Below are 113,045 nucleotides of genomic sequence, written 5' to 3'. Positions count from 1 at the left end.
GCTTCCGTCGGCTGGAGGCGATCATGCTGGTGCTGGTGGCGACCATCGGCGTGTGTTTCTTCGTCGAACTGGTGCTGATCAAACCGTACTGGCCAGACGTGTTCGCCGGGTTCAAACCGTCGCTCTCGGCGATCAGCGATGCCGCGCCGTTGTACCTGGCAATCGGCATCCTCGGCGCCACGGTAATGCCGCATAACCTCTACCTGCACACTTCGATCGTACAGACGCGGATGATCGGCAAGGATCTGGCCAGCAAGCAGGACGCGGTGAACCTGGCGCGCATCGACACCATCGGTTCGCTGGCCCTGGCGCTGCTGGTCAACGCGGCGATTCTGATTCTGGCGGCGGCTGCGTTTCACCAGTCCGGGCATACCGACGTGGTCGATATTCAGGACGCCTACCACCTGCTCGACCCGCTGGTCGGCGGCGCGCTGGCCAGTGTGCTGTTCGGCGTGGCGTTGCTGGCCTCGGGGCAGAGTTCGACGTTCACCGGGACCATCGCCGGGCAGGTGATCATGGAGGGGTATCTGAACCTGCGGATTCCCTGCTGGCAGCGGCGTTTGATCACCCGTGGGCTGGCGCTGATCCCGGCGTTCATCGGCGTATGGCTGATGGGCGATAACGCGGTGGGCAAGTTGCTGGTGTTGAGTCAGGTGGTGTTGAGTCTGCAACTGCCATTTGCGCTGTACCCGCTGATCCGCATGACCAGCGACAAGCAATTGATGGGGCCGTTTGTGAACCGGCTGCCGACCCGGGTGCTGGCGTGGGGCTTGTTTGCGGTGATCAGCGGGGCGAACGCGTGGTTGATTCTGCAGATGGTGGTGTGACTTTCAAAGCACCCTGTGGCGAGGGGATTTATCCCCGATCCAGTGCGAAGCGCTGGTAAAGATGTGTGTCGAGGCGAAAAATTCTGGGGCTGCTGCGCATCCCATCCGGGATAAATCCCCTCACCACAAAAGCGGTGAAACCAGGCAGCGAGCGGATGTCGTGGATCCGTCCGCCGCCTGTATTGCTCCTTTGGGTTAACCGCGTTCCAGCGCCAGCGCCACACCCTGACCGCCGCCGATGCACAGGGTTGCCAGGCCTTTCTTCGCATCACGCTTGATCATTTCGTGCAGCAGCGTCACCAGCACGCGGCAGCCCGACGCACCGATCGGGTGACCGAGGGCGATGGCGCCGCCGTTGACGTTGACCTTGTCCAGATCCCATTGCAGATCCTTGGCCACTGCCAGCGATTGCGCGGCGAAAGCTTCGTTGGCTTCGATCAGGTCAAGTTGGCCGATGTTCCAGCCAGCCTTGTCCAGGCAGCGGCGAGTGGCCGAGACCGGGCCGATGCCCATGATCGCCGGGTCAACACCGGCGTTGGCGTACGCGGCGATTTTTGCCAGCACGGGCAGGCCCAGGGCCTTGGCTTTCTCCGCGCTCATCAGGATGACTGCGGCGGCGCCGTCGTTCAGCGACGAAGCATTACCGGCGGTGACGCTGCCGTCCTTCTTGAACGCCGGACGCAGTTTCGCCAGCGATTCGGCGGTGGTATCGCCGCGCGGTTGCTCATCAACCTTGAACGCGACCGGGTCACCTTTGCGCTGCGGGATCAGGATCGGGGTGATCTCATCGACAAAGCGTCCGGCTTCAATGGCCGCAGCGGCTTTGCGCTGCGAGGCGGCGGCGAAGGCGTCCTGCTGCTCGCGGCTGATCTCATATTTATCGACCAGATTCTCGGCAGTGATGCCCATGTGGTAATCGTTGAACGCATCCCACAGGCCATCGCTGATCATGGTGTCGACGATTTGCGCGTGACCCATGCGCAGACCGGTGCGTGCGCCCGGCATCACGTAGTTGGACAGGCTCATGTTCTCCTGACCGCCGGCGATGATCACCTCGGCATCGCCGCAACGGATCGCCTGCGCGCCCAGGTGCAGGGCTTTCAGGCCCGAGCCGCAGACCTTGTTCAGGGTCATGGCCGGCACGGCATGTGGCAGGCCGGCCTTGATCGCCGCCTGACGCGCCGGGTTCTGTCCGGCGCCGGCCGTCAGCACCTGGCCCATGATCACTTCATCGACCTGCGCACCGTCCAGACCGGTCTGTTCCAGCAACTGGCGGATCACCGCAGCGCCCAGATCCACCGCGGACACGCTGGCCAGCGAACCCTGGAAACTGCCGATCGCGGTGCGGGTGGCGGCAACAATTACGACGTCTTGCATTTTCGAATTCCTCACTGGGCAGCGAACTGCATTTCCGGTACGTGATCCGGGACGATCAGTTTACCAGCGGTTTTGGCGACGATTTCCTCGACGCTGACGCCAGGTGCGCGTTCCTTGAGGACAAAAGCGCCATTTTCGATTTCCAGGTAGGCGAGGTCGGTCAGCACGCGCTTGATGCACCCGGCGCCGGTCAGCGGCAGGCTGCACTTGGCCAACAGTTTGGACTCACCGTCCTTGGAGGCGTGGGTCATGATCACGATGATATTGTCGGCACCGGCCACCAGATCCATCGCGCCGCCCATGCCCTTGACCAGTTTGCCGGGAATCATCCACGAGGCGATGTTGCCTTCGACGTCCACTTCGAACGCGCCGAGTACGGTCAGGTCGACATGCCCGCCGCGGATCATCGCGAAGGATTCGGCGGAGTTGAAGATCGACGCGCCGATGCGCGCGGTGACGGTCTGTTTGCCGGCGTTGATCATGTCGGCATCGATGGTGTCTTCAGTCGGAAACGGGCCCATGCCGAGCAGGCCGTTTTCCGATTGCAGCATGACTTCCATGCCTTCGGGAATGTAGTTGGCGACCAGGGTCGGAATGCCGATGCCGAGGTTCACGTAGTAGCCGTCCTGCATTTCGCGAGCGACGCGCTGAGCCATTTGTTCGCGGGTAAGTGCCATGTTTTTATTCTCCGTCAGCCTGAATTATTTGCGGATGGTGCGCTGTTCGATGCGCTTTTCGAACGTGCCGCAAATGACCCGGTCGACGTAGATGCCGGGGGTGTGGATCTGCGACGGATCCAGCTCGCCGGGCTCGACGATTTCTTCGACTTCGACCACGGTGATCTTGCCGGCGGTGGCCGCCAGCGGGTTGAAGTTCTGCGCGGTGTGACGGTAGACGACGTTGCCGAAATGGTCGGCTTTCCAGCCTTTGACGATGGCGAAGTCGCCGGTGATGGACTCTTCCATCAGGTACTTGCGCCCTTTGAATTCGCGCACTTCCTTGCCTTCGGCGACCGGGGTGCCGACGCCGGTGGCGGTGAAGAAGGCCGGGATGCCGGCGCCGCCTGCGCGCATTTTTTCGGCGAGGGTGCCTTGCGGGGTCAGGATGACTTCGATGTCGCCCTTGAGCAGTTGCTCTTCGAACAGTTTGTTTTCGCCGACGTAGGAGGCAATCACCTTGCTGATCTGGCGGTCGGTCAGCAGGACACCGAGGCCGAAACCGTCGACGCCGCAGTTGTTGGAAACCACGGTGAGGTCGCGGGTGCCCTTGCGCTTGATCTCGGCGATCAGGTTTTCCGGGATGCCACACAGGCCGAAGCCGCCGGCGATCACGGTCATGCCGTCTTCAAGACCCGCCAGAGCTTCCTCGTAGGAACTCACGCGCTTGTCGAAACCTGCCATATGCACCTCTTTTATTGTTTGTCGGGCGGCTGGCTAGCCGAATGACTGGAGTGTCTCGCTGAAGGATATATTTGTTAAGTTGATTTTTAAGGTTGATTGATAGATAAAACTCAATAGTTGTGATTGTTACCCTGTAGGAGCTGCCGCAGGCTGCGATCTTTTGATGTTGTTTTTAAAGATCAAGATCAAGATCAAAAGATCGCAGCCTTCGGCAGCTCCTACAGTGGGTACGACGTTGAAACAGTAAGGTATCCAGTATGACCATCAAACAGATCCGCGCCTTCCTCGCCGTGGCCCAGAGCCTGAGCTTCGCCGTGGCCTGCGAGCGCCTGCACCTGTCGCAATCGGCGCTGAGCCTGACCATCAAGGCGCTGGAAGAGGGCCTGGGCGGGCGGCTGTTCAGCCGCAACACGCGCAATGTGGCGCTCACCGCCGAGGGCGAATCGCTGCTGCCACTGGCTCGGCGCCTGATCGCCGACTGGGACAACGCCGAAGACGAAATGCGTCAGCGCTTCAGCCTGCAACGCGGGCGGGTGACGCTGGCGGCCATGCCGTCGTTTGCCGGCAACCTGCTGCCGCCGATCCTCAAGACCTTTCGCGCGCGTTATCCGAACGTCAACGTGACGGTCAACGACGTGATCAACGAGCAAGTGCTGGAAATGGTTCGCGACCGCCAAGTGGAACTGGGTGTGGCGTTCGAACCGATGCAGAACACCTCACTGACGTTCACCCCGCTGTACATCGATCGCTTCGTCGCGGTGGTGCCGCAGGATTCCACGTTGGCCGGGCGCACGCAGATCGACTGGCAGACCTTGCTGCAGGAACCGTTCATCACCCTGCAACGGCCGTCGACGGTGCGGGTGATGCTCGAAGAACACTTGCAGGCCCGGGGCATGAAACTGCCGGTGGAATTCGAAAGTCATCAACTGGCAACCGTTGGGCGCATGGTCGCCAGCGGGCTCGGGGTCAGCGCGGTGCCGGCGTTGTGTGCCGAGCAGATGCAGGAGCTGGGCGCGCATTGCCTGACCTTGAATGATTCGGTGGAGCGGGCGATTGGCGTGCTGACCGAGCCGGGTAATGAGCTGTCGGCGGCGGCGCAGGCATTGTTCGACATCCTCAAGGCCGAACATTGAACTTGAAACCCCACCCCCATTGTAGGAGCTGCCGCAGGCTGCGATCTTCTGATCTTGCTTCTAAAAAAGTCAAAAGATCGCAGCCTGCGGCAGCTCCTACAGGGAGAGTGCGGGCTCAGGTGGTCAGACGTTGCACCAGCAACGGCAGCAGTTGTTCACATGACGCCTCGATCTTCAGATTCAGCAGATCATCGGCGCGGGTCTTGCCCAGATTGATCGCCAGCAACGGCTTGCCCCGATCGGCAATCACCCGGCACAGACGAAACGCCGAATACGCCATCAGCGACGAGCCCACCACCAGCAATCCCCCGGCATTTTCTGCCGCCGCCATGGCCCGCGCTGCTGTCGGCTGGGCCACGTTTTCACCGAAGAACACCACGTCCGGCTTCATCCGTTTACCATCGCAATACGGACATTGCGGAGTCTGAAAGCGCGCTTCGAAGGCCGGATCGAGCAGGGTATCACCGTCCGGCGCCTGCACCGCATCGACCCCGGCCAGATACGGATTCTGCTCGACCATCCGCTGCTGAATGTCGTCACGCGCACAGCGCTGGCCGCAATCCAGGCACAGCACCCGGTGCAGGCTGCCGTGCAATTCGATCACGTCCCGGCTGCCGGCCTGATCGTGCAGGGTGTCGACGTTCTGCGTGATCAAGGCGTTGATCAGTCCCCGGCGCTGCAACTCGGCCAGCGCCTGATGCGCCGCATTCGGCCGCGCCTGGCGCACCCGTGGCCAGCCGAGCATGGCCCGTGCCCAGTAACGGCGACGGGATTCCGGGGCGGCGAGAAATTCCTGATACATCATTGGCTGCCGGCCCCGCCGTACGCCCTCGCTGTCGCGGTAATCCGGGATGCCCGACGGCGTACTGATGCCCGCGCCGGTCAGCACCAGGAAATCGCCATCGGCCATGGCCTGGTGCAAAGTATCGAGGTGTTCGCGGGTCGGGTTGTCGAGCATGCTCAGCACTCCGGGGAGGACGATGCCCGCAGGTTAGCATTAACCGTGTGGCGAGGGAGCTTGCTCCCGCTGGACTGCGCAGCAGGCCTGATTTTTGCGGCGCCGGGCAATCCGACGGGAGCATGCTCCCTTGCCACTGGTGATAGCGGTGATCTATTTGCGCGCCTCCAGAATCAGATTGAACGGCGTCTGCGTCGCCCGGCGAAAATGCTTGAACCCGGCCTCGGTAAACACCTTGCGCAAGCGCACTTCACCGGCCTGCGCACCCAGCCCCAGGCCAACTTCCTGGGACAGCGAATTCGGCGTGCAGATAAAGGTCGAGGCCGCGTAGAACAAACGTCCGACCGGGTTGATGTTGTCGTCCAGCGCGTCGTTGGCAAATGGCTCGACCAGCAGCACCGTGCCGTCGTCCTTCAATGATTTGAACGCGTGCCGTGCGGCGCCGACCGGGTCGCCCATGTCGTGCAGGCAGTCGAAGTAGCAGATCAGGTCATAGTCGTCACCGGGGTAGCTTTTGGCGTTGTTCTGGAAGAATTCCGCCCGGCTGCTGACGCCGCCTTCTTCGGCGCGCTGGGTGGCGACGGTGATCGACGGCGCGTGATAATCGAAACCGACGAAGCGCGATTTGGGAAACGCCTGGGCCATGATCACCGTCGAGGCGCCGTGGCCGCAGCCGATGTCGGCGACTTTGGCGCCTTTTTCGAGTTTGGCGACCACGCCGTCCAGCGCCGGCAGCCATTCAGCGATCAAGTGACCTTTGTAGCCTGGGCGAAAGAAACGCTCGGTACCGCTGAACATGCACGGATGGTGATCACCCCAGGGCAGGGCGCCGTTGCCGCGCATGGCCTTGACCAGTTTGTCCTTGTCGTGGAAAAACGAGGCCACCACACCGAGTCCGCCGGCGACATACACCGGTGAGTCTTCCACGGCCAGTGCCAGTGCCTGCTCTTCCGGCAGGCGGAACAGGCCATCCTGATGCTCCATATAGCCGGATGCGACGTGGGCGCTGAGCCATTCGCGCACCAGACGCGGGTTGCAGGTGGTTTTTTCGGCGAGGGCTAGCGGGGTGATCGGCTGACTGTCGGCCATCGCCCGGTAAAGCCCGAGTTCTTCGCCAACGATGACGTTCGCCAGCATCGCGGCGCCGCCCATGTCGTTGACCAGTTTGCCCATGAATGCGTTGAGTCGTGTTTCGTCCATCGTGAGTGCTCCCGATACAGGATCACCGTCCGGTGGCAAAAGGTTGTCGAGGCTTGGGCCGCAGGGCGGTGGTCACAAAAGTGGGCAGGGCACAGCTGACGTCGTCCTGCATTCCCCCTCGACCGGGTAATGAATCAGTCTAGTCGGGCTGGGGCAAGATGCAGCGTTTGTGCTGCATGCAAATTCCAGTGTGGGGATCAGCGCAGTGGCAATTTCAGCTCCGCACACAGGCCTCCGCCCTCGCGGTTGCTCAGGGTCAGCGAGCCACCGAGGGCCATGGCCAGTTGCTGGGCGATCGCCAGGCCCAGGCCGGTGCCGCCGGTGCTGCGGTTGCGCGAGTTTTCCACCCGGTAGAACGGCTGTATGACCTGCTGCAATTCCGCCTCGGCAATGCCTGGCCCGCGATCGAGGATTTTGATGCAAAGACCGTCATCGGTGTCGACCTGCAACTGCGCGGCACCGGCGAATTTCAGCGCGTTGTCGGTCAGGTTGACCAGCACCCGGCGCAGGGCCTGGGGGCGGGTATCGATCACCGCGGCGCTCTTGCCGCTCAGCTGCACGTCCTTGCCCATGTCCTGGTAGTCGAACACCAGGCTGTCGAGGAAAGAATCGACGTCGGTGCGCCGGCTTTCCTCGGTCGAGCCGTGAATGCTGCGGGCATACGCCACGCCCTCGCGCACCAGATGCTCCATCTCGCCGAGGTCGTTGCACAGTTTGTCCTTCTCGACCGAATCGTCCATGAACTCTGCGCGCAGCTTCATGCGGGTGATCGGGGTTTGCAGGTCATGGGAAATCGCCGCCAGCAGTTGCATGCGCTCCTTCAGGTAGGCCGCGATGCGCGCCTGCATCGCGTTGAAGGCCCGTGCGGCGTAGGCCACTTCGGTCGGGCCTTGCTCGTCGAGCATTACCGGGTGCGCGTTGGGGTCGAGGGTTTCCACGGCGTTGGCGAGCCGGGCGAGTGGGCGGATCGCGATGCGCACCGCCAGCCAGGTGCAGGCGATCAGCAGCGTCAGTTGCCCGAGCAATACCCCCGGCAGCCACGGCGACAGGGGGGGCATGGCCGGACGCACATCGATGGTCACCGGGCTGCCGTCGCTGAGGCGCAAATGCCCCTGAAAATGTTTTTTCTCCTCGTGGAACCGGGTGAAGTTCAGCGGGTAGGCGTCACCGATCGCGGTGCTGATCGAAGTTACGGCCACTGGCACCTCGCCCGCATCCAGCGGTGCGCCGGGTTCACCGTCGCTCAGCAGATAATTGTAATTGGCCCGAGCCAGCCGGGTGAGCCAGGCGGGACGTTCCTCTGCGGGCAAGCGGTCAAGGATCGCAATCGACGTCGAGACGTCGTTTTGCAGGTTGTTGAGCATGGTGCTTCTGGCGCTTTGGTAGCGCTCGTAGTACTGCGCGCCAAACGACAGGGCCTGGGCCAGGATCAGCCCGACCAGAAAGATCAGCGACAACCGCGAAGCCAGGGTGCGCGGCCAATGCAGCTTGAGACTCATGCCGAGGCCCCGAGGATTTCCACCGGCAGCGAAAACACATAACCCTCGCTGCGCACGGTCTTGATGTAGGCCGGCTCACGTGCATCATCGAGCAGGCGCTGGCGCAAACGGCTGACCAGCAGATCAATCGAACGGTCGAACAGATCGGCCTCGCGGCCCTGCGTCAGGTTGAGCAATTGATCACGGCTGAGCACCCGCTGCGGATGATCGAGAAACACCCGCAGCAAACGGTATTCGGCACCACTGAGGGCCACCAGCGTGCCGTCCTTGTCCAGCAGATGCCGGGCCGAGGTGTCCAGTTGCCAACGGCCGAAGGCCAGCAGCCGGCCGCTTTCGGTGACCACCAGATTCGGCGGCAGCATCCGCGTGCGCCGCAGCACCGCGTTGATCCGCGCCAGCAACTCACGGGCGGCGAACGGCTTGGTCAGGTAATCGTCGGCGCCCATTTCCAGGCCGATGATGCGGTCGGTTTCATCGTTGCGCGCCGTGAGCATCAGCACCGGCGTGGCCTTGTGTTTGCCCACGCGCAATTCGCGGCACAACTGCAGGCCATCATCGCCGGGCATCATGATGTCGAGCACGATCAGATCGACGGTGTTGGCTTCGAGAAAGCTGCGCATCTGCCGGCCATCGGCGACCACTGTGGTGCGCAGGCCGTTCTTCTTCAGGTAATTGCCGACCAGCTCGCGGATCTCGCGGTCGTCGTCGACGATCAGAATGTGATCGACATGTTCCATCGGTGCAGAACCTCTATCAAAGGGCAATGCGATGCAGTCTATCGAGCCTGCGCCGGCTTGCCTGCCCGGGTTTGTATTGCAGTGTATCTGGCGCCGTGACGGATACATACACACGCAAAAGCGCGATTTTTTCAGGGTTTTGTATCGCTGTGTATCTCCGGGCGGCAGGGATACACAGCGATTGATTGCGGCCGTTTCCTGACACAGACGCGATACCTCACGCGCTTCAAATAGGCTCCATCGAGGCCTGCACAGCTTGCCTCGGCTCAACCCCTACAAGCCTTGAGGAAACTACCATGACGCACAAAACCTTTGTCGCCGCCTGCCTGTTCGCCGCCCTGAACATCTGCACCCTGTCGGCCCGGGCCGAAGCCGATGGCAGCCCGCACACCTACACCTATGGCACGCACCTGGACATCCAGAAAGTGCTGTCGATGACCGAGGACAACTCGGTGACCTGCGGCATTATCGATGCGCGCATGACGTACCTGGATTCGGCCGGAAAAACCCAGGTGCTGGATTACCGCAAATTCGCCGATGGCTGCAACAACGAGAATTGAGTGATCCTTTTTTCGGAGTGAAGCTTATGTACTTGATCGCATTTGTCGGCGGTCTGCTGACCGTCCTCAGCCCGTGCATCCTGCCGGTGGTGCCGTTCCTGTTTGCCGGTACCCAGCGCCAACGCTCGTCGATCCTGCTGATCCTGGTTGGCATGGCGCTGACTTTTGCGCTGGTTTCCAGCCTGGCGGTGGTCAGCAGCGAATGGGTGATTCAGGCCAGTAATACCGGGCGCCACGTCGCGTTGGGGGTGATGGCGTTGTTCGGCCTGTCGCTGATCTCGGCGCGGGTCGGCGACTGGCTGGCGCGACCGTTTGTATGGCTCGGCAATCGTCTCGACCCAGACACGCGCAAAAAGTCCGGGCCGCTCAGCTCGATCATGCTCGGCGTGGCTACAGGTTTGTTGTGGGCGCCGTGTGCGGGTCCGATCCTCGGGGTGATCCTTACCGGCGCCATGCTGCAAGGTGCCAGCGCGCAGACCAGCCTGCTGTTGCTGGCTTATGGCGCCGGCAGTGCATTGTCGCTGGGGACGTTGATTTTTGCCGGACGCGGACTGGTCAATCGGCTGAAGCCGTCGATTCCATTCACCGGTTGGCTGCGCCGTGGCGCCGGAGTAGCGGTGCTCGGTGCAGCGGCGCTGATTGCGACCGGCACCGACAAAACCCTGTTGGCCGGCACCTCGTCCGAAGGCCTTGCTGGCGTCGAGACCAGCGTGCTGCAGAACGTACCGAAGGTGCTCGATTACCTGGTCAGCAAAGTCCGCGCGGATTCGCCGATTGATACAGGCCAGGGCCGCATGCCGTCACTGTCCGGAGCGGTGCAGTGGCTCAATTCTCCCGCGTTGAGCGCTGAGGATCTGCGCGGCAAAGTGGTGCTGGTGGATTTCTGGACTTACGACTGCATCAACTGCCAGCACACCCTGCCGTACGTCAAAGAGTGGGAGAAAAAATACGCCAAAGACGGTTTGCTGGTGATCGGCGTGCACACCCCGGAATATGGCTACGAACGGATCATCGAAAACGTCAGGGAGCAGGTGCAGAAGCTCGGCATCACTTACCCGGTGGCGATCGACAACAACTATGCGATCTGGCGCAATTTCGACAATCAGTACTGGCCGGCGCATTACCTGATCGATGCCAAAGGGCAGGTGCGCTACAGCCATTTCGGCGAGGGCGGCTACCAGACGCAGGAGCAGATGATCCGCCAGTTGCTGGAGGAGGCCAAGGCACCGGCCGCGTAAGTGTCAAAACTCGTCAATGGCTCACAGGTCGCGAATCAGGAGCCATTGTTGGTTAGATCCGATTGCCCCGTGCCATGGCGATCCCGAGAGTGTTTCGAGGCCTTTACAAAAAACCGCCACTCATCGGCCCGGCCGCTGTTTTTACGGCTCTTCGGACGATTGGCAGGGACGCCATCGACCCTCGGCGCGATAGTGCAGAAGCAGGGCCACTGCCGACCCTGTCGCTGATAAAAAGAATGCGAGGTTGCCATGCCGAAATTCGTGATTGAACGCGAGATTCCAGGGGCCGGAAAGCTGTCGGAGCAAGAACTCAAAACCGTGTCGCAAACCTCCTGCCAAGTGTTGCGTGAACTCGGACCGCAGGTGCAGTGGCTGCAGAGTTACGTCACGGCCGACAAAATCTATTGCGTCTACATCGCCCCTGACGAAGAACAGGTGCGCGAGCACGCCAGGCTGGGCGGATTCCCGGCCAACAGCGTGGCGCGGGTGATGACGGTCATCGACCCGACCACGGCTGAATGAAGTCCTTCAACCTGCTGCGGAGCGCGATTGATGAGTACTCCCATTGATCTGACGGGTCTGAAAGAGCGCCAGAAAGTCGCCTGGGCCAGCGGCGATTACGCGGTGATCGGTACCACCTTGCAGATCGTCGGCGAAAACCTCGCCGAGGCCTGCGACCTGCACTGCGATGAAGAGGTACTGGATGTCGCCGCCGGCAATGGCAACGCCACTCTGGCGGCAGCGCGACGTGGTTGTCAGGTGACCTCGACCGACTATGTGGCGGCGCTGCTGGAGCGGGGACAGGATCGGGCACGGGCCGAGCATCTGGATGTGATTTTTCAGGTCGCCGATGCCGAAGCGTTGCCATTTCCCGACGAGAGTTATGACGCGGTGCTGTCGACCTTCGGCGTGATGTTTGCCCCGGATCAGGCGACTGCGGCGGCGGAACTGGCGCGGGTCTGCCGAAGGGGCGGGCGCATCGGTCTGGCGAACTGGACGCCGGAAGGTTTCGTCGGCCAGATGTTCAAGGTTCTCGGTCGCCACGTCCCACCCCCCGCCGTGGCCCAGCCGCCGTCCAATTGGGGCACGGAAGCGTGGTTGCACAGCCATTTCGATGAGCGCGAATTTCTGCTGCAGGTGACCCGCCGCACGTTCAAATTCCGCTATCGCTCGCCGGCGCATTTCATCGACATTTTTCGCCACTGGTACGGGCCGGTGCACAAGGCCTTTGCGGCATTGCCACCGGAAGGCGGGCAGGCGCTGGAGAGTGATCTGGCGGATCTGCTGACCCGCTCGAACCGGGTGGGAGAGAAGTCGCTGGTGGTGCCGAGCGAGTATCTGGAGGTGGTCATCACCAAGCGCTGAAAGATCAATTAAAACCCCTGTAGGAGCTGCCGCAGGCTGCGATCTTTTGATTTTGGTTTAACAACAAGATCGCAGCCTGCGGCAGCTCCTACAGGGTATAGGGTGGATTTACTTCAGAGGCGGCCGCTCAAACCACTCCAGCGCCGTGCGCCAGATGCAGATCCCCAGGAAGTACGCCGACGCCAGCAGCCACAAACCCATCACCAGCGGATTGATCACCGGGTGATTGAGCACCAGCGACAGGCTGCACAGCAGCCAGATTGCCGTCACCGCGATGTTGATCGGCATGAACCGGCGTACGCGGAACGGGTGCAGGAATTTCATGCGGGTCACGGTCAGCAGCGCCAGACCGATGACGGTCAGAAAGGTGATCCACGGCCCCGGATTGATGATGTACAGGCACAGGGCAACCACGTTCCACGCGGCGGGGAAGCCGACGAAATAGTTGTCCTTGCTCTTCATGTTGACGTTGCAGAAGCAGAACAGCGATGACACCAGAATCAGCGACACGCTCAGCAGCAAGGTGTAGTCGGGCAGGGGAATGTAGCGATAGATGAACAGGGCCGGAATGAACACGTAGGTCAGGTAATCGATCACCAGATCGAGGATCGAGCCGTCGAAACTTGGCAGTACCGACTGCACATTGACCTTTCGCGCGAGCGCTCCGTCGAGACCGTCAACGATCAATGCCACGCCCAGCCACATCAGGCAATGGGTCGGCTGGTTCTCCAGCAGGGCGAGGGTCGCCAGAAAGGCGGTGACCACGCCGGTCGCGGTGAAACCATGGGCGCCCCATGCTTTGAGCCTGGCGATGTGTACGGTCGATATCACAGGGGCGTTCTCCAGATATATGAAGCATGCCGGGTATCACCCTCGGGTAAAGGGCGCCGGCAAACCGGGTCGGGGTTGCAGCTATCGACCGGTTTGGCCGGGATAAGGTTCACCACCTTTGAATCTTAGCTGCCCGCACAAAAAATACCTCGGCGAAATCTGCCAGCGTCAGCCAAACGGTGCTGGCGCGCCGGCGCCGGCGGTCTATTGTTGCCTGACGCATTTATTGCCAACGCCTGAGGACGAGATCATGAACACCAGTGATTTGCTTGAACAACTGCTACGGGGCCAAGCCTCGGCGGGACAACAAAGTGGCGCCTCGGCCGGCGGTGGGCTGGGCGGATTGGGCGGCTTGCTCGGCGGTTTGTTGGGTGGCGGTGCAGGCCCCGGCGGTAGTGCGGCGCAGTCCGGAGGGCTGGGCGGTTTGGGCGGTTTGCTCGGTGGCCTGCTCGGCGGCGGTAGCGGTGGTGGCCTGGGCGGCGCACTTGGCGGAGCACTCGGTGGCGGTACGCAAAACCGTTCCGGCGGCACCAATTATGCGGCGCTGGCCTCGCTGGGGATGATGGCGTTCCAGGCGTATCAGGCCTGGCAACGCAGTCAGGCCTCGGCGGCGCCACAACAGATCCCGCAAACGGCGAATCTGCTGGCCGGGCCCGAAGTCGAGGAACACAGTCATGCCGTACTGCGGGCGCTGATCGCGGCGGCCAAGGCTGACGGTGAGATCGATGCCCGGGAACAACAGATAATCAAGGGTGAAATCAGCAAGCACACCGACGATCCGCAATTGCAGCAGTGGTTTGAAAGCGAAGTCGCCAAACCGCTGGACGCCAACGAAGTCGCCACGGCTGCCAACGACGACCCGGCCATGGCCGCCGAAATGTACCTGGTCAGCGTGATCCTGGTTGACGACCAACAGAACGCCGAACGCAACTACCTGGATGAACTGGCTGCCGCGCTGCAGATCGACCCGCAGTTGCAGGTGCATCTGGAGCAGCAGGCCAAGAGTACGGCTTAACACAAAGTCAAAAGATCGCAGCCTGCGGCAGCTCCTACATTGGAATTCGTTTCTCTGTAGGAGCTGCCGCAGGCTGCGATCTTTTGATCTTCAGAGCCACACAGCATCCTACAACGGGTAATCACCCAAGCGCTGCACAAGACCTGCCCGCAATGGATTCATGACAATGTAGCGGGCAGCGGCTTTAAGATCTTCATCGCGACGCAAGGCGCGGTCGTAATAGCCGCGTTGCCACAGGCCTCCCTGGCTGCCAGACATCAGATTTACCGACCGACAACTACGCGATTTGACGCGGCACATCAGCTGCGCCAAGGAGCCTCGTTTCAGGTCTACCAACCAATGCAGGTGATCCGGCATGACCACCCAAGCCGAAGACGCGACCAATCCTGCGTCATCTGTCGCGCGCATCTGTTCAACCAACAGTCGTCCGATTCTCCAGTCGGTAAAAACCGGCCGACGCTCCTTAACCACCGCCGTCAGCAAATAAACCCGCCCAACCTCCGAATAGCGTCCCTTGCGTAAACCGCAGGCTTTTGCAGCTTCAGGCATTCCATTGCCCCCCGTAACCATCGTCCTTGAACACTAGCGCTCCCAACACAATCCGCTCGGCCAAGCCATTACACGATGTAAATGTAGGAGCTGCCGAAGGCTGCGATCTTTTGATTTTTGAAGATCAAAAGATCGCAGCCTTCGGCAGCTCCTACAGTGACCAAATGACCAAATGACCAAATGACCAAATGACCAAATGACCAAATGACCAAATGACCAAGTGATCAATCAAGTGATCAAGTGGGCAAGTGATCAAGTGAAAGAGAATTGGCACTGATCAGGCCGTCCGTCAGGGCGATTTTGATGTCGATTGAATTTTTCTCCATAGCGGTTGCTCTGCTGATGTAGAGGCGTGAAACAACGCCCTGACCGGCCAACCGAGCGAGAACACTGACATGACTGCCCTGACCCCTCTGCATGCGCCGAGCGCGCAGCAACAGCCCATCACTGCCGGCGGCGATCTGCGGCGTATTTATGAGGCACTGCTGCTCGAGGATGCGCCTGAAAATCTCGCCCAGGATTTTCTCGCCGAGCAGTTGCAGCGCGCCGCGCTGCTATCCGAGGAGCTGCCGCAGGATCCGTCTGCCTGGCAGGACTGGGTCGCCCGACATTGCACCGACGTTGCCCGGCAATACGCCGACTACCTGCAACAGCGCAAGGCTGGCGGGCCGCGCCAGTTCTTCAGCAACAAAGCCCATGCGCTGTATTTTTTGCAGGCCGTGGCACCGACCAAACTGGTCGATGGCGCGTGGTTGTACGGTTTGTTGCCGCAGTGGCGCGACCCGCGTTTCGACGGGTTGTTGTGTACCTATCTGGAAGAACTCGGCGACGGCAATCCGGCGCAAAACCATGTGGTGATCTACCGCAAACTGCTTGCTGAGCACGGTTTGCAGGACGCCAGCGCGATGGCCGATGAACGCTACCTGCAAGGCGCGCTGCAACTGGCACTCGGCGCCTGTGGCGAAAGCTTGCTGCCGGAGGTGATCGGCTACAACCTTGGCTACGAACAACTGCCGCTGCACTTGCTGATCAGTGCCTATGAACTCAGTGAGCTGGGCATCGATCCGTACTACTTCACCCTGCATGTGACCATCGATAACGCCAGCACCGGCCATGCGCAAAAAGCCGTGCAGTCGGTGCTCGACCTGCTGCCGCTGGAAGCCGATCGTGACGAATTTCTGCGCCGGGTGTCGCTGGGTTATCGACTCAACGACCTGGGGCAGGGCAGCCGCGCGATCATCGAGGGTTTCGATCTGGAGCACGAAGTGCTGGCGATGCTTGAGCGCAAACGCCCGTTCGGTCAGCACATGCATTCCGACTACTGCCGCTTCGAAGGCAAAACCGTCAATCAGTGGCTGGCCAGCCCCGAGCAACTGCCCGGTTTCCTCCAGGCAATGCAGGACAAGGGCTGGATCAAACGCAACGAAGACCCACAGGCCAGCCGTTTCTGGCAGTTGATCGACGGCGACGGTGCGGCGATGTTCGGCGTGTTCAGTCCGTATGAAAAGCAGCTGCTGCACGACTGGATTGCTGGCGACTGGACGCCGTCGGAGAAAAATCCGGCGCCAAGACGCAGCCGTCAGGTCGCCACCCCGGAAGCCGCCGTGCCCGAACACGACCCCGATGTGCAGCGCCTTATGTCTGCGCTGCAAGGTCAGGACGGACATGCGCAAATGGCCACGCTGATCCCTTGGTTGTCACCGGCCCGGCATGCCCACCCGGCGGGGTTGCTGGCGACACGTCGCTTCATCGAACTCAAATCCAGTCTGCGCTAAGGAAATCCCATGAATCAGGAAGAACAACTGTCCGCCAACGACCTCACGCTGCTGCAACTCGGCCGGCGCTTGCAGGCCGACGGTTACCGTTTCATCACGCCGACGCCCTTGACCCATCAGCGGGTCAACCAGCGTGACGAAGGGCAGGTCGCCGATACCCTGCGCGACGTCTTCGGCTGGTCGCGCCCGTTCGAACCGGGGCTGTTGTCCGCTGACGAACAGCGGCAATTGCAGGAGGCTCAAGTGATAGATGTTTACGACGGCCGCTTGAAAAGCCGGGTGCGCTGGTCGAGCCTGGATGACTTGTTGTTCGTGCATTCAGGCTTTCCCACCGATGCCGCCGACTCGGTGTTTTTCGGCCCGGACACTTACCGTTTCGCGCAGCTGATTCACGCGCATCTGCAACAGAGCTTCGCGCCGATTCAGCGTGCGGTGGACATCGGCTGCGGCGCTGGCGTCGGCGCAATCCTGATTGCCCGCGCACGCCGGGAAGCCGAGGTGCTGGCGGTGGACATCAATCCCGCCGCGCTGCGCCTGACCGCGATCAATGCGGCATTGGCCGAAGTCGCCAATGTCGAGGTGCAGACCAGTGATGTACTGCAGGGCACCGAAGGCAACTTCGACCTGATTGTCGCCAACCCGCCGTACATGGCCGATCCAGCCGGTCGCGCCTATCGGCATGGCGGTGGCTCGCTCGGCGCCGGATTGTCGCTGCGCATCGTCGAGCAGGCGCTCAATCGGCTGGCTCCCGGTGGCTCGTTGCTGCTGTACACCGGCGTGGCCATGGTCGATGGCCGCGATCCGTTTTTCGACACCGTGGTGCCACGCCTGGATTCGACGCGATTCGGCTGGACCTATCGCGAACTCGATCCCGACGTGTTCGGTGAAGAATTGTTGAACCCCGGTTACCAGCGCGTGGACCGGATCGCCGTGGTCGCGCTGACCGTGACCCGCATTGGCTGACACAAGGCAGGTGCGCCATGAACAGGAACCTCGACGACTACAACCGCATGCGCGATTTCTCGGCGACCTCGGAGCCCGCCGCCGTCAAGCGCCGTGGCCGCAGCAAGGCCACTGAACATGCGCTGCAGTTTTGCATCCAGAAGCACGACGCTTCGCACCTGCATTATGACTTTCGCCTCGAACTCGAGGGGGCGCTGAAGAGCTGGGCGGTGCCCAAGGGGCCGTCCCTCGACCCCAAGGTCAAGCGTCTGGCGGTGCACGTCGAAGACCATCCGCTGGATTACGCGACGTTCGAGGGCAGCATTCCAGAAGGGCATTACGGCGCGGGCGATGTGATCGTCTGGGACCGTGGCGTGTGGATCCCGCTGGAGGATCCGGCCAAGGCTTACACCAAGGGCAAGCTCAAGTTCGAACTGCAGGGAGAGAAGCTGTCGGGGATCTGGAATCTGGTGCGCACGCACATGCCGGGCAAGAAGGAAAACTGGTTTCTGATCAAACATCAGGACAGCGCTGCGCGGCCGCAAGACGATTACGATGTGCTCAGTGCGGAGCCGGACAGCGTGCTCAGCGAACGCACCCTGATCAGTAAACCCAAGCTCGCCGCCGAGCAAGCCAAGCCGGTGAAAAAGGCCCCGGCCAAACCGCGCAAAGCGGCGTCCGGGACGCTCACTGGGGCGCGCAAGGCCAAACTGCCGGCGCAACTCAAGCCGGAACTGGCGACCCTGGTCGACAGCGCACCCGAAGGACAGTGGAGTTACGAGATCAAGTTCGACGGTTACCGGATCATGGCGCGAATCGATCACGATCAGGTGCAACTGTTCACCCGCAATGGCCACGACTGGACGCATAAACTGCCGCAACAGGCGCAAGCACTGGCCGAGTTGGGGCTGGAATCGGCATGGCTGGACGGCGAAGTGGTGGTCACCAACGAACACGGTGTGCCGGACTTTCAGGCGCTGCAAAACGCCTTCGAAGCCGGGCGCAGCGCCAGCATCATGTACTACCTGTTCGACATGCCCTATCTCAACGGCGTCGACCTGCGCGAGGTGCCGGTCGAGGAGCGCCGCGCCGCGCTGTCCACGGTGCTCGGTGGGCATGAGCAGCCGTTGCTGCGCTTCTCCGAAGCTTTCGACGAAACTGCGGACGCACTGCTCAACAGCGCCTGTCAGATGCAGATGGAAGGGCTGATCGGCAAACGTCTCGGCTCGCCGTATGTGTCGCGGCGCAGCAGCGACTGGATCAAGCTCAAGTGCAAGCATCGTCAGGAGTTCGTGGTCGTCGGCTATACCGATCCGAAAGGCGCACGCAGTGCCTTCGGTGCTTTGCTGCTGGGCCTGCATGATCGCGACAGCGGCGAGTTGCGCTATGCCGGCAAGGTCGGCACCGGGTTCAACGAGACCACGTTGAAAAGCATCCTCGCCCAGCTAAAGCCGTTGCAGGTGAAAAAGGCTGCCGTGGTCAACCCGCCAAGCGGCTTCGACGCCAAAGGCGTGCACTGGCTCAAACCCAGTCTGTTGGCGGAAGTGGCGTTCGCCGAAATGACCAAGGACGGCTCGGTACGCCACGCTGTGTTCCATGGTCTGCGCAATGACAAGCCGGCCAAGTCGATTACCGAGGAGCGCGCGAAACCTGTGAAGACTTCAGCGAAAGCCACCCCGTCGAAAAAAGCTGCTCCTTCGAAGAAAACTGCCGCGTCGAAGAAAGCCGAAGCGGCGCCATCACAGCTTGGCCTGGCCAGCGGCAAAGTGCGCATAACCCACCCGGATCGGGTGATCGATGCGGTCAGCGGCACCACCAAGATGCAATTGGCCGAGTATTACGCCAGCGTCGCCGAGTGGATTCTGCCGCAGCTCAAGGATCGTCCGGTCGCACTGGTGCGGGCGCCGGATGGCATTGCCGGCGAGCTGTTCTTTCAGAAAAACGCCGAGCACCTGGCGATTCCCGGCATTACCACACTGGACAAGGAGGTCACCGGGCAGCCGGTGATGTTGATCAACAATGCCGAAGCCTTGATCGGTGCGGTGCAGATGAGCACGGTTGAATTGCACACCTGGAACGCCACCACCGTCGATCTGGACAAGCCTGATCGCTTCGTCCTCGATCTCGACCCTGACCCTGCGCTGCCGTGGAAAAGCATGGTCGAAGCCACGGCGCTGACCCTGACCGTACTGGACGAACTGGGGCTCAAGGCGTTTCTCAAGACCAGCGGCGGCAAGGGCATTCACCTGGTGGTGCCGTTGACCCGCAAACATGGCTGGGATGAGGTCAAGGACTTCAGCCACGCGATCGTCAGCCATATGGCCAAGCTGTTGCCAGAACGGTTTTCTGCGGTGTCCGGGCCGAAAAATCGTGTCGGGCGGATCTTCATCGATTACCTGCGCAACGGTCTGGGCGCCACCACCATTTGTGCCTACGCCGCGCGTACCCGAGAGGGACTGCCGGTGTCGGTACCGCTGTTTCGCGAAGAGGTGGCCGAGATCAAGGGCGGCAATCAGTGGAACATCAGCAATGTCCATGAGCGTCTGAACGAGGTCGGTGACGAGCCGTGGGCCGACCTGAAGAAAACCCGCCAAAGCATCACCGCAGAGATGCGCAAGCGGGTCGGGATGAAACGCTGATCAAGTGTCGCGCAGCAAGTCGTGGGCGTTGAGCAGTTCGAAGGCGATTTCGGGGTGGTTGTTCAGGCCCCGGCGAATGGCGGCCGGGATTGATTTGCGGGTTTTGCGGCACAGTCCAGGCAGTGCCTCGATCTGAATCTCGATGCCGAGCATGCTGCGCACCTCATGAAACCCCGGAGCGACTTCCACGCGCAGGCCCAACTGCTCGTGCATGCGCTGCTGCAGATGCCGCAAGTCCGCCAGGTCTTTGAGTTGTTCCAGGCGTGCCAGGAGGATTTTTTCCTGTTCGCGGGTCAGGCGCAGGATGCGCAGATCCGTGCCGGGCGTTTCCAGCAACGCGTCGCGCCCGCAATCGCAGGCGCCGGGCGGGCAGGGTGAGCGCAAGGGAGCAGGCGGCGCAAGAGTCGTCATGGCCTCCATCATAGAGGCCGTCGGACAGTTTTGCCTATGCGCCTTCAGCTGCCGTCCATCGGCCGCTGCGTCCCTGGCAACTACTGATTCAGGCCTTCGTAATGCACCAGAATCGCGTTGGCGAGATCTTCATCGTTGGCATTGAGGCCGGGGTTGTCTTGCCGGACCTGTTGCAGTACCGACTCAAGATAAACCCCACGGATGGCCCCGCCACTGGCGACGAAAGCTGACAGGTCATCGCGCGCCGGGATCACCATTTTGTGATCCTTGAAAGTCGAGTACAGCGACGCGGAAACGCCCGCCGAGGTGGCGACATCGCCGGCGTCGACACGGGCCAGAGCCGAGCCGACAGGGAGGCACAGCAGGAGAGAAGAAAGGAGCACTAACTTGCGCATGACGATGTTCCTCCACAAGCGTGAAGCAAAAAGGAAGGCCTACATAATCTCAGAGGTGCGACCTTTGCCGGAGTTCCGTTCGAACACGCCGATACTTGCTGAAACGCTGTGAAGCGGCACATCTGCACAAATAAGCTTAACTGAAATCCTGAAAGGCGCATTCCGGCGCGCCTCAGGGGAGGAATCCACCGTGTCGATCAAATTGCGTTTGCTGCTGCTGATTGCAACCAGCCTGCTGACGGCGCTGATCGTGAGTCTGGTCAGCTATGTCGGTAATACACGGATGTCCGCTGCGGTGAGCGACGACGCGGTGAGCATGACCGCGCTGCGAAATCACATGGAAGCGGACATGATGCACGATGCGCTGCGGGCCGACGTGTACTCGGCGATGCTGGTCGGCCTGGGCAAAAGCACCGGCACGGCCGCTGAAGTGCGGGACTCGATCAACGAACACGCGACGCATTTTCGCCAAGTGCTGGATGAAAACCTCAAATTGCCGGTCAACCCCACGATCAGGGCCGCGCTGGAGCACATAAAACCCAACCTGGACACCTACATCGAGGCGGCCGAGCGCATAGTCGGCCTGGCACTGGACAACCCGGACAGCGCGCAACGGGAGCTGGGCACGTTCAACAGCGCCTTCAGTCAGCTTGAAGAGCAGATGGCGGCCCTCAGCGAACTGATCGAAAGCAACACCCGTGAGACCAGCCAGGCCACCGAAAGCGCCATTCACAACGCTAACATCGCGCTCGGTGTGGTGCTGTTCGCCAGTCTGTTGCTGTTGTTGGCGCAAGGGCGCTGGGTGACCCGCAGCGTCATGGGGCCGCTGAAGTCCGCCAACCAGATCGCTCAGAGCATCGCCCACGGCAACCTCAGCGAGCCGATCAGCGAGCCGACCGGCAAGGACGAGGCCAGCACGCTGATCCGCAGTCTGGCGACCATGCAGCGCGACCTGCGCAACATGATCGACGTCGTGCGGCGCAATGCCCATGGGGTCAGCGGCATGAGCGAGCAGTTGAGCCACGGTTGCCATCAGGTTGCCGACAGCAGTCAGCAGCAAAGTGCCGCCGCCGGCACCATGGCCGCCGCCGCGAGCCAGATGACCGCCAGTATCGAGGAAATCACTCGTCATGCCGAACGCGCGCTGGGCATGGCCAATCAGGCCGAGTCGCTGGCCAAGAGCGGCGGGCAGGTGATCCATCAGGTGGTCAGCGACATGGACGACATCGCCCGCTCGGCACAACAGTCGGCGCAGGTCATCCGTACGCTGGATCAGGAATCCGAAGGCATCTTCAACATCATTCAGGTGATCAAGAGCATCGCCGATCAGACCAACCTGCTGGCGCTCAACGCGGCCATCGAAGCGGCGCGGGCCGGCGAGCAGGGCCGGGGTTTTGCCGTGGTTGCCGATGAAGTGCGCAGCCTGGCGGCACGCACCAGCGCCTCAACCCAGGAAATCGCCGCGATGGTCGCACGCATCCAGCACAGTACCCGCGAAGCGGTCAGCAGCATGGAGGCCGGCGTGGCCCAGGTCGACAAGGGCATGGCGGTCACGGCTGAAGTCGAGCGGGCGATTCGCGAAATCCTTGACGCCACCCTCAGCACCACGCAACTGGTCAATGACATCACCCGCACCATCGGCGAGCAGAGTCATGCCAGCAACGAAATCGCCCATCAGGTCGAAATGATCGCCGGAATGTCCGAGGGCAACAGCAAAGTGATCGGGCAGACGGCCAATACTACCGATGAGCTGTCGAGTCTGGCGGGGGCGTTGGCGTTGTCGGTGGATCGGTTTCGGTTGTGATATTTAAACGTAGTGGAAAAATGCGATTCGGTCTACCCGTCTATCACACTTCGACTTCAAGGAATCTGGATTGTTGTTTGTATGTATAACCTGAATTTGTGATTTTTATAAAAGTGGTTTTTGATGTTCAATTCAGGTTTGAAGAAGGGAGATTTTTTTATGTTGCATACATAGGCTTTTTTTGGTTTGTAATTGCTTAAGAACTCCTCTCCGTGCGCTGCTTTCAGAAGTTCTATGGTGGACTCCAGTTGCTGAATGGAGCGTTTCTGCCATCCGCCCCTTCCCCAATCCTTCAATTCGACCAAATAAAGTTGCTGATTAGTTATGAGCATACAATCACAGCGTTTTTGATTTTCGGCCTCATCGTCCTTCACTACGCATTTGTCAATTGCGGTGAAAGTGATATCTCTGCCGTTGGGGTTCTCAACCGTAGCAAGCCAGCGCTCTTTATCAAATAGGTCGATATAGGCGGCTTTCGAGTCCTGATTGTCGCAAAGGCCGAACTGAATATGTCGGAAAGGGCCAGTTTGGCATTGATTGTCTAAAAAGTTCACGCCTCCAGTTCCTCCTCGATATCCAAGAGACGATCAAAGATGTCACTACTTTCACGAAGCGACGCGTTGAGATAGTTGCTATCAGAAGGGATCCCTTCAACCATTGGCAGCCTTGCAATGCTCCCTGTCTTCTCGTCAGCTTGGTAGATCGCCAGTTCATCAGCGTCCAGCAGGCTTTTCAAGGGTATTACCTTGGCGAGCTCAGGCATAAGATCGACATCACGTTTTTTCTTCAGAATATTGTCGTGGAGCTGTTTACCTTGCACTGCAATCGTCAAGTAATTCACCACGTAGGGACTGTGAGTTGTCATTACTAAGTGGTTGTCAGCGCCTTGATTGTTAATCTCAAGAAGGCTTTGCAAAATGCGCCATTGTGAGTTGGGGTAGAGATTTTGCTCGGGCTCCTCGACAATGTTAATAAAAGCCGTCTTGTTAAATTGTTTGGAGATAGTTGTTATAACTGCTCGCTGCTGTTCAATAGTCAGAGACTCGTCAAGAAGCTTGGAAGCTTCTTTTCGGAAGCGCTCCAGCTCTTTGGAACTCATCGTATCCTGCCGAAGCCCTATGGGCTTAAACACCTGTTTGGCCAGATACTGACTCACCAAGTAAAGAGGGACGGCAGATTGGAAGCCGCTGGAAGCGTCCGCCAATTCCAGCCTGTAGGTGGCCTCTCTTATGCTGAGAGTGTTTTTGAGTACATCATATTCGAGATTAGCGTTGTTGATAGGAAGAGCAAGAGAGCCCGCTATGTTTTCCTTTGCGTAGTTAAACTCCGTCAGGAATTCTGTGAGCGATGGAGAGTTGAGTCTTAGTATCTCTGGATTTCTGAGGTAGGAGATGAAATTTCGTTCGGCGGGCACATACATGATCTGAGGCAGGTGATATTCCCTCGCCTCGGACTTGGTGATGTGCATTCGTCCATGAGCGTACTTGATCGTGAAGGCATCACCTTCATAATCGATTTCCGTTTGGTTTTTCTGATCGGAAGAAATATAGTTTTCGAGCCGGTGGTAAGGCAGAAATGTATTGGTGAGGCGATCCTTTTCCTCGAACCAGCTCTTGTCGTAATCCCTACGCTCCAAGGCTTTTTCGATCCATGAAAAGGTCGAGTAAAGCTTGGCTAATGTGCTTTTTCCGGAGCCTTGATTACCCACGAATACAGTCACGCGCTTGAACTCTATCCACCCATCGTTCGTCACTCCATTCTGGATAGGGCCAAAGTGCTTGACGCGTAGGCGAGGCATTGATCACTCCAAAAAAATTGAGTTCATACGGTAATGCTGTGAAGCATATCAGGGAGCGAGGGCAAGAGGAGGCGCAAATGAAACCGGATGTGGAGAATCGAAGTCTGAGTTTACGGTTAGTGAATAGCTCTGCCTTCTTCTCAAAGCAGAGCGTTCATATCAATCAGAATTTGAATGCCTGTCGCCCCACCAACAACCACTTGCCATGCTGCTTCTGCCAGATCTGGAGGTTCTCGATCTCCGTAGGCACCACCTCTGTGCCTTTCAGTGCCTGCGCCGAAAAGTGATGGCGCACCAGTGCCGTGTCGCCGGAAAGGGTGATGGTCTGGTTCTGCATTTCGAGTGTCTTGAATGCACTTTTGCCGGTTTCGATATCGGCGATGAACGATTTCTTGTCCTGGATCTTGCCGCTTGAATGGCCGTAGGTCAGGTTGTCGGCCGTCAGGGCGTTCAATTCAGGGATATCTTTGTGCAGCATCGCCTGGGTCAGATGATCGACTGCCTTGGCTACATCATTTTCTGCCGGAGCAGGGGCTGCCATGGCGTAACCGTTGAATGCGCAGAGAAATCCGATCAGTAGTCGGGTCTTGGTCATGGGACTGTTTCCTTGTTGTTATGAGTTTGACTGATCACAGTAATTATCTTTGTCAGTCATCGTACAACGTAGCAGGTTTTCGATTGACCTAACAACGGTCGCAGGCAGTCAGCCGCTGATAGCGCGGTCATGGAAAAGTTTGCAGGCATCAGGCACAGCCGCATGCAGGTCATGTTCAGCCGAGGCCGGCCGATAATGTCCACGGCGGAAAAAGACTCTCAAGTCGGGAACAGACGCGCGAGTTTGCCCTGACGTGATATTCTTCGCGCCAACTTGGTTTGACCTTATTCGGTTTGCCTGCCTTTGGGGCGGGCTGACGGAATCCCTGTCGCTCAAGTAGCTGAAGCTAATAATGATAAGAAGTCAGTTCAGAAGGGACATTAACTGAGGTCGATGCGGTACGTCGGCCTTGTGTGCCCACCCGTCAAAATTGAAGTGTGCCGGAATCTGCGACGCGAGCCTGAGCGTCATCAAAGCGGATCGCATACAGATAACAGCGGCGGGCGGAAGGCGTTTTATCATAGGTGCAACGGATGTTTAAGAAAGTGAACACAGCCTTGCTCGGGCTGGCTTTGGCGATGGGGATGTCGTCCGCCAATGCTGCAGAAGCAAAGAAAGTCGACGTTCTGCTGATCGGCGGCGGCATCATGAGCACCACCCTGGGTGTGTGGATCAATGAGCTGGAGCCAAGCTGGTCGATGGAAATGGTCGAGCGCCTTGATGGCGTCGCCCTGGAAAGCTCCAACGGCTGGAACAACGCCGGTACCGGTCACTCGGCCCTGGCTGAGCTGAACTACACCCCGGAAGACGACAAAGGTAACGTGACGATCCCGAAAGCTGTCGAGATCAACGAAGCGTTCCAGGTGTCCCGTCAGTTCTGGGCCTGGCAGGTTCAGCAAGGCGTTCTGAAGAACCCTCGCTCGTTCATCAACACCACTCCGCACATGAGCTTCGTGTGGGGCGATGACAACATCAAGTTCCTGAAAAAGCGCTACGAAGCCCTGCAAGCGAGCCCGCTGTTCGCCGGCATGCAGTACTCCGAAGACCCGGCTGTGATCAAGAAGTGGGTCCCGCTGATGATGGAAGGGCGTGACCCGAACCAGAAAATCGCGGCCACCTGGAGCCCGCTGGGTACCGACATGAACTTCGGCGAAATCACCCGCCAGTTCGCCGGTTACCTGCAGACCAAGCCTAACTTCGACCTGAAGCTGTCGAGTGAAGTCGAAGACATCACCAAGAACGCTGACGGCACCTGGCGCGTCAGCTACAAAAACCTGAAAGACGGCACCAAGACCGAAACCGACGCCAAGTTCGTGTTCATCGGCGCCGGTGGCGGCGCTCTGCACCTGCTGCAGAAGTCGGGCATTCCTGAAGCCAAGGAGTACGCTGGCTTCCCGGTCGGCGGTTCGTTCCTGGTGACCGATAACCCGGCCATCGCCGAGCAGCATCTGGCCAAGGCCTACGGTAAAGCTTCGGTTGGCGCACCGCCGATGTCGGTTCCGCACCTGGACACCCGTGTTCTGGACGGCAAGCGCGTCATCCTGTTTGGCCCATTCGCGACCTTCAGCACCAAGTTTCTCAAAGAAGGCTCGTACCTGGACCTGCTGACCAGCACCACCACCCACAACATCTGGCCGATGACCAAGGTCGGCATCAAGGAATACCCGCTGGTCGAGTACCTGGCCGGTCAACTGATGCTGTCGGATGAAGACCGTCTGAACGCGCTGAAGGAATACTTCCCGAACGCCAAAGCCGAAGACTGGCGCCTGTGGCAAGCCGGCCAGCGCGTGCAAATCATCAAGCGTGATGAAGCCGCTGGCGGCGTGCTGAAACTGGGCACCGAAATCGTTGCCGCGCAAGACGGCTCCATCGCCGGCCTGCTGGGCGCATCGCCAGGCGCGTCGACCGCTGCACCGATCATGCTGAGCGTGCTGCAGAAAGTCTTCAAAGACAAAGTTGCCACCCCTGAGTGGCAAGCCAAGTTGCACCAGATCGTGCCAAGCTACGGCACCCAGCTGAACAACGATCCGGCCAAAGTGGCACAAGAGTGGGCGTACACCGCCAAGATCCTCGAACTGCCAACCCCTCCGGTGATTGGTCAGACTGCTGCTCCGGCCGCACCTGCAGCTGAAAAAGCTGAAGCGCCGAAGGAAAATGCTGCACGTGACATGGCTCTGTAACTAGACACCATTCGCACAAAAGCCCACTGAACCGGTTACGGTCAGTGGGCTTTTTTGTGCCAAAAACCCGCTGTAGGAGCTGCCGCAGGCTGCGATCTTTTGATCTTGCTTTGAACAGATCAAGATCAAAAGATCGCAGCCTGCGGCAGCTCCTACACTTGTTTTGCGTTTGCCAGATAGGCGCCGAGACGACGGCCCATTTCTTCGCCGAGGGCCTGCAACCCGCTCAACGGCCGCACCATCACTTCGAACTCGACAATCTTCCCGCTCTCATCAAAGCGAATCATGTCGATCCCCTTCAGCTCTTTCGCCCCGACCCTGGCGCTGAACTCCAGCACCACATTCAAGCCATCGGCGGTTGCCAGTTCACGGTGGTATTTGAAGTTTTCGAACACGTTGAACACGGTGTTGAGGATCATCGTCACCACTGGCACGCCGGGGTAAGGCGAGTGGGCCATGGGCGAGCGGAACACGGCATTGGCATCGAGCAGTTCGGGCAAGGCCTTGAGGTTGCCGGAGCGGATCATCTCGTGCCAGCGCCTCAGGGATTCGGCAGCGTTGGGGTGCAGGTTCAGTTCGGACATTGACCACTCCTGAAATTGTTGTTGTTCTTCGCGCGACGGCAATCACTCTAGTTCAAAGCGGCGGATCACGAACCGTTGTGTGCCGATCTGAATATCAGACCATGGGCGGAGCGGATCAGATTGGCATCTGATCCGTATTTTTCTGTTGGATCTGCCTCTGTAACCGGTTCAGTCAGGCGCTCAGAATAGCCCGGCAGTTCGGTCACCCGCGGCAGCCCTTCATCCCGAAGCGCCCGGTGCACCGCAAGCTCAGTATTGAGGAGAGCAGCATGAACAAGATGGCGATTTTCCTGGGTGGATTTCTGACACTGACCATTCTGATCGGAATGCTTGCGACGATTTCTCCGGTCTGAGGTGACCTGCTGCAATAGGCGTCCACAGGTGTGCAGCGCGAATCGTGGTTAAATTCTGCGCCTCACATCTGTAAATGGACTTCATCCCATGGACGAACGACGTATTCGCGCGCTCGCAATCTGTGTTTTTCAATATAACGGCAAAATTCTGGTTAACGAATTTCGTGACCCGGTCACCCAGCAAATCTGTTTTCGACCTGTCGGCGGTGGTATCGAATTCGGCGAGACCAGTGCCGAGGCTATCGTGCGTGAAGTACAGGAGGAGCTGGGTCTGTCCATGACCGACTTACGACTGCTCGGCACACTTGAAAGTCTGTTCGTCTACAACGGCAGACCGGGGCATGAGATTGTCCAAGTCTACGATGCGACGTTTGCCGATCCTGGCGCGTATGAACTTGCGCAAATCCATGGCCATGAAAGCGACGGGGCTGCCTTCACCATCCGCTGGCATGACAGCTCAAGTTTCAGCGAGCACGCGCCATTGGTTCCAAATGGACTGCATGAGCTGCTGAAGAGCGCCGGATTGCTCGTGTGAGATCCGGCGAAGGTCTCGATTTCATACTGTTGCCAGTTACAAACAGTGCGGCCGCCCAAGTGATTGATGGTGTCTGTACTGGCCCCTTCGCGAGCAGGCTCGCTCCCACATTTTGTCCGGTTTACGCTGAATCAATGTGGGAGCGAGCCTGCTCGCGAAGGGGCCAGCCGCATCAACCCCCAAAATCAAGGCGCCCCGAACAGCATTGTCCAGTACACGCCTTCATCACTGCGCGCCTCACTGGCAAACCCGGCACCGACCTGGGTGAACATCGGGTTCATCAGGTTGGCGCAATGGCCGGGGCTGGCCAGCCATCCGGCCATTGCCTTGCCCGGTGAACTCTGGCCGGCGGCGATATTTTCGCCGATCTGCCGACCTCGATAACCCGCCGCCCGGGCGCGATCCGCCGGCATGTCGCCGTCCGGGTCGCGGTGGGCGAAATAGTTGCCGTAGGCCATGGCTTTGCTGTGGCCTTGTGCGGCGGCTCCCAGCGCCGGGTTCCAGCTCAGGGGGCGGGCGGCGGCAAAGCGTTGGCGCCCGCACATCCGCGGGCGTGACCGGGCGGCGTTGACCTCGGCGAGCAGGGCCTTGCCGACGCTGCGGTTGTCGCCGACACGACTGTCGAGCACCGGTTGCGCCAGCACCACTTGCCATTCACCACGGGAGCGGCTGACGCCGATGTCGGCGTACTGGGCGTCAAGCAGGGCGGTGCAGTGGCTGTCTTGCAGCTGTTCGAAGGCTTCTTCGGCATCCCCGGCACCGACGATGCGGATACTGCGCACCGCCACCGCCGAATAACCCGAAGACTTCAACGTCTCGCGCAAGCCACCACCGTAGCCATAGCCGATCGGCAACGCCAGATTCGATTTCAGTGACAGTGGCGCCAGGCGCTGGGCAGGGCGCCGGTAGCAACCTTGCGGGTGCGCGCGGTAGTCGTTGATCGCGGCCACCAGTTGCCGCTCTTCGCTGGCGTGGGTGGTCTCGGTGAGCAGTGGGGCAAGGATCAGCAGGCACAGCGAAACGAAGCGTGATGAGCGAACGACATGGCGCATGGGACGGCAGACTCAGGGAAAAAGACAGTGCAGAAGTGGGCAACCGCGGAATGCGGCGCCACTAGGACTGGGCTTTTTGCACTTGGTTCATGCTGGCCACCTGGCTTTTTGGTGGGACGAAGAAGGGCAGATCCACTCTGGTTTTGTATTGTAAGGACTGGCCTCATCGCGAGCAGGCTCACTCCTACAGTGTCCGTGGCGTACACAAGACCTGTGAGCGCACCCGAAACCTGTAGGAGCGAGCCTGCTCGCGAAGGGGCCAGTTCAGCCGACGCAATAATCGCCTATCAGCGATCAAGCACTTCCTGCATCCACTGCAAGTACTGCGCTCGCTCGGAAATCGAATTGTGCGCCGAGTCCGGCACTATCCTGAGCGTCGCGACGCCTTTAGGGAAACTCTGCAGCAACCGCTGCGTACTGTCCCGTGGAATCACCTCGTCATCGCTGGCCGCCAACAGCAACGTCGGCACGTGAATGTGCGCGGCATAGCGGCCCGACTCGAAGCGATCCTTCAGCAGCCACTTCACTGGCATCCACGGATATTGTCGGACGGCGATTTCTTCGAGGCTGTTGTACGGCGTCACCAGAATCAATCCTGTCGCCGGGCGCTGACTCGCCAGCCGCGCCGCCACCCCGGAACCGAGGCTGCGGCCGATCACGGCAACCTGTGGATGGCTGGCGTACACCTGATCGAACAGCGCCAACGCATCTTCGGCAATGGCGTCTTCCGATGGCGAGCCGCCGCTGCCGCCGAAACCCCGGTAGTTCAGCAAAAACACCGCGTAGTCGGGAAAGGCTGCACTGAACGACGGCAGATTGCGCGACACATCTTCGGCATTGCCGCCAAAGTAGATCAGCGCTTTCGGCCCGGCGTGCGTGCGCGTGGTTACCCAGACATCGGCATCCGGCATCGCCAGTTTCAGCCGCGAATCTTCCGTAGTCACGGCGTTGTCAGGCTGGGGGAAATAGATCAGCGAACGCTGAAAAATGAACAGCGCCCCGCACAGCAGCAGGTAGAGGGCGATGAGCAAGGCGACGAGTGACATCAGTTTTCTGGACATTCGACTAACTTTAACGGGGCGCGGGTGTTCGCAGTCGCAGTGTAGTCCAGCGAATCCGGCCGGCCGCCGTCGCACACAAGGTGCAACAGATTCACGCAGCAGGGGAACCAGCATGAGCCACACTGAGGGTTGCTCCCGTCGCCGATTGCTCACGCTGGCTGCCGGGGTTTCGGCGGTCCTGAGCTTTGACCGGGCGTTGGCCACTGCCATCACGCCGACTGCCACTTCGCCGAGCCAGGCAGGAGACCAGACCATGCAGACCCGCGCCATCCCTTCCAGCTCCGAGCCGCTGCCGATGGTGGGCCTGGGCACCTATCGCGGTTTCGACGTTGCGCCCGATCAAACCGCGTATAAACAACTGCCAGCGGTGCTCGACGAGCTATTCAGGAAGGGCGGCACGCTGATCGACAGCTCGCCGATGTATGGCCGCGCCGAGCAAACCACTGGCGAGTTGCTGGCGATCCACGAACCGCGCTCACCTGCGTTTCTGGCGACCAAGGTCTGGACGCGAGGGCGCGAGGAGGGTATCGCGCAGATGGAGCAATCCTTCCGTCTGCTGCGCACCGAACGCATCGACCTGATGCAGATCCATAACCTGCTGGACTGGCAAACCCATCTGCCGACCCTGCGCGAATGGAAAGAACAGGGACGCATCCGCTACATCGGCATCACCCATTACACGCCTTCGGCCTATGAAGAAGTCGAAGCAGTGCTCAAGGCCGAACAACTGGATTTTTTGCAAATCAACTACGCCCTCGATGACCGTGGCGTGGAGAAACGCATTCTGCCGTTGTGCCGCGAACGCGGGGTGGCGGTGATCTGCAATCGGCCGTTCGGTGGCGGCGACTTGCTCGCCCGACTCAAGGGCAAGCCGTTGCCGGCCTGGGTCTCGGACGTGCAGGTCAACAGCTGGCCGCGACTGGCGCTGAAGTTCCTGCTGTCGCACCCGGCGGTGACCTGCGTGATTCCCGGCACCGGCAATCCGCGCTACATGGCCGACAACGCGGGCGCCGGGTTCGGGCCGATGCTCACCGATGCGCAGCGGCATCAGTTGATTGCGCTGTTGGGGTAGGCGGTCAGCCGCGATAACGCAACGCTTCCACCAACAGCGCAAATGCCGGCGCCGCTTGCCGCCGGCTCGGGTAATACAGGTGATAACCGGCAAACGTCGGGCACCAGTCTGCCAGCACTTGCACCAGACGCCCGTCGGCCAGATGCGGCGCGACGATATTTTCCGGAATGTAGCTGAGGCCGAAACCATCCAGTGCGGCGTCGAGCAGCGGGTAGACGCCATTTAGAGTGACTTGCCCGGACACCCGCACCTTGAGACTTTCGTCACCCTTCTCGAACTCCCAGGTGTAGAGCCCGCCGTTGGTGGGCAAGCGCAGGTTGTTGCAGGCGTGGTCAGTCAAATCTCTTGGCGTTTCCGGGCGTGTGCGGTTGGCGAAGTAGGCCGGGGAGCCGACCACCGCCATGCGCATGTCCGGGCCGATGCGGGTGGCGATCATGCCTTGGGCTACGTCTTCGCCCAGCCGAATGCCGGCGTCGAAGCCTTGTCCGGCGATGTCGACGAAACCGTAATCGCAGATCACCTCGACAGCGATGTCCGGATACTGGGGCAGGAATTCCTTGAGCACCGGACGTAGCAGCCAGTCCAGCGAATGATCGGTGGCGCTGATGCGGATCCTGCCGGCCGGGGTTTCGCGCAGGTTGCTCAGCGCGGCCAGTTCCACTTCGATCTCTTCGAAGCGCGGGCCGATGGTCTGCAGCAAATGTTCGCCGGCTTCGGTGGGCGAAACGCTGCGCGTGGTGCGGGTCAGCAGGCGCAGGCCCAGACGCGCTTCAAGGGCGCGAATGGTATGGCTGAGCGCCGATTGCGAGACGCCGAGTCTGGCCGCGGCTTTGGTGAAGCTGCGTTCGCGGGCCACGGCGAGGAAGGCGAGCAGGTCACTGGCGTTTTCTCGAAGCATTGATGAGTGTCCTGCATAAGTTTGTTCGAATTTTAGTCGATTATCTGAAGAGTACGGCTCGCTAAAGTGACGCAAGTTCCCTGTAGGAGCGGCCGCAGGCTGCGATCTTCTGATCTTGATCCTAAAAAACAACATCAAAAGATCGCAGCCTGCGGCAGCTCCTACAGGGGAGGTCTCTTTCAGATTTGGAGTTTTGTGATGAACTCAGTTATTGCTACTGCGCATGTTCCCCGTGTGATCGTTACCCCCAACGGTTCACAACCCTCAGCCAAAGGTCCGGCAGACTGGTTCACCGGCACCGTGCGGGTCGATGCGCCGTTCAAGAGCAGCGATGCCGCGCGTGTCAGCGGCGCAACGGTGACCTTCGAGCCCGGCGCACGTACGGCGTGGCACAGCCATCCGTTGGGTCAGACGCTGATCGTCACCGCCGGTTCAGGTTTTGTGCAGGAGTGGGGGCAACCGGTTCGGCAGATCCGCCCCGGCGATACCGTATGGATCGCACCGCAGGTGAAGCACTGGCATGGCGCCGCGCCGACCACGGCGATGACGCACATTGCGATTGCCGAGGTGCTGGAGGGTGAAGTGGTGGAGTGGATGGAGCAGGTGAGTGCGGCGCAATACCCGCAATGATCTGTGTAGGAGCTGCCGCGGGCTGCGATCTTCCAGGATCAAAAGATCGCAGCCTGCGGCAGCTCCTACAAGGGGGAGTGGTGGACGAGTCAGGTCATCTCTGGCAAGGAAGAGAGAATCTTGTCCAGCGTGATCGGATACTCGCGCACTCGCGCCCCGGTGGCGTTGTAGATCGCATTCGCCACCGCCGCACTCACGCCGCAAATCCCCAGTTCACCCACACCCTTGGCTTTCATCGGCGATGAGACCGGATCGGTTTCGTCGAGGAAAATCACCTCCTGATGCGGGATGTCGGCATGCACCGGTACCTCGTATCCGGCCAGATCGTGATTGACGAAAAAGCCCAGCCGTTTGTCCACCGCCAGCTCTTCCATCAACGCCGCACCGACGCCCATGGTCATTGCGCCGATCACCTGGCTGCGCGCGGCTTTCGGGTTGAGAATCCGTCCCGCTGCGCAGACTGCGAGCATGCGCCGCACGCGGACTTCGCCGGTCGCCGCGTCCACCGCGACTTCAACGAAATGCGCGCCGAAGGTCGACTGTTGATACTGCTTGGCGAGGTCGCCGAATTCGATGCTGTCCTCGGCCTCGACCACGCCATCTTTTGCCGCATCACGCAGCGGCAGGGTCTTGCCGCCAGCGCGCACCTGACGGTCAGCAAACTCGACGTTACCACCGCTCAAGCCCAGTTTGCCGGCCACGGCTTCACGCAGTTTCATGCACGCGGCATACACCCCGGCAGTCGAGCAATTGCCGCCGAACTGGCCCCCGGAGCCGGACGACACCGGGAAGGTCGAATCGCCCAGATGCACCGTCACATCCGCCAGGTCCACACCCATCATCTCGGCCGCGGTCTGGGCGATGATGGTGTAGCTGCCGGTGCCGATATCGGTCATGTCGGTTTCCACCGTGACCTTGCCGTCGCGCTCCAGTCGCACCCGGGCACCGGACTTCATCAGCAGGTTATTGCGAAACGCGGCGGCGACGCCCATGCCGATCAGCCAGCGCCCTTCGCGCCGACTGCCGGGTGTGGCATTGCGCTGGTTCCAGCCGAATTTCTCGGCGCCGGTCTGCAGGCATTCGATCAGGCGTCGCTGGGAGAACGGGCGCTCGGTTTTCACCGGATCGACCTGCGTGTCATTGAGGATGCGGAACTGCACCGGATCGAGCTTGAGCTGCTCGGCCATTTCGTCCATGGCGATTTCCAGCGCCATCAGCCCCGGCGCTTCACCCGGCGCGCGCATGGAATTGCCCTCGGGCAGATCCAGTGGTGCTCGGCGCATGGTCACCCGGCGATGTTCCCCGGCGTAGAGCAACTGACTCGGTTGCGCGGCGACTTCGACCTTGCCGTCCTTGAGGTTGCCCGACCAGCCTTCGTGAGCGATGGCGCTGAGCTTGCCGTCCGCCGTGGCGCCCAGGCGAATGCGCTGGATCGTGGCCGGGCGGTGGGTGGTGTTGTTGGCCATTTGCGGACGGGCGAGGGCAACCTTCACCGGGCGATTGGCCAGGCGTGCACCAAGGGCGGCGAGGATCGCGTCGGCGCGGATAAACAGTTTGCCGCCGAAGCCGCCGCCAATATAGGGCGAGATCAAGCGTACGTTTTCCTTGGGCAGGCCAAGGGTGGTGGCGACGTCGCCGACACTCCAGGCGATCATCTGGTTGGAGGTCCACAAGGTCAGATGGTCACCTTTCCACGCGGCCAGTGTCGCGTGCGGCTCCATCATTGCGTGGGACTGATCGGGAGTGGTGTAGGTCTGGTCGAACTGCACCGGCGCGGCGGCGAAGGCCTGGTCAAAATCGCCGTGGGTGACGTCGGGCAACTCGTCGTCTTCGACGCCCTGGTCGCGCACGTTGGCCAGCTCGAACTCGCCTTTGGCGGCGACGTAATCAACCTTGACCAGTTGTGCAGCGGCGCGGGCCTGTTCGAAGGTCTCGGCGACGACCAGCGCCACGGCCTGGTGATAGTGCTGCACCTCGGGCCCGGCCAGCAGCGGCGCCGCGTTGTATTGGCCTTTGCCAAGCTTGCCGGCATTGGCGGCGGTAACGATCGCGAGCACGCCGGGCGCGGCTTCGGCGGCGTCGAGATCGATGTGGCTGATGCGGCCCTTGGCGATGGCCGAGCCGACCATGAAACCGTAAGCCTGATTCGCCACGGCCTGATGCTGCTCGTAAGCGTAGGGCGCCTGGCCGCTGGTTTTCAGCGGGCCTTCGATGCGGTCGGTGGGCTTGCCGACGACTCTCAGTTGGTCGATCGGGTTGGTGGTGGCGGGCGTGTCGAACTTCATGCTTCATCCCTCGCTTGCGCCAACACCGAGCCGAGCGTGCGCTCGACCAGCGTCAGTTTGAATTGGTTGTCGTGGGTTGGCGTGGCACCGTCGAGCAGGCGCTCGCTGACGGCTTTTGCACCTTTGGGCAGCAGCGCGTCGGCGTCATCGACCCGCCACGGTTTCGGCGCGATGCCACCCACCGCCACACGGCCGCTGCCGTCCTTGTGCAGGATCAGACCGACCGACACCAGCGCAAAGGCATACGACGAGCGATCGCGCACCTTGTGATAAATGTGTGTGCCGCCGACCGGGGCCGGCAGGGTTACCGAAGTGATGAACTCGCCGGGCGTGAGGCTGGTTTCGATGTTCGGCGTATTGCCCGGCAGTTGATGGAAATCGGCGATGGCGATGCTGCGGGTGCTGCCGTCGGGCTTCACCGTTTCAATCTGCGCATCGAGGGCACGCATCGCAATCGCCATGTCGCTGGGGTGGGTGGCGATGCAGGCGTCGCTGACACCGATCAGCCCCAATTGCCGACTGACCCCGCCAATCGCCGCGCAGCCACTGCCGGGTTGGCGTTTGTTGCAGGCCTGATTGACGTCATAAAAGTATGGGCAACGGGTGCGTTGCAGCAGGTTGCCGGCGGTGCTCGCCATGTTGCGCAACTGGCCCGAGGCCCCGGCGAGCAAGGCTCGGGAGAGCAATGCGTAATCCTTGCGCACGCGGCTGTCGGCGGCCAGGTCGGTGTTGCGCACCAGTGCGCCGATGCGCAATCCGCCTTCAGGCGTGGCGTCGATCTGATCGAGGCCCAAGTGGTTGACGTCGATCAGGTGCAGCGGGGTTTCGATGTCGAGCTTCATCAGGTCCAGCAGGTTGGTGCCACCGGCGATGAACTTCGCACCTTCGACCTGCGCGGCTTGTGCGGCGGCCGCGGCGGGGGAGTCGGCGCGGCTGTAATTGAACGCTCTCATGCCGGCACCTCCGCGACTTCAGTGATGGCTTCGATGATGTTCGAGTAGGCGCCGCAGCGGCAGATGTTGCCGCTCATGCGTTCCTGGAATTCGCTGGCGATCAGTTGCGGTGCCTCGGTCAGGCTGGGGCTGACGTGGCTGGGAATGCCCTCGCGGATTTCCTTGAGCACCGCCACCGCCGAACAGATCTGCCCCGGCGTGCAATAGCCGCACTGGTAGCCATCGTGCTTGATGAACGCGGCCTGCATCGGGTGCAAATTGTCGGGCATGCCGAGGCCTTCGATGGTGGTGATTTCGCTGCCTTCGTGCATCACGGCGAGGGTCAGGCAGGCATTGATTCGGCGGCCGTCGGCGATCACCGTGCAGGCGCCGCACTGGCCGTGGTCGCAGCCTTTCTTGCTGCCGGTCAGGTGCAGGTGTTCGCGCAGGGCGTCGAGCAGGGTCGTGCGGTTGTCGACCTCAAGGGTTTGGGGTTTACCGTTGACGTTGATCGTCAGTTTGGCCATGGCGGGTTGCTCCAGACTGGCCGCGTAGGCCTTGAGGCTGATGAAAGGGGGCATTGCAAACGCGGTGGCGGTCACCGCGCCGAGGATCAGGAATCTTCGTCGGGAAATCGTCATGCTTCGATTCCTCTCTGGCTTAATCAGGACGGCAGGGATTGAAGGGCCCATAGGGGCGCGCCGGCATGCTTGCCGGTCTCGTTCTTGGAATGACCTGTGCGGAGGGGAAAAGGTTTTTGCGGATTTGCGCTATAGAGTTATGCGCAGGATTCATTAATCTGTCAGTTACCCCCTGTAGGCCTTCGCCTGCTCGCGATTGCGGTGGATCAGCTCCACAGAAGTGCCTGAGACAACGCCATCGCGAGCAGGCTCGCTCCTACAGGGGAACGCGTGTCCCTGTTGGAGCGGGCTTGCTCGCGAAGAGGCCCTCCCAAACGACATCAGTGCCCGCCAACCACCATATGCGTGAACGGCGCCACATACGCCTGCAATGTCACCAGCCCGCCCACCAGGATGGCCAGCACGATCGAGTGGAAGAACACGTAGCGCAGAATCTCGCCCTCATGCCCATACCAGCGGGTCGCGGTGGAGGCGACCACGATCGATTGCGCATCGACCATCTTGCCCATCACCCCGCCGGAACTGTTGGCCGCGGCCATCAGCACCGGGCTGATGCCCAGCTGTTCCGAGGTCACCCGTTGCAGTCCGCCGAACAGCACGTTCGAGGCCGTATCCGAACCGGTCAACGCGACGCCGAGCCAGCCGAGCAGGGTGCCGAACATCGGGTAAAACACCCCGGTCGCGGCGAACGCCAGGCCCATGGTGGCGTCCAGTCCGGAGTAACGCGTGAGAAACCCCAGCGCCAGCATCGCCGCAATGGTGATCAGCGAAAAGCGCACCACCCACAACGTGCGCAGGTATTGCTTGATCAGTTGCGGGATCGAATAGCCCATCAGCAAACCGCCGACAATCGCCGCCAGCAGGATGCCGCTGCCGGTGGCGGTGAGCCAGGTGAACTTGTAGACCGCTTCTTCAGCTTTGGGCGCCGCGACCACTGGCGGGACTTTTTCGATTTGCAGGTGCAGATTGGTGAAGGTGACGGCCGGAGCGAAAATCGGGTTGGCCTCGCGCAGCGGTTTGCCCTGCGGATCGAGCTTGGCCGATTGCGTGACCGGATCAATCGCCGGACGGGTGTCGAACATATTTTTAAAACCCTGAGTGCCCCAGGCAAACACGAACACGGTGAGGATGATCCACGGCATCCATGCGCGCATCACCGCCGGGCGTGCCTGATCGCTGAACGCTGCGCTGGCGGTGACTTTCTCTTCGTCGACTTTAGAGTTGTCGACCCGCCCGGACAGCGCTGCCGAGGTGTGAACGGTCGCCGGTTTCCAGACTTTCAGGAACAACGTCAGACAGGCCATGGAAATCAGTGCGGCGATCACGTCCACCAGCATCGGGCCGTGGTAGTTCGACACGAGGAATTGCGGCACCGCGAAGCTGACCCCGGCCACCAGGATCGCCGGCCAGATCTCCAGCATCTTGCGCCACCCGGCAAACGCCCAGATCAACCAGAACGGCACCAGCACCGAGAAAAACGGCAGCTGCCGACCGACCATCATCGACAGCTCCATCTCATCCAGCCCGGTGACCTTGGCCAGGGTGATGATTGGAGTACCGAGGGCGCCGAACGCCACCGGTGCGGTGTTGGCAATCAGCGCCAGCCCCGAGGCGGCCAGCGGCGAAAAACCGAGGCCGATCAGAATCGCCCCGGTCACCGCCACCGGCGTACCGAACCCGGCCGCGCCTTCGAAAAACGCGCCGAAACAAAACGCGATCAGCAGCAACTGCAAACGCCGGTCATCGGTGATCCGCGCGAGGGAATCCTGCAGCACTTTGAACGAGCCGTTCTCGGTGGTCAGACGGTGCAGAAAGATGATGTTGAGCACGATCCAGCCGATCGGCAGCAAGCCATTGGCCGCACCGAACAGCGCCGCTGAACCGGCCATGCTCGCCGGCATGCCGAAGGCGAAGATCGAGATGAGCAGGGCCGAAGCCAACGCCAACAGTGCGGCCAGATGCGCCTTGACGTGAAAGAACGCCAGCGCCGCGAGCATCACCACCACCGGCACCGCGGCCATGAGCGTGGAGATCAGCGGGTTGCCGAACGGGTCGTAGATTTGTTGCCAGACCATGATCCACCTCTGCTTGTTGTTATCGAGGCGCAGATCCATTGCGTGGGAGTTGGTAAGCAGCAGTATAGGTGGCATTTCGCCGCTGCCCGGATGCAGGCGGCGGGCCGATCAACGGTCGTGCCCGGTCAGTGAATCAAAGTCCTTTTGTCCGGTCGTATCAGCGGCTGCGCGCACGGCGTCCTGAAGGCGCGGGCAGCGCAGCCGTTCCGTCGTCAAGACCTTGGTTTTAGGGAAGTGTTGAATGAAGCGCGCTACAACGATGCTGCTGACCGTGACCGCCGCCGTATTGCTGGCTGGCTGTGTGGCGGACTTTGATGATGACCACCGCCACGGGCGGCATTACGACCGCGATCACGGGCGTTATTACGACCACGACCGGCGCTGGGATGACCGTGATGACGGGCGCCGCGACGGACGCCGTTACTACCGTGATCGTGATGATGACTGATTGAATACCAAGAGGGCGTTCCCGCAACGGGAACGCCCTCGGCGATTAAAAATGAGCGCTCGCCCGGACGCTGGAGTGCGCAGGCGCGGTGGCCTCGAGATCCAGCAAATGGGTGGCGAGTATGTCGCTCAGAAAGCGGAACTGATCGTTGATGCCGACTACTTCATTGCTGAAGTGATTGCTCGCGGCGGGCATCAGCACATCGTCGAAATCTTCGTTGAACAGCAGCGCTTGCGTCTTGCGCGAGACAACCTGCTGCTCGTAGTAGTTGCTGCCGAACACCGGGAAGCTCACGGAGAGGGTGATGGTGCGAATCATGATGGGTACTCCTCGTTGCGTCTCGGATGGGTGAATCGTGCCTTCGCCGGGCGGCGGGCGGAAGGCAATCGTGGCGATGGTGAATATCGACGGCGTTGATGGTCGGTTTTTTTCAGCGGGACTGATGGCCTCATCGCGAGCAGGCTCGCTCCCACATGGGAACGCATTTCAAAGTGGGAGCGAGCCTGCTCGCGATGGGGCCCGCCTGGCCACAACCGACAAATGGGCCAATAGCCGCACCTATACTCAAATCTGTTTTCCTCCATTCAAGGACTCCACCACCGTGAACCTGCGTGCGCTGGGCGTCGCTGCGCTGTGTCTGCTGGCTGGCTGCGCCACCTCGGCCCGGGCACCGGTGGCGCCGCGAGCGGTGGTGGTGTCGCCGGCGACCTGGCAGCTGATCGATCGCGACATCGTCAGCGCCTCGCAGCAATCCACCGAGCAAGTAAAAGTATTTGCCCGTGGCTCGATGGAACATTGGCGCACTCGCGTCTATCAGCAAACTGAAGAAAATTTCATTCCGTGGTTCAGCAGCTACTGGACCCAGGAATGGCTGTCGATGAAGGTCAGTTGGTACACCATCAGTGCCGGCGGCGAACAGGACGCTTCGGCCAAGCGACTGGCGAGCTATCTGCTTGAGCAGTATCAGGAAAGAGTGCTGGCACCGGTGGCGGTGGAGATTGATCCGGACGCGATCCTCGGTCAGGCCACGGCGTTCTACGCGCAACTGATGGCCCAGCAGATGCCGCTCATCGCCCAACGCTATGGCGTGCCGGTGGCCCAGCTCAACGGGCGTCTGCAGAAAGTCCCGGCGATTGCCCTCGGGCCGCCGCCGGCGCGGGATGCCTCGTTGTACAACGTCATCAGCACCGAGCCGCTGAACACATTGCCGGCCTACGCTGCGTTGATCGACAAGATTCACACCGACGGTGGGGCCAAAGGCATCGGCTCGACCGACGCCGGCATGGCGCCCGTGGCCAAACGCGCGAGCCAACGATTAGAGGCGGAAATGGCCCCGCGCGGTGCCGCCAGTGCAGTGGCCGCTGCGGCAGGCAAATTGGCCGGGGCGATGATTTCCGTGGGGGTGATGGGCATCCGCGCCATTATCCAGGCCAACGACCGGCCCGACAGCGAAGCGCTGATTCGCAGCAGCCTGGGCAGCACGTTCGACAAGGCCTGGGCGAAATTGCTGCAGAACCCGATCACCGGGGTCATGGCCGGCACGCTGCATATCGCCGGGCAGGTCGAGGGCAGCCTTGGCGGGGGCGAGCAACCGTCGGTCGGGCAGGGCGTGAATCGTGTCGAATGGCAGCCGCCGCAATCGACTACCCGGCAGATCGAACCCAACGTGCAAGGAGAATGATCATGGCTTACATCGATATTTTTGTAGCACCCGTGCCGAGTGCCAATCGCGAACAGTACAAAAAACACTGTGAGATCGCCGCGAAACTGTTCAAGGAATACGGAGCGAAGGAGGTGGTTCAGTGCTGGGGCGATGACGTGCCGGACGGCAAAGTCACGTCATTCCCGATGGCGGTAAAACTCAAGGACGACGAGACGGTGTCGTCCGGCTGGCTGATCTGGCCCGACAAGGCCACCCGCGATGCCGGCATGGCAAAGATGATGGAAGACCCGCGCATGCAACCGGACGTCAACCCGATGGGGTTTGATGGGCAGCGCATGATCTTTGGGGGCTTCAAGAACCTTCTTGAAGCCTGAAGACCAACGCAAATCCATTGTGGGAGCCAGCCTGCTGGCGATTGGGCCATTACAGCCAACATCTTTGCAGGCTGACCCACCGCCATCGCGAGCAGGCTCACTCCTACAGGAAATTGTGATCACTCTGGAGAGGGGGTAATCCGGCAGCCTTTGCGGTTACGAATCTGCTCGTCCGTCGGCCGTTCGCGGACGAATTCGAAACGCGGTTCACCTTCGCTGTAATGCACCAGCCAGCCCCATTCCAGCTCGGTTTCATCCTGCCCGGGGTTGGGTGGCCGGGCCCACCACGGTTCTTTGCTGAGGATCTCGCGCATGGCGACCTCCGGTTCGATGGCAATCCTTGAACTATAGCCGGGTGTCGCCAGTCGTCAGAGAAGGCTGTGTAGAATCGGCCGATCGACGAGTGAAGGAGCAGGGCCATGACCGATGATGCGCGCAGGGATGAACCGTTCAAGCGACTGTTTTTCGCCCTCGACTGCCCACCGGCGCAGCGCAAGACCATTGCTCAGTGGCGTGGCGACCTGGGGCTGCGCACCGGCAAAGCGGTGCCGGCGGATAACTTTCACCTGACGCTGCTGTTCCTCGGTGCCGTACCGCTGGCGCAGATCAATGAAGTCTGCGAAGCCGCCGGCAAGGTACGCACGCCGGGTGAGCCATTGAAGATTGCGCTGGACCGTCTGCAGGTCTGGCATCGGGCGGGGATTCTGTCTCTGGCACCGGAGCAGGCGCCGCCGGCGTTGTTGCGCCTGGTGTATGCGCTGGAGCAGGCGATGCTGCCGTTCGGCTTCGAAGAATCACCACGCGAGTTTCGCCCGCACCTGACCCTGGCCCGTGACTTTCGAACAGAGGCGCCGGAGGCCACTACGCCGCCGGAGTTTTTCCTGCGCGCCGAGCGTTTTGCCTTGTTCGAATCGCACAAGGGTCGCTATCGAATCCTGCAGGATTGGCCACTGAATTGAGCGCAGAAAAAAGGCGCCCGAGGGCGCCTGAAATTCACCTGAGCCGAGGGAGCCAGGTGAGGCCGTTCATTGCAGGGTGCAGCGGTGGTAAGGCGCTGCGTGAACGGAAAATCGAAAGTCAGACACAGACCCTGTGGGAGCGAGCCTGCTCGCGAAGGCGTCGGCACATTCAGCATTTTGGTTAACTGAACCACCGCTTTCGCGAGCAGGCTCGCTCCCACATTTTTTGATTTGCAGTGAATTATTTACCGAGTTTCACCCGGGTCCAGCCGCGGGTCATGATCCGCTGTGTGGCTATCGGCTGATCCGGCACCGCATACAACGTCGCCATCACCGCCTGCGACGGGTACGAACCCGGGTCGTTGCGAATCGCTTCGTCCACCAGTGGCGTCGCCGCCGAGTTGGCGTTGCTGTAGCCGCTGCTGTTGGTGATCTCGGCGATGATGTCCGGGCGCATCAGGAAGTTCATGAACAGGTAGGCGTTATCGACGTTCGCTGCATCGCGCGGGATGGCGACCATGTCGTAGAAGCTGCCGGCGCCTTCCTTCGGAATGCTGTAATCGATCTGCACTTTGTTGCCGGCCTCCACGGCGCGGGCCTTGGCCTGCAGGACGTCACCGGAATAACCGACCGCTACGCAGATATTGCCGTTGGCCAGGTCCGAGATGTACTTCGAAGAATGGAAGTACGCCACGTACGGGCGGATCTTCATGAACAGCGCTTCGGCTTCGAGGATGTGCGCCTTGTCCTTGTCGTTCACCGGGTAGCCCAGATAGTGCAGGGCAGCCGGGATCATTTCGGTCGGCGAGTCGAGGAAGCTGATGCCGCAGGCTTTCAGCTTCTCGGCGTTTTCCGGCTTGAACAGCAAGTCCCAGGAGTTGGTCGGGGCGTTGGCGCCGAGCACTTCCTTGACCTTGTCCGGGTTGTAGCCGATGCCGATCGAACCCCACATGTACGGGAATGCGTGAGCGTTGTCCGGATCGCTGGCGGAGGCGTTTTTCAGCAGCACCGGGTTGAGATTTTTCCAGTTCGACAGTTTCGATTTGTCCAGCGGCTGATAGACCCCGGCCTTGATCTGCTTGGCCAGGAAACTGTTGGACGGCACGACGATGTCGTAACCGGATTTGCCCGCCAGCAAACGCGCCTCGAGGGTCTCGTTGCTGTCGAACACGTCGTAGGTCACCTGGATGCCGGTCTCGTCTTCGAACTTCTTGACGGTATCCGGCGCGATGTAATCGGACCAGTTGTAAACACGCAGCACCTTGTCGTTGGCCTGGACGCCCGTGGCGATTGCGCCCATTAAGGACAGTGTCAGCAGAGTCCTGCCAAACATTTTCATCGGTGAAACTCCATTCTTTTTATTCAAAAACACACATCTGAAACTTGATCGACAAGCGCCTTTCTGTAGGAGCTGTCGAGTGAAACGAGGCTGCGATCTTTTGATCCTCAAGAGCAAAGTCAAAAGATCGCAGCGTGCCGCAGCTCCTACAGGTCAAGCAGCGGTGGCGGCGCGTTGCGGCTGCTGCCACGCCTCATTCGCTGTCTGATCCATCGCTTCCTGAATCGCCTTCTTGCGGTTGGCTTCTGCCTTGCGGCCGAAGTACCAGACCAGGAAGGTCACCAGCGACACCGCCAGCAGAATCAGGCTGGCCACGGCGTTGATCTCGGGCTTCACGCCCAGACGCACCGCCGAGAACACTTCCATCGGCAGCGTGGTCGAACCCGGGCCGGAGACGAAGCTCGCCAGCACCAGATCGTCCAGCGACAGGGCGAACGACATCATTCCGCCCGCTGCCAGCGACGGCGCGATCATTGGAATGGTGATCAGGAAAAACACCTTGAACGGCTTGGCCCCAAGATCCATCGCGGCTTCTTCGATCGACAGATCCAGTTCACGCAGGCGGGCGGAGACTACCACCGCCACATAGGCTGCACAAAACGTGGTGTGGGCGATCCAGATCGTGACGATGCCACGCTCCTGTGGCCAGCCGATCAACTGCGCCATCGCCACGAACAGCAGCAACAGCGACAGGCCGGTGATCACTTCAGGCATCACCAACGGCGCGGTCACCAGGCCGCCAAACAGCGTACGCCCCTTGAAGCGTGTCACCCGCGTCAGGACGAAGGCGGCGAGGGTGCCCAGTGCGACGGCGGCAATCGCGGTGTAGCAGGCGATTTCCAGCGAGCGCACCACCGAGCCCATCAGTTGCGTGTTGTCGAGCAGGCCGACGTACCACTTCACCGACCAGCCGCCCCACACCGTTACCAGTTTCGAGGCGTTGAACGAGTAAATCACCAGAATCAGCATCGGCAGATAAATGAACATCAGGCCGAAGATCAACATGAACTTGGAAAAACCGAAGCGTTTCATCCCCGTGCCTCCATCTCTTTGGCCTGACTGCGGTTGAACAGCAGAATCGGCACAATCAGGATCAACAGCATCACCACTGCCAGCGCGGATGCCACCGGCCAGTCGCGGTTATTGAAGAACTCTTGCCACAGCACGCGACCGATCATCAGCGTCTCCGGGCCACCCAGCAGTTCCGGAATCACGAACTCGCCGACCACCGGAATGAACACCAGCATGCAGCCGGCAATGATCCCGTTCTTGGCCAGCGGCACGGTGATTTTCCAGAAGTTGTTGAAGTTGCTCGAGCCCAGGTCCGACGCGGCTTCCAGCAGGCTGCCATCGTGCTTCACCAGGTTGGCGTAGAGCGGCAGCACCATGAATGGCAGGTAGGCGTAGACCACGCCGATATACACCGCGGAGTTGGTGTTGAGGATCTCGATCGGGTGATCGGTGAGCCCGGTCCACATCAGAAACGCATTGAGCAGACCGTTGTTGCTGAGGATGCCCATCCACGCGTAAACGCGGATCAGGATCGCGGTCCAGGTCGGCATCATGATCAACAGCAGCAGGACGTTTTGCGCTTCCTTGCTCGCCTTGGTGATCGCATAGGCCATCGGGAAACCGATCACCAGGCACATCAGCGTGCTCAGCGCCGCGACCTTCAGCGAACCGAGGTAGGCCGACAGGTAAAGCTCGTCTTCGCCGAGCAGGGTGTAGTTGCCGATGTTCAGCATCAGCTGGAATTTCTGTTCGGCGTAGGTGTAGATCTCCGAGTACGGCGGGATCGACAGTGCAGCTTCCGAGAAGCTGATCTTCATCACCAGGAAGAACGGCAGCATGAAGAACAGGAACAGCCAGATAAACGGGATGCCGATGACGAACTTTCGCCCGCTGGGCACCAGGCGCAGGAATTGCTGATTGAAGGTTCTCATGAGCGCAGTACCACGCCGCTGTCGTCTTCCCACCACACGTAGACCTTGTCGTCCCAGGTCGGACGCGCGCCGCGGCGTTCGGCGTTGGCCATGAACGACTGGACGATCTTGCCGCCCGGCAGTTCGACGTAGAACACCGAGTGGCCGCCGAGGTAGGCGATGTCATGCACTTTGCCTTCGGACCAGTTGTAGCGGGTCTCTGGCTTGAGCGTGCTGACGAGCATTTTTTCCGGGCGGATCGCGTAGGTGATCGACTTGTCCTGCACTGAAGTGCTGACGCCGTGGCCGACGTAGATCTTCTGCTGCAGGTCCGGGCTGTGGATGATCGCGTGACCTTCAAGGTCTTCCACCACGGTGCCGTCGAAGGCGTTCACGTTGCCGATGAATTCGCAGACCATGCGGCTGACCGGCGCTTCATAGATGTCGACAGGGCTGCCGATCTGGGCGATCCAGCCGAGGTGCATGATCGCGATGCGCTCAGCCATGGTCATGGCTTCTTCCTGATCGTGAGTCACCATCACGCAGGTCACGCCAACGCGTTCGATGATCTCGACCAGTTCCAGTTGCATCTGCGAACGCAGCTTTTTATCCAGCGCGCCCATCGGCTCGTCGAGCAGCAACAGCTTTGGACGTTTCGCCAGGGAGCGGGCGAGAGCGACGCGCTGACGCTGACCGCCGGACAACTGATGGGGTTTGCGTCTGGCGTATTGGGTCATGTGCACCAGGCGCAGCATCTCTTCGACGCGGGCGTCGATTTCGCTGGCCGGCAAACGGTCCTGCTTGAGGCCGAAGGCGATGTTCTGCGCCACGGTCATGTGCGGGAACAGCGCGTAGGACTGGAACATCATGTTGATCGGCCGCTCGTACGGCGGCATGTCGGTGATGTCCACGCCGTCGAGCAGAATCCGCCCTTCAGTCGGCCGCTCGAAACCGGCGAGCATGCGCAGCAGGGTCGATTTGCCCGAACCGGAGCCGCCGAGCAGGGCAAAGATTTCGCCCTGATGGATCTCCAGGGACACATCGTCCACTGCCGTGGTTTCGTCGAACTTCTTGGTGACACGATCGACTTTCACCAGAACCTTTTTCGGTTGCTGGTGACCTTCAAGTGCCTTCCGGTAAGTGCTGGAGGCGTTTGCCATGTGAAACTCCCAACAGGTTTCGTTCGCTCGGCCAACGTGGCCGGGCTTAAGTGGATTGCAAGCCAGGGAAAACTGTCCTCGCCACACATGGCCCCTGTAGGAGCTGCCGAAGGCTGCGATCTTTTGATCTTGATTCTGAAAAACAAAATCAAAAGATCGCAGCCTTCGGCAGCTCCTACAGGGATCGCATTTGCTGCGGGTTACCCTGACCTGGTCGGCGCCGCCGTCCTGGCTGCCTGGGTCGTACTTGTTGTTATTACGGTTTGTTGTTTTCACGGATGACGGATGCGCGCACGCGCCGCCGCCGACCCCGTGGGGGCAGTAAACAGTTTTGAAATCCTGGGTTGAATCAGCGCTGGTTGCGTCGCGCCGCACGTTGCCGGCAGGCCTCGCCGAACGCCTGGAAAATCTTCAGGTAGTTCGGGTTGTCCAGCACCTGCCATTCCGGATGCCATTGCACGCCGAGGGCGAAGGTCGGGCTGTGCTCAACCGAGATCGCCTCGATCAGGCCGTCCGGCGCCACCGCTTCGGCACGCAGGCCGGGCGCGAGGCGGTCGATGCCCTGGCTGTGAATCGAGTTGACCTGGAACTCGCCCGGCAACGCCAGCGCTTCGAACACGCCACCCGCCAGCACGCTCACGGCATGTGCCGGTGCGTACTGCACGGCCACGTCCGGGCTATCGGCTTCACGGTGATCGAGCATGCCCGGCAGCTCGTGCACCTTCTGGTGCAGGCTGCCGCCGAACGCCACGTTCATTTCCTGAAAGCCACGGCAAATGCCGAGTACCGGAACGCCCGCCGCGATGGCTGCACGTAATAAAGGAAGGGTGGTGGCGTCCCGCGCCGGATCGTGATCCGTACCGGGTTCGCTGTCCGGGCCTTGATAGTGGAAGGGTTCCACGTTCGAGGGCGAGCCGGTCAGCAACAGACCATCGAGTTGACCGAGCAGGTCTTCGATTTCAGTCAGTTTGCCAAGGGAAGGAATGACCACTGGAAGACCCTGAGCGCCAACGCTGACAGCACGTACGTACTTGTCGCCGCTGATGTGATAGGGGTGCAGGCCAATCTGTTTGACGCACGCAGTAACGCCGATCAATGGCTTGAATGCCATTTTTATTCACCTCGAAGTTTGACACTTGAACGAGCTTTTCCGGAGCTTAGCCTCGTTGATTTTAATTAACAACTGCCATGTAAAAAATTCTAAACGCCGCTCATGCAATCTTCATGATTTCAGGCCTTATGGCGCCTGCATTGGCACTCGAGTGTTAAAAAAAGCCCGAAAAATAAACGCTGAGCGGCCAGCTGTTCGCTATTGACTTCACTTTGCCTTTCGGATTGACTGGCTCGGCGAAACAGCGGTGAACATAATAATTAACAGCTAAATAGGTGCATCATGTCGGTCCCTCTGCGTGCCGTTCAACTCAACGAAGCAAACGCATTCCTTAAGAAACATCCTGAGGTTTTGTACGTCGACCTTCTGATTGCGGATATGAACGGTGTGGTGCGCGGCAAGCGCATCGAGCGCACCAGTCTTCACAAGGTTTACGAGAAAGGCATCAACCTGCCGGCCTCGCTCTTCGCTCTCGACATCAATGGCTCCACGGTGGAAAGCACCGGCCTGGGTCTGGACATCGGCGACGCCGACCGCATCTGCTACCCGATTCCGGGCACCCTGAGCATCGAGCCGTGGCAGAAGCGCCCAACCGCACAACTGCTGATGACCATGCACGAGATCGAAGGCGAGCCGTTCTTCGCCGACCCGCGTGAAGTGCTGGCCAACGTGGTGCGCAAGTTCGACGAACTGGGCCTGACCATCTGCGCCGCGTTCGAACTGGAGTTCTACCTGATCGACCAGGACAACGTGAACGGCCGTCCGCAGTCGCCACGTTCGCCAGTCTCCGGCAAGCGCCCGGTGTCGACTCAGGTGTACCTGATCGACGATCTCGATGAATACGTCGACTGCCTGCAAGACATCCTTGAAGGCGCGAAAGAGCAGGGCATCCCGGCTGACGCGATCGTCAAGGAAAGCGCCCCGGCGCAGTTCGAAGTCAACCTGCATCACGTCTCCGACCCGATCAAGGCCTGCGACTACGCGGTGCTGCTCAAGCGTCTGGTGAAGAACATCGCCTATGACCACGAGATGGACACCACCTTCATGGCCAAGCCGTATCCGGGCCAGGCGGGCAACGGCCTGCACGTACACATTTCGATCCTGGACAAAGAAGGCAACAACATCTTCGCCAGCGAGGATCCCGAGCAGAACGCCGCGCTGCGACATGCGATCGGCGGTGTGCTGGAGACCCTGCCTGCGCAAATGGCTTTCCTTTGCCCGAACGTCAACTCGTACCGTCGTTTCGGCGCGCAGTTCTACGTGCCGAATTCGCCGAGCTGGGGCATCGACAACCGCACCGTGGCGGTACGTGTGCCGACCGGTTCGGCCGACGCCGTGCGCATCGAGCACCGCGTGGCGGGCGCCGACGCCAACCCGTACCTGCTGATGGCTTCGGTGCTGGCCGGTATTCACCACGGTCTGACCAACCAGATCGAGCCAGGCTCGCCGGTTGAAGGCAACAGCTACGAGCAGAACGAACAGAGCCTGCCGAACAACCTGCGCGACGCGTTGCGCGAGCTGGACGACAGCGAAGTCATGGCCAAGTACATCGACCCGATGTACATCGACGTATTCGTCGCGTGCAAGGAAAGCGAGCTGGCCGAGTTCGAGAACTCGATCTCCGATCTTGAGTACAACTGGTATCTGCATACGGTGTAACGACCATCCGCCGTAATGGCTGGTGACTGTCTCACCACCATTCCCTGCAGGAGCTGCCGAAGGTTGCGATCTTTTTGATCTTGATCCTGGAAAAACAAGATCAAAAGATCGCAGCCTGCGGCAGCTCCTACAGGGGATCGTATTACCAGATCGCCCCCCCCAATCCCCTTGTCGAGCCACAACAATGACCACCACCCGCAACGACTGGGAACAACGCTTCCAGTCCCTGAGCATCGAATCCCGCGCGTTCATCAACGGTGAATACCGTCCGGCGATCAGCGGCGCTACCTTCGAATGCCTGAGCCCCGTCGACGGCCGTTTCCTCGCCTCCGTGGCCAGCACCGATGAAGCCGACGCCAACCTCGCCGTCGAAGTCGCCCGTCAGTCGTTCAACTCCGGCGTGTGGGCGCGCAAGGCCCCGGCCGAGCGCAAACGCATCCTGATCCGCTTCGCCGATCTGATCCTGCAACACCAGGAAGAACTGGCGCTGCTGGAAACCCTCGACATGGGTAAACCGATCAGCGACTCGATGAGCATCGACATCCCGGCGACCGCCAACGCGATCCGCTGGAGCGCCGAAGCGATCGACAAGATCTACGACGAAGTCGCCCCCACCCCGCACGACCAACTCGGCCTGGTGACCCGCGAGCCATCCGGCGTAGTCGCCGCGATCGTGCCGTGGAACTTCCCGCTGATCATGGCCAGTTGGAAGTTCGCCCCTGCGCTGGCGGCGGGTAACTCGTTCATTCTCAAACCATCGGAAAAGTCGCCGCTGACCGCTATCCGCATCGCCCAGCTCGCGCTGGACGCGGGTATTCCGAAAGGCGTGTTCAACGTGTTGCCGGGCTTCGGCCACACCGTCGGCAAGGCGCTGGCGCTGCACATGGACGTCGACGTGCTGGCCTTCACTGGTTCCACGGCGATTGCCAAACAGCTGATGATTTATGCCGGGCAAAGCAACATGAAACGCGTCTGGCTCGAAGCCGGTGGCAAGAGCCCGAACGTGGTGTTTGTCGACGCCCCGGACTTGCGCGCGGCAGCCCAGGCTGCGGCCGGCGCCATCGCCTTCAACCAGGGCGAAGTCTGCACCGCCGGTTCGCGTTTGCTGGTTGAGCGTTCGATCCGCGAGCAATTCATTCCGCTGCTGGTAGAAGCGCTGCAAGCGTGGAAACCGGGACATGCCCTCGATCCTGCGACCACCGTCGGCGCGGTGGTGGATCAGCGTCAACTGGACAACGTGCTGCGCTATATCAGCCTCGGCCGTGAGCAGGGTGCCGAGCTGATTGCCGGCGGCCAGCGCACCCTCGAAGAAACCGGTGGCTTGTATGTGCAACCGGCGATCTTCGATGGCGTGACCAATGCGATGACTATCGCCCGCGAAGAAATCTTCGGCCCGGTGCTGTCGCTGATCACCTTCGACACCGTTGAAGAGGCGCTGCAGATCGCCAATGACAGCATCTTCGGCCTCGCTGCCGGCGTCTGGACCAGCAACCTGAGCAAAGCGCACACCTTCGCCCGTGGCCTGCGTGCCGGCAGCGTGTGGGTCAACCAGTACGACGGCGGCGACATGACTGCACCGTTCGGTGGCTTCAAACAGTCGGGCAACGGTCGCGACAAATCGCTGCACGCGTTCGACAAGTACACCGAGCTGAAAGCGACCTGGATCAAGCTCTGATTTTCTACAGCGGTGGTCGCCTTTGATGGGCGACCCTCGGAGAACAATAAAATGAAACAACAACACGTCAACAGCTACTACGCCGCCACGCGCAACGAAGTCATCGACTTCCCGACCCTTGAAGAGTCGGTCGAGTGTGATGTCTGCATCATTGGCGCCGGCTACACCGGCCTGTCCTCGGCACTGTTCCTCACCGAAGCCGGTTATAAAGTCACGGTGCTGGAAGCGGCGAAAGTCGGCTATGGCGCCAGCGGTCGCAATGGCGGGCAACTGGTCAATTCCTACAGTCGCGACGTCGATGTGATCGAAGAGCGCTACGGCGACAAGACCGCGCAAATCCTCGGCAGCATGATCTTCGAGGGCGCCGACATCATCCGTTCGCGCATCAAGGAATACGACATCAAATGCGACTACCGCCCGGGCGGCATTTTCGCAGCGATGAACAAGAAACAGCTCAACGGTCTGGCCGAGCAGAAGCGCAGTTGGGAGCGTTACGGCAACAAGAACCTGAAGATGCTCGACGCCGCTGACATTCGTCGCGAAATCGGCTCCGACGCCTACGTTGGCGGCCTGCTGGACCTGCAGGGCGGCCACGTTCACCCGCTGAACCTGGCCCTCGGTGAAGCCGCGGCCATCGTGCGTCTGGGCGGCAAGATCTACGAGCAGTCGGCTGCCGTGGAAATCAAATACGGCGAGCCTAACGTGGTGCGCACCGCCACAGGCCAGGTGCGCGCCAAGTACCTGCTGATCGCCGGCAACGCCTACCTGCCGCAAGGTCTGGACAACCGTGTGACCGCGAAAAGCATGCCGTGCGGCTCGCAGATCGTCGTCACCGAACCGCTGACCGAGAAGCAGGCACGCAGCCTGATCACCAACAACTATTGCGTCGAAGACTGCAACTACCTGCTGGATTACTACCGTCTGACCGCCGACAACCGCCTGCTGTACGGCGGCGGCGTGGTCTACGGCGCGCGGGAACCGGACGACATCGAACAACTGATCCGGCCGAAGATCCTCAAGACCTTCCCGCAGCTCAAGGACGTGAAAATCGACTACCGCTGGACCGGCAACTTCCTGCTGACCATGTCACGCATGCCGCAGTTCGGTCGCATCGAGAAAAACGCCTACTACATGCAGGGCTACAGCGGTCACGGCGTCACCTGCTCGCACCTGGCCGGCAAACTGATCTCGGAAATGATCCGCGGCGACGCCGAACGCTTCGACGCCTTCGCCTCGCTGCCTCACATGCCAATGATCGGCGGCCGCACCTTCTCCGCCCCATTGACCGCCCTCGGCGCCGTCTACTACTCGCTGCGCGATCGCTTCGGCATCTAGGTTACCTCCCCGGCGGCGGCCCCCAGGACCCCGCCGGTTTTTTACCTGAAACACCAAAGCTCAAAATGTGGGAGCTGGCCTGCCAGCGATGAGGCACCCTCAATCCCACAGAAACACCAACGTGCCCACTGTAGGAGTGAGCCTGCTCGCAATGGCGCCAGTACAGGCATCATCACTCCCACAGAAACACCGCGAACCCTGCGGGAGTCTGGCTTGCCAGCGATGACGGCCTGACAAACTTCACAAAGCCAACTGACACAAAAGAGCTCCAACTGTAGGAGCGAGCCTGCTCGCGAAGAGGCCATATCAACCAACCTCCATGTCGACTGACACACCGCTTTCGCGAGCAGGCTCGCTCCTACAGTGACTGTATTACCAAGGCAACAAGGACTTTTGCTCCACCGTCCATCGAACCTGCTGAGCAACACCTGCAAACGTGATTTAATAGCCGCCTTTCACGGTTCCGGGACACGGGAGCAACGTGATCCGCGCCCTCGGCGCGTCACCCGCCACCCACCCCCATCGCCCTTAAGTCGTTCTCACATAAGGCTGTCATGGATACGGGTTCTCGACTCAAACTAGTACGCGAAAGCTACAAACTCTCCCAGCGCGAGCTGGCCCGGCGTAGCGGCGTGACCAATGCCACCATCTCCCTGATCGAACAGAATCGTGTCAGTCCTTCCGTCAGCTCGCTGAAAAAGCTGCTCGAAGGCATCCCGATGTCCCTGGCCGACTTCTTCACCTTCGACCAGCCCCCGCGCGAACACCAATACGTCTTCCGCGCCAACGAACAACCCGACCTCGGCCGCCACGGCCTGCGTCTGCTGCTGATCGGCGCTTCAGTGCCAAGCCGCCAGATGCGCCTGCTGCGCGAACAATACGCACCGGGTGCCAGTTCCGGGGAAGAGCCGATTGTGCATGCGGAAGGCGAGGAGTGTGGGTTGGTAACCCGTGGCACGGTGGAGTTGACCGTGGATGGCCAGGTGAGCGTGTTGAATGCGGGGGATGGGTATTATTTTCCGACGACACTGCCGCATAAGTTCCGGAATATTGGGGCGGATGAGGCTGAGATTATCAGTGCGAATACGCCGGCTAACTTCTGATCGTTGTTTAGATAAGGCGTACGTTGTAAATAAATCCGACATCTTTTATTGGGTGTCGGTTTTTTTTCGTGGATGAAAAGTTTGTAGGGGGCAGGGTTTTTATTTGTAGGAAGGTTCTGAGTTGGTGCGTGATGATACGAGGCTAAGAATGTTATGGCTCTTCTGGCATGTTTACATTGCGTGGTAAATGATCGGACGTCATTCTTGATTGTCTGTAGAGCTTGATTGTTGGTGTTATAGCTATGTGAGGGGGGCGGGTTGTGCAATTAAAAGATTTTCAGCGTTTTTTTCGTGTTTATTGTCTAATTCTTGCTTCTTCGTTTTTCTGGAGTGTAATGGTCGTAAACTGTATTGGTCAGTTTATAGAGCTTGAGGAGGACTTGGGCTGGGTAGTGATTTTGGTTGTTTTTGTTCTATTTGCTTTGTATGGTTTTGCTTTTTCTGTTCCATCGCCTCGCAATATGCTCGATGGGAGAAAGATCGAAAAAAAGCACTATAATTTACGATGGGTGTTAATCGAAATGAGTTTTATGTCTATGATATTGGCCATTTATTTTGTTCCTTTTGTGATGGGGTTCGATTTTTTCAATGGTGTTTCGTACTGGGTGATAGTGTTTTTTCTGTTCGTATTGTTTTTTGGAGTGTTTTGCTATTTAAGCTTTTTTCAGCGTTCGTTTCGCTCTCGCTGTTAGTGGGCCGGTTGTGTGATTACTTTTCAAGGCTTGATTCTTTAATTGAGTTTAGCGTGAAGCTGTCAGTTAAAGCTTCGAATGCTAAGGTTGGTATTCCCATTTGCTTGTGGGCCCGTTCGTAGTTTATAGGGTCTCTATTGAAAAATTGCACCGAATCTGGCTTTCGGACGAGATGTATCATGCCTCGAATAGACAGATAGAGATCTACGGTGTAATAGGTAAAATCACCGTTGCTGATGCCGAAAACTTTCTGATAACCCATCCTGATGGGGCCCACAACACTTGGTTTGTCAGAGCCGTTGTAAATGTTTCCCACACCCTCGTAAATGTTGTTGACGCCGTGCCCGATTAAGGCAATGCCCGTAACGCCAGCCTTGCCTCGGGTGGCACCAATCGCTAAGGCGCCAGCCTGAAGTTGCATGCTTCCCGCAGCGATGCTCAGCCCATTCTGAAAATAAAACATGGACTTGGCAGAAAGCTCTGAATACTCGTCCCTGAGTTCCTGCAATCCTTGCTTGGCACTAATGACACCTTCATCAACCGCTCGAATAATCTCATTCGCATAAGACGACACTATTTCGCCAAATTTGAGCTGGCTAAAACTGTCGTACAACTGCGTGGCGCCGATCTGGCAGCCGAACGCGACCAGCTCCGACGCGGCGCGGGTAACGTCGTTGATGTCACACGAATCCTCATTCATCGTCATTTCCCCACGTGCTGTAGCCGAACGTGCCCGCCTGAATGTGCGTCCAACTGATTTCGCGATAAGTGAACGACACCAGTTCCTGTGGTTGTGCGTCATTGAGGTGAATGGCATGGGGAACTTGAAGATTGATGTGGGCGACTTTGGCGCCGGTTATGTGGATTTTGAAATATTTGTCTTGGGTGCCGGCGAGCGAGGTTCGGTAGAAAAATATTGTGCATTCCAGCACTTCGCGCTCGTGAAGAGCGGCGGACAGAAGCGGGGAGGATTTGTCGATATTCTTGGTAATCATGATTGGCAGGTGTTGGCCTCGGTCGGCGCCAACGCCACCGTTATTGCCGGCGGTCATGTTGTGTGAGTAGGCCAGCACCATGATTTCATCCAGGTGGCCCAACTGGCATTTGTTGCCGATTGAACTAGTGTCGGAACATCCGTCGGAGATCAGTCCTTGTCGGTTTCCGGTGATAGTCATGTAACTGTGATTGGCCATGGATGTTCTGCTTTATTAGGAAATTAGTCTTGTCTGCAGAGTAACTGTCAACTCAAGCCAAGGCCGAGAGGCAGAGTTTCGTTGTTTTTGAAACTCAGACGCGTCTTACAGGGGCGTTAGAAGTCAAGAAGTGAATGTTCTGAAGTGCTGCAAGGTTATGGCCGGTTTTGGAGCCGAGCGGGAGCAAGCTCCCTCGCCACATGATGTGTTTTCCTACGAAGTTTTCAGATATCGAAATTGCGCGAGTCTTTCAGGGAATAACCATTCGTCTGGCGCACCGCACGTTCGCCACACCCCTTCTTCCAATGCTGTAACTCACCCAGCAAAGGAAGAGCCACCATGCTGAACCATAAAATCGCGGTGTTAACCCTCGCGGCGTTGCTGTCCGGCAGTTCGCTGTATGCGATCGCGGCCGGCGAAACGCCGACCCCAACGGCGAACGACGGCAACAGCCAGACTCGCGACCCGGCGTCCCCTGCCACCAATGCCGATCCGGACGCCAATTCGCTGCCTAAAGGTGGTGATGGTGGCAAGACCGACAATGGGCCGGTGCCTTCTGCTTCCAAGCCCAGCCCTGCAGGTCAACCGTCCGGTAGCAGCAGTGGGGGTAACGGCGGTGGTTAACGGATGTCGCGCACTAAAAAGCCCGGTCTTTTGAGCCGGGCTTTTCTTTGCCTGTCGCAAACACCGATCTCAAACGCTTACTTTGCCTTCCAATGCCCACCACCATTCTCACAATCAATTCGCGCCTGGGCCAAATGCTCTACGTCGTAGTAATACGTGGTCACTTGGGCGTTGTCAGGGATGTTCAGCGCCTTGGCATTTTTGTCTTTGCTGGTGGAGTGCGGGTTGGCCAGGGATTCCTGGGTGATCGTGGCGATACACGTGGCCTGATAGTGGTCGGCGCAGTGTTCGACCTTGGTTTTAGTGCTGCTGAGCATGTCTTTGCTTTCATTGCTGCACGACCAGTCGATGGAGCTGACGGGCATGCCTTCGTATTCGTAGCAGCTGTGGGTTTCCACCGCTGGCACCGAAGCGCTGGAGGATTGGGTCTGGACGTCGCAGCCCTCGGCCATGACGCAGGTGGGGATGACGCTGAAGGTAGCGATCAGGAGCAACAGTCGGATGTTCATCGCGGAACTCTCCCATGGCCCCATGTTTGATCGTGAGCGGGGCGTTTATTGTTTGGAGATTGGCTAGTCTCGGAAGGTTCCATCAACCATTCCGGTGAGAGTACGCGAAGGTGCTCCTGTTCAACTCACTCGGTGTCGTACATTAACTCTAATCTTTCGATCCACTCATCAGTTGCGCGAAACCTCGAATAATAAGATTGCTTTTCAATGTCGCTCAATTGAGTGAAAAAACTGAAAAAATAATTGTTGTCGTAATATTCTTGAGCACCTTGCATGCTGCCTCCCCACCAAGAAGGCTCGTAGCCTTCAAAAGCAAACCATGGTGGAGGAACCGCAAATTTTTTGCGGTTAAGCATCGTTAGAAAGTCAAGGCTGTTAGTTATCAAGCGAATCGTGACAGAGTTGAATTCTCTAGTAGATGCGAAGAATATCAGTCGGTCTCCACTCAATGCGCGGTCGTATTCAAATACCGGAAGATCATTGAAGGTTCTTTCAGTGTTTTTTCTGAAGTGAGATTCGACGAGTGATTCAAATTCAACCAAATCATTAGGTTCGATTAGGAACTGCGAAAAAAATGCGCAGATATCAGCGCTTTCCAATGAAGTAGTGGGAGGCTGAACGGGTAAGTTGGTCTGAGCTAAAGGCCGAGAAAACAAGCTTTTAAGCTCTTGTTTGCTGTACCCGGCTATTTGCTCTTGCCTAGGTTCTGGTTTTATCAGCGAAATTAGTTTTTCGATAAGGCTCATTCTGTTCTCGCTCCTGCGTATATTCAGTTAGCCAAGGAGCACCAAGTACTACGAGGAGGTTGGATCAGTAACTCGAGCAGCAGGTTTTCCTGACACGGTGAACATCCTTGTAAATACGCTGTTTTGGAAATGTTACACAAAAGAGGGTGGGTTGAACCATTTCAGTTGTCCGTCTACATCTCATCGCCAGAGGTTTCCCCCATCGGCACCACGACGTAGACTGCGAAACAAGTTGTCAAGCCTCACCCACGGACGGAACCGCGCATGATCGAAATCGGCAGCCGCAACAACGCCCCCACGCCACAGCACCCTACTCAAGACATCTACATTTTCTGCTTTGACCTGTCCCGACCGGGGACGCCATTCTGCTTCGAGCAATCGATTGGCGGTGGGCATGCAAATCAGGGCGGGGCTCGGTGGTTGGCGCTAGATGAGCTGGATGGCTGGCCTGGCGAGTGGCGTGAACATCTGAAGAAAGCCGATTGTGCGTGGGTCGCGCAATTGATCGATGCGTATCCGGGGACGGATCAGACGTCATTGGTGTCCATGCTTCTTGAGCAACATTCCCAGCCAGTGGGGCGCTTGAAAGCGATCGGCAACTGGCTCAAACGCAACATCCACGTTGGCGGCCGTTACGGCATCTAACCCGAGGGAATCCCCATGACCCAGACACTCGAACGCGCTATCGCCCTCGCTGCCACCGCGCACGCCGGGCAGGTCGACAAGGGCGGTGCGCCGTACATTCTGCATCCCCTGAAAGTCATGTTGCGCATGAGCACCCTGGAGGAACGCATCGTCGCCGTGCTGCACGATGTGGTCGAGGATTGCGGTATCAGCCTCGATGATTTGCGCAAGGAAGGCTTCAGCGAAGAGGTGCTGACGGCGATTGCATCGGTGACCAAAGTGCCCGGTGAGTCCTACGAGGATTTCGTCGAGCGCGCGGCGCAGAACCCGATTGGCCGGGTGGTGAAACTGGCGGATCTGGAAGAGAACAGCGACCTGTCGCGGATTGCCTCGCCGAGTTGGGAGGATCTGGAACGGGTCGAGAAATATCGCCGGGCGATCGGACGGTTGCGCTCATAAATCACCACGTTCCCCTGTAGGAGCTGCCGCAGGCTGCGATCTTTTGATCTTGATCCTAAAAAACAAAATCAAAAGATCGCAGCCTGCGGCAGCTCCTACAGGGGAGTGGAATGCCTCAGGGAAATAGCCAGGAAGGCGAATATGAAATCGATTCTGTGTTTGTTGATCGCGGCCTCTGTTGGCGCTGCGTTGCAGGTCAGCGGTGTTCCTCATGGCCTGTTGCTGGGGGCGATCCTTGTCACCGCGCTGGTCACCACGCGCAGCGGTTTTGCCCCGGCAACCCCTTATGGCCTGGGCTATATCCAGGTCACGCTGGGCATCGCCACCGGGCTGATGTTCGAAGCGTGGGACAGTGCGACGGCTTCGGCGATGTTGCCAAGCCTCGGCGTCCTGCTGATATGCCTGATCGTACAGATCGCCCTCGCCGGATGGTGGCTGACCCGCGGCGCTGGCTGGAATCGCACCGATGCGCTGTTGGCGGTGTACCCCGGTGCATTGGCGGCGGTGTTCGATTTGCTGGAGTCGGAAAAGGCCTCGAGCAAGGTCATCATCGTGCACCTGATGCGCTTGCTGTTGATCACGCTGCTGGTGAGCTTTTTGATTCCCGGGCAGGCCTCGGTGGCAGTGGTTGAAAACGCTCCGTTGAGTACGGGCATGGCGTTGACCGTGCTGGCGCTGATCGGCTTGAGCATCGTCATCGGGCGACTGCTGTTGGTGATCGGCGTGCCGGCGCCGTTCATGTTGACGGCGATTCTGCTGACGGCGGTGTTTGTGAAATCGGGATGGCTGCACGGCTTCCACATGCCGGACTGGAGCCTGAACCTGGCGGCGCTGATTCTGGGCGTGCGGATCGGCTCGCGCTTTCAGGGACTCGGCCTCGCGGAGCTGGGGCGGCATGGCCGCACGGCGTTGGTATCGGTTGGCTTGATGATCGTGGTGGCGGCGGCATTTGCCGAAGTGGCGGCGCGCTGGCTGAACAGTGATCCGTTGTCGCTGTGGCTCGCGTACATGCCGGGCGCGATCGAGACGATCGCGATTGTCGCCTTCGCCGGTGGCCTGAACGTGGTGTTCATCCTCACTCACCATCTGGCGCGGATGGTGCTGCTGCATTTTGCGCCAGCGTTGTTGGTGCAGGTGCGGCGGGCGCGGGAACAAAGCTGATTACGCCTTGATGCGGGGCCGGTGCGCCTCCAGCACATGCATCATCAACGTGCCGTACAGCGTCACCAGAATAAACAGCCCCATGCGTACCGCAAACGCGCTGTACACGTCCTTGCCCGCCGCGCTGTCCTGCACCGATTGACCGAGCAGGATGATCATGGTGATGAATGTGTTGATCCAGAACCCGGGGCTGAATGGCGTCGGGCTCAGGCGAAAGAGTTTGCGTGCCAGCCACAGGCCGAACAGCAGCGTCCACAGAAAGAACATCCACAGGTGCACGAACAGGCTCAAGCCGCACCACAGCAGCACCGCCAACACGCCGGCCAGGAGCGTCGAGCCGAGCAGTTCGCGGCCGGCGTGGTGGGTCTGGGTGGTGGAGGTTTGCTGGCCGAGGCTGACGGCTTTGAGGATGATCGGCAGGTAGCTCGCCGGGTCGCTCAGGGCCAGCAAAAAGGTCGGTAGCACGATCAGCGTGGCGCGCAGGGCCACGCGGGGTACGTCTTCGGCTGGCATGGCGGGTGGTTTCGGCGCGGCGGGGCTGTCGGGGCGTTCCGGAAACAGTGCATGGCTGAGCCCGACCACCGCAACCGCCAGCAACAGGCCTTTGACCAGCGCACCAATCACCGCCATCGCCAGATCGAACTCGGCAAAACCAGCGGCGGAGATCATGGTCATGCCGATCACCAGAAACATCATGATCAGTGGGTTGCCGCCGCGCAGGCCGAAGCGGAACACCAGAAACAGACCGAGGCCGATCAGCAACACGCCGCTTAGCGGGTAGTAACGCAGTAACGGCACCAGCAGCAGGCCGATGCTGGTGGTGAGCGCGGCCACCAGCGCGAGTGCCAACGCGCCTTTCAGCGGTAAGGGGCGTGGCAGGCTGGCCAGCAGCAAAACCGCCAGCACTGGCGAGATGAACGGCAGCGGCAACGCGAAACCATAACTGGCAGCGGTGCACAGCGCCGTGCCGAACGCCAGACGCAAGGCCCGTTGCGCCGGCACGCTGCGCTCAGTAGGCATACGACAGCCAACTCATCAGACCGACAAACAACCGCCCCAATGGGTTGAGCAGATTGCCCTCGGTGGGGAAGGCCATGACTTCCGCCTGGCCGCCAGCGCGGATCGCGCGACTGTCGAACAGACGCTTTTTCGCCTCTTCGCTGAACTCGATGATCACTGGAAAACGCTGTGCCGGACGCAGCCAGTCGCGGCTGTTCTGAATGCTTGGCAAGGTGCCGGGCGCGGGTGTCTGGCCGACGCTCACGCCATAACCGACGCTGCGCACGCGACCGTCGAGGACTTCACCGGGCAGTGCGTCAAGGACGATGGCGACCGGGGTTCCGGGTTGCACACGACCGAGATTGTTTTCAGTCAGGTCGGCGCTGATCCATACGTCGTGGATGGCGATCAGTGTCATCACCGGACTGCCGGCAGCCGCGAACTGGCCGACGTCGGTGCGCAGGTCGGTAATCAAACCGGCCGAGCGTGCGCCGATGCGCGTGTTGGCCAGATCGAGTTCGGCCTTGGCCAGCGTGGCGGCGGCGCTGAGCAGTTTGGCGTTGGTGTCGGTGTTGCCGCCTTCCTGTTCCTGGGCACGCAGCACTTCGGCCCGGGCGGCGGCGACCTTGCTGACCGCCGCTGTATGGTTGGCCCGGGACACTTCAAGAAGTCGTACGGACACCGTGCCCGGATCTTCTTTGTACAAGCCTTCAAGCCGGCGATTGTCCTGGCGCGCCTTGAGTTCATCGGCTTGGGCTGCACGCAGCGACGCCTGGGCCGAAGCGATGCCTGCGGTGCTGGCGCCAACTGTGCGACGGGCGTTTTCCAGATCGGCCCGGGCTCGGTCGACGGCAATCTGCAGCGGCTGCGGATCGAGTTCAAACAGGATATCGCCGGCCTTCACGTCCTGATTGTTGCGCACGTTGACCTTGATCACCCGCCCCGCGACTTCCGCCGCCACCGGAATCACGAATGCGCCGACCCGCGCCTGCTGGGTGTAGGGCGTGTAGCGGTCGGCCAGCAGGTACCACGCCAGGCTCAACACGATCAACAGCAGCACCCAACGGATGCTTTTTTTCGCCGGGTCAGGTTGAACCGGGGCGGGGGCTGGGGCGGGCGCTGGAGGCGCGACGTCAGTCATGGCGACTTACCTGCGGTGGAAGGGGATACGCCGGTGGGGTGGGCGGTGCGTTGAGCAAGTCGCCCCAGTGGGTGCGTTGCTGCATCTGTTGCCGGGTAGGCTCATCGACTTGTGGTGCATTGCTTTGCCAGCCGCCACCGAGGGCTTTGTACAGGGCGATCAGGTTGCTCACCGCGTCGCTGCGGCTGACCAGATAGTTGTCTTGCAACTCCAGCAGCGCACGCTGAGCGTCGAGCACCCGTTGAAAGTCCGAATAACCTTCGCGGTATTGCGTGTTGGCCAGCACCAGCGAACGCCGCGCCGCGCCTTCGGCCTCGCGCAGAATGCGTTCGCGCTGCAGCGCTTTGCTCAGGCCACTGGCGGCATCGTCGGCCTCGCGCGCGGCCTGGCGCACCTTGTCGCGGTAGGCTTCGATCAGTTGCTGCAGACGCGCGTCCTGCACGCGGATGTTGTTGCGGATCCGCCCGTAATCGAAGAGGTTCCAGCGCAGGCTCGGGCCGCCGATCAGGTCGAGGCTGCGTGGGGTGGCGCTGAGGGTGTCGGTGGACCAGACGATGCTGCCGAGCAAGGTCAGCGACGGATACAGATCGGTTTCGGCGACCCCGACCAGCGCTGATTGTGCAGCCACGTTCAGTTCTGCCGCTCGCACATCGGGGCGGCGCAGCAACAGGTTGGCCGGGACGTCTTGCAACACCGCGCGATCGACCAGCGGAATCAGCCCCGCCTGCTCAGCCAGCAGCGCCGCGCCACCGGGCGGCTGACCGACCAGTACCGCCAGCGCGTTGCGCGTGCGCAGCAACTGATCTTCGAATGCCGGAATGCTGCTCAGAGTGCCCAGGTACTGGGTTTTCGCCTGTTGCAGATCGAGTTCGGCGGTCTGGCCGCTGTTGAACAGTTTTTCGGTGATCTCGAAATTGCGTTTCTGCTGGGCGGCGTTTTCCCGGGCGACCCGCAGCCGCGCTTCGGTGGTGCGCAGCAGAAAATAGGTGTCGGCGACTTGCGCTCGCAGCAACACCAGAGCGTCTTCGTAGTTGGCCTGGGCGGCGAAGTAGCTCGCATCGGACGACTCGATGGCGCGGCTGAAACGGCCCCAGAAATCCAGCTCCCAGCCGACATCGAACGCTGCGCTGTGTTGCCAGAATTGACGGTTCTGCGGGTTGTTGCCACCGGACTGATGACGGTCGACGTAAAGGCTGTCGACGCCCAACTGCTGCAGTTGCGGATAGCGGGCGCTTTCGGCGATGCCCAGTTGCGCGCGGGCCTCGAGCACTCGCAGCCCGGCGATTTTCAGGCTGCTGTTGTGCGCATCGGCTTCGGCGATCAGGCGGTCGAGCACCGGGTCGGCGAACACTTGCCACCACTGGCGCAGGTCCGGTTGGTCGGCGCGTTCACTGGCCTGCTCCAGCGCGGCGCTGTGCCATTGCTTGCTCCAGGCCTCGCCCGGCGGCTGGAAATCCGGCCCCAGACGTACGCAACCGCTCAAACTCAAGGCACCGAGCAACAACAGGTGGCCGGGCCGCGTCAGCAGGGCGGTGGTTGCAGGCATTGCGCGTGTCCCGGGTCGCAAATATCACTGGAGCATAGACGGCAGATGGCAGGTTGATCGGGCGATTCTGCTGCTACGCTTTTCAAGCGCTCCTCAACCACCCGGGCCCTCGATCAAAAGGTACGAAACCATGGACACCTCACAGGATTCGGTTGTACCGACCACCCCTGCTACCTGGCGCTTCAAGGCCGGCGTGGCAATCATTTGCGTGATGCTCGGCTCGTGGCTGATGGTGCCGCTTGCCGCCAGCCTCGATGTACCCGGCTCGAAAGTCGCGGCGTTGACCGGGGTGCTGTTTATCAGCAACAAGGTGCTGTTGCTGTTGGTGATCGCGGTGATGGGCAAGGCCGGGTTTGCCGAACTCAAGCGCAAGATCGGCAGCTACGTGTCGGGGATCATTCCGACCCCGGTCGATCAGGTCGGGCCAATGCGGCACCGGATCGGCGTGGTGATGTTCTGGCTGCCGCTGCTGACGGCGTTTCTGGAACCGTATTTCGATAACTTCTGGCCGGGATTGCGCCCCAATCTTTGGCAGCTGCAACTGCTGGGTGACCTGATGTTCATCGGCAGTTTCTTTGTGCTCGGCGGAAACTTCTGGGACAAGGCGCATGCGCTGTTTGTGCGCACGGCGCGGGTGGTGTCTGTCTGAAAGCAAAAGATCGCAGCCTTTGGCAGCTCCTACAGGGAAAACCTGATTCCTGTGTAGGCGCTGCCGAAGGCTGCGATCTTTTCCGGGCATCAACGCAAATGCGCGGCGAAGCCTGCTTCACCCGGAGCGACATCATCCTTGAGCGTCAACGCCGGAATCTCGTAATCCCCGGCATTCTGCTGTCGATACGCAATCGGCCGCGTGCTCCACAACTCATCCAGACGCGTGCCCAGCGCCTCGCAGGTCTCGGCAAACCGCGCTTGATCCATGCGGCTGGCGCGGTACACCATGAAGGGCGGCACCACGTCGAAACCGGGGTAGAACAGAACGCCGTGCTGAATCGGAAACAGCAGATCATCTATCGGCCCGTTGATCCCGCGCGTACTGTAGTGCGAATCCCAGCCTCCGGTGGTGACCAGCAGCATCGCGCGTTTACCTTTCATCTTGCCCTCGCCGTAGCGCTCACCCCAGCGTGCATCGGAGTGTTCGCCGACACCGTAGGCAAACCCGTAGGCGTACACGCGTTCGACCCAGCCCTTGAGGATGGCCGGCATGGTGAACCACCACAGCGGGAACTGCAGGATCAGCGCGTCGGCCCACAGCAGTTTTTCCTGCTCACGGGCGATGTCAGCGGACTGCCGGCCCTGTTGGTAAGCCAGTTTCGAATCGATCGAGGCGTGGAATGGCCGGCTTTCATCGCGACCGGGGGCGTCATCGGCGTCGATCGTGGTTTTCCAGTTCATCGCATACAGGTCGGAGACCTGCACGGTGTGACCGGCGGCTTGCAGACGCTGGACGGTGAAGTCCCTGAGCGAGCCGTTGAGCGACGTGGGTTCGGGGTGGGCGTAGACCAGTAACACATTCATGTTGCAACTCCTTGGTTGAATGCAGGCAGGATCAATCCTTGATCGGTATATTGGAAATGAATGTCTGATATGTCAGGTATAGCCATGAATAATTTACGACGTCTGGATATCAACTTGCTGTTGACCCTAGACGTGTTGTTGGCAGAACACAACGTAACCCGCGCCGCAGAGCGCTTGAGCCTGTCGCAGCCGTCGGTGAGTGTGCATCTGGCCAAGCTGCGCGAGATCTTCGGCGATCCGCTGTTGCTGCCCGGGCCACGGGGGATGCGGCCGACGGCGCGGGCCGATGAATTGCGCGAGCCGTTGCGCGAGGCGCTGGAAGCACTGGAACGCGCGGTGGCGCCGGCCAGCGCCTTCGATCCGGCGCAGGCCCGCCACATCTGGAAAGTTGCGGCGACGGATTACGGCGAATCGACGGTGGTGCTGCCAGCGCTCAGCGGTATGCGCCTTCAGGCGCCGGGCACGCGGCTGGCGGTGCTCGATCTGATGCCGGCGCAGTTGGCCAGGCAGGTGGAGCAGGGCGTGTTTGACCTGGCGCTGCACATCACCGAAGACGCGCCGCTGGATCTGCATCAGCGGGTGCTGTTCACCGAGCATTACGTGTTGGCCGGTCGCCTCGGCCATCCGGGGTTGAAGCGTAAACCGACCCGCGAACAGTTCTGTGCGCTGGAACACGTGATGGTGTCGCGTGAGGGCGGGGGCTTTTTCGGAGTGACTGACAAGGCGTTGGCCGAGGTCGGCCTGTCACGCAAGGTGGTGCTGTCGGTGCCGCATTTCCTGATGGTGATGTCGGTGCTGGCGAGCACCGATCTGGTGGCGATGCTGCCGTCACGCTTGGTGCGCGACAACCCGGCGTTGCAGGTGGTCGACGCGCCGCTGCAGGTGCCGGGCTACGAAATGGCGATGTTCTGGGGCGAGCGCGCGCATCGCGATCCGGCACACAAATGGTTGCGTGAGCATCTGGCGGCGTCGGTGTGACGGATCAGGCGTGGCCCAGAGCAATCGCAAAAGACACCACGATCATGCACGCAAACGCAAAATTGAGATTCATCAGCTGTTCATCCTGAGCCTTTTTAAAGTGAGGCCATTCTGAACAGGCTGAATGCAAAGAAAAAATTCGGCTTGTTGATTCCAATGATCGAAACAATTGATACCCGCTGGTTTGTGTTTGTTCAGGGCTTTCGCTAGTCTCGGCAAAACCTGCAATTACAAGCATAAACAGGCAAAACCATGCACGATCATTCGGTCACCGAACTGCCGTCCCTGCGCCGGCAGAAAATCCTCCTGATCCTCGAACGCGACGGCAAGGTCATGGCCTCGGAGTTGAGCCAGCACTTCGCTGTGTCCGAAGACACCATCCGCCGCGACCTCGCCGAACTGGACCACGCCGGGCTGGTGCAGCGCGTGCATGGCGGGGCGCTGCCAAGGCCCAAGGACAGCGGCAAGGATTATTTCACCCGACTGGAAGAGACTGATGAGGTGAAGGTGCGTCTGGCGCAGTTGGCGGCGCAAAAGGTCGAGGACGGGCAGATTGTGCTGTTCGATTCCGGCTCGACCGCGTTGCAGGTGGCGCGCTCGTTGCGCGCGGATGTCCAGATCACCGCAGTGACCGCCGCGCCGATGACGGCGATTGCCTTGTCCGAATACCAGGGCGTGAAAGTGATTCTGGCGGGCGGGCAACTGAACCCACGCACGATGTCGTCCAGTGGACACGAGGCGGTACGCATGCTGGCCGGGATCAAGGCGGATCTGGCGTTTACCGGGGTCTGTGCGATTCACCCGGAAGTGGGCATCACCTCGCTGCACTTCGACGAAGTGCCGGTGAAACAGGCGCTGCTCGACAGCGCGGCGCGGGTGATTGCGGTGACCACGGCGGACAAGCTCGGCGCGGTGGAGCCGTTTGTGGTGGCGGCGTGTACACGCCTGCATACGCTGATTACCGAGCAGCATGTGGCGTCGGGGAGTGTCGAGGATTATCGGCGCTTGGGGATTGTGGTGGAGCAGTTGCCCGACTGAGATTTGTAGTGATGCCGATTGCCTCATCGCGAGCAGGCTCACTCCTACAGTTGGAATGCGTTCCCCTTGTAGGAGTGAGCCTGCTCGCGATAGGGCGAGCCCGATCAACGCAATTTTTCGAGCATCTGGTAATACCACATCCCCGCCGCCAGCAACGGATTGCCCAGCAAATCCCCCATCGGCACCCGAATGTGCTGGCACTGCGCAAAGGTGTCGAACTGTTCCATCTGCCCGGTGATCGCGCGGCTCATGATTTCGCCCATGATGTGCGTCGTCGCGATGCCGTGTCCCGAGTAGCCCTGGCAATACCAGACGTTGTCCGAGAGCTTGCCCAGTTGCGGGATGCGGTTGATCACGATGCCCATTGCGCAGCTCCACTGGTAATCGATCTGCACCCCTTTGAGGGCCGGGAAGGTCTGCTCGATGCACGGGCGCAGTTCGGCGGCGATGTCCCGTGAATCCTTGCCGCTGTAGTTCGCGCCGCCGCCGAACAGCAGGCGCCCGTCGGCCGTGAGGCGGTAGTAGTCGAGGACGAAACGGCAGTCGTACACCGCGAGGTCTTCGGGGTTGATCTGCCGCGCCAGATCACCCAGCGGCGCGGTGGTGACGATGCCGCCCATGGCCGGGAAAATCTTGCCCTTGAGCTGGCCCGGTTCGAGCTTGTGATAGACGTCGCCGGCGAGCATCACCTGATTGGCATCAATCTGGCCGTGGGCGGTGCGCACGCCCGGGCTCTTGCCGTGAATGATTTCCAGCACCTCACTGTTCTCGAAGATCAAGGCGCCAAGACTTTCCGCCGCCCGCGCTTCGCCGAGGCACAGGTTGAGCGGGTGCAGGTGCATGTTGCGAGTGTTCTTGATCGCGCCATGGTAGAGGTCGCTTTGCAGCAGGTCGCGCACCTGACTGCGGTCGAGCAGGCTGACCTCGTCGCCCAGTCCGCGGCGCACGGCTTCCTCGTAATCGTTGCGCAGACCGTCCATGTGGCTCGGCTTGTAAGCGGCGTGCAGATGACCGTGCTTGAGATCGCACTGAATGCCGTATTTCGCCACGCGCTGCTGGATGATTTGATGCCCGCGCCAGCGCAGGTGCCAGATGAAATCGTCGACTTCACCGCCGAGTTTCGGGCGCATCTGTTTACGCATCGCGCCGTCGCCGGAGAGGCTGCCGGTGACTTGTCCGCCATTGCGTCCGGTAGCGCCCCAGCCGATCTTGTGGCTCTCGACAATGGCGACTTTCAGGCCTTTTTCGGCGAGTTCGACGGCGGTGGCAACGCCGGTGAAACCGCCGCCGATGATCACCACATCGACCTGGTGCCGGCCCTGCAGGGGCGGGTAGTCGGTGTCCTGATTGAGGGTGGCGGTGTAGTAGGAATTGCAGCGTTGGGTCATGTCGGTGTCCACACAAATTCTTCGGTTGTACGCGGTCCCCTGTAGGCGCGAGCCTGCTCGCGAAGGCGTCGTCACATTCAACCTATCAAGTGACTGACACAGCGCTTTCGCGAGCAGGCTCGCTCCCACAGGAGATCAGGAGGGAGGGTTCAGGCTTCGGTCAGATACCAACGCCAATCCTGCTCACCCACCTCGGCCATGAACTGCCGGTACTCGGCGCGTTTCACCGCCAGATACACCCCGAGAAATTCCTGCCCCAAGGCATCCCGTGCCCACGCGGAACTCTCCAGCGCCTGCAGCGACGTCAGCCAATCGGTTGGCAGCAATTCCTTGGCCTGCGCATAGCCGTTGCCCTCGACCGGTGCGCCCGGGTCCAGGTTCTCGCGAATGCCACGATGGATCCCGGCGAGAATCGCTGCCGCCGCCAGATACGGGTTGGCGTCGGCGCCGCAGATGCGGTGTTCGATGTGCCGGGTATTGGCCGGGCCGCCCGGTACGCGCAGGCTGACGGTGCGGTTGTCGACGCCCCAGGTCGGCGCCAATGGCGCATAGCTGTTGGCTTGAAAACGCCGGTAGGAGTTGGCGTTGGGGCAGAACAGCAGCAGCGTATCGAGCAGCGAAGCGAGCATGCCGCCAATTGCCGTGCGCAGCAGCGGGGTGCCCGCCGGGTCTTCGGAAGCGAACAGATTGTGGCCCTCGCCATCAGCAAGGCTGACGTGCATGTGCATGCCGGTGCCGGCCAGATCATCGAACGGCTTGGCCATGAACGTCGCTTGCATGCCGTGCTTGTGCGCCACGGCTTTGACCAGACGTTTGTAGCGCACCGCCTGATCCATCGCGAGTAACGCGTCGCCATGTTCGAGGGTGATTTCCACCTGGCCCGGGGCGTACTCCGAGATCGCCGTGCGCGCCGGAATGCCGTGCAGTTTGCAGGCGCTGTAGAGGTCGGCGAGGAACGGTTCGATCTGCTCCAGTTCACGCAAACCGTAGACCTGAGTGTGTCGCGGTCGGCCACCGTCGGCGTCCAGCGCCGGTTGCGGACGGCCGTTGTGATCGCGTTTGGCGTCGAGCAGATAGAACTCCAGCTCGCACGCCATCACCGGGTGATAACCTTGGGCCTTGAGACCGTCGATCACTTTGATCAACAGGTGACGCGGGTCGGCGATGCTCGCCGGCAGACCCTCGCTCGGGTGCATGCTGACCTGCACCGCAGCGGTCGGAATCTGCCGCCACGGCAGGCGCACCAGACTGCCTTCGAGCGGGTAGGCGCGGCAGTCGATGTCACCGACGTCCCACACCAGACCTGAGTTTTCCACGTCCTCGCCCTGCACGGTCAGGCCGAGGATGGTGCTGGGCAGCGGGCGACCGCTTTCGTAGACCGCCAGCAGTTCTTCGCGGTGCAGCAGCTTGCCGCGTGGCACGCCGTTGGCGTCGAGGATGAACAGCTCGATCATGTCGATATCGGGGTTCTGTTCCAGGAACAGGCGTGCGTCTTCGATGGCTGCGAATTTCATGGTCAATCACTCACGATGGCGCCGCACAGGCGCGCAGAATCGGGCCGGACGCATGGCGCGCGTCCCGGCAGGGATATCAAATGGAGATCAGTCAGACATGACCCAGAACCCTGTGGCGAGGGAGCTTGCTCCCGCTGAGGCGCGAAGCGGCTCTCGCTTTTGATTCAAAGGCAGGGGACTGCTACGCAGTCCGGCGGGAGCAAGCTCCCTCGCCACAAATGGATCTTTTCTGACTGTCGGAATCAGCAGGCGATATCCGGCGGGCGTGCGGAGTGACGCAGCTTGGAACGGCGCAGGGCCATGGGGAGATTGACGATACGATTCATACGCCGCCCCTGTGGGTGAGGGCGCGCAAGCGAGAGACGTTCAACGTTTCTGGTTGTTGTGGTGACGTACTCATAACGCGTGTTTCCGTTGGCGGAAAACGTCGGTGGCGGGATGGCCCCGCCGACCGGTGTGCCCCGATAGTAAGGGGCAATCTGCGGGCGTGTAAACCGCTGATTGTGCCCCTGCCTCTTTGGCCGCCGCTCAGCGCAGCAGGTGAAAGCCCAGCCCGGCAAGGGCGCAAACGATCAACACTTCAATTACGCCGCGTTTGAAAATGAACAGCGCCAGTGCGGCCAGCAGCGCCAGCCCGATCGAAAACAGATCAGCGTGCCCGGCGAAACCGTTGGGCCAGAACACGTGATAAGCGAAGAAACCCGCCAGGTTGAGAATCACCCCGACCACCGCAGCGGTGATCGCGGTCAACGGTGCAGTGAATTTCAATTCGTTGTGCGTTGATTCCACCAACGGCCCGCCGGCGAGGATGAACAGGAACGAGGGCAGGAAGGTGAACCAGGTCACCAGCGTCGCCGCCAGTGCACCGGCGGCGAACGCATGTTCCGCGCCGAACGCCGGTTGCACGTAGCCGCCGATGAACCCGACAAACGCCACCACCATGATCAACGGCCCTGGCGTGGTTTCGCCGAGGGCGAGGCCGTCGATCATCTGCGTCGGCGTCAGCCAGCCGTAGTGCCCGACCGCGCCCTGATAGACATAGGGCAACACCGCGTAGGCGCCGCCAAACGTCAGGAACGCGGCCTTGGTGAAGAACCATCCCATTTGCGTGAAGGTGCCGTCCCAGCCGAACAGCGCGGTCAGCAGCGCCATCGGCAAACACCATAGCGCCGCGCCGACCAACAACAGACGCCAGAGCTTCGGCAGGCTGAATCGCGCATGTTCAGGCGTCGGCGTGTCGTCATCGATCAGCGCCGGGCCGAAGGACTTGGCACTGCCGCGCTGCCCGCCATTGTCGAAGCGCTGCGGTGCCAGGCGTCCACCAAAATAGCCGAGCAATGCCGCCCCGAGCACGATCAGCGGGAACGGCAGGTTGAAGGCAAAAATCGCCACGAATGACGCCCCGGCGATCGCCCACAGCCAACTGTTTTTCAGCGCCCGCGAGCCGATTCGGTGCGCCGCGTGCAAGACAATTGCGGTCACCGCCGGTTTGATTCCGTAGAAGATCCCGGCGACCACCGGCACATCGCCGAACGCGATGTACAGCCACGACAGCGCAATCAGGATGAACAGCGATGGCAGCACGAACAGCGCCCCGGCGATCACCCCGCCCCATGTGCGATGCAACAGCCAGCCAATGTACGTCGCCAATTGCTGGGCCTCGGGGCCGGGTAGCAACATGCAGTAGTTGAGGGCGTGCAGAAAGCGCCGCTCGGAGATCCACCGCCGGCGTTCGACCAGTTCCTGATGCATGATCGCGATCTGCCCGGCCGGGCCGCCGAAACCGATGCAGCCGAGCTTGAGCCAGAAGCGCCAGGCCTGGCGCAGCGTGACGGGAGCGGGTTTGGGCAGGTCTTCAACGGGTATGCTCAAGCGCGGCTCCTGAGATAGATGATGGCGGAGCCGCTATCTAATCAGGCTTTTATGAAAAAGTGCTATCGGTAAGCTGAACCTGTGGCGAGGGAGCTTGCTTCCGCCGGGCTGCGAAGCAGTCCCGCTTTTTTGAGGCCGCTTAGCGCCCCAGCGGTACGGTACGACGATTCGACAAGCTCCCTCGCCCCAGTCTGATTCACTCTTCAGGATCAGGCATGCGCCAGACTCCAGCGCAGTGCCGCATTCTGGTCGCTCTCCCGTGCCTCGACCCAATGCGAACCCTGCGCCGTGCTCTCGCGCTTCCAGAAGGGCGCGCGGGTTTTGAGCACGTCCATGATGAATGCGCAGGCTTCGAACGCCATGTGTCGGTGCTTGCTGCTGACGCCCACAAACACGATCGGTTCGCTGACCGCCAATGCGCCGACCCGATGGACAATCTCCACCCCCAGCAGCGGCCAACGCTCGCGCGCCTCGTCGGCGATCTGTTCAAGGGCCTTTTCGGTCATGCCCGGATAGTGCTCGAGGAACAGCTCATTCACGCTCTGGCCAATGTTCAGATCGCGCACATAGCCAATGAAATTCACCACCGCGCCGACCCGTGGATTGCGCGCATGCAGGTCGGCGGTCAACTGGCCGACGTCGAAGCTTTTGTACTGAACTCGAACCGTCATGCTCAGCCCCCGGTGACCGGAGGGAAAAATGCGATCTCGTCGAAGTCCTCGATGGCCGCACTCGGCTGGCACAGCTCTTGGTTCAACGCGCACATCAGGTTGCCGGCGCCGAGCACTTCGCGCCATTCCTCACCGCGGGCCATGAGCATCTGCCGCACGTCCTCGATGCAGCGCAGGTTGTCGCTCAGGGGGATTTTTTCGCCGCCCAGATTGAGGCGATCACGGTAGCTGGCGAAGTAGTTAATCAGGATCATTGCGCGTTCTCCCATTGAAAATGCCCGGAGCGTCCGCCCTGTTTGCTCAGCAGGCGGATGTCGCCGATGACCATGGCCCGGTCCACGGCTTTGCACATGTCGTAAATGGTCAGCGCCGCGACGCTGGCGGCGGTCAGGGCTTCGAGTTCGACGCCGGTCTGGCCGGTTAAGCGGCAGGTGCTGGTGATCTGCACGCGGTCCGGTTCGCAGGCCTTGAGTTCGACGTGAATCGAGCTGAGCAGCAGCGCGTGACACAGCGGGATCAGTTCGTGGGTGCGCTTGGCCGCCTGAATCCCGGCGATGCGCGCCACGGCGAAAACGTCGCCCTTGGGGTGACCGTTGGCCTGGATCATCTGCAGCGTTTCCGGGCGCATCTGCACCCAGGCCTGCGCCGTGGCTTCGCGGCGAGTCGCGGCTTTGTCGCTGACGTCGACCATGTTGGCGCGGCCCTGATCGTCGAGGTGGGTGAGGGTGTTACTCATGGCAAAAGCTCCTGGATCGGGCTGTAGATTCGGGGGGCATTGCGGTGCGGAACGTGGATCAGATTGAGTCGATGCTTGAGTGCCCAGCGCACCGTCAACGCGGTGGGGGCGGACAGGCTGACGAGGGTGCCGAGGCGAGCGCGCACGGCTTTGTGGATCAATTCGAGGCTGCAACGGCTGGTGACCACCACGAAGCCCTGGCGCGCATCGACATCAGCGATTTGCATCGCGCCAATCAGCTTGTCGAGGGCGTTGTGCCGGCCGATGTCTTCGCGGCACAGCAGCGCTTCACCGCTGGCGTCGAAGTACAGCGCTGCGTGCAGGGCGCCGCTGCTGCGGGCCAGTTGCTGGGCTTGTTCGATGCGTTGGCGGATGCCGTCGAAATGCACGGCTGGCGGCAGGGCGCAGGGTTGCAGAATCTGCAGTTGCGGCAGCGCCTGCTCCAGCGCCTCGACGCCACAGATGCCGCACCCGCTGGTGCCGGCCATCTGCCGACGATGATCTTTCAGCGCCCAGAAGGCGCGGCTGGAAATCTGCACGTCAGCCTGACAGGCCTGATCGAAATGGCTCAGGCAGATGTCGTAGATCTCGTCGACGCTGTCGATGATCGCGTTGCTCAGGCTGAAGCCCCGGATGAAGTCTTCGAGGTTGCCGGGCGAGACCATCATCACCGCCTGGCTCAGGCCATTGAAGGTGATCGCCAGGGCGATTTCCGCGGCCAGGGCGACGTGCGAGAGCGGGGCGTGCGGCAGGTATTCGCGAAACGCCACCTGTGACGGTTGCGGCGCGGGGGCGTTGGGTTCGGTGGTGGGTTCGGTGGTGGTTTCGACGTGGCAGAGCATCTTGAAAAGTCCCGAAGCGCTGAAGTGAGTTCAGGCTACGGGGGTGGTGAAAGTGCGTCCAATCGCTTGTTCTGATGCGGTGATCGGGCGGATCTATCACCAAGGCCTACCCCTGTAGGAGCTGCCGAAGGCTGCGATCTTTTGATCTTGATTTTTGTTTTTAAGATCAAGATCAAAAGATCGCAGCCTTCGGCAGCTCCTACAGGGGGAGGATCTGGCTTAAATTACTTCAACCCCAAACATCTTCCGCGCCTCGGCAAAACACTTCTCGGCAATCGCCGAGCGCGGCTCGGTCTTGCGCATCACCAGCCCCAGCGGCGCCAGCACGCTGGCATCCGGCAGTTGCATGAACGACAGGTGTTCGATCGGCTCTTCCAGCCCGCTGTCCAGCGGCATGATCGAGCAGCAGAAACCCTGGTGAATCGCCTGCAGCAACTGATAGGTCGAATCGCTTTCCATGATCGGCTGCGGATTAAGCCCGCGACTGCGGAAGCTCAGGTCGATGGATTTGCGGTAATGCATGCCGGTGGTGATCATCCCCAGCGGCAGTTCGGCCGCGTCTTCCCAGCTCATTTCCGAGCCTTCGAAATGGAAGTGGCGGTTGTCGTAAAGCAGGCCGACGCGGGTTTCGCCGATCTCGAAAAAATCGAAATAGTTCGGGTTGACGTGGTCGAGGTAGCACACGCCCAGATCCAGTTGATTGTTGCCAAGGCCGGCGATGATCTCGTCAGAACTCCCCGACGACAGACTGAATTTCAGCTCGGGATACGTCCCGGACAAACTCTGAATGTAATTGACCGGATTGAAATTGCTCAGCGGCACCAGGCCCAGGCGCAAGCTACCGACCAGTTGCCCGCGGCACGCCGCCGCCTCGGCGAACAGACCGTCATGCGCGGCCAGCAGCGTGCGCGCCCAGGCCAGTACCCGTTCGCCGGCCTGAGTGAAACCTTCAAAGCGCTGGCCGCGATTGACCAGCACCAGATCCAGCTCATCTTCCAGATTGCGCAGACGCATCGACAGGGTCGGCTGGGTGATGTGGCAGCGTGCGGCGGCCTGGCCGAAATGTCGGGTTTCGTCCAGTGCGATCAGGAACTTGAGTTGTTTGATGTCCACGCAGGCACCTGCTCGTTGAGAAATTGGATTGAGTATTGACGCAGATGCGCGCAGCGCACGAAAAACGCGAGGTGCGACGATCTCACCTGCCTGTATCTGCGTCCAATCGGAAGAATTGAAAAGCCTATCGATCAGCTCTATCGCCCATGGTTTCAAAGGCGTTGGCCGAGGTCAACGGCGCCGATAGAGCAGCTCGATAATGTGGTTGGCCAGAGTGATTAGACAGTACTCATAAGTGGCACTTAGGCTGCTTGGCAATCTGATTGACTACTGCCGGAGATTCCCATGAGTGCGAAAGCGGATGCCCTGTTTGTCCCCCTGAACATAGCCGTACTGACCGTCAGCGATACGCGCGATTACGCGAGCGACACGTCCGGCCAACTGCTGGTCAGCCGATTGCTGGAGGCCGGTCATACCCTGAGCGAACGCAACCTGCTCAAGGATGACCTGTACAAGATCCGCGCCCAGGTCGCCCACTGGATTGCCGACGACAGCATTCAGGTGGTGCTGATCACCGGCGGCACCGGCTTCACCGGACGCGACAGCACGCCGGAAGCGGTGGCGTGTCTGCTCGACAAGCAGATCGATGGGTTTGGCGAGTTGTTCCGCGCCATTTCGATTCTCGACATCGGCACGTCCACCGTGCAAAGCCGAGCGCTGGCCGGATTGTCCAACGGTACGCTGGTGTGCTGCCTGCCGGGTTCCACCGGTGCCTGCCGCACGGCGTGGGAAGGCATCCTTGCCGAGCAACTGGATAACCGCCATCGCCCGTGCAACTTCGTGCCGCACCTCAAATCAGTCGCCGCCTGCGGGCCGCGCGGATGAGCAAGGCAGCGTTGATGTCGGTCGAGGACGCCCTCGATCAGTTGCTCGGCATGGCCAATGAGCAACGTCTGGCCGACAGCGAAATACTGCCGCTCAACGAGGCGCGTGGACGGGTGTTGGCCAGTGATCTGGTGGCCACGCTCGACCTGCCGCCGTGGCCGAACAGTGCCATGGATGGTTATGCGTTGAACCTGGCCGATCTGCATCGCCAGCCATTGCAGGTGTCGCAAAAGGTCTACGCCGGCCAGGCGCCGGATGCGTTGCTGCCCGGTACCTGTGCGCGGATCTTCACCGGCGCACCGTTGCCACCCGGCGCCACCTGCGTCGAGATGCAGGAAAACGTCGAAGTGCTGGAGGACGGCCGCGTACGCTTTTTGCAGCCGCTGAAGGCCGGGCAGAACATTCGCGCGCAAGGGCAGGAAAACCGCGTCGGCGACATCCTGCTGCGCGCCGGCAAACGTCTCGGGCCGTTCGAACTGGCGGTCGCCGCCGGGCAGGGGCTGGCACAGTTGCACGTGGTGCGTCGCCCGCGCGTGGCGCTGCTGTCGACCGGTGACGAACTGGTCGAGCCGGGCAAGCCGTTGCGTCCCGGCAGCATTTACAACAGCAACCGCGTGTTGCTCGGCCATTGGCTGAGGGAACTGGGCTGTGAGGTGATCGACGCCGGGATCCTCCCGGATCGTCCGGCGCAAACGCGGCTCAAGCTTGAGCAACTGCAAGTGGCAGCCGACCTGATTCTCACCACCGGTGGCGTGTCTGCCGGCGACGCCGATTGCCTCGGTCAGGTGCTGCGCGAGGACGGCAAACCGCTGTTGTGGAAACTGGCGATCAAACCTGGCAAACCGTTGACCGTGGGGCATTTCGGCACGGTGCCGGTGATTGGCCTGCCGGGTAATCCGACTTCGGCGCTGGTCACCTTCGGCCTGCTGGCGCGGCCGTATCTGCTGCGCATTCAGGGCGTGGAAGAGGTCATGCCGTTGAGCTTTACAGTGAATGCCGGGTTCGCCTGGAGCAAGGCGGGCAGCCGTCGAGAGTACCTGCGGGTGCGGCTGGAAGCGGGGCGTGCGGTGTTGTATCCGAACCAGAGTTCCGGTGTCTTGCTCGGTGCGACCTGGGCCGATGGGCTGGTGGAAGTGCCGGAAAACCGCACTCACGACATTGGCGACCCGCTGCGCTTCATACCCTTCAGCGAACTCTTCTGACCGCGACACAAAAGTAAATTGTGTGATGATCAGCCAATCTGCGGGGTGTACCTGGAACCTGTAGGAGCGAGCCTGCTCGCGAAGGCGGCGTGTCATACAACATCAACGGTGACTGACAGACACTCTTCGCGAGCAGGCTCGCTCCCACATTTGGATGTGGGATGATCAGCCATTCTGCGGTGTGTACCTGGAACCTGTAGGAGCGAGCCTGCTCGCGATGGCGGCGTGTCATACAACATCAACGTTGACTGACAGACACTCTTCGCGAGCAGGCTCGCTCCCACATTTGGGTTTGGGATGATCAGCCATTCTGCGAGGTTACCTGGAACCTGTAGGAGCGAGCTTGCTCGCGAAGGCGGCGTGTCATACAACATCAACGTTGACTGACAGGCACTCTTCGCGAGCAGGCTCACTCCCACATTTGGGTATGGGATGATCAGCCATTCTGCGGGGTGTACCTGGAACCTGTAGGAGCGAGCCTGCTCGCGATGACGGCGGCACAGTCAACATCTTCACTGGCTGGTCGACCGCTATCGCGAGCAGGCTCACTCCTACAGAGGGTATTTGTGTGGTCAGGAGAGCGGGTTCAGCTCAGGACGTAGTCCACCGGCAGCAGCATCGGTGGCAGGTCTGTCTCCCCCAGCTCGGAGAGAATGTCACGCTCGATAGTGCGCACCAGCGAGTCGGTCGCCAGGTCGTTTTCGTCGCGGCCGAACGGGTCTTCCAGTTCATCGGCAATCGCATCCAGACCAAAGAACGTGTAGCTGACAATCGCCGTGAACAGCGGGGTCAGCCAGCCCAGCGGTTCGGCCATGGCGAACGGCAGCAGGATGCAGAACAGGTAGATCGTGCGGTGCAGCAGCAAGGTGTAGGGGAAGGGCAGCGGGGTGTTTTTGATCCGCTCGCACACCGCTTGCGCCTGGGTCAGGCTGGTCAGGTGATTGGCCAGCAGCATGTAGCGCCACTCGCTCAGCTCGCCGTTCTGGTGCAGGTCGGAGCACTGCTGGCCGACCTGTTGCAGAATCCGTCCGCTGTAGTCCGGCACCTGCGGATCGTGCAGCGGGGTGATCCACTTGCTGCTGGCCGCCGCTTCGCTTTCCCGGCGCAATCGCGCATTCAGCGCATGGGCGAACCCGCAGAGGTTGAGCAGCAACGGTTTGCGCTGCACCGATTCACGGATGACATGGGTTTCGCGAATCACCGAACGAATGTGCACCAGCACATCCCCCCAGGCTTTGCGCGCTTCATACCAGCGGTCGTAGCAGGCGTTGTTGCGAAAATTCATGAAGATCGACAGCGACAGCCCGAGCAGGGTGAACGGCGTGGCGTTGACCTTGGTGAAGTTGCTCGGATGGAGCATTTCGATCAGCACGATGGCCGAGGCCAGCAAGGTGACCATCAGGGTGCGCAGGGCGATGCGTTTGGCAATCGACCCCTTGAGGGTGAAGAGGATGGCGAATGGGTTGACCTTGGGTCTGATGATCATGCTGGGCGATCCCGGTTACGCAGGGTGAGGGCGGCTCAACCGCCGGTCATGTTCATGAAACGCACGACCTGAACGTCGTCGTTCACCTCGAAATTGTGTCGATACGGCTTGAGTTTCATCGCCTCGACAATGGCTTTTTCCAGCCGCTGCGGTTGCCCCGGATGAGCGCGCAGCACGGCTTTCAGATCCACCGAATGCTCGTTACCCAGACACAGTAGCAGGCGCCCCTCGACGGTCAGCCGCACCCGGTTGCAGGTGCCGCAAAAGTTGTGGCTGTGCGGCGAGATGAAACCCAGACGAATGTCCGGCGCCTCGGCCAGCCGCCAGTAGCGCGACGGGCCTTGAGTCGACTCGGCGGAGTCGATCAGGGTGTAGCGCTCGGCGATCTTCTCGCGCACCTGGGCGCTGGAGAAAAACGACTCGGCGCGGCTGTGTTCGTTGATGATGCCCAGCGGCATTTCCTCGATGAAGGAGACGTCGAGCTGGCGGTCGATGGCGAAGCTCACCAGATCGTTGATCTCCTGATCGTTGCGCCCCTGCATCACCACCACGTTGAGTTTGGTTCGGGTGAAACCGGCCTTGCGCGCCGCATCGATGCCGTTGATCACCTGCGCCAGATCACCGGTGCGGGTCATTTGTCTGAAGCGCTCCGGGTCGAGGCTGTCGAGGCTGATGTTCAGGCGCTTGACCCCGGCGTCGAACAGCGGCGCGGCGAGTTTGCCCAACTGCGAGCCATTGGTGGTCATGCACAGTTCACGCAGGCCGGGCAGGGCGGCGATCTGCTCGCACAGCTTGACCACGCCCGGGCGGATCAGCGGCTCGCCGCCGGTCAGGCGAATCTTACGCGTGCCCAGTGCCACAAAGCTCTGCGCCAGTTGATAGATCTCCTCCAGCGTCAGCACTTGCTGGCGCGGCAGAAACTGCATGTCCTCGGCCATGCAATAGACGCAGCGGAAGTCGCAGCGGTCGGTGACCGACATGCGCAGATAGTCGACGCGGCGGTTGTAACCATCGATCAAGACACGCTCTGACATGACAGCCTCGCAGGGGTGAGAAGTCCGCATTAACGGAACCGGTTGGCGCAGAGTATGGGCAACTTGAGAGGGCGTCCAATCACTGTTAATGAACGGCTGATTGAGCGCGTCGATGATCAATTATTTTTCCTCGAAAGTTGCCGCTTTAGTTTCGCAACACCCCGTAAATAAAGGGTTTTCTCCCGTGATAGATGCTTTCGATAATGTGGTCATAAATAGCGATTAGACAATGTTTTGTAACGGTTCATATCCTTGCTCCGGCAACTGAAACGACTGCGTTATTGCTGTGCAAAGTCGGCCGTCGCTGTTTAACCAAGATCAGGTTCATGCCTGTGTGCATCGTCATGGAGATGTCCCATGTCACAAGTCGACCGTTACAAACCTTACAAGGGTGCCGCTGCCGGTTGGGGGGCTGTGATCAGCCTGACCAAAAGCTGGCTGGGCAGTGAAAACGCCCTGAAAAACATCCGCGCCATGCTCAAGACCAACCAGAACGGCGGTTTCGACTGCCCGGGCTGCGCGTGGGGGGAAGCGCCCGGTGCGAGCATGCTCAAGTTCTGCGAGAACGGCGCCAAAGCGGTGAACTGGGAGGCTACCGGGCGCTTGGTCGACCCGGCGTTCTTCAACAAGTACACGGTATCGAGCCTGGCCGAGCAGAGCGACTACTGGCTGGAATATCAGGGCCGCCTGACCCACCCGATGCGTTACGACGCGCGGGTCGACCGCTATGTGGAAACCACTTGGGAAGACGCGTTCGCGCTGATCGCCGAACACCTCAAGGGCCTGAAATCGCCGCACGAGGCCGAGTTCTACACCTCGGGCCGGGCCAGCAACGAAGCGGCGTTTCTCTATCAGTTGTTCGTCCGGGCCTACGGCACCAACAATTTCCCGGACTGCTCGAACATGTGCCACGAAGCCAGTGCGGTGAGCATGGGCGAGACGCTGGGCGTGGGCAAGGGCACCGTGGTCTACGAGGATCTGCACCACGCCGACGCGATTTTCGTCATCGGCCAGAACCCTGGCACCAACCACCCACGGATGCTTGAACCGCTGCGCGAAGCGGTGAAGCGCGGCGCACAAGTGGTGTGCATCAACCCGCTGAAAGAGCGTGGCCTGGAGCGTTTTCAGAACCCGCAGAACCCGATCGAGATGCTCAGCAACGGCTGGGAAGCGACCAACACCGCGTACTTCCGCCCGGCCCTGGGTGGCGACATGGCGATGATTCGCGGCATGGTAAAATTCCTTCTGCAGTGGGAGCGTGAAGCCCAGGCCAGCGGTGGCGAACCGGTGTTCGATCACGCGTTCATCGCCGAGCACACCTCGGGTCTGGACAGCTATCTGGCGGAAGTCGATGCGACTTCGTGGGAGCACATCCTCGAGCAATCCGGCGTGCCGCTGCACGACATCGAACTGGCCGCGCGCATGTATGGCCGCGCCAAGAGCGTGATCATGTGCTGGGCCATGGGCCTGACCCAACACGTGCACTCGGTGCCGACCCTGCAGGAAGTCATCAACCTGCAACTGCTGCGCGGCAACGTTGGCCGTCCGGGCGCCGGTCTGTCGCCGGTGCGTGGTCACAGTAACGTGCAGGGCGACCGCACCATGGGCATCAACGAACTGGCGCCGAAGGAGCTGATGGACGCCCTGGAAAAACGCTTCAACTTCAAAGTGCCGCGCATGCACGGCCACAACACCGTCATGGCGATCGGTGCGATGGAGCGTGGCGAGGCCAAGGTGTTTATCGGTCTGGGTGGCAACTTCGCCCAAGCCACGCCGGACACCCCGCGCACTCACGAGGCGATGCGCAAACTCGACCTGACCGTGCACATTTCGACCAAGCTCAACCGCAGCCATCTGGTCACCGGACGCGATGCGTTGATCCTGCCGTGCCTCGGTCGCACCGACATCGACATTCAGGCCGAAGGCCCGCAAGGCGTGACCGTGGAAGACACCTTCAGCATGGTGCACTTGTCGTTCGGTCAACTGAAGCCGAAGTCGGCGCACTTGAAATCCGAGCCGGCGATCATTGCCGGAATCGCCGCCGCCACGTTGGGCAAACATCCAATCGACTGGGAGTGGGTCGTGGGCGACTACGGGCGCATTCGCAACCTGATCGGCGACGTGATTCCGGGCTTCGAGAACTTCAACGAAAAACTGCTGACCCCGGGTGGCTTCCACCTCGGCAACGACGCCTCGGATCGGGTCTGGAACACCGAGTCCGGCAAAGCCCAGTTCACCCCGTGCGTGCTACCCGAACACCTGATCAGCGAAGGCGTGCGCAACCTGCCGGTCAAGCCGGATCTGATTCTGCAGACCATGCGTTCGCACGATCAGTACAACACCACGCTGTACGGCCTCGACGACCGTTATCGAGGGGTTTACGGCATGCGCGACGTGATCTTTGCCAACGAGCAGGACATCCAGCGCCTCGGTTTCGAACCGGGGCAGAAGGTCGATCTGGTGGCGCTGTGGGATGACGACCGTGAACGGCGGGTCAGCGGTTTCACCCTGATCGCCTACGACATTCCGCCCGGTCAGGCGGCGGCGTACTACCCGGAAACCAACCCGCTGGTGCCGCTGGAAAGCTACGGTGACAGGACCTACACGCCGACCTCGAAATTCGTTGCGATCCGCCTCGAAGCGGCCAAGGTCAGCAACCTGATTCCGTCGTCGGTGGCCTGACCCGCTACTGATAAAAACACTGGCAATTTGACTGGCTGCAGGCGTTCGCGCCTGGCGGTGGCCCGGCGACGTGCTGCCGCTTTTCAGCCTGGATGAGGACATCATTATGCTCAACATGGAGGCACTGGACCTGGCGCGAATTCAATTCGCGTTCACGGTTTCGTTTCACATTATCTTCCCGGCGATCACCATCGGCCTGGCGAGTTTCCTCGCGGTACTCGAAGGCCTGTGGCTGAAAACCCGTGACGACACTTACCGCGATCTCTACCACTTCTGGTCGAAGATCTTCGCTGTCAACTTCGGCATGGGCGTGGTCTCGGGGCTGGTCATGGCATACCAGTTCGGCACCAACTGGAGCGGCTTTTCCGACTTCGCCGGAAGCATCACCGGGCCGTTGCTGACCTATGAGGTGCTGACTGCGTTCTTCCTTGAGGCCGGGTTTCTCGGGGTCATGCTGTTCGGCTGGAACCGCGTCGGCCGTGGCTTGCACTTCTTTGCCACGGTGATGGTCGCTATCGGCACGCTGATTTCAACGTTCTGGATTCTCGCTTCCAACAGTTGGATGCAGACGCCGCAGGGCTTTGAAATTGTCGACGGGCGGGTGATGCCGCTGGACTGGCTGGCGATCGTGTTCAACCCGTCGTTTCCGTTCCGTCTGGCGCACATGGCGATCGCCGCGTTCGTCGCCACGGCCTTCTTCGTTGGCTCGTCGGCGGCCTGGCACTTGCTGCGCGGCAACAATACCGCGCCGGTGCGCAGGATGTTTTCCATGGCGTTGTGGATGGCGTTGATCGTGGCGCCGATTCAGGCGGTGGTCGGTGACGCTCATGGCTTGAACACCCTGGAACATCAACCGGCAAAAATCGCCGCCATCGAAGGCCACTGGGAAAACGCCGACAACGGCCCGACGCCGCTGGTGCTGTTCGGCATCCCCGACATGCAGGCGGAGAAGACCAGGTATGCGCTGGAAATTCCGTACCTGGGCAGCCTGATCCTGACTCACAGCCTCGACAAGCAGATCCCGGCGCTCAAGAGCTTCCCGAAGGAGGACCGGCCGAACTCGACCATCATCTTCTGGAGCTTCCGCGTCATGGCCGGGCTGGGCATGTTGATGATCCTTGTCGGTGTGCTGGGTCTGGCGTTGCGCCGTGGCGGCAAGCTCTATCAGCATCGTGGCTTCCAGCGTCTGGTGTTGCTGATGGGGCCGAGCGGGTTGATCGCGTTGCTGGCCGGCTGGATCACTACCGAAGTCGGGCGTCAGCCGTGGGTGGTTTACGGCCTGATGCGCACCCATGACGCCGCGTCGCATCACTCGGTGGCGCAGATGAGCACCTCGCTGCTGCTGTTCGTGGTGATCTACTGCTCGGTGTTCACCGTGGGCATCGGCTACATGATGAAACTCGTGAAGAAAGGCCCGCAGCCCCATCACGAACATCCGCCGGAGGGCGATCAGTTGCCGACCCCGCGCCGGCCCATTTCGGCGGCTACCGCCCCGATGAAGGAGCATTGAGTCATGGGTATTCAAGGTATCGATCTCTCGTTGATCTGGGGAGTGATCATCGCCTTCGGGGTGATGATGTACGTGATCATGGACGGCTTCGATCTGGGCCTGGGCATCCTGTTCCCACTGATCCCCGATGAGCAGGAGCGCGACGTGATGATGAACACTGTCGCCCCGGTGTGGGACGGCAACGAAACCTGGCTGGTGCTCGGTGGTGCGGCGCTGTATGGCGCGTTTCCACTGGCCTACGGGGTGATTCTGGAGGCGCTGTACCTGCCGCTGATCCTGATGCTCTGCGGGCTGATTTTCCGTGGCGTGGCGTTCGAGTTTCGCTTCAAGTCGTCACCGCAAAAGCGCCACTGGTGGGACAAAGCGTTCATCGGCGGTTCGCTGCTGGCGACGTTCTCCCAGGGTGTGGCGATCGGCGCGTACGTATCGGGCATTCCCGTGGTGGATCGGCAGTTTGCCGGTGGCGGCCTGGACTGGCTGGCGCCGTTCCCGCTGGTGTGCGGTGTCGGTCTGGTGGTGGCTTATGCGCTGTTGGGCAGCACCTGGTTGCTGGTCAAGACCGAAGGCATGCTCGAGTCGCGGATGCGTCTTTTCACTCGTCCGCTGGCGTGGTTGCTGACGGCGATGGTGGTGGTGATTGGTGCATGGACGCTGAAGTTGCACCCGGAGCTGGCCACTCGCTGGTCGACCAGCGGACACCTGAAGGTATTTGTCGGGTTGATGGTGTTGGCGCTGCTGGCGTTGTTCGGATTGCTGCGCACGTTGCGTCAGCGTCATACCCACTGGCCGTTCGTGTTCACTCTGGTGCTGATGCTGCTCGGTTACATCGGTCTGGCGCTAAGTATCTGGCCAAACATCATCCCGCCATCGGTGAGCCTGTGGGCGGCGGCATCACCGCCCTCGAGCCAGTTGTTCGCCCTGATCGGCGCACTGTTCATCCTGCCGGTGATCCTGATGTACACCTTCTGGAGCTACTACGTATTCCGCGGCAAAGTGAGGATTGGCGATGGCTACCATTGATTCGCGTGAGGTCAAAACCAGCCGCTGGTACAAGCGTCTGGGCTGGTTGTTGCTGATCTGGTTCGGCAGCGTGGTATCGCTCGCGGTGGTGGCGAGTGTGCTGAAACTGGCGATGTATGCAGCGGGAATGAGGACCCACTGACCTGAAAAACCGGAGCCTTGGCTCCGGTTTTTTTGTGCTCAACATTCTCGAAACGCTGATCAAACCTGTGGCAGCGGTGTGATATTGGCAGATGTAAAAAAGGCGCCCCGAAGGACGCCAAAAAATTCACCTCTGACCAAAGGAGCAAGGAGCTTCTAAAGGTGAATGGTATTGCTCGGGAAACTCAGAGAATCGCCAGCGGGTATTCGACGATCACCCTCACTTCATCCAGGTCGGACTCGAACGCCGTAGCGCGGGTGGTGGCCTGGCGCAAGCGCAGCGACAGGTCTTTCATCGAACCGCTCTGCACCACGTATTTGACTTCGACGTCACGCTCCCAGCGCTTCTGGTCGGTCAGTGGATTGCCCTCGGCATCACGGCGCATATACACGGCGTTGGCGTTGGAATAGTCGGCGTCGGTGCCGCGCGCGTAACGGGTCATGAATGACAGCCCCGGCACACCGTAAGCACTCATGTCGAGGTCGTAGCGCACCATCCACGAACGTTCTTTCGGCGAGTTGAAGTCGCTGTACTGGATCGAGTTGTCGAGGAAGATCGAGTCGGACTGGCGCAGGTAATCGAAGTCATCGTTGCCGTTGTTGCGCTGGTGGGAAAGGGCGAGAGAGTGCGCGCCGAGCTTCACGCCGACGCGGCCGCTCCAGATGTTGTTGTCGAATTGGCCGAGCAGTTGTTTGCCTTCGTCGACGGCTTTGTAATAGTTCAGACCACCGAACAGCGACAGCTCGTCCGACAGCGGATAGGTCCAAGCGGTGCCGGCGTAATACTGGTTCCAGGCATCCTTGAGGCGACTGGAATACAGGCTGAAACTGAGGTTCTTGTTCAGCACATAGTCGCCACCACCGTAAGCGATCCACGGCGAATTGACTGGACCTGCGTAGAACGTGGCGAAGTTTTCGCGCATGTCGCTGGACACCGGCTGGCTCATCGCATGCAGCCGTCCGCCCTGAATCGACAGACCGTCGATGCTGGTGTTGGTCGCCGTCACGCCGCGAAAGCTCTCCGGCAGCAAGCGCGAGTCACCGGCCGCCACCACCGGGTTGGCCGGGAACACATCACCGACCTTGACCACCGTATCGAAGGCCCGCACTTTGGCAGCGCCACCGACCTTGGTGTATTCATCCCGCGCCTGGCCGTCACTGTTGACCGGCAACACATCGAACGAACTGCGCCCGCCGTTGCGTCCGTCACCGGTGTCGAGTTTCAAACCGAGCATGGCAAACGCATCGACACCGACCCCAACGGTGCCTTGAGTGAAACCGGATTCGAACTTGCTGATCACCGCATGCGCCCAGGCTTCGGAGTAACCGTTGCCGGTGGGGCTGGACTGGTCGTTGCGATGATCACGATTGAAGTAGAAGTTGCGGTTGAGCACCGTCAGGCTACTGCCTTCGACAAAGCCCTCAGGCTTGTCTTCTGCAAACACCATGGACGGCCCGGAGCCGACCACCACCGCTAAAGCGGCCATCGACATTTTTGTATTGTTAACCATCAAACACTCCTTGGGTTCGGCAGAACGGGAACGTGCGTCGGCGTGGTTTTATTGTTCGGCGGGGCAGGGCCCGCCGGCATTGGTCGCCGGGTGACATCGTTGCAAGCTGCGGATAACGCCAAGGTGATGGGGGAATTACAATTTCGTCATGAATGGTTTGTGCCAAGCGGGTTCAGTTCAAGGCTGCGAGTTGCTCAATGGTTTGTGGAAATCGCTCGACCAGACGGATCAGGGTCGTGGCCTGTGCATTGGGTGTTGCTCGTCCTTGCTCCCAGTTTTCCAGGGTTCGCGTGTTGGTGCGCAGGTACATGGCGAACACTGACCTCGAGAGGTTGAGCTGTTGGCGGATGGCTATCACTTCCTCGGCAGTGATGGGCATCAGTTTCGGTAATTGAACCTTGTGTGTGCGCAGCGTAATTTTGCCTTGGCGCTCTTCTGCCAGAGCTTCGAGGCCATCCATCAATTCGGAAAAAATGTCACGTTTCATAGTGGGATCTCGTGTTGATTTCTTTATTCAGAGTTTGTTTGAACTGTTTTTTCTGAGCCGGCGAGAGGTCGGTGTACTCGTCTTTGCCGTACACAGTGAACAGCCAGAATTGGTTGAAACCCGACCACCAGTAGCAAATCACCCGTAATCCGCTGCGCTTGCCCTTGCCTCGTCGCTGATCACAAAAGCGAATCTTGCGTAGCCCGCCTGTGCCCTCGATCAGATCGCCCGCTTCGGGGTTTTTCAGCAACTCCAGTTGAAAGCTCCGAAATAGATCGTCGTCCAGATAATCGTTTCGGTATTTCTGAAACATACGTAATTCGACAAAAAGAGCATCCATGTTCTGTACGCTACCTACGTATGGTGTTGTCTCGATAACCGAATCGGTCAAGGCCTCCAGGCCGTCCTTTTCGTCCCTTTTTGAACGGTAGACTCCGGTCGTAAAAACACCTGTAGGACGAATCGGCGAGTGTGGTGAGAACGTTCGATTGAGTAGAGGGGAGACTTCACAATTGACGTGTCGGAACAATCCGCAGCACTATCACCCCATGACTGCCCGACTTCGAATGACCATGATGTATTCCTCCATGACCGCTTCCGGCGGGCCATGAGGTCATACGTGTTTGTCATTGGACGTATTACCCAAAGCCCCGCCAGCAATGGACGGGGCTTTTTCATGCTCCGTACGCACATGGCTCATGGAGAGATAAATGTTCGAGATAAGAAGAGCTACCCCGGACGACGCCCGGATCGCGTTCGAGATTCGGCGCCTGGCCATCCGGCAGCAATGCGTCGGTGCCTACAGCCAGCAGCAAATGCTCGACTGGATCCAAGGAGCGGCCGAAGACGGCTACGACACGCTGATGGAAAAACACTTTTATCTGGGCTGCATTGAGGGTGAGGCTGTAGCGACCGGCATGCTTGATCTGGATTACCGTGAAATTGGCGCGATCTTCATTCGCCCGGATTTCATGCAGCGTGGGCTGGGCAGGCGTGTTCTGGTCTTTCTCGAAGATTTGGCGCGGGATCTCGGGCTGACCGAGGTGTGCCTGGACGCAACATTGAATGCGGTCGACTTTTATCGTCGCTGCGGTTATGTCGGGGAGGAGAGTGCGGTTTATCAATCACCTTCGGGTCTGCGACTGGCCTGCGTGCCGATGGTGAAGACATTGGGGTGAAGATCAAAAGATCGCAGCCTTCGGCAGCTCCTGCACAATTCCCCTGTAGGAGCTGCCGAAGGCTGCGATCTTTTGCTGTTGAATCTCACAAAAACAAAAACGGCACCCGAAGGTGCCGTTTTTGTTTGCAGCTAAAGCAAGCCGAGCAATCAGCCCGCCAGACCCGCCTGCTGAACCAGCGTCAGCAATGGCTGCGGGTACACACCGAGGAAGAACGCGACCACGGCGATGGCCAGCAGCATTACGCCGCCTGCCTTCTGTTCCCAGTGCAGCTGGGCGTCGTGGCGGCGCAGGTTCGGCTCGATCAGGTACAGGGTGACCATCACGCGCAGGTAGTAAAACACGCCGATGGCGCTACCCAGTACCAGGGAACCGACCAGCCACCATTGGTGCGACTCGACACCGGTGGCGATGATGTAGAACTTGCCGATGAAGCCGGCAGTCAGCGGGATACCGGCCAGGGACAGCATCATCACGGTCAGTACCGCGGTCAGGTACGGACGGCGCCAGAACAGGCCGCGGTACTCGTACAGTGCGTCGGCGTCACGGCCGTTGTAGGGCGAGGACATCAGGGTGATCACGCCGAAGGCGCCAAGGCTGGTGATCACGTAGGTGACCAGGTACACGCCGATGGCTTCCACCGCCAGACCCTTGCTCGCCACCAGCGCGATCAGCAGGTAGCCGAAGTGCGCAATGGACGAGTAACCGAGCAGACGCTTGAGGTTGCTCTGGGTCAGGGCCAGCAGGTTACCGAACAGGATCGAGGCGATAGCGATCACGCTCAGCACGTCGCTCAGTACGCCACTGCTCGCGGCAGGGGAGATCTGGAACAGACGCACCATCACCGCGAACACGGCAACCTTCGACGCCGTGGCGAGGAACGCGGCGACCGGCGCCGGAGCACCTTCGTACACGTCCGGCGTCCACAGGTGGAACGGTACCAGCGACAGCTTGAATGCCAGACCGATCAGCATCATGCCCAGACCCAGCTGAGCCAGCGAGCTCGGCAGGTTGGTGGTGGCCAGCGCCTGACCGATACCGACGAAGCTCAGGGTGCCGGCGTCAGCGTAGAGCAGGGCCATGCCGAACAACAGGAACGCGGAACCGGCGGCCGACAGCACCATGTACTTGATGCCGGCTTCCAGCGAACGCTTGTTGAAGAAGGCGTAAGCCACCAGACCGTAGACCGGCACCGACAGCAGTTCCAGACCGATGAACAAACCGGCCAGGTGCTGCGCGCTGACCAGAACCAGACCACCGGCGGCGGCCATCAGGATCAGCAGGTACAGTTCTTCACGGTTGCCCGGGTAACCCGAACCGCCATCGCCGAGGTAGGCGTGGGCTAGGGTTACACAAGCGAGGGTGGCGACCAGGATCAGCGCCATGTACAGGCAGGCGAAGGTGTCGATCTGCAGCAATGGAGTCACGGCCAGAGGCGCGACTTTCAGGGCTGGCAGGATCGACAGCAGGGCCAGGTTCAGACCGGCGACCGAGATCAGGAAGGTCTGCGAGTGGTTGCGGCGCCAGGCGATTGCCAGCATCACCACGATAATGGTGAGGCTGGTGATCAACAGTGGCGCAAGCGCAATAAAGTGTTGAATCGTGAATTCCATAGCGCTCTTACCGGGCCGAAGCGAGTTGAGTGAAGGCGGTGCCGAGCCACTGCTGCACGCCATGCATCGTGGCGGCGGAAGTGTCGAGGAACGGTTGCGGGTAGACGCCGAGGTAAATCAGCAACACCGCAAGGCCCAGCACCATGGTCAGTTCTCGACCGTCCATGCCGTGCAGGATCGAATCCGATTTCGACGGACCGAAGTAGGCACGGTGGATCATGATCAGCGAGTAGACCGAACCGAACACCAGACCGGAAGTGGCAATCGCGGTGATCCATGGCGCACTGGCGAAGGTGCCGATCAGGATCAGGAACTCGCCGACGAAGTTACCGGTGCCCGGCAGACCCAGAGAGGCGGCTGCAAAGAACAGACTGATCGCCGGCAGGTAAGCGATACGCGACCACAGACCGCCCATCTCACGCATGTCACGGGTATGCAGACGCTCGTACAGTTGACCGCTGAGGATAAACAGTGCTGCTGCCGACAGACCGTGCGCCAGCATCTGGATCACAGCACCTTGCAGTGCCAGTTGGCTGCCGGAGTAGATGCCGATCAACACGAAGCCCATGTGGGAAACGGAAGAGAAGGCGATCAGACGTTTGATATCGGTTTGGGCGAACGCCAGGAACGCACCGTAGAAGATCCCGATCAGACCGAGGGTCATGGCGATCGGCGCGAATTCGGCCGAGGCATTCGGGAACAGCGGCAGGGCGAAACGCAGCAGGCCGTAGGCCGCGGTTTTCAGCAGGATACCGGCGAGGTCGACGGAACCGGCAGTCGGCGCCTGGGCGTGCGCGTCAGGCAACCACGAGTGGAAAGGCACCACGGGCAGCTTGACCGCGAAGGCGATGAAGAAGCCGAGCATCAGGATGTACTCGGTGGTCATCGACATCTTGGTCTTCAACAGGTCGGCGTAGTTGAAGGTAATCACGCCAGTGTTGTTGAAGTTGACCAGCACCAGACCGAGGATCGCCACCAGCATGATCAGGCCGGAAGCCTGAGTGAAGATGAAGAACTTGGTCGCGGCATAGATCCGGGTTTTCTTGCCGTCCGAAGAACTGTGACCCCAGAGCGCGATGAGGAAGTACATCGGCACCAGCATCATTTCCCAGAAGAAGAAGAACATGAACAGGTCGAGGGCGAGGAACACGCCGACAACGCCGCCCAGGATCCACATCAGGTTCAGGTGGAAGAAGCCAACGTGACGCTGGATCTCTTTCCACGAGCAGAGTACCGAGAGGATACCCAGCAGACCGGTCAGCAGGATCATCAACAGCGACAGGCCGTCGAGGGCCAGGTGCACGTTGATGCCGAAGCGCTGGATCCAGACGTGCTTGAACTCAAGCGCCCAGGTTGGATCGGCGCCAGGCGCCGGCGCAAATGAATAGTCACCGTGGGCCCACAGCCAGAGGCCGAGGGCGAGTTCCAGGGTCATGGTCAACAGCGCAATCCAGCGGGGGAGGGTAGCGCCGAAGCGCTCACCCATCCAGCACAGCAGGCCGCCGATGAAGGGGATCAGGATTAGCCAAGGCAGAATCATGACGGGCTCGTTTCCTTTCGCAAATTCGCAAGGTTCATATCAGACCGCTACCAGCACGATGGCGCCGATTACCAGCACGGCACCAGCAGCCATCGAGGCGGCATACCAACGCAGTTGACCAGTCTCGGTGCGGCTCAGGGCGGTGTGACCACCCTTGGCCATACGCGGGATCAGACCGATGGTCTGGTCGAGCGGGTCTCTGCGCAGTACATGGCTGATCGCAAGGTACGGCTTGACGAACAGTTTGTCGTAGATCCAGTCGAAGCCCCAGGCAGCGAACCACCAGGCCGAAAGGAAACGGCCGATGCCGCTGTTGGCGATCGCGGTCACGAAGCGACGCTTGCCGAGGAACAGCAGCGCTGCCAGCAGGATACCGGCCAGAGCGATAGCGCCCGAGGCGATTTCCAGACTGTGCTTGGCTTCGCCCCCGGCATGGCCAACGCTTTCTGGCAGAACGCCGTGCAGCGGTGGCACGATCATGGCGCCGACGAAGGTCGACAGCACGATCAGCACCGACAGTGGCAGCCAGTGCGAGATGCCGTGACCGGCGTGGGCTTCGGTCTTGGCTTCACCGTGGAACGTGATGAAGATCAGGCGGAAGGTGTACAGCGAAGTCATGAACGCGCCGACCAGACCGGCGTAGAGCAGACCGTGGTTGCCGCTGGCGAACGCTTCCCAAAGGATTTCGTCCTTGGAGTAGAAGCCTGCGGTGACCAGTGGCAGGGCGGCCAGTGCAGCACCACCGACGATGAAGCTGGCGTAGGCCAGTGGCAGTTTTTTCCACAGACCGCCCATCTTGAAGATGTTCTGCTCGTGGTGGCAGGCAACGATCACCGCACCGGAAGCAAGGAACAGCAGGGCCTTGAAGAAGGCATGGGTCATCAGGTGGAAAATCGCGCCATCCCAGGCGCCAACGCCCAGCGCCAGGAACATGTAGCCGATCTGGCTCATGGTCGAGTAGGCGAGGATACGTTTGATGTCGGTTTGTACCAGTGCGGCGAAACCCGCCAGCACCAGAGTCACACCACCGACGATGCCGACCAGGTGCAGGATTTCCGGCGCCAGGGTGAACAGGCCGTGGGTACGGGCGATCAGGTAGACGCCGGCCGTGACCATGGTTGCAGCGTGGATCAGTGCCGACACCGGGGTCGGGCCGGCCATCGCGTCCGCGAGCCAGGTTTGCAGCGGCAGTTGCGCCGATTTACCGACCGCACCACCCAGCAGCATCAGGGTCGCCAGGGTGATCCAGAAGTCGCCGACCTGGAATTTCTGCGGTGCCAGCACCAGCAATTCCTGGATGTTCAACGTGCCCACTTGCTGGAACAGGATGAACAGGCCGATGGCCATGAACACGTCGCCGATCCGGGTCACGATGAAGGCCTTGAGTGCGGCGTTACCGTTGTTGCGGTTGCTGTAGTAGAAACCGATCAACAGGTACGAGCACAGGCCCACGCCTTCCCAGCCGAAGTACAGGAACAACAGGTTATCGCCGAGTACCAGGAACAGCATGCTGGCGATAAACAGGTTGGTGTACGAGAAGAAGCGCGAGTAACCCGCTTCGCCGCGCATGTACCAGGACGCGAACAGGTGGATCAGGAAACCGACACCCACCACCACGCCGAGCATGGTGATCGACAGGCCATCGATGTAGAGGGCGAAGTCAGGCTTGAAGCCTTCGACCGCCATCCACTTCCACAGCACCAGGGTGTAGTGGCCGCCCTCTGGAGGCGCGACGTTGAATTGCCAGATGACGTAGGCGGCGACAATTGCCGACAGGCCAATGGAACCCACGCCGATCAGCGCCGAGAGGTTTTCCGACCAGCGTCCACGGGAGAACGACAGCAGCAGGAAACCGATCAGAGGGAATACAAAAGTCAGAAAGATTAGGTTCATCCGCGCATCTCACTGGCAGCGTCGATATCGAGCGTGTGGAAGCGGCGATACAGTTGCAGCAGGATCGCCAGGCCAATACTGGCCTCGGCGGCTGCCAGGCTGATCACCAGGATGAACATGATCTGTCCATCCGGTTGCGCCCAGCGGGCGCCCGCAACGATGAAGGCCAGGGCAGAGGCGTTCATCATCACTTCCAGACTCATCAACACGAACAAAATGTTGCGGCGGACCATCAGGCCGACCAGACCAAGGCAGAACAGGATCCCGGCAACGGCCAATCCATGTTCGAGAGGGATAGCAGGCATGTCTTACTCCTTCGCCTCGTTACGGCCCAAATGGAACGCCGTGACGGCTGCGGCGAGCAGCAGCATCGAGGCGAGTTCGACCACCAGCAGATACGGGCCGAACAGGCTGACGCCCACGGCTTTTGCATCGACGGTGGTGTGGCCGATGGCCTGACCGCTCTGGTGAGCGAACAGCACATACAGCAGTTCGGCCAGCAGCAGGGCGGCGAGAATCACCGGCCCTGCCCAGATGCCGGGCTTGAGCCAGGTGCGTTCCTGCTGCACCGAGGCCGGGCCCAGGTTCAGCATCATCACCACGAACACGAACAGCACCATGATGGCGCCGGCGTAGGCGATCACTTCCAGCACGCCGGCGAACGGAGCGCCGAGTGCAAAGAAGGTCATGGCCACGGCGATCAACGAGATGATCAGGTAGAGCAGGGCGTGCACAGGGTTGGTGTTGGTGACCACACGAAGCGTGGACACAACCGCGATACCCGATGCGAAATAGAAAGCGAATTCCATCGTTCTTCCTTAAGGCAGCAAGCTCTTCACGTTGATCGGTTCGGCTTCATTCTGCGCAGAGCCTTTCGGCTTGCCAGCGATTGCCATACCTGCAACACGATAGAAGTTGTAATCAGGGTTTTTGCCGGGGCCGGAGATCAGCAGATCTTCTTTCTCGTACACCAGGTCCTGACGTTTGAACTCGGCCATCTCGAAATCCGGGGTCAGCTGGATTGCGGTGGTCGGACAGGCTTCCTCGCAGAGACCGCAGAAAATGCAGCGCGAGAAGTTGATACGGAAGAAGTCCGGGTACCAGCGACCGTCTTCGGTTTCAGCTTTCTGCAGCGAGATGCAACCCACCGGGCACGCCACGGCGCACAGGTTGCAGGCTACGCAACGCTCTTCGCCATCGGGGTCACGGGTCAGGACGATGCGACCACGGTAGCGCGGCGGCAGGTAGACCGGCTCTTCCGGGTATTGCAGGGTGTCGCGCTTGCGAAAGCCATGGCCGAAGACCATGACCAGGCTGCGCAACTGGGTACCGGTACCCTTAACGATGTCGCCAATATATTTGAACATGGGTCAAATCCTCACTGAACCGCAACCGCAGGTGTGTTCCACAACACAACCGCAGCGGTTATCAGCAAATTGATCAGGGTCAGTGGCAGGCAGAATTTCCAGCTGAAATCCATCACCTGGTCATAACGCGGACGCGGGATGGAAGCGCGCAGCAGGATGAACAGCATGATGAAGAACGCGGTCTTCAGTGCGAACCAGACGAAGGACAGTTGCGGCAGGATGCCGAACGGACCGTGCCAGCCACCGAAGAACAGGGTGACCAGCAGCGCCGAGATCAGGATGATGCCGATGTATTCACCGACGAAGAACATGCCCCATTTCATACCGGCGTATTCAATGTGGTAACCGTCGGCCAGTTCCTGTTCCGCTTCCGGCTGGTCGAACGGGTGACGGTGAGTCACGGCGACGCCAGCGATGAAGAAGGTACAGAAGCCGAAGAACTGCGGAATGATGAACCACAGGTTCTGCGCCTGGTACTCGACGATGTCGCGCATGTTGAACGAGCCGACCTGCACCACGATGCCCATCAGGGCCAGGCCCATGAACACTTCGTAGGACACGGTCTGCGCCGAGGCACGCAAGCTGCCCAGCAGGGCGAACTTGTTGTTACTCGACCAGCCGGCGAACAGCACCGCGTAGACCGACAGACCAGCCATCGCGAAGAAAAACAGCAAGCCGATGTTCAGATCCGCCACGCCCCACGTCGGGGTGATCGGGATGATCGCGAAGGCGATCAGCAGGGCGGACATGGCGACCACCGGTGCCAGGGTGAAGATCACCTTGTCGGCAAACGGCGGGGTCCAGTCTTCCTTGAAGAACATCTTCAGCATGTCGGCGGCAATCTGGAACATGCCGAACGGGCCAACGCGGTTCGGACCGTAACGGTCCTGCCACCAGCCCAACAGGCGACGTTCGACAAAGCTGAGCAACGCGCCCGCGACCACAACGGCCAGCAGAATCACGATGGCTTTGATGACCGTCAGGATCACATCGATCACTTCAGGGGTGAACCAGGTCATTGCGCTGCCTCCTGCAGACCGTCGACGGACAGGCCGGCGAATGCCGGTGGAATGCCGGCGATGCCCGCAGGCAAGGCCACCAGACCAGCGCCCAGTTCTTCATTGATGCGCAGCGGAAGACGCAGGGTCTGGCCGGCCACGTTCAGGCTCAGCAGAGCACCGTCGTTGACGCCCAGGCGATCCGCTTCGGATTTGGCCAGAGCCACGTACGGAGCCGGGATGCGTTCCTGTACCGGAGCGGCTTTCGACGAGTTTTCGTCGCTGCCGAACAGGTGGTAGAACGGCACGGCCTGCCAGGTGCCTGGCGCCGGGTTGAATGCACGTGGTGCAGCCGCGAACCAGTTCAGCGAATCACCGGTGCTTTCGATCAGGCGGGTGCCCGGGTCGCCAGCACGCAGGTGACCACCGACTTCGTCCTGGAACTTGTTCCAGGCTTGCGGCGAGTTCCAGCCCGGCGACCAGGCAAACGGCACCTGCTGACGCGGTTCGGCCGAACCCGAGTAACCTTCCATGGAGAAGGCGAACGCGGTGTCTTTGTCTTGCGGGGTACGCGGTTCGTGAACGCTGATGTCGGCGCGCATCGCGGTGCGACCGGAATAACGCAGCGGCTCACGCGCCAGTTTCAGACCCTTGATGCGGAACGCGGCAGACGGGGCGGCATCGACGATGCGCGCCAGTTGCTCGGTGCTCGAAGCCACGGCTGCAGTGACGTGGTCGAGTTGCGTCCAGTCGATCGGCTGGTTCAGCAGGGTCGAGCGCAGGGCGTGCAGCCAGCGCCAGCCTTCGTGAACCAGGATGCTCGCATCCATGTATTGCGGATCGAAAACCTGGAAGAAGCGCTGGGCGCGACCTTCCTGGCTGACCAAAGTACCGTCGCCTTCCGCGAAGCTCGCCGCTGGCAGAACCAGTTGCGCGCGGTCGGTGGTGGCGGTCTTCTGGTGGTCGGCAACGATCAGCACTTTCGCAGCGTTCAGCGCGGCATCGACCTTGGCTTTCGAGGTGCGGGTGTACAGATCGTTTTCCAGCACGACGATGGCGTCGGCCTTGCCATCGATCACGGCTTGCAGCGCCGCGTCGACCGATTCGCCACCGAGCATGGCCAGGCCGAGGCTGTTGGCTTCCGGCACGATCAGGCTGATCGAACCGTTCTTCTCGCGCAGCTTCAGGGCTTTGGCGATGTTCGCCGCCGCTTCGATCAAGGCTTTGGAACCCAGCGAAGTACCGGCGATGATCAGCGGACGTTTGGCCGCGAGCAGGGCGTCGGCGATGCGCTTGGCCAGCGCCTGGGCTTCCGCGTCCAGACCTTCAACGGCCGGGGCGCTGGCGTCCAGAGCGTGGGCCACGGCGAAACCGATGCGTGCCAGATCGTCCGGAGCTGCGTGAACGCATTCTTCAGCGATGTCGTCGAGCTTGGTTTCGGCCAGGCTGGCGATGAACAGCGGGTTCAGTTCGTGCTGACCGATGTTCTTCACTGCAGCGTCGAGCCATGGCTGAACGCGCATGGCTTCGGCCATGTCTTCAGCTTTGCCCTTGACCGACTGACGCAGGGACAAAGCCATACGCGCAGCAGTCTGGGTCAGGTCTTCACCGAGGACGAACACGGCGTCGTGGTCTTCGATGTCGCGCATGTTCGGCACGGGCAGCGGGCTGTCTTTGAGCACTTGCAGGACCAGACGGATGCGCTCCAGTTCGGAGGCTTCGATACCGGAGTAGAAGTGCTCGGCGCCCACCAGCTCACGCAGCGCGTAGTTGCTTTCGAGGCTGGCACGCGGCGAACCGATACCGACGATGTTGCGCCCGCGCAGCAGATCGGCTGCCTTGTCCAGCGCCTGATCCAGGCCCAGCTTGGTGCCGTCGGCCAGCAGTGGCTGACGTGGACGGTCGGTGCGGTTGACGTAGCCATAACCGAAACGACCACGGTCGCACAGGAAGTACTGGTTCACCGAACCGTTGAAACGGTTTTCGATGCGCCGCAGTTCGCCGTAACGCTCGCCCGGGGAGATGTTGCAACCGCTGGAGCAACCATGGCAGATGCTCGGCGAGAACTGCATGTCCCACTTGCGGTTGTAACGCTCGGAGTGAGTCTTGTCGGTGAACACACCGGTCGGGCAGACCTCGGTGAGGTTGCCGGAGAACTCGCTTTCGAGGGTGCCGTCTTCAACGCGACCGAAGTACACGTTGTCGTGGGCGCCGAATACACCGAGGTCGGTGCCGCCGGCATAGTCCTTGTAGAAACGCACGCAGCGGTAGCAAGCGATGCAGCGGTTCATTTCGTGGGAAATGAACGGGCCCAGTTGCTGGTTCTGGTGGGTACGTTTGGTGAAGCGATAACGGCGCTCGTTGTGGCCGGTCATCACCGTCATGTCTTGCAGGTGGCAGTGACCGCCTTCTTCGCACACAGGGCAGTCGTGCGGGTGGTTGGTCATCAGCCATTCGACAACACTGGCGCGGAACGCCTTGGATTCTTCATCGTCGATGGAGATCCAGGTGTTGTCGGTGGCAGGGGTCATGCAGGACATGACGATGCGACCACGGGTGTCGTTCTCGTCGGTGTACTGCTTGACCGCGCACTGGCGGCAGGCCCCGACGCTACCAAGCGCGGGGTGCCAGCAGAAATAAGGGATGTCGAGGCCCAGCGACAGACATGCCTGTAACAGGTTGTCTGCCCCGTCGACTTCGAGCGCTTTGCCGTCTACGTGGATAGTGGCCATGGTTCAAAGGTCTTCGTTGGCCCGGTGTCAGCGGGCGTGGCTAATGGAATCTTGTTATCCGTCCGAATCCAGTCAGCCCCGAAAGGCGTCATCGGACGAAAGGCGAAGGGCACGGACCCTTCGCCTCTTTAAGCGTTTACGCGCCGACTACGATCGGCCTTGCCAGAGGCGGGACGGCGGCGCTTGCAGGCGCGATACCGGCTTCGAACTCTGGACGGAAGTATTTGATGGCACTGCCCAGCGGCTCCACGGCACCCGGTGCGTGAGCACAGAAGGTCTTGCCTGGGCCGAGGAAACCGACCAGACCCAGCAGGGTCTCGATGTCGCCTGGCTGACCGCGGCCTTCTTCGATGGCCATCAAGAGCTTGACGCTCCATGGCAAGCCATCACGGCACGGGGTGCAGAAGCCGCAGGATTCGCGGGCGAAGAACTGCTCCATGTTGCGCAGCAAGGAGACCATGTTGACGCTGTCGTCCACCGCCATCGCCAGACCGGTACCCATCCGGGTGCCCACTTTGGCGATGCCGCCGGCGTACATTTGTGCGTCGAGGTGTTCTGGCAACAGGAAACCGGTACCGGCGCCACCTGGCTGCCAGGCCTTGAGCTTGTAACCGTCGCGCATGCCGCCGGCGTAGTCTTCGAACAGCTCGCGACCGGTGACGCCGAATGGCAGTTCCCACAGCCCCGGGTTCTTGACCTTGCCGGAGAAGCCCATGAGCTTGGTGCCCATGTCTTCGCTGCCTTCGCGGGCCAACGATTTGTACCAGTCAACGCCGTCGGCAATGATCGCCGGCACGTTGCACAGGGTTTCGACGTTGTTCACGCAGGTCGGCTTGCCCCACACGCCGACGGCGGCAGGGAAGGGCGGCTTGGAGCGCGGGTTGGCACGGCGGCCTTCCAGGGAGTTGATCAGTGCGGTTTCTTCACCGCAGATGTAACGCCCGGCGCCGGTGTGCACGAACAGTTCAAAATCAAAACCCGAACCCAGAATGTTTTTACCCAAAAGGCCTGCAGCCTTGGCTTCTTCCACGGCACGGTTGAGGTGCCTGGCGGCGGTGGTGTACTCGCCACGCAGGAAGATGTAGCCACGGTAGGTTTTCAGTGCGCGGGCACTGATCAGCATGCCTTCGATCAGCAGATGGGGCAGTTGCTCCATCAGCATGCGGTCTTTCCAGGTGTTCGGTTCCATTTCGTCCGCGTTGCACAGCAGGTAGCGGATGTTGATGGATTCGTCCTTGGGCATCAGGCCCCACTTCACGCCAGTGGGGAAGCCTGCACCGCCGCGGCCTTTGAGGCCGGCGTCTTTCACGGTCTGGACGATGTCGTCCTGAGCCATGTCGGCGAAGGCTTTGCGCGCAGCGGCGTAACCGTTCTTGGCCTGGTATTCGTCGAGCCACACGGCTTCGCCGTCGTCACGCAGACGCCAGGTCAGCGGGTGAGTCTCGGCCGAACGCTTGATGCGGTTGGCAGGACCGAAAGATGTCAGGGTCATACGTAGCCCTCGAGCAGTTTGGCCACGCCGGCAGGCTGCACGTCGCCAAAGGTGTCGTCGTCGATCATCAGCGCCGGTGCCTTGTCGCAGTTGCCGAGGCAGCAGACAGGCAGCAGAGTGAAACGACCGTCGGCGGTGGTCTGACCCAGGCCAATGCCCAGATTGTTCTGGATTTCGCTGACCACCGACTCATGGCCGCCGATGTAGCAGACCATGCTGTCGCAGACGCGAATGATGTGGCGGCCGACCGGCTGACGGAAGATCTGGCTGTAGAACGTCGCCACGCCTTCAACGTCGCTGGCCGGGATGCCGAGAATCTCGCCGATCGCGTACAGGGCGCCATCCGGCACCCAGCCACGTTCTTTCTGAACGATCTTCAGGGCTTCGATCGACGCCGCGCGCGGGTCTTCGTAGTGATGCAACTCGTGCTCGATGGCCGAGCGCTCGGTTTCACTCAAGGTGAAACGGTCTGTCTGGATAAGCGTGCTGTTCATGCTTAGCGGTCCACGTCGGCCATAACGAAGTCGATACTACCCAGGTACGCAATCAAGTCCGCGACCATGCTGCCTTTGATCACCGAAGGGATCTGTTGCAGATGCGGGAAGCTCGGAGTACGGATCCGGGTACGGTAGCTCATGGTGCCGCCGTCGCTCGTCAGGTAATAACTGTTGATGCCCTTGGTCGCTTCGATCATCTGGAAGGATTCGTTGGCCGGCATGACCGGGCCCCACGAAACCTGCAGGAAGTGCGTGATCAGGGTTTCGATGTGCTGCAGCGTGCGCTCTTTCGGCGGCGGCGTGGTCAGCGGGTGATCCGCCTTGTACGGGCCTTCCGGCATGTTGCGCATGCACTGGTCGATGATCTTGATGCTCTGGCGCATCTCTTCGACGCGGACCATGCAGCGATCGTAGGCATCGCCATTGGCGGCCAGCGGTACTTCGAATTCGAAGTTCTCGTAGCCGGAGTATGGACGCGCCTTACGCAGGTCGAAGTCGCAACCGGTCGAACGCAGGCCGGCACCGGTGACGCCCCATTCCAGGGCCTCTTTGGTGTTGTACTGGGCGACGCCGATGGTCCGACCCTTGAGGATGCTGTTCTGCAGGGCAGCCTTGGTGTATTCGTCGAGGCGTTTTGGCAGCCACTCCACGAAGTCTTTCACCAGTTTGTCCCAGCCGCGCGGCAGGTCGTGGGCAACACCACCGATGCGGTACCAGGCCGGGTGCAGACGGAAACCGGTAATGGCTTCGATCACCGTGTACGCCTTCTGGCGGTCGGTGAAGGTGAAGAACACCGGGGTCATGGCGCCGACGTCCTGGATGTAGGTACCCAGGAACAGCAGGTGGCTGGTGATCCGGAAGAACTCGGCCATCATGATGCGGATGACGTCGACCTTCTCCGGGACCTTGATGCCGGCCAGCTTCTCGACCGAGAGCACGTACGGCAGGTTGTTCATCACGCCGCCGAGGTAGTCGATACGGTCGGTGTACGGGATGAAACTGTGCCAGGACTGACGCTCGGCCATCTTCTCGGCGCCACGGTGGTGGTAACCGATGTCCGGTACGCAGTCGACGATTTCTTCGCCATCGAGTTGCAGAATGATGCGGAACGCACCGTGCGCCGAAGGGTGGTTCGGGCCCAGGTTGAGGAACATGTAGTCCTCGTTGGCCCCGGAACGCTTCATGCCCCAGTCTTCGGGACGGAAGCGCGCGGCTTCTTCCTCAAGCTGTTGCTTGGCGAGGTTGAGGCTGAACGGATCGAATTCGGTGGCGCGCGCCGGGAAGTCCTTGCGCAGCGGGTGACCTTCCCAGGTCGGCGGCATCATGATGCGCGACAGGTGCGGGTGGCCTTTGAAGTCGATGCCGTACATGTCCCAGACTTCACGCTCGTACCAGTTGGCGTTTGGCCAGATGCTGGTGACGGTCGGCAAGCTCAGGTCGCTTTCGGACAAGGCGACTTTGATCATCACGTCACTATTACGCTCAAGCGACATGAGGTGATAGAACACGGTGAAGTCGGCGCCCGATGGCAGCCCTTGACGCTTGGTGCGCAGACGCTCGTCCACGCCGTGCAGGTCATAGAGCATGACGTACGGCTTGGGCAGGTTACGCAGGAAGGTCAGGACTTCGACAAGTCTGGCGCGCGCCACCCACAACACCGGCATGCCGGTGCGGGTCGACTGAGCGGTGAACGCTTCGGCGCCAAAACGGTTGTTCAATTCGACGACCACATCCTGGTCGTCTGCCTTATAAGGCGGGATGTACAGAGCGCTGCCTGTAGTCATGGTTATTTTTTCGCTTTCGGTCAACGTAAAGAATGAAGCCAGCTTCTCGTTTCTTTGAAACAGACTGGATCAGACTTCGTCAGGGCTGCGCAGGTTGGTGACTGCGATTCGCTGTTCGCGGCGCTGTTCCTTTTGCGAAGGCATGTCGGCGCGATAAACGCCTTGATCACCAACGACCCAGGAAAGCGGACGACGCTCCTGTCCAATCGATTCCTGCAACAGCATCAAGCCTTGGAGGAATGCTTCTGGACGAGGCGGGCAGCCAGGTACGTAGACGTCCACGGGCAGGAACTTGTCCACCCCTTGAACCACGGAGTAGATGTCGTACATGCCGCCGGAGTTGGCGCACGAACCCATGGAGATAACCCACTTGGGCTCGAGCATCTGCTCGTAGAGACGCTGAATGATCGGCGCCATCTTGATGAAGCAGGTACCGGCGATAACCATGAAGTCGGCCTGACGCGGTGATGCCCGGATAACTTCGGCGCCAAAGCGCGCGATGTCGTGGGGCGCCGTGAAGGCGGTGGTCATTTCCACATAGCAGCACGAAAGGCCGAAGTTGTACGGCCACAGGGAGTTTTTACGCCCCCAGTTGACCGCGCCACTCAGCACGTCTTCGAGCTTGCCCATGAAAATGTTTTTGTGGACTTGATCCTCTAACGGATCGGAAACGGTTTCCCGTTCGCCGATCGGATACTGCTCGTTAGGAGCATCGGGGTCGATTCTGGTGAGATTGTATTGCATTGCCAAAGCCTCATTGTTTCAGCTTCGCCTGCCGCTTGCGACGAGCTTCCGGAGCCCAGTCAAGGGCGCCCACTCGGAACAGGTAGACAAGACCTGCCAACAGAATTGCTATGAAAACGAGAGCTTCGACGAATCCGGTCCAGCCGCTTTCGCGGACGGACACAGACCATGCAAAGAGAAAGAGGGCTTCGATATCGAAGATCACGAACAGCATCGCGACCAGATAGAATTTGGCTGAGAGCCGCAAGCGGGCGCCACCGGTAGGTAGCATGCCGGACTCGAACGGTTCGTTTTTGCTGCGGCCCCAGGCTTTTGACCCGAGGAGGCTGGAGACGCCAAGCATGAAGGCACACAGGCCGACGACACCCAGAAGGAAAATGGCAAAGCCCCAGTTGTGGGCCATGAGTCCTGTCGCTTCGGGCATGCTGGTAATCCTTAACAGAGAGCAAAGGTCTCTGAGCTTGATAAAGAAATAGGCAGTGACGATATGTCGCAGCAATCAATCGCGCTGATTTTATGGCTAAACACCCGGCAAGTAAAATTCCTATAGCGAAATTATTTATTGGAATAAGGACATAGCGTACCTCCGATGCTCTGTAGCCCGTGCGTAGCGGGCATTAGCCGGGTTTGCGCGAATTATGTTTTGTAGGAAATGTAACGAACATAGTTGCTGCTAAATGATAATTGATATCGTTTGGAGTGGTTTTGTAACTGTTTAGCGGTGCAGTACACAGAAAGTTGTCTTATATGCCTGTTACTGCAAGTAGCGGTGGCGCACGTTTTACCGGTTTTTTGTGATGCGGGTACTGGTCTGGATCAATGTTTTGTCCCGCGGGCTGAAGACGAAACCTGTGGGAGCGAGCCTGCTCGCGAATGCGGTGAGTCAGTCACCGTATGCGCAAGCTGACAAAGCGCCTTCGCGAGCGGGCTCGCTCCCACAAGGTTTCGTGGCGCTGGGAGTTCTTCAGCCCAACACACGCCCCCTGTAGGAGCTGCCGAAGGCTGCGATCTTTTGATTTTGCTTATCTAAAAACAAGATCAAAAGATCGCAGCCTTCGGCAGCTCCTACAGGGTGGATGGGGGAATCTGCGGGCAAAAAAAACGCCCCGAACCAGTCGGGGCGTCAGTCTTGCGGCTTTGCGGTTAGCTTTCTATACGATCCGCAAAGGCCGTTTGCTCAGGTGAAGCAGATCAGTGGAACTGTTCTTCTTCGGTCGAACCGGTCAGCGCGGTCACCGAGGACGAGCCACCCTGAATCACGGTGGTCATGTCGTCGAAGTAGCCGGTGCCCACTTCCTGCTGGTGAGCCACGAACGTGTAACCCTTGGCGGCGTCAGCGAACTCCTGCTCCTGCAGCTTCACGTAGGCAGTCATGTCGTTGCGGGCGTAGTCGTGCGCCAGGTTGAACATGCTGTGCCACATGTTGTGAATGCCGGCCAGGGTGATGAACTGGTGCTTGTAGCCCATGGCGGACAGTTCGCGCTGGAATTTGGCGATGGTCGCGTCGTCCAGGTTTTTCTTCCAGTTGAAGGAAGGCGAGCAGTTGTACGACAGCAGTTGGTCCGGGTATTCCTTCTTGATCGCTTCAGCGAAGCGACGGGCTTCTTCCAGATCCGGTTTGGCGGTTTCACACCAGATCAGGTCGGCGTACGGAGCGTAGGCCAGGCCACGGGCAATCGCTTGATCCAGGCCGGCACGTACCTTGTAGAAGCCTTCCTGAGTACGTTCGCCAGTCACGAACGGCTGGTCGTACGGGTCGCAGTCCGAAGTCAGCAGGTCAGCGGCGTTGGCGTCGGTACGGGCCAGAATGATGGTCGGTGTACCGGCAACGTCAGCCGCCAGACGTGCAGCGGTCAGCTTCTGTACGGCTTCCTGAGTTGGAACCAGTACCTTGCCGCCCATGTGGCCGCACTTCTTCACGGAAGCCAGTTGGTCTTCGAAGTGCACGCCGGCGGCGCCTGCTTCGATCATGCTCTTCATCAGCTCGTAGGCGTTCAGTACGCCGCCGAAACCGGCTTCAGCGTCAGCCACGATTGGTGCGAAGTAGTCGATGTAGCCTTCGTCGCCCGGGTTCTTGCCGGCTTTCCACTGTATCTGGTCAGCACGACGGAACGAGTTGTTGATGCGCTTGACCACGGTTGGAACCGAATCCACCGGGTACAGCGACTGGTCCGGGTACATCGATTCGGCGGAGTTGTTGTCCGCAGCAACCTGCCAGCCCGACAGGTAGATCGCCTGGATACCGGCCTTGACCTGCTGAACAGCCTGGCCGCCGGTCAGGGCGCCCATGCAGTTGACGAAATCTTTCTCTGGGCGGAAGGACGGCTTGGCACCCTGGGTCACCAGGTTCCACAGCTTCTCGGCGCCCATTTTCGCAAAGGTGTGCTCAGGTTGAACCGAGCCACGCAGACGGACGACGTCAGCAGCGGAGTAAGTGCGAGTCACGCCTTTCCAGCGCGGGTTTTCAGCCCAGTCTTTTTCAAGGGCTGCAATTTGCTGTTCGCGTGTCAGTGCCATGGAGATAAACCTCGTCGCGTCTTTATGAAAAGTTGTTCTGCGGTGGAAAATTCCTGCGCTCGCTGACCAGAAGCTTAGGTGGTCAAGTCGGGTTCGGCGGGGTAGGCGACGGGATGAACGATGGGCTCGAGGGGAAGTGAGCAGGTAGTGGCGGACTGCGGGGCGCATTCGGGCGTCGTGGGCCTTTATACGAACTGCAGCGTGAAGCCGGGTTACCTAATTACGCTTCCGTCCCTCGGGACAACTTCGTTCCAGTCGGCAACCTCGTCAAACACACCTTGTGGGCGGTACAGACACGAAGCGGTTCGCGGGGTAGGTGCGAACGTCGCTTCGAAGGCCCTTGCCAGGGCCTCTGATTAGCGGGAGCGAGGCCATCATGCCTTCGCTTTTTTGGCCCGTCAAACGTTTTGTAGTGCTTTTTTTCAAGCACTACATCTTTCGTCTAATACGACTAATCAGTCAGTTTTCGGTGCTTTAGTCCAGCGCGTCGACTTTCACCCGTAAAGTCATGTCATCCCGGCCTTGAGTCGAGTAGCTGCGGCTCTGGCTCTGTTTGTCGGCCTGGGTTTCACGGTTTACGCCGGCAAGGGTGATCCATTCGCCGAGGCGTCCGCTGACCGTTGTGTCGGTACTTTGTACGTTCACTACATCAGGACGTTCCTGGCTCATGCGGTCACGGTTGGTACTGATTGCCAGGTGAACGATGTCGCCGGTGACGCTCGCCGTCACGTAGAAGCCCTGGGTGACGTTACGGTATTGGGTCTGGCTGCTGTAATCGCCGTAGGAGTTGCTCTGGCTGCTGGTGATCGGCACGCTCTGGCCGACCTGAATCAGCGCCGGCGCGCCTTCACTGGCCTGAATCTGCTGGATGCCGCCGTCACGGCTGGCGGTGCTGTAATTGATGATCCGGGTCTGTTGGTCGCCGGTGTTCTGCTGATTGTTTTCGTTGGTGTCGACGGTGATCAACAGGCGTTTGGGCACAGTGTCGAGCTGGGTAATCAGCGCCTTGAGTTCCTGGATCTTGTCCGGCTCGGCCTTGATGATCAGTTGATTGCCATAGGCGCTGACCTGACCGTCCTTGCCGATGAAGTCTTGCGCCATCGGCAGCATGTCGGTGCTGGTGCGGTACTTGAGAGGCACGATTTCTGTGGCTGCCATCACCGACAGGCTGCAGCCGAGCAGCAGGGTGGTGAGCAGGGTGCGTAGGGACATGTCCGTTATCTCCGCTTTCGAAAGGCTTGATATTGCCAGTTTGTCGGCCCGGGGTGGGGCAAGTTGAATCGTAGACAGCAAAACGCCCCGGCATCCGAAAATGGCGGGGCGTTTTGAGGGGGCTCAAGGGGCTTTGTGGTGAGGGAATTCATCCCCGATGGGGCGCGGAGCGGCCCCAAAAAACCTTGGGCCTGCTTCGCAGTCCATCGGGGATGAATCCCCTCACCACAGGATCTCCAGAAATCACAGAATCAGTAGAGATCTTGGGATCTCTACTGATCAAGCCGAATGCCGAACCATATCGACATGCGGAATCCCGGCTTCGAGGAATTCCTCGCTGACCAGGCTGAAGCCCAGGCGCTCATAGAACGCCGTGGCCTGTACCTGGGCGCTGAGCATCTGCTGCTGCAGACCGCGGGCTTCGGCTTCGGCGATGACCGCTTGCATCAGCGCATCACCCACCTTCATCCCGCGCCAGTCCTTCAACACCGAAACCCGGCCAATGTGCCCGTCGGGCAGCAGGCGGGCGGTGCCGATCGGGAAGTCGCCTTCGAACGCCAGAAAATGCACGGCGGTCGCATCATCGGCGTCCCATTCAAGCTCGGGTGGCACCGATTGCTCGGCGATGAACACCGTTTCACGAATGCGCCGGATCTCGGCGTTGTCCTTTTGCCAGTCTGCGACACGTACGCGAATCTTATTCATCGGCGAATCCCAGGCTGCCCTGTTTGACCAGCTCGCACAGCAGGCCGCGACCGTCTTCATCGTTGAGCCACTCGCCGAGGTTGTCGACGTGCAGCGCATCGGCGGCGCAGATCAGCTTCAGCAGCTCGCGCAGCTTGCCCGGCAGGTATCGGCTCTGGCCGCTGGCGAACAGCAGCAGGTCGTCATCGACTTCCGACCAGGCCAGGCGCGCACTCGGGTTGCGGATCAGCACCGCGCCGTCCTGCAAGGCATTGAGGAAGTCATCTTCTTCAACGTCTTCCGGGCCGACCACCAGTTCCGGGTAGCGCGGCTCGGTCATGTACTGGCCGAACCAGGTCAGCAGCAGACGCTCGTCGCTCATGTGCTCGGCGAGCAGGCTCTTCAGGCGATCCAGCGCATCGTGCTGAATCTGGTGCGGATCGACCGCAGGCTGCGCGTCGGCATCGGTGTAGCGCTCTTCGTCCGACAGGAACTGGCTGAGGAAGTCGGTGAAGTGGGTCAGCACTTCCGAGGCGCTCGGGGCGCGGAAGCCGACCGAGTAGGTCATGCAGTTGTCCACGGCGACACCGCAGTGGGCCAGGCGCGGCGGCAGGTAGAGCATGTCGCCCGGTTCCAGGACCCACTCTTCGGTTTCGTGGAATTCGGCGAGAATGCGCAGATCCGCGTGCTGCAGCAGCGGGCTGTCGGTGTCGCACATCTGGCCGATCTTCCAGTTGCGCTTGCCATGACCTTGCAGCAGGAACACGTCGTAGTTGTCGAAGTGCGGACCGACGCTGCCACCCGGGGCGGCGAAGCTGATCATCACGTCATCGACACGCCAGCTCGGCAGGAAGCGGAAGTTTTCCAGCAGCTCGCTGACTTCCGGGACGAATTGATCAACGGCCTGAACGAGCAAGGTCCACTCTTTTTCCGGCAGCTTGCTGAACTCGTCTTCGGCGAACGGGCCGCGACGCAGCTCCCACGGGCGCTCGCCGTGCTCGATCACCAGGCGCGACTCGACCTCTTCTTCCAGGGCCAGGCCGGCCAGTTCGTCGGCGTCGATCGGGCTTTCGAAGTCAGGGATGGCCTGACGGATCAGCAGCGGCTTTTTCTGCCAGTAATCGCGCATGAATTCGCGCGCCGTGAGACCGCCCAGGAGTTGAAGAGGAGTATCAGGATTCATGTGTAACCTATTGAAAAAAAGCATTTTTCAGACGGGAATAAAAACGCCCGGCGCGGCCGGGCGTCTCAAACGGGTCAAGCGGTGAATCAGATGCGTCTGGCTTGCGCTACAGCGTTGCCGATGTAGTTGGCCGGGGTCAGCTGTTTCAGTTCGGCTTTCGCTTCGGCTGGCATGTCCAGGCCGTCGATGAAAGTCTGCAGCGCTTCAGGGCTGATGCCCTTGCCGCGGGTCAGTTCTTTCAGCTTTTCGTACGGGTTTTCGATGTTGTAGCGGCGCATTACGGTCTGGATCGGCTCAGCCAATACTTCCCAGCAAGCGTCGAGGTCAGCGGCAATCTTCTGCTCGTTGAGCTCCAGTTTGCTGATGCCTTTGAGGCTGGCTTCGTAGGCGATCACGCTGTGAGCAAAGCCCACGCCGAGGTTGCGCAGTACGGTGGAGTCGGTCAGGTCGCGCTGCCAGCGGGAGATCGGCAGTTTGCTCGCCAGGTGCTGGAACAGTGCGTTGGCGATGCCCAGGTTGCCTTCGGAGTTTTCGAAGTCGATCGGGTTGACCTTGTGCGGCATGGTCGACGAACCGATTTCGCCAGCGATGGTGCGCTGCTTGAAATAACCCAGGGAGATGTAGCCCCAGATGTCACGGTCGAAGTCGATCAGGATGGTATTGAAGCGTGCGATCGCGTCAAACAGCTCGGCGATGTAGTCGTGCGGTTCGATCTGCGTGGTGTACGGGTTGAAACCCAGACCCAGCTCGTCTTCGATGAAGGCGCGGGCGTTGGCTTCCCAGTCGATCTGCGGGTAAGCCGACAGGTGCGCGTTGTAGTTGCCTACGGCGCCGTTGATCTTGCCCAGCAGCGGCACGGCAGCGACCTGAGCGATCTGGCGCTCGAGACGGTAAACCACGTTGGCCAGTTCTTTGCCCAAGGTAGTCGGGGAGGCTGGTTGACCGTGGGTGCGCGACAGCATCGGCACGTCGGCGAAACGGATCGCCAGTTCACGGATGGCGTTGGCAGTCTGGCGCATCAGCGGCAGCATCACGTCGTCACGGCCTTCGCGCAGCATCAGGGCGTGGGACAGGTTGTTGATGTCTTCACTGGTGCAGGCGAAGTGGATGAACTCGCTGACCTTGGCCAGCTCCGGCAGCTTGGCCGCCTGCTCCTTGAGCAGGTATTCGATCGCCTTGACGTCGTGGTTGGTGGTGCGCTCGATCTCTTTGACGCGCTCGGCGTGCTCCAGCGAGAAGTTTTCAGCCAGTTCATTGAGAACGGCGTTGGCCTCGGCGGAGAAGGCTGGCACTTCCGGAATACCGGCGTGGGCGGCCAGGCGCTGGAGCCAGCGCACTTCAACCAGAACGCGGGCACGGATCAGGCCGTACTCGCTGAAAATCGGGCGCAGGGCCTGGGTTTTGCCGGCGTAGCGGCCGTCAACAGGGGAAACCGCAGTGAGCGAAGAGAGCTGCATGGGGTGTTCTCGGACAGTCGGGCAACGAAATGGGGCGCGTATCATACATGAAAAAATCCGCCGGTCCGTTGCCAACTGACCGGCGTATTACGCGCTACAGACTACAAAACTTTTATTGCGCGACGATTTACTCGCTGCGCATCAACGGATACAGCTCTTTGAGCAGCTTGCGCCGGCTGATCACCAACTGCCAGCGGTGGCCGCCGAGCTGTCGCCACAGGCGTGCCGAACGGATGCCGGCCAGCAGCAGCGCGCGGATCTTCGAAGCATTGCTCGGTTGCTGCAGGTTACGCATGTCGCCATGCACCTGAATGCGCTGGCGCAGGGTGCTCAGGGTGTCCTGATACAGCGCACCGCAGGCGGCGATCACGTTTTCGTGGGCCGGGCCGAAGTGTTCGACCTGCGACTGGATCTGCGGCAGACGCTTGCCAATGGTGTCGAGCATGTCGTCACGTTTGGCCAGTTGGCGTTCCAGGCCGAGCATCGACAGGGCATAGCGCAGCGGCTCGCGTTGCAGGGTGCTTGGATCACGCTCGAGGGCGCCGATCAAGGCGCGATAACCCTCGCGCAGATTGAGGTCGTCGCCGCCGTACACATCCAGTGTGTCCTTCGGGTCGCGTACCAGCAGACTGCCGAGCATGCAGCTCAGGCCGGCCTCGCTGGTCTGCCCGGTCTTGGCGATGCGGTCGACCAGCACCGCGGCGAGAAACACCCCGCCGAGCGCCGTCAGTTGCTCCTGAGTCGGGCTCATGCCTGGCCGCTCCACGGCTCGGCAACTTCGATCACGCCACCACCGAGGCAGATTTCACCGTCGTAGAACACCACGGACTGGCCCGGGGTCACCGCGCGTTGCGGTTCGTCGAACACGGCACGGTAGCCGCTGGCGGTTTTTTCCAGGGTGCAGGCCTGATCGCTCTGGCGATAACGCACTTTGGCGGTGAGGCGCAGCGGCTGGCTCAGGTCGATCGGGTTGACCCAATAGATTTCCGAAGCGAGCAGGGCGCTGGAGAACAGCCACGGATGGTTGTTGCCCTGGCCGACGATCAGCTCGTTGCTGTCCAGATCCTTGCGCAGCACGTACCACGGCTCGTCGCCGGCATCTTTCAGGCCGCCGATGCCCAGGCCCTGACGCTGACCGATGGTGTGGTACATCAAGCCGTGGTGACGGCCGATGACTTCGCCTTCGGTGGTCTTGATCTCGCCTGGTTGCGCCGGCAGGTATTGCTTGAGGAAGTCGCTGAAGCGTCGCTCGCCGATAAAGCAGATCCCGGTGGAATCCTTCTTCTTGGCGGTCGCCAACTCGTATTTCTCGGCAATGGCGCGAACTTCCGGCTTTTCCAGTTCACCGACCGGGAACAGGGTCTTGGCGATCTGTTCGCCGCCGACGGCGTGCAGGAAGTAGCTCTGATCCTTGTTCGGATCGAGGCCCTTGAGCAGTTCGGTACGACCATCGATGTCGCGACGGCGCACGTAGTGGCCGGTGGCAATCAGGTCGGCGCCAAGCATCATGGCGTAGTCGAGGAACGCCTTGAACTTGATCTCGCGGTTGCACAGGATGTCCGGGTTCGGCGTGCGACCGGCCTTGTATTCGGCGAGGAAGTGCTCGAACACGTTGTCCCAGTACTCGGCGGCGAAGTTGGCGGTGTGCAGCTTGATACCGATCTTGTCGCACACGGCCTGGGCATCCGCCAGGTCGTCCATGGCGGTGCAGTATTCCGTTCCGTCGTCTTCTTCCCAGTTCTTCATGAACAGGCCTTCCACTTCAAAGCCCTGCTCGATCAGCAGGAGAGCGGAAACGGAAGAGTCCACGCCGCCGGACATGCCGACAATGACGCGCTTCTTGGATGTGTCAGAAGGGGCTGGATCACGCATAGGGATTCAATGAGTGTCTTGAAAAAGGACGCGATTCTAGCAGGCTCACGGCCTCAAGGCTAAAGAGAAGGGCGGATCAGTTCGAGACTGAAGTGATGGCCGGCCAGATAGTCGTCGATGCAGCGGATGATCAACTCGCTGCGCCAGTTGTCGCGCTGGGCGATTAATTCGCTGTAGGTCAACCACTTGGCGCCAATGATGCCATCGTCCAGTTGATAGTCCGGGTGGTGTTTCACTGCTTTGGCGCTGAAGCACACCCGTTGATAAGTCACGCCGTTGCTCGGCGCGGTGTACAGATAAATGCCGATCACGCCGATAGGTTCGATGTCCCAGCCGGTTTCTTCGAGGGTTTCGCGCACGGCGGCTTCGATCAGGGTTTCGTTCGGATCCAGATGGCCTGCGGGCTGGTTGAGCACATTACGCCCGGCTTTGTGCTCTTCGACCATCAGGAAGCGGCCGTTGTCTTCGACGATCGTGGCGACGGTGATGTGGGGGAGCCATTCCATAGGGTTTCCTCAAATATTGAATTGAAGCCCAATCCCTGTAGGAGTGAGCCTGCTCGCGATAGCGCAATGTCAGCCACCATAATCGTTGAATGGTATACCGCTATCGCGAGCAGGCTCACTCCTACAAGGGGCTTGTGTTGCATTCCGAAACAGAAACCCCGGCACTGGGCCGGGGCTTCTTTGCAGCATTACAACCTTAAACCAGCGCAGCAATCGCCGCGTTGAAGGTTGCGCTTGGGCGCATGGCCTTGCTGATCAGCTCGGCGTCGGCGTGGTAGTAACCGCCGATGTCGACTGGCTTGCCCTGCACGGCGTTGAGCTCGGCAACGATGGTCGCCTCGTTCTCCGTCAGGGTTTTGGCCAGGGTCGCGAACTGCGCTTGCAGTGCAGCGTCTTCGGTCTGGGCGGCCAGGGCCTGAGCCC

Annotated in this window: 110 protein-coding genes (2 of these 110 cut by a window edge); 37 read left to right on the top strand and 73 right to left on the bottom strand. The window is 60.3% G+C overall.

What is annotated here, in order from left to right; translation table 11 throughout:
• Nucleotides 1-827: the 3' portion of an Nramp family divalent metal transporter gene (locus BW33_RS24490; RefSeq protein ID WP_047602029.1), read on the top strand. It extends 493 nt beyond the left edge of the window; only the last 827 of its 1,320 coding nucleotides appear in the window; its start codon lies beyond the left edge, outside the window; its stop codon occupies nt 825-827.
• Between the two features lie 195 nt (nt 828-1,022).
• Here the strand turns inward: BW33_RS24490 and BW33_RS24485 are convergent, their stop codons facing one another.
• The 3 genes from BW33_RS24485 to BW33_RS24475 are packed head-to-tail and all read right to left on the bottom strand — an operon-like array spanning nt 1,023 to nt 3,604.
• Entirely contained in the window at nt 1,023-2,204 is a 1,182-nt protein-coding gene (locus BW33_RS24485) for an acetyl-CoA C-acetyltransferase (RefSeq protein WP_047601805.1), read from the bottom strand.
• A gap of 11 nt (nt 2,205-2,215) precedes the next feature.
• The gene (locus BW33_RS24480; protein ID WP_003226176.1) at nt 2,216-2,881 is read right to left on the bottom strand and encodes a CoA transferase subunit B; all 666 of its coding nucleotides are present in this window, start codon (nt 2,879-2,881) and stop codon (nt 2,216-2,218) included.
• Between the two features lie 24 nt (nt 2,882-2,905).
• Nucleotides 2,906-3,604, bottom strand: coding sequence for a CoA transferase subunit A (locus BW33_RS24475; protein ID WP_007919568.1), 699 nt, complete (start codon nt 3,602-3,604; stop codon nt 2,906-2,908).
• Between the two features lie 257 nt (nt 3,605-3,861).
• On the opposite strand from BW33_RS24475, the gene BW33_RS24470 reads away from it, so the two are divergent.
• Entirely contained in the window at nt 3,862-4,737 is an 876-nt protein-coding gene (locus BW33_RS24470; RefSeq protein ID WP_047601804.1) for a LysR family transcriptional regulator, read from the top strand.
• 115 nt (nt 4,738-4,852) lie between these two features.
• On the opposite strand, the gene BW33_RS24465 is transcribed toward BW33_RS24470, so the two are convergent.
• The 4 genes from BW33_RS24465 to BW33_RS24450 form a co-directional block, all read right to left on the bottom strand.
• The gene (locus BW33_RS24465; RefSeq protein WP_047601803.1) at nt 4,853-5,695 is read right to left on the bottom strand and encodes an NAD-dependent protein deacetylase; all 843 of its coding nucleotides are present in this window, start codon (nt 5,693-5,695) and stop codon (nt 4,853-4,855) included.
• A gap of 153 nt (nt 5,696-5,848) precedes the next feature.
• On the bottom strand, nt 5,849-6,895 hold the full coding sequence (locus tag BW33_RS24460) for a class I SAM-dependent methyltransferase (protein ID WP_047601802.1): 1,047 nt from the start codon (nt 6,893-6,895) through the stop codon (nt 5,849-5,851).
• A gap of 197 nt (nt 6,896-7,092) precedes the next feature.
• A complete protein-coding gene (locus tag BW33_RS24455) occupies nt 7,093-8,394 on the bottom strand; it encodes an ATP-binding protein (protein WP_047601801.1) in 1,302 nt (433 codons plus the stop codon).
• Nucleotides 8,391-9,131, bottom strand: a complete 741-nt coding sequence (locus BW33_RS24450; RefSeq protein WP_047601800.1) for a response regulator — start codon at nt 9,129-9,131, stop codon at nt 8,391-8,393. Before BW33_RS24450 ends, BW33_RS24455 begins: the two co-directional genes overlap by 4 nt.
• A 296-nt stretch (nt 9,132-9,427) precedes the next feature.
• Between BW33_RS24450 and BW33_RS24445 the strand changes: the two genes are divergently transcribed.
• The 4 genes from BW33_RS24445 to BW33_RS24430 all read left to right on the top strand — a co-directional run bounded on the left by BW33_RS24445 (nt 9,428) and on the right by BW33_RS24430 (nt 12,294).
• Nucleotides 9,428-9,691, top strand: a complete 264-nt coding sequence (locus BW33_RS24445; protein ID WP_047601799.1) for a DUF2790 domain-containing protein — start codon at nt 9,428-9,430, stop codon at nt 9,689-9,691.
• A gap of 26 nt (nt 9,692-9,717) precedes the next feature.
• Nucleotides 9,718-10,929 (top strand): cytochrome c biogenesis protein DipZ, encoded by a 1,212-nt coding sequence (locus tag BW33_RS24440; RefSeq protein WP_047601798.1) that lies wholly within the window; start codon nt 9,718-9,720, stop codon nt 10,927-10,929.
• A gap of 249 nt (nt 10,930-11,178) precedes the next feature.
• A complete protein-coding gene (locus BW33_RS24435) occupies nt 11,179-11,451 on the top strand; it encodes a DUF4242 domain-containing protein (RefSeq protein WP_047601797.1) in 273 nt (90 codons plus the stop codon).
• Between the two features lie 30 nt (nt 11,452-11,481).
• Nucleotides 11,482-12,294, top strand: a complete 813-nt coding sequence (locus BW33_RS24430; RefSeq protein WP_047601796.1) for a class I SAM-dependent methyltransferase — start codon at nt 11,482-11,484, stop codon at nt 12,292-12,294.
• Nucleotides 12,295-12,402: 108 nt separating this feature from the next.
• On the opposite strand, the gene pcsA is transcribed toward BW33_RS24430, so the two are convergent.
• The gene (pcsA, locus tag BW33_RS24425) at nt 12,403-13,125 is read right to left on the bottom strand and encodes a phosphatidylcholine synthase (protein ID WP_047601795.1); all 723 of its coding nucleotides are present in this window, start codon (nt 13,123-13,125) and stop codon (nt 12,403-12,405) included.
• A gap of 250 nt (nt 13,126-13,375) precedes the next feature.
• Here pcsA and BW33_RS24420 point away from each other — a divergent pair, with 250 nt between their 5' ends.
• The gene (locus BW33_RS24420; protein WP_047601794.1) at nt 13,376-14,140 is read left to right on the top strand and encodes a tellurite resistance TerB family protein; all 765 of its coding nucleotides are present in this window, start codon (nt 13,376-13,378) and stop codon (nt 14,138-14,140) included.
• 108 nt (nt 14,141-14,248) lie between these two features.
• Here the strand turns inward: BW33_RS24420 and BW33_RS24415 are convergent, their stop codons facing one another.
• Nucleotides 14,249-14,689, bottom strand: coding sequence for an REP-associated tyrosine transposase (locus tag BW33_RS24415; protein WP_047601793.1), 441 nt, complete (start codon nt 14,687-14,689; stop codon nt 14,249-14,251).
• A gap of 395 nt (nt 14,690-15,084) precedes the next feature.
• Between BW33_RS24415 and BW33_RS24410 the strand changes: the two genes are divergently transcribed.
• The 3 genes from BW33_RS24410 to ligD are packed head-to-tail and all read left to right on the top strand — an operon-like array spanning nt 15,085 to nt 20,045.
• Nucleotides 15,085-16,464 carry an iron-containing redox enzyme family protein gene (locus BW33_RS24410; RefSeq protein ID WP_047601791.1) on the top strand — a complete coding sequence of 460 codons (1,380 nt, stop codon included), beginning with the start codon at nt 15,085-15,087 and terminating at the stop codon, nt 16,462-16,464.
• Nucleotides 16,465-16,473: 9 nt separating this feature from the next.
• Nucleotides 16,474-17,427, top strand: a complete 954-nt coding sequence (locus tag BW33_RS24405; protein ID WP_047601789.1) for a methyltransferase — start codon at nt 16,474-16,476, stop codon at nt 17,425-17,427.
• Between the two features lie 17 nt (nt 17,428-17,444).
• A complete protein-coding gene (gene ligD, locus BW33_RS24400; RefSeq protein WP_047601788.1) occupies nt 17,445-20,045 on the top strand; it encodes a DNA ligase D in 2,601 nt (866 codons plus the stop codon).
• Here the strand turns inward: ligD and BW33_RS24395 are convergent, their stop codons facing one another.
• Entirely contained in the window at nt 20,046-20,468 is a 423-nt protein-coding gene (locus BW33_RS24395) for a hypothetical protein (protein ID WP_047601787.1), read from the bottom strand.
• A gap of 68 nt (nt 20,469-20,536) precedes the next feature.
• Nucleotides 20,537-20,851 carry a DUF2388 domain-containing protein gene (locus BW33_RS24390; protein ID WP_047601786.1) on the bottom strand — a complete coding sequence of 105 codons (315 nt, stop codon included), beginning with the start codon at nt 20,849-20,851 and terminating at the stop codon, nt 20,537-20,539.
• A 190-nt stretch (nt 20,852-21,041) separates the two neighbouring features.
• Here BW33_RS24390 and BW33_RS24385 point away from each other — a divergent pair, with 190 nt between their 5' ends.
• The gene (locus BW33_RS24385; RefSeq protein ID WP_047601785.1) at nt 21,042-22,655 is read left to right on the top strand and encodes a methyl-accepting chemotaxis protein; all 1,614 of its coding nucleotides are present in this window, start codon (nt 21,042-21,044) and stop codon (nt 22,653-22,655) included.
• A 56-nt stretch (nt 22,656-22,711) separates the two neighbouring features.
• Here BW33_RS24385 and BW33_RS24380 read toward each other — a convergent pair whose 3' ends face one another.
• The 3 genes from BW33_RS24380 to BW33_RS24370 all read right to left on the bottom strand — a co-directional run bounded on the left by BW33_RS24380 (nt 22,712) and on the right by BW33_RS24370 (nt 25,048).
• Nucleotides 22,712-23,209, bottom strand: a complete 498-nt coding sequence (locus tag BW33_RS24380; RefSeq protein WP_052032746.1) for a hypothetical protein — start codon at nt 23,207-23,209, stop codon at nt 22,712-22,714.
• On the bottom strand, nt 23,206-24,453 hold the full coding sequence (locus BW33_RS24375) for an AAA family ATPase (RefSeq protein WP_047601784.1): 1,248 nt from the start codon (nt 24,451-24,453) through the stop codon (nt 23,206-23,208). Before BW33_RS24375 ends, BW33_RS24380 begins: the two co-directional genes overlap by 4 nt.
• Before the next feature lie 163 nt (nt 24,454-24,616).
• Entirely contained in the window at nt 24,617-25,048 is a 432-nt protein-coding gene (locus tag BW33_RS24370) for a nuclear transport factor 2 family protein (RefSeq protein WP_047601782.1), read from the bottom strand.
• Between the two features lie 533 nt (nt 25,049-25,581).
• Between BW33_RS24370 and mqo the strand changes: the two genes are divergently transcribed.
• Nucleotides 25,582-27,228: a malate dehydrogenase (quinone) gene (mqo, locus tag BW33_RS24365; protein WP_047601780.1), complete on the top strand. Its 1,647-nt coding sequence runs from the start codon at nt 25,582-25,584 to the stop codon at nt 27,226-27,228.
• 152 nt (nt 27,229-27,380) lie between these two features.
• On the opposite strand, the gene BW33_RS24360 is transcribed toward mqo, so the two are convergent.
• Complete coding sequence (locus BW33_RS24360; RefSeq protein ID WP_047601779.1) at nt 27,381-27,812, bottom strand: nuclear transport factor 2 family protein; 432 nt, start codon at nt 27,810-27,812, stop codon at nt 27,381-27,383.
• 65 nt (nt 27,813-27,877) lie between these two features.
• A complete protein-coding gene (locus BW33_RS29910) occupies nt 27,878-28,180 on the bottom strand; it encodes a hypothetical protein (RefSeq protein ID WP_160168825.1) in 303 nt (100 codons plus the stop codon).
• Nucleotides 28,181-28,253: 73 nt separating this feature from the next.
• Here BW33_RS29910 and BW33_RS24355 point away from each other — a divergent pair, with 73 nt between their 5' ends.
• The gene (locus tag BW33_RS24355) at nt 28,254-28,700 is read left to right on the top strand and encodes an NUDIX hydrolase (protein WP_047601778.1); all 447 of its coding nucleotides are present in this window, start codon (nt 28,254-28,256) and stop codon (nt 28,698-28,700) included.
• Between the two features lie 185 nt (nt 28,701-28,885).
• On the opposite strand, the gene BW33_RS24350 is transcribed toward BW33_RS24355, so the two are convergent.
• Nucleotides 28,886-29,752 (bottom strand): CAP domain-containing protein, encoded by an 867-nt coding sequence (locus BW33_RS24350; protein WP_047601777.1) that lies wholly within the window; start codon nt 29,750-29,752, stop codon nt 28,886-28,888.
• 287 nt (nt 29,753-30,039) lie between these two features.
• Nucleotides 30,040-30,813, bottom strand: a complete 774-nt coding sequence (locus tag BW33_RS24345) for an alpha/beta hydrolase (protein ID WP_047601775.1) — start codon at nt 30,811-30,813, stop codon at nt 30,040-30,042.
• 112 nt (nt 30,814-30,925) lie between these two features.
• Here BW33_RS24345 and BW33_RS24340 point away from each other — a divergent pair, with 112 nt between their 5' ends.
• Nucleotides 30,926-31,885 carry an aldo/keto reductase gene (locus BW33_RS24340; RefSeq protein ID WP_177327526.1) on the top strand — a complete coding sequence of 320 codons (960 nt, stop codon included), beginning with the start codon at nt 30,926-30,928 and terminating at the stop codon, nt 31,883-31,885.
• A 4-nt stretch (nt 31,886-31,889) separates the two neighbouring features.
• Here the strand turns inward: BW33_RS24340 and BW33_RS24335 are convergent, their stop codons facing one another.
• A complete protein-coding gene (locus tag BW33_RS24335; RefSeq protein ID WP_047601772.1) occupies nt 31,890-32,783 on the bottom strand; it encodes a LysR family transcriptional regulator in 894 nt (297 codons plus the stop codon).
• A 198-nt stretch (nt 32,784-32,981) separates the two neighbouring features.
• Here BW33_RS24335 and BW33_RS24330 point away from each other — a divergent pair, with 198 nt between their 5' ends.
• Nucleotides 32,982-33,413, top strand: a complete 432-nt coding sequence (locus tag BW33_RS24330) for a (R)-mandelonitrile lyase (RefSeq protein WP_052032745.1) — start codon at nt 32,982-32,984, stop codon at nt 33,411-33,413.
• Between the two features lie 89 nt (nt 33,414-33,502).
• Here the strand turns inward: BW33_RS24330 and paoC are convergent, their stop codons facing one another.
• From paoC to BW33_RS24310, 4 genes are all read right to left on the bottom strand, one after another.
• Nucleotides 33,503-35,698: an aldehyde oxidoreductase molybdenum-binding subunit PaoC gene (paoC, locus tag BW33_RS24325; RefSeq protein ID WP_047601770.1), complete on the bottom strand. Its 2,196-nt coding sequence runs from the start codon at nt 35,696-35,698 to the stop codon at nt 33,503-33,505.
• Nucleotides 35,695-36,651 carry an FAD binding domain-containing protein gene (locus tag BW33_RS24320; RefSeq protein ID WP_047601769.1) on the bottom strand — a complete coding sequence of 319 codons (957 nt, stop codon included), beginning with the start codon at nt 36,649-36,651 and terminating at the stop codon, nt 35,695-35,697. Before BW33_RS24320 ends, paoC begins: the two co-directional genes overlap by 4 nt.
• Nucleotides 36,648-37,271, bottom strand: coding sequence for an aldehyde dehydrogenase iron-sulfur subunit PaoA (paoA, locus tag BW33_RS24315; protein WP_047601768.1), 624 nt, complete (start codon nt 37,269-37,271; stop codon nt 36,648-36,650). The genes BW33_RS24320 and paoA overlap by 4 nt, the downstream gene beginning before the upstream one ends.
• A 320-nt stretch (nt 37,272-37,591) precedes the next feature.
• Nucleotides 37,592-39,346 carry an L-lactate permease gene (locus BW33_RS24310; protein WP_047602027.1) on the bottom strand — a complete coding sequence of 585 codons (1,755 nt, stop codon included), beginning with the start codon at nt 39,344-39,346 and terminating at the stop codon, nt 37,592-37,594.
• 241 nt (nt 39,347-39,587) lie between these two features.
• Between BW33_RS24310 and BW33_RS24305 the strand changes: the two genes are divergently transcribed.
• A complete protein-coding gene (locus BW33_RS24305; protein WP_041073476.1) occupies nt 39,588-39,794 on the top strand; it encodes a hypothetical protein in 207 nt (68 codons plus the stop codon).
• Between the two features lie 45 nt (nt 39,795-39,839).
• On the opposite strand, the gene BW33_RS24300 is transcribed toward BW33_RS24305, so the two are convergent.
• On the bottom strand, nt 39,840-40,112 hold the full coding sequence (locus BW33_RS24300; protein WP_047601766.1) for a hypothetical protein: 273 nt from the start codon (nt 40,110-40,112) through the stop codon (nt 39,840-39,842).
• A 283-nt stretch (nt 40,113-40,395) separates the two neighbouring features.
• Here BW33_RS24300 and BW33_RS24295 point away from each other — a divergent pair, with 283 nt between their 5' ends.
• On the top strand, nt 40,396-41,475 hold the full coding sequence (locus BW33_RS24295) for a hypothetical protein (RefSeq protein ID WP_047601765.1): 1,080 nt from the start codon (nt 40,396-40,398) through the stop codon (nt 41,473-41,475).
• Between the two features lie 2 nt (nt 41,476-41,477).
• Nucleotides 41,478-41,831: a DUF1428 domain-containing protein gene (locus BW33_RS24290; protein ID WP_047601764.1), complete on the top strand. Its 354-nt coding sequence runs from the start codon at nt 41,478-41,480 to the stop codon at nt 41,829-41,831.
• Nucleotides 41,832-41,950: 119 nt separating this feature from the next.
• Here the strand turns inward: BW33_RS24290 and BW33_RS24285 are convergent, their stop codons facing one another.
• Complete coding sequence (locus BW33_RS24285) at nt 41,951-42,145, bottom strand: hypothetical protein (protein ID WP_047601763.1); 195 nt, start codon at nt 42,143-42,145, stop codon at nt 41,951-41,953.
• A 105-nt stretch (nt 42,146-42,250) separates the two neighbouring features.
• Between BW33_RS24285 and thpR the strand changes: the two genes are divergently transcribed.
• Nucleotides 42,251-42,790 (top strand): RNA 2',3'-cyclic phosphodiesterase, encoded by a 540-nt coding sequence (gene thpR / locus BW33_RS24280; RefSeq protein ID WP_047601762.1) that lies wholly within the window; start codon nt 42,251-42,253, stop codon nt 42,788-42,790.
• A 241-nt stretch (nt 42,791-43,031) separates the two neighbouring features.
• Here thpR and BW33_RS24275 read toward each other — a convergent pair whose 3' ends face one another.
• The 5 genes from BW33_RS24275 to BW33_RS24255 all read right to left on the bottom strand — a co-directional run bounded on the left by BW33_RS24275 (nt 43,032) and on the right by BW33_RS24255 (nt 48,322).
• Nucleotides 43,032-44,129: a polyamine ABC transporter substrate-binding protein gene (locus BW33_RS24275; protein WP_047601761.1), complete on the bottom strand. Its 1,098-nt coding sequence runs from the start codon at nt 44,127-44,129 to the stop codon at nt 43,032-43,034.
• A 153-nt stretch (nt 44,130-44,282) separates the two neighbouring features.
• On the bottom strand, nt 44,283-45,161 hold the full coding sequence (locus tag BW33_RS24270) for an ABC transporter permease subunit (protein WP_047601759.1): 879 nt from the start codon (nt 45,159-45,161) through the stop codon (nt 44,283-44,285).
• A complete protein-coding gene (locus BW33_RS24265) occupies nt 45,158-46,039 on the bottom strand; it encodes an ABC transporter permease subunit (RefSeq protein WP_442965417.1) in 882 nt (293 codons plus the stop codon). Before BW33_RS24265 ends, BW33_RS24270 begins: the two co-directional genes overlap by 4 nt.
• Before the next feature lie 29 nt (nt 46,040-46,068).
• The gene (potA, locus tag BW33_RS24260) at nt 46,069-47,211 is read right to left on the bottom strand and encodes a polyamine ABC transporter ATP-binding protein (protein ID WP_047293495.1); all 1,143 of its coding nucleotides are present in this window, start codon (nt 47,209-47,211) and stop codon (nt 46,069-46,071) included.
• Nucleotides 47,212-47,560: 349 nt separating this feature from the next.
• Nucleotides 47,561-48,322, bottom strand: a complete 762-nt coding sequence (locus BW33_RS24255; RefSeq protein WP_047601754.1) for a gamma-glutamyl-gamma-aminobutyrate hydrolase family protein — start codon at nt 48,320-48,322, stop codon at nt 47,561-47,563.
• Between the two features lie 282 nt (nt 48,323-48,604).
• Here BW33_RS24255 and BW33_RS24250 point away from each other — a divergent pair, with 282 nt between their 5' ends.
• The 4 genes from BW33_RS24250 to BW33_RS24235 all read left to right on the top strand — a co-directional run bounded on the left by BW33_RS24250 (nt 48,605) and on the right by BW33_RS24235 (nt 54,094).
• Nucleotides 48,605-49,981 carry a glutamine synthetase family protein gene (locus BW33_RS24250; protein ID WP_047601753.1) on the top strand — a complete coding sequence of 459 codons (1,377 nt, stop codon included), beginning with the start codon at nt 48,605-48,607 and terminating at the stop codon, nt 49,979-49,981.
• Nucleotides 49,982-50,165: 184 nt separating this feature from the next.
• Nucleotides 50,166-51,656 (top strand): aldehyde dehydrogenase, encoded by a 1,491-nt coding sequence (locus BW33_RS24245; RefSeq protein WP_047601751.1) that lies wholly within the window; start codon nt 50,166-50,168, stop codon nt 51,654-51,656.
• Nucleotides 51,657-51,707: 51 nt separating this feature from the next.
• On the top strand, nt 51,708-52,991 hold the full coding sequence (locus BW33_RS24240) for an NAD(P)/FAD-dependent oxidoreductase (RefSeq protein WP_047601749.1): 1,284 nt from the start codon (nt 51,708-51,710) through the stop codon (nt 52,989-52,991).
• Between the two features lie 554 nt (nt 52,992-53,545).
• Nucleotides 53,546-54,094 (top strand): cupin domain-containing protein, encoded by a 549-nt coding sequence (locus tag BW33_RS24235; protein ID WP_003226097.1) that lies wholly within the window; start codon nt 53,546-53,548, stop codon nt 54,092-54,094.
• 708 nt (nt 54,095-54,802) lie between these two features.
• On the opposite strand, the gene BW33_RS24225 is transcribed toward BW33_RS24235, so the two are convergent.
• On the bottom strand, nt 54,803-55,486 hold the full coding sequence (locus BW33_RS24225; RefSeq protein ID WP_047601744.1) for a DUF4225 domain-containing protein: 684 nt from the start codon (nt 55,484-55,486) through the stop codon (nt 54,803-54,805).
• Nucleotides 55,479-55,979: an Hcp family type VI secretion system effector gene (locus BW33_RS24220; protein WP_047601742.1), complete on the bottom strand. Its 501-nt coding sequence runs from the start codon at nt 55,977-55,979 to the stop codon at nt 55,479-55,481. The genes BW33_RS24225 and BW33_RS24220 overlap by 8 nt, the downstream gene beginning before the upstream one ends.
• A gap of 339 nt (nt 55,980-56,318) precedes the next feature.
• Between BW33_RS24220 and BW33_RS24215 the strand changes: the two genes are divergently transcribed.
• Nucleotides 56,319-56,603 (top strand): hypothetical protein, encoded by a 285-nt coding sequence (locus BW33_RS24215; protein ID WP_047601740.1) that lies wholly within the window; start codon nt 56,319-56,321, stop codon nt 56,601-56,603.
• A 77-nt stretch (nt 56,604-56,680) separates the two neighbouring features.
• On the opposite strand, the gene BW33_RS24210 is transcribed toward BW33_RS24215, so the two are convergent.
• Together BW33_RS24210 and BW33_RS24205 are read right to left on the bottom strand one after the other, a co-directional pair.
• A complete protein-coding gene (locus BW33_RS24210) occupies nt 56,681-57,112 on the bottom strand; it encodes a hypothetical protein (protein WP_047601738.1) in 432 nt (143 codons plus the stop codon).
• A gap of 125 nt (nt 57,113-57,237) precedes the next feature.
• A complete protein-coding gene (locus BW33_RS24205; RefSeq protein WP_047601736.1) occupies nt 57,238-57,858 on the bottom strand; it encodes a hypothetical protein in 621 nt (206 codons plus the stop codon).
• Nucleotides 57,859-58,122: 264 nt separating this feature from the next.
• Between BW33_RS24205 and BW33_RS24200 the strand changes: the two genes are divergently transcribed.
• The 3 genes from BW33_RS24200 to BW33_RS24190 all read left to right on the top strand — a co-directional run bounded on the left by BW33_RS24200 (nt 58,123) and on the right by BW33_RS24190 (nt 60,102).
• Nucleotides 58,123-58,503 (top strand): hypothetical protein, encoded by a 381-nt coding sequence (locus tag BW33_RS24200; RefSeq protein ID WP_047601734.1) that lies wholly within the window; start codon nt 58,123-58,125, stop codon nt 58,501-58,503.
• 15 nt (nt 58,504-58,518) lie between these two features.
• Nucleotides 58,519-58,941 carry an HD domain-containing protein gene (locus BW33_RS24195; RefSeq protein WP_047601732.1) on the top strand — a complete coding sequence of 141 codons (423 nt, stop codon included), beginning with the start codon at nt 58,519-58,521 and terminating at the stop codon, nt 58,939-58,941.
• Nucleotides 58,942-59,082: 141 nt separating this feature from the next.
• Entirely contained in the window at nt 59,083-60,102 is a 1,020-nt protein-coding gene (locus BW33_RS24190) for an AbrB family transcriptional regulator (protein WP_047601731.1), read from the top strand.
• Here BW33_RS24190 and BW33_RS24185 read toward each other — a convergent pair whose 3' ends face one another.
• From BW33_RS24185 to BW33_RS24175, 3 genes are read right to left on the bottom strand one after another with little or no spacing between them, the layout of a single operon-like run.
• The gene (locus tag BW33_RS24185) at nt 60,103-61,122 is read right to left on the bottom strand and encodes a DUF2955 domain-containing protein (protein WP_047601728.1); all 1,020 of its coding nucleotides are present in this window, start codon (nt 61,120-61,122) and stop codon (nt 60,103-60,105) included.
• Entirely contained in the window at nt 61,112-62,242 is a 1,131-nt protein-coding gene (locus BW33_RS24180) for an HlyD family secretion protein (protein WP_047601725.1), read from the bottom strand. The genes BW33_RS24185 and BW33_RS24180 overlap by 11 nt, the downstream gene beginning before the upstream one ends.
• Complete coding sequence (locus BW33_RS24175; RefSeq protein ID WP_236645234.1) at nt 62,235-63,788, bottom strand: efflux transporter outer membrane subunit; 1,554 nt, start codon at nt 63,786-63,788, stop codon at nt 62,235-62,237. Before BW33_RS24175 ends, BW33_RS24180 begins: the two co-directional genes overlap by 8 nt.
• Nucleotides 63,789-63,918: 130 nt before the next feature.
• On the opposite strand from BW33_RS24175, the gene BW33_RS24170 reads away from it, so the two are divergent.
• On the top strand, nt 63,919-64,437 hold the full coding sequence (locus BW33_RS24170) for a transporter suffix domain-containing protein (protein ID WP_047601723.1): 519 nt from the start codon (nt 63,919-63,921) through the stop codon (nt 64,435-64,437).
• An 89-nt stretch (nt 64,438-64,526) separates the two neighbouring features.
• On the opposite strand, the gene BW33_RS24165 is transcribed toward BW33_RS24170, so the two are convergent.
• Complete coding sequence (locus BW33_RS24165; protein WP_047601721.1) at nt 64,527-65,303, bottom strand: NAD(P)H-dependent oxidoreductase; 777 nt, start codon at nt 65,301-65,303, stop codon at nt 64,527-64,529.
• 84 nt (nt 65,304-65,387) lie between these two features.
• On the opposite strand from BW33_RS24165, the gene BW33_RS24160 reads away from it, so the two are divergent.
• Both BW33_RS24160 and BW33_RS24155 read left to right on the top strand, forming a co-directional pair.
• Nucleotides 65,388-66,281 carry a LysR family transcriptional regulator gene (locus tag BW33_RS24160; protein WP_177327525.1) on the top strand — a complete coding sequence of 298 codons (894 nt, stop codon included), beginning with the start codon at nt 65,388-65,390 and terminating at the stop codon, nt 66,279-66,281.
• Between the two features lie 252 nt (nt 66,282-66,533).
• Complete coding sequence (locus tag BW33_RS24155) at nt 66,534-67,319, top strand: DeoR/GlpR family DNA-binding transcription regulator (protein WP_047601719.1); 786 nt, start codon at nt 66,534-66,536, stop codon at nt 67,317-67,319.
• 104 nt (nt 67,320-67,423) lie between these two features.
• Here BW33_RS24155 and BW33_RS24150 read toward each other — a convergent pair whose 3' ends face one another.
• The 8 genes from BW33_RS24150 to BW33_RS24115 all read right to left on the bottom strand — a co-directional run bounded on the left by BW33_RS24150 (nt 67,424) and on the right by BW33_RS24115 (nt 75,455).
• Nucleotides 67,424-68,707, bottom strand: a complete 1,284-nt coding sequence (locus tag BW33_RS24150; protein ID WP_047602025.1) for an NAD(P)/FAD-dependent oxidoreductase — start codon at nt 68,705-68,707, stop codon at nt 67,424-67,426.
• Nucleotides 68,708-68,856: 149 nt separating this feature from the next.
• On the bottom strand, nt 68,857-70,221 hold the full coding sequence (locus BW33_RS24145; RefSeq protein WP_047601718.1) for a glutamine synthetase family protein: 1,365 nt from the start codon (nt 70,219-70,221) through the stop codon (nt 68,857-68,859).
• 528 nt (nt 70,222-70,749) lie between these two features.
• Nucleotides 70,750-72,093 (bottom strand): chromate efflux transporter, encoded by a 1,344-nt coding sequence (gene chrA, locus BW33_RS24140; protein WP_047601717.1) that lies wholly within the window; start codon nt 72,091-72,093, stop codon nt 70,750-70,752.
• Nucleotides 72,094-72,302: 209 nt separating this feature from the next.
• On the bottom strand, nt 72,303-72,764 hold the full coding sequence (gene moaE, locus BW33_RS24135) for a molybdopterin synthase catalytic subunit MoaE (RefSeq protein WP_047601716.1): 462 nt from the start codon (nt 72,762-72,764) through the stop codon (nt 72,303-72,305).
• Nucleotides 72,765-72,766: 2 nt separating this feature from the next.
• Complete coding sequence (locus BW33_RS24130) at nt 72,767-73,018, bottom strand: MoaD/ThiS family protein (protein ID WP_047601715.1); 252 nt, start codon at nt 73,016-73,018, stop codon at nt 72,767-72,769.
• Nucleotides 73,015-73,500, bottom strand: a complete 486-nt coding sequence (gene moaC, locus BW33_RS24125; protein WP_047601713.1) for a cyclic pyranopterin monophosphate synthase MoaC — start codon at nt 73,498-73,500, stop codon at nt 73,015-73,017. Before moaC ends, BW33_RS24130 begins: the two co-directional genes overlap by 4 nt.
• The gene (fdhD, locus tag BW33_RS24120; RefSeq protein ID WP_047601711.1) at nt 73,497-74,342 is read right to left on the bottom strand and encodes a formate dehydrogenase accessory sulfurtransferase FdhD; all 846 of its coding nucleotides are present in this window, start codon (nt 74,340-74,342) and stop codon (nt 73,497-73,499) included. The genes moaC and fdhD overlap by 4 nt, the downstream gene beginning before the upstream one ends.
• 219 nt (nt 74,343-74,561) lie before the next feature.
• The gene (locus BW33_RS24115) at nt 74,562-75,455 is read right to left on the bottom strand and encodes a LysR family transcriptional regulator (protein WP_047601708.1); all 894 of its coding nucleotides are present in this window, start codon (nt 75,453-75,455) and stop codon (nt 74,562-74,564) included.
• Nucleotides 75,456-75,740: 285 nt separating this feature from the next.
• Here BW33_RS24115 and moaB point away from each other — a divergent pair, with 285 nt between their 5' ends.
• A complete protein-coding gene (gene moaB / locus BW33_RS24110; protein ID WP_027611709.1) occupies nt 75,741-76,280 on the top strand; it encodes a molybdenum cofactor biosynthesis protein B in 540 nt (179 codons plus the stop codon).
• Nucleotides 76,277-77,482, top strand: a complete 1,206-nt coding sequence (locus tag BW33_RS24105) for a molybdopterin molybdotransferase MoeA (RefSeq protein ID WP_047601705.1) — start codon at nt 76,277-76,279, stop codon at nt 77,480-77,482. Before moaB ends, BW33_RS24105 begins: the two co-directional genes overlap by 4 nt.
• A gap of 586 nt (nt 77,483-78,068) precedes the next feature.
• Here the strand turns inward: BW33_RS24105 and BW33_RS24100 are convergent.
• Both BW33_RS24100 and moaA read right to left on the bottom strand, forming a co-directional pair.
• A complete protein-coding gene (locus BW33_RS24100; protein WP_047601703.1) occupies nt 78,069-78,968 on the bottom strand; it encodes a bestrophin family protein in 900 nt (299 codons plus the stop codon).
• A 35-nt stretch (nt 78,969-79,003) separates the two neighbouring features.
• Nucleotides 79,004-80,002, bottom strand: coding sequence for a GTP 3',8-cyclase MoaA (moaA, locus tag BW33_RS24095; protein WP_047601701.1), 999 nt, complete (start codon nt 80,000-80,002; stop codon nt 79,004-79,006).
• A gap of 357 nt (nt 80,003-80,359) precedes the next feature.
• Here moaA and BW33_RS24090 point away from each other — a divergent pair, with 357 nt between their 5' ends.
• From BW33_RS24090 to BW33_RS28695, 4 genes are all read left to right on the top strand, one after another.
• Nucleotides 80,360-82,684, top strand: coding sequence for an FdhF/YdeP family oxidoreductase (locus BW33_RS24090; RefSeq protein WP_047601700.1), 2,325 nt, complete (start codon nt 80,360-80,362; stop codon nt 82,682-82,684).
• A gap of 106 nt (nt 82,685-82,790) precedes the next feature.
• Nucleotides 82,791-84,194, top strand: a complete 1,404-nt coding sequence (locus BW33_RS24085) for a cytochrome ubiquinol oxidase subunit I (protein WP_047602024.1) — start codon at nt 82,791-82,793, stop codon at nt 84,192-84,194.
• Between the two features lie 3 nt (nt 84,195-84,197).
• Nucleotides 84,198-85,214, top strand: coding sequence for a cytochrome d ubiquinol oxidase subunit II (cydB, locus tag BW33_RS24080; RefSeq protein WP_047601699.1), 1,017 nt, complete (start codon nt 84,198-84,200; stop codon nt 85,212-85,214).
• Nucleotides 85,201-85,356 carry a DUF2474 family protein gene (locus BW33_RS28695; RefSeq protein ID WP_081730198.1) on the top strand — a complete coding sequence of 52 codons (156 nt, stop codon included), beginning with the start codon at nt 85,201-85,203 and terminating at the stop codon, nt 85,354-85,356. Before cydB ends, BW33_RS28695 begins: the two co-directional genes overlap by 14 nt.
• A gap of 184 nt (nt 85,357-85,540) precedes the next feature.
• On the opposite strand, the gene BW33_RS24075 is transcribed toward BW33_RS28695, so the two are convergent.
• From BW33_RS24075 to BW33_RS24065, 3 genes are all read right to left on the bottom strand, one after another.
• Nucleotides 85,541-86,866, bottom strand: coding sequence for an OprD family porin (locus tag BW33_RS24075; RefSeq protein ID WP_047601698.1), 1,326 nt, complete (start codon nt 86,864-86,866; stop codon nt 85,541-85,543).
• Nucleotides 86,867-87,038: 172 nt separating this feature from the next.
• Entirely contained in the window at nt 87,039-87,353 is a 315-nt protein-coding gene (locus BW33_RS24070; protein ID WP_047601697.1) for a helix-turn-helix domain-containing protein, read from the bottom strand.
• Nucleotides 87,343-87,693: a hypothetical protein gene (locus tag BW33_RS24065; RefSeq protein WP_047601696.1), complete on the bottom strand. Its 351-nt coding sequence runs from the start codon at nt 87,691-87,693 to the stop codon at nt 87,343-87,345. Before BW33_RS24065 ends, BW33_RS24070 begins: the two co-directional genes overlap by 11 nt.
• Before the next feature lie 370 nt (nt 87,694-88,063).
• Between BW33_RS24065 and BW33_RS24060 the strand changes: the two genes are divergently transcribed.
• Nucleotides 88,064-88,531: a GNAT family N-acetyltransferase gene (locus BW33_RS24060; RefSeq protein ID WP_047601695.1), complete on the top strand. Its 468-nt coding sequence runs from the start codon at nt 88,064-88,066 to the stop codon at nt 88,529-88,531.
• Between the two features lie 149 nt (nt 88,532-88,680).
• On the opposite strand, the gene nuoN is transcribed toward BW33_RS24060, so the two are convergent.
• The 22 genes from nuoN to BW33_RS23950 form a co-directional block, all read right to left on the bottom strand.
• Nucleotides 88,681-90,144, bottom strand: coding sequence for an NADH-quinone oxidoreductase subunit NuoN (nuoN, locus tag BW33_RS24055; protein WP_047601693.1), 1,464 nt, complete (start codon nt 90,142-90,144; stop codon nt 88,681-88,683).
• Nucleotides 90,145-90,151: 7 nt separating this feature from the next.
• Nucleotides 90,152-91,684, bottom strand: coding sequence for an NADH-quinone oxidoreductase subunit M (nuoM, locus tag BW33_RS24050; RefSeq protein WP_047601692.1), 1,533 nt, complete (start codon nt 91,682-91,684; stop codon nt 90,152-90,154).
• A gap of 39 nt (nt 91,685-91,723) precedes the next feature.
• On the bottom strand, nt 91,724-93,577 hold the full coding sequence (nuoL, locus tag BW33_RS24045) for an NADH-quinone oxidoreductase subunit L (RefSeq protein ID WP_007964862.1): 1,854 nt from the start codon (nt 93,575-93,577) through the stop codon (nt 91,724-91,726).
• Complete coding sequence (nuoK, locus tag BW33_RS24040; RefSeq protein ID WP_003180046.1) at nt 93,574-93,882, bottom strand: NADH-quinone oxidoreductase subunit NuoK; 309 nt, start codon at nt 93,880-93,882, stop codon at nt 93,574-93,576. The genes nuoL and nuoK overlap by 4 nt, the downstream gene beginning before the upstream one ends.
• A 3-nt stretch (nt 93,883-93,885) precedes the next feature.
• Nucleotides 93,886-94,386, bottom strand: coding sequence for an NADH-quinone oxidoreductase subunit J (gene nuoJ, locus BW33_RS24035; RefSeq protein ID WP_003223793.1), 501 nt, complete (start codon nt 94,384-94,386; stop codon nt 93,886-93,888).
• Between the two features lie 9 nt (nt 94,387-94,395).
• The gene (gene nuoI / locus BW33_RS24030; protein ID WP_003223795.1) at nt 94,396-94,944 is read right to left on the bottom strand and encodes an NADH-quinone oxidoreductase subunit NuoI; all 549 of its coding nucleotides are present in this window, start codon (nt 94,942-94,944) and stop codon (nt 94,396-94,398) included.
• 11 nt (nt 94,945-94,955) lie between these two features.
• Entirely contained in the window at nt 94,956-95,963 is a 1,008-nt protein-coding gene (gene nuoH / locus BW33_RS24025) for an NADH-quinone oxidoreductase subunit NuoH (protein ID WP_007964859.1), read from the bottom strand.
• The gene (gene nuoG / locus BW33_RS24020; RefSeq protein WP_047601690.1) at nt 95,960-98,674 is read right to left on the bottom strand and encodes an NADH-quinone oxidoreductase subunit NuoG; all 2,715 of its coding nucleotides are present in this window, start codon (nt 98,672-98,674) and stop codon (nt 95,960-95,962) included. Before nuoG ends, nuoH begins: the two co-directional genes overlap by 4 nt.
• A 136-nt stretch (nt 98,675-98,810) precedes the next feature.
• Complete coding sequence (gene nuoF, locus BW33_RS24015; RefSeq protein ID WP_047601689.1) at nt 98,811-100,166, bottom strand: NADH-quinone oxidoreductase subunit NuoF; 1,356 nt, start codon at nt 100,164-100,166, stop codon at nt 98,811-98,813.
• Nucleotides 100,163-100,660, bottom strand: coding sequence for an NADH-quinone oxidoreductase subunit NuoE (gene nuoE, locus BW33_RS24010; RefSeq protein WP_003223804.1), 498 nt, complete (start codon nt 100,658-100,660; stop codon nt 100,163-100,165). Before nuoE ends, nuoF begins: the two co-directional genes overlap by 4 nt.
• A gap of 2 nt (nt 100,661-100,662) precedes the next feature.
• Nucleotides 100,663-102,447: an NADH-quinone oxidoreductase subunit C/D gene (gene nuoC / locus BW33_RS24005; protein ID WP_027614664.1), complete on the bottom strand. Its 1,785-nt coding sequence runs from the start codon at nt 102,445-102,447 to the stop codon at nt 100,663-100,665.
• 69 nt (nt 102,448-102,516) lie between these two features.
• The gene (locus BW33_RS24000; RefSeq protein ID WP_003223809.1) at nt 102,517-103,191 is read right to left on the bottom strand and encodes a NuoB/complex I 20 kDa subunit family protein; all 675 of its coding nucleotides are present in this window, start codon (nt 103,189-103,191) and stop codon (nt 102,517-102,519) included.
• Between the two features lie 10 nt (nt 103,192-103,201).
• The gene (locus BW33_RS23995; RefSeq protein ID WP_003223812.1) at nt 103,202-103,615 is read right to left on the bottom strand and encodes an NADH-quinone oxidoreductase subunit A; all 414 of its coding nucleotides are present in this window, start codon (nt 103,613-103,615) and stop codon (nt 103,202-103,204) included.
• Nucleotides 103,616-104,382: 767 nt separating this feature from the next.
• Nucleotides 104,383-105,708: an isocitrate lyase gene (gene aceA, locus BW33_RS23990; protein ID WP_003223815.1), complete on the bottom strand. Its 1,326-nt coding sequence runs from the start codon at nt 105,706-105,708 to the stop codon at nt 104,383-104,385.
• A gap of 474 nt (nt 105,709-106,182) precedes the next feature.
• Nucleotides 106,183-106,920, bottom strand: a complete 738-nt coding sequence (locus BW33_RS23985) for a secretin N-terminal domain-containing protein (protein WP_047601688.1) — start codon at nt 106,918-106,920, stop codon at nt 106,183-106,185.
• 279 nt (nt 106,921-107,199) lie between these two features.
• Nucleotides 107,200-107,625: a GNAT family N-acetyltransferase gene (locus BW33_RS23980; protein WP_003223818.1), complete on the bottom strand. Its 426-nt coding sequence runs from the start codon at nt 107,623-107,625 to the stop codon at nt 107,200-107,202.
• Complete coding sequence (locus BW33_RS23975) at nt 107,618-108,787, bottom strand: ribosomal protein uL16 3-hydroxylase (protein WP_047601686.1); 1,170 nt, start codon at nt 108,785-108,787, stop codon at nt 107,618-107,620. The genes BW33_RS23980 and BW33_RS23975 overlap by 8 nt, the downstream gene beginning before the upstream one ends.
• 86 nt (nt 108,788-108,873) lie before the next feature.
• Nucleotides 108,874-110,244 (bottom strand): adenylosuccinate lyase, encoded by a 1,371-nt coding sequence (gene purB, locus BW33_RS23970; RefSeq protein WP_047601685.1) that lies wholly within the window; start codon nt 110,242-110,244, stop codon nt 108,874-108,876.
• 127 nt (nt 110,245-110,371) lie between these two features.
• Nucleotides 110,372-110,995: a high frequency lysogenization protein HflD gene (gene hflD, locus BW33_RS23965; RefSeq protein ID WP_003223824.1), complete on the bottom strand. Its 624-nt coding sequence runs from the start codon at nt 110,993-110,995 to the stop codon at nt 110,372-110,374.
• On the bottom strand, nt 110,992-112,116 hold the full coding sequence (mnmA, locus tag BW33_RS23960) for a tRNA 2-thiouridine(34) synthase MnmA (RefSeq protein WP_047601682.1): 1,125 nt from the start codon (nt 112,114-112,116) through the stop codon (nt 110,992-110,994). The genes hflD and mnmA overlap by 4 nt, the downstream gene beginning before the upstream one ends.
• 59 nt (nt 112,117-112,175) lie before the next feature.
• Complete coding sequence (locus tag BW33_RS23955; RefSeq protein WP_047601681.1) at nt 112,176-112,622, bottom strand: NUDIX hydrolase; 447 nt, start codon at nt 112,620-112,622, stop codon at nt 112,176-112,178.
• A gap of 196 nt (nt 112,623-112,818) precedes the next feature.
• A protein-coding gene (locus BW33_RS23950) for an NADP-dependent isocitrate dehydrogenase (RefSeq protein ID WP_047601680.1) crosses the window boundary here: on the bottom strand, nt 112,819-113,045 show its 3' end. The gene runs 1,999 nt beyond the window's last position; only the last 227 of its 2,226 coding nucleotides appear in the window; the start codon falls outside the window, past its right edge; its stop codon occupies nt 112,819-112,821.

The organism is Pseudomonas sp. RIT288 (genome assembly GCF_000631985.1).
Classification (GTDB): Bacteria; Pseudomonadota; Gammaproteobacteria; order Pseudomonadales; family Pseudomonadaceae; genus Aquipseudomonas.
Note: the sequence above shows the minus strand (reverse complement) of the source record. Positions and strands in the feature narration are given on the sequence as shown.

Bases quoted from the DNA above. Each gene is read 5' to 3' on its own strand.
- BW33_RS24485 (WP_047601805.1), bottom strand. From the start codon at position 2,204: ATGCAAGACGTCGTAATTGTTGCCGCCACCCGCACCGCGATCGGCAGT.
- BW33_RS24480 (WP_003226176.1), bottom strand. From the start codon at position 2,881: ATGGCACTTACCCGCGAACAAATGGCTCAGCGCGTCGCTCGCGAAATG.
- BW33_RS24475 (WP_007919568.1), bottom strand. From the start codon at position 3,604: ATGGCAGGTTTCGACAAGCGCGTGAGTTCCTACGAGGAAGCTCTGGCG.
- BW33_RS24470 (WP_047601804.1), top strand. From the start codon at position 3,862: ATGACCATCAAACAGATCCGCGCCTTCCTCGCCGTGGCCCAGAGCCTG.
- BW33_RS24465 (WP_047601803.1), bottom strand. From the start codon at position 5,695: ATGCTCGACAACCCGACCCGCGAACACCTCGATACTTTGCACCAGGCC.
- BW33_RS24460 (WP_047601802.1), bottom strand. From the start codon at position 6,895: ATGGACGAAACACGACTCAACGCATTCATGGGCAAACTGGTCAACGAC.
- BW33_RS24455 (WP_047601801.1), bottom strand. From the start codon at position 8,394: ATGAGTCTCAAGCTGCATTGGCCGCGCACCCTGGCTTCGCGGTTGTCG.
- BW33_RS24450 (WP_047601800.1), bottom strand. From the start codon at position 9,131: ATGGAACATGTCGATCACATTCTGATCGTCGACGACGACCGCGAGATC.
- BW33_RS24445 (WP_047601799.1), top strand. From the start codon at position 9,428: ATGACGCACAAAACCTTTGTCGCCGCCTGCCTGTTCGCCGCCCTGAAC.
- BW33_RS24440 (WP_047601798.1), top strand. From the start codon at position 9,718: ATGTACTTGATCGCATTTGTCGGCGGTCTGCTGACCGTCCTCAGCCCG.
- BW33_RS24435 (WP_047601797.1), top strand. From the start codon at position 11,179: ATGCCGAAATTCGTGATTGAACGCGAGATTCCAGGGGCCGGAAAGCTG.
- BW33_RS24430 (WP_047601796.1), top strand. From the start codon at position 11,482: ATGAGTACTCCCATTGATCTGACGGGTCTGAAAGAGCGCCAGAAAGTC.
- BW33_RS24420 (WP_047601794.1), top strand. From the start codon at position 13,376: ATGAACACCAGTGATTTGCTTGAACAACTGCTACGGGGCCAAGCCTCG.
- BW33_RS24415 (WP_047601793.1), bottom strand. From the start codon at position 14,689: ATGCCTGAAGCTGCAAAAGCCTGCGGTTTACGCAAGGGACGCTATTCG.
- BW33_RS24410 (WP_047601791.1), top strand. From the start codon at position 15,085: ATGACTGCCCTGACCCCTCTGCATGCGCCGAGCGCGCAGCAACAGCCC.
- BW33_RS24405 (WP_047601789.1), top strand. From the start codon at position 16,474: ATGAATCAGGAAGAACAACTGTCCGCCAACGACCTCACGCTGCTGCAA.
- ligD (WP_047601788.1), top strand. From the start codon at position 17,445: ATGAACAGGAACCTCGACGACTACAACCGCATGCGCGATTTCTCGGCG.
- BW33_RS24395 (WP_047601787.1), bottom strand. From the start codon at position 20,468: ATGATGGAGGCCATGACGACTCTTGCGCCGCCTGCTCCCTTGCGCTCA.
- BW33_RS24390 (WP_047601786.1), bottom strand. From the start codon at position 20,851: ATGCGCAAGTTAGTGCTCCTTTCTTCTCTCCTGCTGTGCCTCCCTGTC.
- BW33_RS24375 (WP_047601784.1), bottom strand. From the start codon at position 24,453: ATGCCTCGCCTACGCGTCAAGCACTTTGGCCCTATCCAGAATGGAGTG.
- BW33_RS24370 (WP_047601782.1), bottom strand. From the start codon at position 25,048: ATGACCAAGACCCGACTACTGATCGGATTTCTCTGCGCATTCAACGGT.
- mqo (WP_047601780.1), top strand. From the start codon at position 25,582: ATGTTTAAGAAAGTGAACACAGCCTTGCTCGGGCTGGCTTTGGCGATG.
- BW33_RS24360 (WP_047601779.1), bottom strand. From the start codon at position 27,812: ATGTCCGAACTGAACCTGCACCCCAACGCTGCCGAATCCCTGAGGCGC.
- BW33_RS24355 (WP_047601778.1), top strand. From the start codon at position 28,254: ATGGACGAACGACGTATTCGCGCGCTCGCAATCTGTGTTTTTCAATAT.
- BW33_RS24350 (WP_047601777.1), bottom strand. From the start codon at position 29,752: ATGCGCCATGTCGTTCGCTCATCACGCTTCGTTTCGCTGTGCCTGCTG.
- BW33_RS24345 (WP_047601775.1), bottom strand. From the start codon at position 30,813: ATGTCCAGAAAACTGATGTCACTCGTCGCCTTGCTCATCGCCCTCTAC.
- BW33_RS24340 (WP_177327526.1), top strand. From the start codon at position 30,926: ATGAGCCACACTGAGGGTTGCTCCCGTCGCCGATTGCTCACGCTGGCT.
- BW33_RS24335 (WP_047601772.1), bottom strand. From the start codon at position 32,783: ATGCTTCGAGAAAACGCCAGTGACCTGCTCGCCTTCCTCGCCGTGGCC.
- BW33_RS24330 (WP_052032745.1), top strand. From the start codon at position 32,982: ATGAACTCAGTTATTGCTACTGCGCATGTTCCCCGTGTGATCGTTACC.
- paoC (WP_047601770.1), bottom strand. From the start codon at position 35,698: ATGAAGTTCGACACGCCCGCCACCACCAACCCGATCGACCAACTGAGA.
- BW33_RS24320 (WP_047601769.1), bottom strand. From the start codon at position 36,651: ATGAGAGCGTTCAATTACAGCCGCGCCGACTCCCCCGCCGCGGCCGCC.
- paoA (WP_047601768.1), bottom strand. From the start codon at position 37,271: ATGACGATTTCCCGACGAAGATTCCTGATCCTCGGCGCGGTGACCGCC.
- BW33_RS24310 (WP_047602027.1), bottom strand. From the start codon at position 39,346: ATGGTCTGGCAACAAATCTACGACCCGTTCGGCAACCCGCTGATCTCC.
- BW33_RS24305 (WP_041073476.1), top strand. From the start codon at position 39,588: ATGAAGCGCGCTACAACGATGCTGCTGACCGTGACCGCCGCCGTATTG.
- BW33_RS24300 (WP_047601766.1), bottom strand. From the start codon at position 40,112: ATGATTCGCACCATCACCCTCTCCGTGAGCTTCCCGGTGTTCGGCAGC.
- BW33_RS24290 (WP_047601764.1), top strand. From the start codon at position 41,478: ATGGCTTACATCGATATTTTTGTAGCACCCGTGCCGAGTGCCAATCGC.
- BW33_RS24285 (WP_047601763.1), bottom strand. From the start codon at position 42,145: ATGCGCGAGATCCTCAGCAAAGAACCGTGGTGGGCCCGGCCACCCAAC.
- thpR (WP_047601762.1), top strand. From the start codon at position 42,251: ATGACCGATGATGCGCGCAGGGATGAACCGTTCAAGCGACTGTTTTTC.
- BW33_RS24275 (WP_047601761.1), bottom strand. From the start codon at position 44,129: ATGAAAATGTTTGGCAGGACTCTGCTGACACTGTCCTTAATGGGCGCA.
- BW33_RS24270 (WP_047601759.1), bottom strand. From the start codon at position 45,161: ATGAAACGCTTCGGTTTTTCCAAGTTCATGTTGATCTTCGGCCTGATG.
- potA (WP_047293495.1), bottom strand. From the start codon at position 47,211: ATGGCAAACGCCTCCAGCACTTACCGGAAGGCACTTGAAGGTCACCAG.
- BW33_RS24255 (WP_047601754.1), bottom strand. From the start codon at position 48,322: ATGGCATTCAAGCCATTGATCGGCGTTACTGCGTGCGTCAAACAGATT.
- BW33_RS24250 (WP_047601753.1), top strand. From the start codon at position 48,605: ATGTCGGTCCCTCTGCGTGCCGTTCAACTCAACGAAGCAAACGCATTC.
- BW33_RS24245 (WP_047601751.1), top strand. From the start codon at position 50,166: ATGACCACCACCCGCAACGACTGGGAACAACGCTTCCAGTCCCTGAGC.
- BW33_RS24240 (WP_047601749.1), top strand. From the start codon at position 51,708: ATGAAACAACAACACGTCAACAGCTACTACGCCGCCACGCGCAACGAA.
- BW33_RS24235 (WP_003226097.1), top strand. From the start codon at position 53,546: ATGGATACGGGTTCTCGACTCAAACTAGTACGCGAAAGCTACAAACTC.
- BW33_RS24225 (WP_047601744.1), bottom strand. From the start codon at position 55,486: ATGAATGAGGATTCGTGTGACATCAACGACGTTACCCGCGCCGCGTCG.
- BW33_RS24220 (WP_047601742.1), bottom strand. From the start codon at position 55,979: ATGGCCAATCACAGTTACATGACTATCACCGGAAACCGACAAGGACTG.
- BW33_RS24215 (WP_047601740.1), top strand. From the start codon at position 56,319: ATGCTGAACCATAAAATCGCGGTGTTAACCCTCGCGGCGTTGCTGTCC.
- BW33_RS24210 (WP_047601738.1), bottom strand. From the start codon at position 57,112: ATGAACATCCGACTGTTGCTCCTGATCGCTACCTTCAGCGTCATCCCC.
- BW33_RS24205 (WP_047601736.1), bottom strand. From the start codon at position 57,858: ATGAGCCTTATCGAAAAACTAATTTCGCTGATAAAACCAGAACCTAGG.
- BW33_RS24200 (WP_047601734.1), top strand. From the start codon at position 58,123: ATGATCGAAATCGGCAGCCGCAACAACGCCCCCACGCCACAGCACCCT.
- BW33_RS24195 (WP_047601732.1), top strand. From the start codon at position 58,519: ATGACCCAGACACTCGAACGCGCTATCGCCCTCGCTGCCACCGCGCAC.
- BW33_RS24190 (WP_047601731.1), top strand. From the start codon at position 59,083: ATGAAATCGATTCTGTGTTTGTTGATCGCGGCCTCTGTTGGCGCTGCG.
- BW33_RS24185 (WP_047601728.1), bottom strand. From the start codon at position 61,122: ATGCCTACTGAGCGCAGCGTGCCGGCGCAACGGGCCTTGCGTCTGGCG.
- BW33_RS24180 (WP_047601725.1), bottom strand. From the start codon at position 62,242: ATGACTGACGTCGCGCCTCCAGCGCCCGCCCCAGCCCCCGCCCCGGTT.
- BW33_RS24175 (WP_236645234.1), bottom strand. From the start codon at position 63,788: ATGCCTGCAACCACCGCCCTGCTGACGCGGCCCGGCCACCTGTTGTTG.
- BW33_RS24170 (WP_047601723.1), top strand. From the start codon at position 63,919: ATGGACACCTCACAGGATTCGGTTGTACCGACCACCCCTGCTACCTGG.
- BW33_RS24165 (WP_047601721.1), bottom strand. From the start codon at position 65,303: ATGAATGTGTTACTGGTCTACGCCCACCCCGAACCCACGTCGCTCAAC.
- BW33_RS24160 (WP_177327525.1), top strand. From the start codon at position 65,388: ATGAATAATTTACGACGTCTGGATATCAACTTGCTGTTGACCCTAGAC.
- BW33_RS24155 (WP_047601719.1), top strand. From the start codon at position 66,534: ATGCACGATCATTCGGTCACCGAACTGCCGTCCCTGCGCCGGCAGAAA.
- BW33_RS24150 (WP_047602025.1), bottom strand. From the start codon at position 68,707: ATGACCCAACGCTGCAATTCCTACTACACCGCCACCCTCAATCAGGAC.
- BW33_RS24145 (WP_047601718.1), bottom strand. From the start codon at position 70,221: ATGAAATTCGCAGCCATCGAAGACGCACGCCTGTTCCTGGAACAGAAC.
- moaE (WP_047601716.1), bottom strand. From the start codon at position 72,764: ATGACGGTTCGAGTTCAGTACAAAAGCTTCGACGTCGGCCAGTTGACC.
- BW33_RS24130 (WP_047601715.1), bottom strand. From the start codon at position 73,018: ATGATCCTGATTAACTACTTCGCCAGCTACCGTGATCGCCTCAATCTG.
- moaC (WP_047601713.1), bottom strand. From the start codon at position 73,500: ATGAGTAACACCCTCACCCACCTCGACGATCAGGGCCGCGCCAACATG.
- fdhD (WP_047601711.1), bottom strand. From the start codon at position 74,342: ATGCTCTGCCACGTCGAAACCACCACCGAACCCACCACCGAACCCAAC.
- moaB (WP_027611709.1), top strand. From the start codon at position 75,741: ATGAGTGCGAAAGCGGATGCCCTGTTTGTCCCCCTGAACATAGCCGTA.
- BW33_RS24105 (WP_047601705.1), top strand. From the start codon at position 76,277: ATGAGCAAGGCAGCGTTGATGTCGGTCGAGGACGCCCTCGATCAGTTG.
- BW33_RS24100 (WP_047601703.1), bottom strand. From the start codon at position 78,968: ATGATCATCAGACCCAAGGTCAACCCATTCGCCATCCTCTTCACCCTC.
- moaA (WP_047601701.1), bottom strand. From the start codon at position 80,002: ATGTCAGAGCGTGTCTTGATCGATGGTTACAACCGCCGCGTCGACTAT.
- BW33_RS24090 (WP_047601700.1), top strand. From the start codon at position 80,360: ATGTCACAAGTCGACCGTTACAAACCTTACAAGGGTGCCGCTGCCGGT.
- BW33_RS24085 (WP_047602024.1), top strand. From the start codon at position 82,791: ATGCTCAACATGGAGGCACTGGACCTGGCGCGAATTCAATTCGCGTTC.
- cydB (WP_047601699.1), top strand. From the start codon at position 84,198: ATGGGTATTCAAGGTATCGATCTCTCGTTGATCTGGGGAGTGATCATC.
- BW33_RS28695 (WP_081730198.1), top strand. From the start codon at position 85,201: ATGGCTACCATTGATTCGCGTGAGGTCAAAACCAGCCGCTGGTACAAG.
- BW33_RS24075 (WP_047601698.1), bottom strand. From the start codon at position 86,866: ATGGTTAACAATACAAAAATGTCGATGGCCGCTTTAGCGGTGGTGGTC.
- BW33_RS24070 (WP_047601697.1), bottom strand. From the start codon at position 87,353: ATGAAACGTGACATTTTTTCCGAATTGATGGATGGCCTCGAAGCTCTG.
- BW33_RS24065 (WP_047601696.1), bottom strand. From the start codon at position 87,693: ATGGATGCTCTTTTTGTCGAATTACGTATGTTTCAGAAATACCGAAAC.
- BW33_RS24060 (WP_047601695.1), top strand. From the start codon at position 88,064: ATGTTCGAGATAAGAAGAGCTACCCCGGACGACGCCCGGATCGCGTTC.
- nuoN (WP_047601693.1), bottom strand. From the start codon at position 90,144: ATGGAATTCACGATTCAACACTTTATTGCGCTTGCGCCACTGTTGATC.
- nuoM (WP_047601692.1), bottom strand. From the start codon at position 91,684: ATGATTCTGCCTTGGCTAATCCTGATCCCCTTCATCGGCGGCCTGCTG.
- nuoL (WP_007964862.1), bottom strand. From the start codon at position 93,577: ATGAACCTAATCTTTCTGACTTTTGTATTCCCTCTGATCGGTTTCCTG.
- nuoK (WP_003180046.1), bottom strand. From the start codon at position 93,882: ATGCCTGCTATCCCTCTCGAACATGGATTGGCCGTTGCCGGGATCCTG.
- nuoJ (WP_003223793.1), bottom strand. From the start codon at position 94,386: ATGGAATTCGCTTTCTATTTCGCATCGGGTATCGCGGTTGTGTCCACG.
- nuoI (WP_003223795.1), bottom strand. From the start codon at position 94,944: ATGTTCAAATATATTGGCGACATCGTTAAGGGTACCGGTACCCAGTTG.
- nuoH (WP_007964859.1), bottom strand. From the start codon at position 95,963: ATGACCTGGTTCACCCCTGAAGTGATCGATGTGATCCTGACGGTCATC.
- nuoG (WP_047601690.1), bottom strand. From the start codon at position 98,674: ATGGCCACTATCCACGTAGACGGCAAAGCGCTCGAAGTCGACGGGGCA.
- nuoF (WP_047601689.1), bottom strand. From the start codon at position 100,166: ATGACCCTGACATCTTTCGGTCCTGCCAACCGCATCAAGCGTTCGGCC.
- nuoE (WP_003223804.1), bottom strand. From the start codon at position 100,660: ATGAACAGCACGCTTATCCAGACAGACCGTTTCACCTTGAGTGAAACC.
- nuoC (WP_027614664.1), bottom strand. From the start codon at position 102,447: ATGACTACAGGCAGCGCTCTGTACATCCCGCCTTATAAGGCAGACGAC.
- BW33_RS24000 (WP_003223809.1), bottom strand. From the start codon at position 103,191: ATGCAATACAATCTCACCAGAATCGACCCCGATGCTCCTAACGAGCAG.
- BW33_RS23995 (WP_003223812.1), bottom strand. From the start codon at position 103,615: ATGCCCGAAGCGACAGGACTCATGGCCCACAACTGGGGCTTTGCCATT.
- aceA (WP_003223815.1), bottom strand. From the start codon at position 105,708: ATGGCACTGACACGCGAACAGCAAATTGCAGCCCTTGAAAAAGACTGG.
- BW33_RS23985 (WP_047601688.1), bottom strand. From the start codon at position 106,920: ATGTCCCTACGCACCCTGCTCACCACCCTGCTGCTCGGCTGCAGCCTG.
- BW33_RS23980 (WP_003223818.1), bottom strand. From the start codon at position 107,625: ATGAATAAGATTCGCGTACGTGTCGCAGACTGGCAAAAGGACAACGCC.
- BW33_RS23975 (WP_047601686.1), bottom strand. From the start codon at position 108,787: ATGAATCCTGATACTCCTCTTCAACTCCTGGGCGGTCTCACGGCGCGC.
- purB (WP_047601685.1), bottom strand. From the start codon at position 110,244: ATGCAGCTCTCTTCGCTCACTGCGGTTTCCCCTGTTGACGGCCGCTAC.
- hflD (WP_003223824.1), bottom strand. From the start codon at position 110,995: ATGAGCCCGACTCAGGAGCAACTGACGGCGCTCGGCGGGGTGTTTCTC.
- mnmA (WP_047601682.1), bottom strand. From the start codon at position 112,116: ATGCGTGATCCAGCCCCTTCTGACACATCCAAGAAGCGCGTCATTGTC.
- BW33_RS23955 (WP_047601681.1), bottom strand. From the start codon at position 112,622: ATGGAATGGCTCCCCCACATCACCGTCGCCACGATCGTCGAAGACAAC.